Annotated in this window: 78 protein-coding genes; 39 read left to right on the top strand and 39 right to left on the bottom strand. The window is 66.7% G+C overall.

Annotated elements, in window-relative coordinates:
* The 5 genes from tssI to ACFOJE_RS10460 form a co-directional block, all read left to right on the top strand.
* Window positions 1-925: type VI secretion system tip protein TssI/VgrG (gene tssI, locus ACFOJE_RS10480; RefSeq protein ID WP_377814282.1), on the top strand; the 925-nt coding region annotated here is incomplete at its 5' end.
* 62 nt (window positions 926-987) lie between these two features.
* Entirely contained in the window at window positions 988-3,633 is a 2,646-nt protein-coding gene (locus tag ACFOJE_RS10475; protein ID WP_377814281.1) for a pesticin C-terminus-like muramidase, read from the top strand.
* Window positions 3,633-4,031, top strand: coding sequence for a hypothetical protein (locus tag ACFOJE_RS10470; RefSeq protein ID WP_377814279.1), 399 nt, complete (start codon window positions 3,633-3,635; stop codon window positions 4,029-4,031). Before ACFOJE_RS10475 ends, ACFOJE_RS10470 begins: the two co-directional genes overlap by 1 nt.
* Window positions 4,032-4,277: 246 nt before the next feature.
* On the top strand, window positions 4,278-4,844 hold the full coding sequence (locus ACFOJE_RS10465; RefSeq protein ID WP_377814278.1) for a hypothetical protein: 567 nt from the start codon (window positions 4,278-4,280) through the stop codon (window positions 4,842-4,844).
* A 189-nt stretch (window positions 4,845-5,033) separates the two neighbouring features.
* Entirely contained in the window at window positions 5,034-5,267 is a 234-nt protein-coding gene (locus ACFOJE_RS10460) for a hypothetical protein (protein WP_377814277.1), read from the top strand.
* Here the strand turns inward: ACFOJE_RS10460 and ACFOJE_RS10455 are convergent.
* Window positions 5,256-6,002: an IS30 family transposase gene (locus ACFOJE_RS10455; RefSeq protein ID WP_377814276.1), complete on the bottom strand. Its 747-nt coding sequence runs from the start codon at window positions 6,000-6,002 to the stop codon at window positions 5,256-5,258. The two genes, ACFOJE_RS10460 and ACFOJE_RS10455, sit on opposite strands and share 12 nt — an antisense overlap.
* Before the next feature lie 886 nt (window positions 6,003-6,888).
* On the opposite strand from ACFOJE_RS10455, the gene ACFOJE_RS10450 reads away from it, so the two are divergent.
* On the top strand, window positions 6,889-8,190 hold the full coding sequence (locus ACFOJE_RS10450) for an OprD family porin (RefSeq protein ID WP_377814275.1): 1,302 nt from the start codon (window positions 6,889-6,891) through the stop codon (window positions 8,188-8,190).
* A 34-nt stretch (window positions 8,191-8,224) separates the two neighbouring features.
* Here ACFOJE_RS10450 and ACFOJE_RS10445 read toward each other — a convergent pair whose 3' ends face one another.
* Window positions 8,225-8,764: a DUF3299 domain-containing protein gene (locus tag ACFOJE_RS10445; protein WP_377814274.1), complete on the bottom strand. Its 540-nt coding sequence runs from the start codon at window positions 8,762-8,764 to the stop codon at window positions 8,225-8,227.
* Between the two features lie 200 nt (window positions 8,765-8,964).
* On the opposite strand from ACFOJE_RS10445, the gene pbpG reads away from it, so the two are divergent.
* Window positions 8,965-9,918, top strand: coding sequence for a D-alanyl-D-alanine endopeptidase (gene pbpG / locus ACFOJE_RS10440; protein ID WP_377814273.1), 954 nt, complete (start codon window positions 8,965-8,967; stop codon window positions 9,916-9,918).
* Window positions 9,919-9,933: 15 nt separating this feature from the next.
* Here pbpG and ACFOJE_RS10435 read toward each other — a convergent pair whose 3' ends face one another.
* The 3 genes from ACFOJE_RS10435 to purE form a co-directional block, all read right to left on the bottom strand.
* On the bottom strand, window positions 9,934-10,185 hold the full coding sequence (locus tag ACFOJE_RS10435; protein WP_377814272.1) for a GlsB/YeaQ/YmgE family stress response membrane protein: 252 nt from the start codon (window positions 10,183-10,185) through the stop codon (window positions 9,934-9,936).
* A gap of 97 nt (window positions 10,186-10,282) precedes the next feature.
* Complete coding sequence (locus ACFOJE_RS10430) at window positions 10,283-11,368, bottom strand: 5-(carboxyamino)imidazole ribonucleotide synthase (RefSeq protein ID WP_377814271.1); 1,086 nt, start codon at window positions 11,366-11,368, stop codon at window positions 10,283-10,285.
* A 53-nt stretch (window positions 11,369-11,421) separates the two neighbouring features.
* Window positions 11,422-11,913, bottom strand: a complete 492-nt coding sequence (gene purE, locus ACFOJE_RS10425) for a 5-(carboxyamino)imidazole ribonucleotide mutase (protein ID WP_377814270.1) — start codon at window positions 11,911-11,913, stop codon at window positions 11,422-11,424.
* Window positions 11,914-12,180: 267 nt separating this feature from the next.
* On the opposite strand from purE, the gene ACFOJE_RS10420 reads away from it, so the two are divergent.
* Entirely contained in the window at window positions 12,181-13,179 is a 999-nt protein-coding gene (locus ACFOJE_RS10420; RefSeq protein WP_377814269.1) for an asparaginase, read from the top strand.
* A gap of 28 nt (window positions 13,180-13,207) precedes the next feature.
* Here ACFOJE_RS10420 and ACFOJE_RS10415 read toward each other — a convergent pair whose 3' ends face one another.
* Both ACFOJE_RS10415 and ACFOJE_RS10410 read right to left on the bottom strand, forming a co-directional pair.
* On the bottom strand, window positions 13,208-13,618 hold the full coding sequence (locus tag ACFOJE_RS10415; protein ID WP_377814268.1) for a PA0061/PA0062 family lipoprotein: 411 nt from the start codon (window positions 13,616-13,618) through the stop codon (window positions 13,208-13,210).
* Window positions 13,619-13,651: 33 nt separating this feature from the next.
* Complete coding sequence (locus ACFOJE_RS10410; protein ID WP_377814267.1) at window positions 13,652-14,068, bottom strand: PA0061/PA0062 family lipoprotein; 417 nt, start codon at window positions 14,066-14,068, stop codon at window positions 13,652-13,654.
* Window positions 14,069-14,442: 374 nt separating this feature from the next.
* Here ACFOJE_RS10410 and ACFOJE_RS10405 point away from each other — a divergent pair, with 374 nt between their 5' ends.
* The 3 genes from ACFOJE_RS10405 to ACFOJE_RS10395 are packed head-to-tail and all read left to right on the top strand — an operon-like array spanning window position 14,443 to window position 16,831.
* Window positions 14,443-15,567: an aminopeptidase gene (locus tag ACFOJE_RS10405; RefSeq protein ID WP_377814265.1), complete on the top strand. Its 1,125-nt coding sequence runs from the start codon at window positions 14,443-14,445 to the stop codon at window positions 15,565-15,567.
* On the top strand, window positions 15,528-15,758 hold the full coding sequence (locus ACFOJE_RS10400) for a DUF1161 domain-containing protein (RefSeq protein WP_377814264.1): 231 nt from the start codon (window positions 15,528-15,530) through the stop codon (window positions 15,756-15,758). The genes ACFOJE_RS10405 and ACFOJE_RS10400 overlap by 40 nt, the downstream gene beginning before the upstream one ends.
* 29 nt (window positions 15,759-15,787) lie before the next feature.
* Window positions 15,788-16,831, top strand: coding sequence for an alpha/beta hydrolase (locus ACFOJE_RS10395; protein WP_377814263.1), 1,044 nt, complete (start codon window positions 15,788-15,790; stop codon window positions 16,829-16,831).
* On the opposite strand, the gene ACFOJE_RS10390 is transcribed toward ACFOJE_RS10395, so the two are convergent.
* Window positions 16,828-17,772: a LysR substrate-binding domain-containing protein gene (locus ACFOJE_RS10390; RefSeq protein WP_377814262.1), complete on the bottom strand. Its 945-nt coding sequence runs from the start codon at window positions 17,770-17,772 to the stop codon at window positions 16,828-16,830. The two genes, ACFOJE_RS10395 and ACFOJE_RS10390, sit on opposite strands and share 4 nt — an antisense overlap.
* Window positions 17,773-17,939: 167 nt before the next feature.
* On the opposite strand from ACFOJE_RS10390, the gene gtdA reads away from it, so the two are divergent.
* From gtdA to ACFOJE_RS10360, 6 genes are all read left to right on the top strand, one after another.
* A complete protein-coding gene (gene gtdA, locus ACFOJE_RS10385; protein WP_377814261.1) occupies window positions 17,940-18,992 on the top strand; it encodes a gentisate 1,2-dioxygenase in 1,053 nt (350 codons plus the stop codon).
* A 21-nt stretch (window positions 18,993-19,013) separates the two neighbouring features.
* Entirely contained in the window at window positions 19,014-19,712 is a 699-nt protein-coding gene (locus ACFOJE_RS10380) for a fumarylacetoacetate hydrolase family protein (RefSeq protein WP_377814260.1), read from the top strand.
* Window positions 19,713-19,809: 97 nt separating this feature from the next.
* Window positions 19,810-21,192, top strand: a complete 1,383-nt coding sequence (locus ACFOJE_RS10375) for an MFS transporter (protein ID WP_377814259.1) — start codon at window positions 19,810-19,812, stop codon at window positions 21,190-21,192.
* Window positions 21,193-21,211: 19 nt separating this feature from the next.
* Entirely contained in the window at window positions 21,212-21,853 is a 642-nt protein-coding gene (gene maiA, locus ACFOJE_RS10370; RefSeq protein WP_377814258.1) for a maleylacetoacetate isomerase, read from the top strand.
* A gap of 55 nt (window positions 21,854-21,908) precedes the next feature.
* The gene (locus ACFOJE_RS10365; protein WP_377814257.1) at window positions 21,909-23,123 is read left to right on the top strand and encodes a 3-hydroxybenzoate 6-monooxygenase; all 1,215 of its coding nucleotides are present in this window, start codon (window positions 21,909-21,911) and stop codon (window positions 23,121-23,123) included.
* Window positions 23,124-23,289: 166 nt separating this feature from the next.
* The gene (locus tag ACFOJE_RS10360) at window positions 23,290-24,696 is read left to right on the top strand and encodes an alginate export family protein (RefSeq protein ID WP_377814256.1); all 1,407 of its coding nucleotides are present in this window, start codon (window positions 23,290-23,292) and stop codon (window positions 24,694-24,696) included.
* 17 nt (window positions 24,697-24,713) lie between these two features.
* On the opposite strand, the gene ACFOJE_RS10355 is transcribed toward ACFOJE_RS10360, so the two are convergent.
* The gene (locus ACFOJE_RS10355; protein WP_377814255.1) at window positions 24,714-25,256 is read right to left on the bottom strand and encodes a gamma carbonic anhydrase family protein; all 543 of its coding nucleotides are present in this window, start codon (window positions 25,254-25,256) and stop codon (window positions 24,714-24,716) included.
* A 71-nt stretch (window positions 25,257-25,327) separates the two neighbouring features.
* The gene (putA, locus tag ACFOJE_RS10350) at window positions 25,328-29,287 is read right to left on the bottom strand and encodes a trifunctional transcriptional regulator/proline dehydrogenase/L-glutamate gamma-semialdehyde dehydrogenase (protein WP_377814254.1); all 3,960 of its coding nucleotides are present in this window, start codon (window positions 29,285-29,287) and stop codon (window positions 25,328-25,330) included.
* A gap of 150 nt (window positions 29,288-29,437) precedes the next feature.
* Here putA and prlC point away from each other — a divergent pair, with 150 nt between their 5' ends.
* The 3 genes from prlC (at window position 29,438) to ACFOJE_RS10335 (ending at window position 32,210) form a co-directional block, all read left to right on the top strand.
* Window positions 29,438-31,519 carry an oligopeptidase A gene (gene prlC / locus ACFOJE_RS10345; RefSeq protein ID WP_377814253.1) on the top strand — a complete coding sequence of 694 codons (2,082 nt, stop codon included), beginning with the start codon at window positions 29,438-29,440 and terminating at the stop codon, window positions 31,517-31,519.
* Window positions 31,520-31,528: 9 nt separating this feature from the next.
* The gene (locus ACFOJE_RS10340) at window positions 31,529-31,783 is read left to right on the top strand and encodes a YheV family putative zinc ribbon protein (RefSeq protein WP_377814252.1); all 255 of its coding nucleotides are present in this window, start codon (window positions 31,529-31,531) and stop codon (window positions 31,781-31,783) included.
* A 217-nt stretch (window positions 31,784-32,000) separates the two neighbouring features.
* On the top strand, window positions 32,001-32,210 hold the full coding sequence (locus tag ACFOJE_RS10335) for a hypothetical protein (protein WP_377814251.1): 210 nt from the start codon (window positions 32,001-32,003) through the stop codon (window positions 32,208-32,210).
* Window positions 32,211-32,288: 78 nt separating this feature from the next.
* On the opposite strand, the gene ACFOJE_RS10330 is transcribed toward ACFOJE_RS10335, so the two are convergent.
* Complete coding sequence (locus tag ACFOJE_RS10330) at window positions 32,289-32,723, bottom strand: OsmC family protein (protein WP_377814250.1); 435 nt, start codon at window positions 32,721-32,723, stop codon at window positions 32,289-32,291.
* Between the two features lie 223 nt (window positions 32,724-32,946).
* Here ACFOJE_RS10330 and ACFOJE_RS10325 point away from each other — a divergent pair, with 223 nt between their 5' ends.
* The 3 genes from ACFOJE_RS10325 to ACFOJE_RS10315 all read left to right on the top strand — a co-directional run bounded on the left by ACFOJE_RS10325 (window position 32,947) and on the right by ACFOJE_RS10315 (window position 36,844).
* Complete coding sequence (locus ACFOJE_RS10325) at window positions 32,947-34,008, top strand: PA0069 family radical SAM protein (protein ID WP_377814249.1); 1,062 nt, start codon at window positions 32,947-32,949, stop codon at window positions 34,006-34,008.
* A 262-nt stretch (window positions 34,009-34,270) separates the two neighbouring features.
* Window positions 34,271-35,017, top strand: coding sequence for a carbonic anhydrase (locus ACFOJE_RS10320; protein WP_377814248.1), 747 nt, complete (start codon window positions 34,271-34,273; stop codon window positions 35,015-35,017).
* A 282-nt stretch (window positions 35,018-35,299) separates the two neighbouring features.
* Window positions 35,300-36,844: a SulP family inorganic anion transporter gene (locus ACFOJE_RS10315; RefSeq protein WP_377814247.1), complete on the top strand. Its 1,545-nt coding sequence runs from the start codon at window positions 35,300-35,302 to the stop codon at window positions 36,842-36,844.
* A 15-nt stretch (window positions 36,845-36,859) separates the two neighbouring features.
* Here the strand turns inward: ACFOJE_RS10315 and ACFOJE_RS10310 are convergent, their stop codons facing one another.
* Window positions 36,860-37,504 carry a hypothetical protein gene (locus ACFOJE_RS10310; protein ID WP_377814246.1) on the bottom strand — a complete coding sequence of 215 codons (645 nt, stop codon included), beginning with the start codon at window positions 37,502-37,504 and terminating at the stop codon, window positions 36,860-36,862.
* A 358-nt stretch (window positions 37,505-37,862) separates the two neighbouring features.
* Between ACFOJE_RS10310 and coxB the strand changes: the two genes are divergently transcribed.
* Genes coxB through ACFOJE_RS10290 form a run of 4 tightly spaced genes read left to right on the top strand, consistent with a single transcriptional unit; the run spans window position 37,863 to window position 42,089 of the window.
* Window positions 37,863-39,014 carry a cytochrome c oxidase subunit II gene (gene coxB, locus ACFOJE_RS10305; RefSeq protein WP_377814245.1) on the top strand — a complete coding sequence of 384 codons (1,152 nt, stop codon included), beginning with the start codon at window positions 37,863-37,865 and terminating at the stop codon, window positions 39,012-39,014.
* A gap of 13 nt (window positions 39,015-39,027) precedes the next feature.
* Window positions 39,028-40,620, top strand: a complete 1,593-nt coding sequence (ctaD, locus tag ACFOJE_RS10300) for a cytochrome c oxidase subunit I (RefSeq protein WP_377814244.1) — start codon at window positions 39,028-39,030, stop codon at window positions 40,618-40,620.
* Window position 40,621: 1 nt separating this feature from the next.
* A complete protein-coding gene (locus ACFOJE_RS10295) occupies window positions 40,622-41,188 on the top strand; it encodes a cytochrome c oxidase assembly protein (RefSeq protein WP_377814243.1) in 567 nt (188 codons plus the stop codon).
* Between the two features lie 4 nt (window positions 41,189-41,192).
* Complete coding sequence (locus tag ACFOJE_RS10290) at window positions 41,193-42,089, top strand: cytochrome c oxidase subunit 3 (protein ID WP_377814242.1); 897 nt, start codon at window positions 41,193-41,195, stop codon at window positions 42,087-42,089.
* Between the two features lie 118 nt (window positions 42,090-42,207).
* Here ACFOJE_RS10290 and ACFOJE_RS10285 read toward each other — a convergent pair whose 3' ends face one another.
* Entirely contained in the window at window positions 42,208-42,411 is a 204-nt protein-coding gene (locus ACFOJE_RS10285) for a twin transmembrane helix small protein (protein ID WP_377814241.1), read from the bottom strand.
* Window positions 42,412-42,481: 70 nt separating this feature from the next.
* Between ACFOJE_RS10285 and ACFOJE_RS10280 the strand changes: the two genes are divergently transcribed.
* The 7 genes from ACFOJE_RS10280 to ACFOJE_RS10250 all read left to right on the top strand — a co-directional run bounded on the left by ACFOJE_RS10280 (window position 42,482) and on the right by ACFOJE_RS10250 (window position 49,453).
* Window positions 42,482-43,207, top strand: coding sequence for an SURF1 family protein (locus tag ACFOJE_RS10280; protein WP_377814285.1), 726 nt, complete (start codon window positions 42,482-42,484; stop codon window positions 43,205-43,207).
* Window positions 43,182-43,769: a hypothetical protein gene (locus tag ACFOJE_RS10275; protein ID WP_377814240.1), complete on the top strand. Its 588-nt coding sequence runs from the start codon at window positions 43,182-43,184 to the stop codon at window positions 43,767-43,769. The genes ACFOJE_RS10280 and ACFOJE_RS10275 overlap by 26 nt, the downstream gene beginning before the upstream one ends.
* 17 nt (window positions 43,770-43,786) lie before the next feature.
* A complete protein-coding gene (locus tag ACFOJE_RS10270; protein ID WP_377814239.1) occupies window positions 43,787-44,845 on the top strand; it encodes a COX15/CtaA family protein in 1,059 nt (352 codons plus the stop codon).
* A gap of 163 nt (window positions 44,846-45,008) precedes the next feature.
* Window positions 45,009-45,917: a heme o synthase gene (gene cyoE / locus ACFOJE_RS10265; RefSeq protein WP_377814238.1), complete on the top strand. Its 909-nt coding sequence runs from the start codon at window positions 45,009-45,011 to the stop codon at window positions 45,915-45,917.
* A gap of 73 nt (window positions 45,918-45,990) precedes the next feature.
* The gene (locus ACFOJE_RS10260; protein WP_377814237.1) at window positions 45,991-46,626 is read left to right on the top strand and encodes an SCO family protein; all 636 of its coding nucleotides are present in this window, start codon (window positions 45,991-45,993) and stop codon (window positions 46,624-46,626) included.
* Window positions 46,627-46,642: 16 nt separating this feature from the next.
* On the top strand, window positions 46,643-47,626 hold the full coding sequence (locus ACFOJE_RS10255; RefSeq protein ID WP_377814236.1) for a zinc-dependent alcohol dehydrogenase family protein: 984 nt from the start codon (window positions 46,643-46,645) through the stop codon (window positions 47,624-47,626).
* Between the two features lie 48 nt (window positions 47,627-47,674).
* Window positions 47,675-49,453: a bifunctional metallophosphatase/5'-nucleotidase gene (locus ACFOJE_RS10250; RefSeq protein ID WP_377814235.1), complete on the top strand. Its 1,779-nt coding sequence runs from the start codon at window positions 47,675-47,677 to the stop codon at window positions 49,451-49,453.
* Between the two features lie 10 nt (window positions 49,454-49,463).
* On the opposite strand, the gene ACFOJE_RS10245 is transcribed toward ACFOJE_RS10250, so the two are convergent.
* The 7 genes from ACFOJE_RS10245 to zur all read right to left on the bottom strand — a co-directional run bounded on the left by ACFOJE_RS10245 (window position 49,464) and on the right by zur (window position 54,844).
* The gene (locus tag ACFOJE_RS10245; RefSeq protein WP_377814234.1) at window positions 49,464-50,237 is read right to left on the bottom strand and encodes a MetQ/NlpA family ABC transporter substrate-binding protein; all 774 of its coding nucleotides are present in this window, start codon (window positions 50,235-50,237) and stop codon (window positions 49,464-49,466) included.
* Window positions 50,238-50,263: 26 nt separating this feature from the next.
* Window positions 50,264-50,929 (bottom strand): methionine ABC transporter permease, encoded by a 666-nt coding sequence (locus ACFOJE_RS10240; protein ID WP_377814233.1) that lies wholly within the window; start codon window positions 50,927-50,929, stop codon window positions 50,264-50,266.
* Window positions 50,929-51,936, bottom strand: a complete 1,008-nt coding sequence (locus ACFOJE_RS10235; protein ID WP_377814232.1) for a methionine ABC transporter ATP-binding protein — start codon at window positions 51,934-51,936, stop codon at window positions 50,929-50,931. The genes ACFOJE_RS10240 and ACFOJE_RS10235 overlap by 1 nt, the downstream gene beginning before the upstream one ends.
* A gap of 347 nt (window positions 51,937-52,283) precedes the next feature.
* The gene (locus ACFOJE_RS10230; RefSeq protein ID WP_377814231.1) at window positions 52,284-52,673 is read right to left on the bottom strand and encodes a hypothetical protein; all 390 of its coding nucleotides are present in this window, start codon (window positions 52,671-52,673) and stop codon (window positions 52,284-52,286) included.
* Window positions 52,674-52,807: 134 nt separating this feature from the next.
* Window positions 52,808-53,599: a zinc ABC transporter permease subunit ZnuB gene (gene znuB / locus ACFOJE_RS10225; RefSeq protein WP_377814230.1), complete on the bottom strand. Its 792-nt coding sequence runs from the start codon at window positions 53,597-53,599 to the stop codon at window positions 52,808-52,810.
* Window positions 53,592-54,362: a zinc ABC transporter ATP-binding protein ZnuC gene (znuC, locus tag ACFOJE_RS10220; RefSeq protein WP_377814229.1), complete on the bottom strand. Its 771-nt coding sequence runs from the start codon at window positions 54,360-54,362 to the stop codon at window positions 53,592-53,594. Before znuC ends, znuB begins: the two co-directional genes overlap by 8 nt.
* Entirely contained in the window at window positions 54,359-54,844 is a 486-nt protein-coding gene (gene zur / locus ACFOJE_RS10215) for a zinc uptake transcriptional repressor Zur (protein WP_377814228.1), read from the bottom strand. Before zur ends, znuC begins: the two co-directional genes overlap by 4 nt.
* Before the next feature lie 62 nt (window positions 54,845-54,906).
* Here zur and ACFOJE_RS10210 point away from each other — a divergent pair, with 62 nt between their 5' ends.
* A complete protein-coding gene (locus ACFOJE_RS10210) occupies window positions 54,907-55,797 on the top strand; it encodes a zinc ABC transporter substrate-binding protein (protein WP_377814227.1) in 891 nt (296 codons plus the stop codon).
* Window positions 55,798-55,877: 80 nt separating this feature from the next.
* Complete coding sequence (locus tag ACFOJE_RS10205; protein ID WP_377814226.1) at window positions 55,878-58,019, top strand: adenosylcobalamin-dependent ribonucleoside-diphosphate reductase; 2,142 nt, start codon at window positions 55,878-55,880, stop codon at window positions 58,017-58,019.
* Window positions 58,020-58,064: 45 nt separating this feature from the next.
* On the opposite strand, the gene ACFOJE_RS10200 is transcribed toward ACFOJE_RS10205, so the two are convergent.
* From ACFOJE_RS10200 to ACFOJE_RS10190, 3 genes are all read right to left on the bottom strand, one after another.
* Window positions 58,065-58,901: an HDOD domain-containing protein gene (locus ACFOJE_RS10200; RefSeq protein ID WP_377814225.1), complete on the bottom strand. Its 837-nt coding sequence runs from the start codon at window positions 58,899-58,901 to the stop codon at window positions 58,065-58,067.
* 192 nt (window positions 58,902-59,093) lie between these two features.
* Entirely contained in the window at window positions 59,094-59,948 is an 855-nt protein-coding gene (locus ACFOJE_RS10195; protein ID WP_377814224.1) for an OmpA/MotB family protein, read from the bottom strand.
* Complete coding sequence (locus ACFOJE_RS10190; RefSeq protein WP_377814223.1) at window positions 59,945-60,769, bottom strand: motility protein A; 825 nt, start codon at window positions 60,767-60,769, stop codon at window positions 59,945-59,947. The genes ACFOJE_RS10195 and ACFOJE_RS10190 overlap by 4 nt, the downstream gene beginning before the upstream one ends.
* Window positions 60,770-61,159: 390 nt before the next feature.
* Between ACFOJE_RS10190 and ACFOJE_RS10185 the strand changes: the two genes are divergently transcribed.
* Window positions 61,160-62,029 (top strand): flagellin N-terminal helical domain-containing protein, encoded by an 870-nt coding sequence (locus ACFOJE_RS10185; RefSeq protein WP_377814222.1) that lies wholly within the window; start codon window positions 61,160-61,162, stop codon window positions 62,027-62,029.
* 237 nt (window positions 62,030-62,266) lie between these two features.
* Window positions 62,267-66,634, top strand: coding sequence for an FkbM family methyltransferase (locus ACFOJE_RS10180; RefSeq protein WP_377814221.1), 4,368 nt, complete (start codon window positions 62,267-62,269; stop codon window positions 66,632-66,634).
* Between the two features lie 134 nt (window positions 66,635-66,768).
* Here the strand turns inward: ACFOJE_RS10180 and ACFOJE_RS10175 are convergent, their stop codons facing one another.
* The 5 genes from ACFOJE_RS10175 to ACFOJE_RS10155 form a co-directional block, all read right to left on the bottom strand.
* Window positions 66,769-67,005: an acyl carrier protein gene (locus ACFOJE_RS10175; RefSeq protein ID WP_377814220.1), complete on the bottom strand. Its 237-nt coding sequence runs from the start codon at window positions 67,003-67,005 to the stop codon at window positions 66,769-66,771.
* Complete coding sequence (locus ACFOJE_RS10170; protein ID WP_377814219.1) at window positions 67,002-67,958, bottom strand: ketoacyl-ACP synthase III; 957 nt, start codon at window positions 67,956-67,958, stop codon at window positions 67,002-67,004. The genes ACFOJE_RS10175 and ACFOJE_RS10170 overlap by 4 nt, the downstream gene beginning before the upstream one ends.
* Window positions 67,959-67,974: 16 nt before the next feature.
* The gene (locus tag ACFOJE_RS10165; RefSeq protein WP_377814218.1) at window positions 67,975-68,547 is read right to left on the bottom strand and encodes a hypothetical protein; all 573 of its coding nucleotides are present in this window, start codon (window positions 68,545-68,547) and stop codon (window positions 67,975-67,977) included.
* 8 nt (window positions 68,548-68,555) lie between these two features.
* On the bottom strand, window positions 68,556-69,488 hold the full coding sequence (locus tag ACFOJE_RS10160; RefSeq protein WP_377814217.1) for a hypothetical protein: 933 nt from the start codon (window positions 69,486-69,488) through the stop codon (window positions 68,556-68,558).
* Between the two features lie 263 nt (window positions 69,489-69,751).
* Entirely contained in the window at window positions 69,752-71,107 is a 1,356-nt protein-coding gene (locus ACFOJE_RS10155; RefSeq protein WP_377814216.1) for a UDP-glucose dehydrogenase family protein, read from the bottom strand.
* Between the two features lie 192 nt (window positions 71,108-71,299).
* Between ACFOJE_RS10155 and ACFOJE_RS10150 the strand changes: the two genes are divergently transcribed.
* Window positions 71,300-71,680: a flagellar protein FlaG gene (locus tag ACFOJE_RS10150; protein ID WP_377814215.1), complete on the top strand. Its 381-nt coding sequence runs from the start codon at window positions 71,300-71,302 to the stop codon at window positions 71,678-71,680.
* 55 nt (window positions 71,681-71,735) lie between these two features.
* On the opposite strand, the gene ACFOJE_RS10145 is transcribed toward ACFOJE_RS10150, so the two are convergent.
* The 11 genes from ACFOJE_RS10145 to ACFOJE_RS10095 all read right to left on the bottom strand — a co-directional run.
* Window positions 71,736-73,427 (bottom strand): HD domain-containing phosphohydrolase, encoded by a 1,692-nt coding sequence (locus ACFOJE_RS10145; RefSeq protein WP_377814214.1) that lies wholly within the window; start codon window positions 73,425-73,427, stop codon window positions 71,736-71,738.
* Window positions 73,428-73,536: 109 nt separating this feature from the next.
* On the bottom strand, window positions 73,537-74,232 hold the full coding sequence (locus tag ACFOJE_RS10140) for an RNA polymerase sigma factor FliA (RefSeq protein WP_377814213.1): 696 nt from the start codon (window positions 74,230-74,232) through the stop codon (window positions 73,537-73,539).
* Window positions 74,233-74,378: 146 nt separating this feature from the next.
* Window positions 74,379-74,801, bottom strand: coding sequence for a flagellar protein FlhE (locus ACFOJE_RS10135; RefSeq protein WP_377814212.1), 423 nt, complete (start codon window positions 74,799-74,801; stop codon window positions 74,379-74,381).
* Entirely contained in the window at window positions 74,798-75,337 is a 540-nt protein-coding gene (locus ACFOJE_RS10130; protein WP_377814211.1) for a hypothetical protein, read from the bottom strand. The genes ACFOJE_RS10135 and ACFOJE_RS10130 overlap by 4 nt, the downstream gene beginning before the upstream one ends.
* Window positions 75,337-77,652, bottom strand: coding sequence for a flagellar biosynthesis protein FlhF (gene flhF / locus ACFOJE_RS10125; RefSeq protein ID WP_377814210.1), 2,316 nt, complete (start codon window positions 77,650-77,652; stop codon window positions 75,337-75,339). Before flhF ends, ACFOJE_RS10130 begins: the two co-directional genes overlap by 1 nt.
* A complete protein-coding gene (flhA, locus tag ACFOJE_RS10120) occupies window positions 77,649-79,739 on the bottom strand; it encodes a flagellar biosynthesis protein FlhA (protein ID WP_377814209.1) in 2,091 nt (696 codons plus the stop codon). Before flhA ends, flhF begins: the two co-directional genes overlap by 4 nt.
* Window positions 79,740-79,750: 11 nt before the next feature.
* A complete protein-coding gene (gene flhB, locus ACFOJE_RS10115) occupies window positions 79,751-80,902 on the bottom strand; it encodes a flagellar biosynthesis protein FlhB (protein ID WP_377814208.1) in 1,152 nt (383 codons plus the stop codon).
* Window positions 80,903-81,163: 261 nt separating this feature from the next.
* Window positions 81,164-81,841, bottom strand: coding sequence for a protein phosphatase CheZ (gene cheZ / locus ACFOJE_RS10110; RefSeq protein WP_377814207.1), 678 nt, complete (start codon window positions 81,839-81,841; stop codon window positions 81,164-81,166).
* A 13-nt stretch (window positions 81,842-81,854) separates the two neighbouring features.
* Window positions 81,855-82,244 (bottom strand): chemotaxis response regulator CheY, encoded by a 390-nt coding sequence (gene cheY, locus ACFOJE_RS10105; protein ID WP_377814206.1) that lies wholly within the window; start codon window positions 82,242-82,244, stop codon window positions 81,855-81,857.
* A 243-nt stretch (window positions 82,245-82,487) separates the two neighbouring features.
* On the bottom strand, window positions 82,488-84,200 hold the full coding sequence (locus ACFOJE_RS10100) for a methyl-accepting chemotaxis protein (RefSeq protein WP_377814205.1): 1,713 nt from the start codon (window positions 84,198-84,200) through the stop codon (window positions 82,488-82,490).
* Window positions 84,201-84,347: 147 nt separating this feature from the next.
* On the bottom strand, window positions 84,348-84,786 hold a 439-nt coding region (locus ACFOJE_RS10095; protein ID WP_377814204.1), incomplete at its 5' end, for a methyl-accepting chemotaxis protein.

The raw sequence follows: 84,786 nt of genomic DNA, 5'->3' as shown, positions 1-84,786 counted from the left end.
GGTGCTGGGCAGCCAGACCGCGGTGGTCACCGGCCCGCCCGGCGAGGAGATCCACTGCGACGCCTACGGGCGGGTCAAGGTGCAGTTCCACTGGGACCGCGAGGGCCAGGCCGACGACAGGACCAGTGGCTGGCTGCGGGTCGCCTCGGGCTGGGCCGGCAACCGCTACGGCGGCATTGCCGTGCCGCGGGTGGGCATGGAGGTGCTGGTGACCTTTCTGGAAGGCGACCCGGACCAGCCGCTGGTCAGCGGCTGCCTGTTTCACAAGGAGCATCCGGTTCCCTACGACTTGCCGGCCAACAAGACCCGCACGGTGTTCAAGACTTTGAGCAGCCCCGGCGGCGGGGGCTACAACGAGCTGCGGGTCGAGGACCGCCAGGGGCAGGAACAGATCTACGTCCACGCCCAGCGCGACTGGGACCAGGACATCGAGCACGACCAGAGAATCCGCGTCGGCCACGAACGCCACGACAGGGTGGAAGCCAACGCCTACAGCGAGTTCGGGGGTGAGGAGCATGTGACCGTCCACGGCGACCGCAAGGTCGAAGTCAAACCCGACGACCACCTCACTGTCGTTCAAAGCCAGCACATCCAGCTCGGCACCGCCCAACTGACCGAAGCCGGCCGCGAAATCCACCTCAAGGCCGGGCAGAAGATGGTCATCGAGGCCGGCGCCGAACTCACCCTCAAGGCTGGGGGGAGCTTCATTAAGCTCGACGCCAGCGGCATCACCCTGGTCGGGCCGCTGGTGCGGGTCAACGCGGGGGGATTGCCGGGCAAGGGTTCGGGAATTGGCATCAAAGCGCCGCTGCAGCCGGGGTCGGCAGATGGGGGTAAGGCGGGAGAAGTGACGGAGCAGGCGTTGATCAACGCACCGCTGGAGCTGACCACCACCAAACGCCGAATGCTGAATTTCTCTTTCTGATCAGATAGCCAGGCTGGACGCCCCACCCGCCGGCCCAACGGAACTGGAAACGGAACATCACCATGGAAAAACAGAAGAAAGTCGAATGCTGGTCCTACCCATTCAAGGCCAAGGATAGCGGCACTGCCGCCAGCAGCGAAGTCACCGATCCGCAGGTCTACTACGATGCCTTGGCACTAGCCGAAAGCGGCTACTACCCGGTCGCCAGCAACGGCCTCTGGCATGGCGGCGTGCACTTCGACCAGCATACCGCCGCACGACTCGACCAGTCCTGCGTGCGCTGCATCGCCGACGGCATGGTAGTCGCCTATCGCATCGACGCGATCTACAAGAAGCTCACCTACACCGGAAGCGGCACTCCCAAAGAGGTGACCTACTCGACAGGCTTCGTGCTGGTGAAACACCGCCTGGAGCTGCCGCCGGCCCCCGCAGAGACTACGCCGCCTGCCGGAGAGCCCGACCTGACGTTCTTCAGTCTGTACATGCACTTGATGGACTGGGACAGCTACCAGAAGGCAGGGGCACCGACACCACCCATTTTCATGTGTCCAACCCCATACGCCGTCAGCGGAGAACATGCCACAAACGATTTCTCTGGACTGTTCGTTCGGGGAGGTGCTCCTCGTACCCCGGAGCATGCGAACAAAGTCGCGATCATCCCCAAGGGCTGTAAAGTCAGAGTCGGCGAGATCTCATCAGTCGACGCAAGATGGCGAAAGCTCGTTAGCCTTCTGGAGGGGCAGGCATCCCCTGCGCTGGCCCCTGAAATCGAGCACTGGGTTTTCGTCGGCGAAATGACGCCCACTGCGGACAGCGATGTATTCCTCATCGGAGAAAGGGCCAACGATGTCCGCGATTCACTTCTATCGGGTAAAGGCCTAGTGGTGCGCAAGGAAGCCAAGCAGAACTCCGCGGCAATGGCTGTTCTTCCCGTTGGCGCCCAAGTCCGGCTCGAAGACGGAACCGGCAAATACCGCAAGATCAAATCGATAGACGCCTCCACCTTGAGCTCGCCTCTGAGCGCCGAGTGCGCCTCGAACATTGCCGGCTACATTCACTTCGACTCACTGAAGGCCGTACCGCCGCCGACGCTCAACACCGTTCATATTCTGCCCACGCCTGTGCCGATCCAGGCCGGCGCGCTGATCGGCCACCTCGGCAAGTACCAGGCCGCCTCGCAGAGTGAAGCTCAGGATCTTCTCCACCTCGAAGTCTTCTCCTGCGATGACGTAGAGGCTTTTGTCGCCCTAAGCCGTACCAGAGCAAACCAGCTCAAGCCGGAACAGAAGACCCTGCTGAAGATTCCGCACGGGACCAAGGTCATCAACAAGGAAGGCGCCAGCCAGGCGAACCCACCACGTATATCGGATCCCGGCCAACCCACCGCCTACGACATGATCCTGCCCCTAGCGGTACTCCACGCGCTGCCAGCGGACAAGAAAATTACCCTAACCACCACAGCCAATGGCACTACCACCACGGAACAATGGTGGAAGCTGGACAACTTGCCCGGCAAGGACGGCAACCCCATCAGCGGCTGGGTGAAAGAAGGAGAGATCATGACTCCTCGCCTGCATCCATGGGACTGGGAGGGATTCGAGACCATCAGCGAAAACGCCTGTAATGCTGACTTTCTGGCATGCCATCTCGATGCTACCGACTCACTCGAAGAGTCCGAACGGACCGACCATGCAGCGCGCATTGACCTGGCGGACAACGGACCAGTGAGAAGTCGGCTTTACGACATCATCGATGGTGCTGATGGAAGTACACGCGACGGCAAACTTACTCCTGATGAAATAAAGTCAGCATTGGCCAAGCCCTGGCATGCTCAATCGATCACAAAACTAATAACTCATTATGAAAGCGAGTGGTTTTGGAATCCCGAAAAATGGGATGAGCTTGACACATTCATGTCGCACGACAGCGAGCTCAACATGGACTGGCTGGAGGAAAAGAATAAAATCAAAAATTTATCCTGGTGGAAAGAATCAAATCTGTTATCTATCGACGCTCATATTTGGCACATCCAACCGACGGCTCTTATCATGACATTCGGGACACCGGAGCTCGAAAACTCCCTACAATGGCTAAAAGTCCCTAACGGGCAGTTAACCTTCGACGCGGAAGGAAACGACATAGAGGACCCAAGCCATCCAATGCATAAGTACTTCAGTAGAGTTGCACACTGGCCTGGCGGTGTCTCTGGCGTAACCATTGGAAGAGGATATGATTTAGGGCAACGGCCATATCCAGAACAAGATCTTGCCGCCACAAAAATTCCAGAACCTCTTTATAGCTGGCTTCTTGGCGCAAAAGGCCTTAAGGGCGAGGCCGCAAAAAACTACCTTAATTCCGCCACCCCGAATATAAGGAAATTCAAAATCTCGCGAAAACAACAGCATGACCTCTTTAACCAAGTCTACGATTTTATGAAAAGCGAGGTCATCAGGATCTCCAGCTCAAACTCCAACGTCGTTAGCTATGGAGGGTTGGATTGGGAAAATACTAACAAAAAAATACAGGACATAGCAGTTGATCTAATTTACCGAGGAGATTACACCCCATCCTCGAGAAAGAATGTGCAGCAGCATATTGTTGATAATGACCTGAACAGCCTTCGCACAATAATGGCTGACCAATCAAAATGGCCTGCCGTTCCTGCGGATAGATTCAACCGCCGAGCCACCTATCTGGAGCATCCATAATGAGAACCACACTCACAATTCTCTTATTTGTCACCAACTACAGCAATGCACAAGACATCGACTACACCAAGATCTCCGAAGCGCAATCAATCAGACAAGGAGCAACCCTAGTCAGGCACTTCAATTTATACGGAGAGCCCTGCGCTTACTTTCAGGTAATCGACTCAAAAAAGAATTGGATCATCTCTGAAACAAAAAAATTCTGCCACATCGACGGAAAATCTTTCCTAACTGACTTTTCTGACGCAGAAGTAAAAAATATTAGATTTACCACAAAAGGAATATCAATGATTTTAAGTGTAACACCTTTAGAGAATAGCGGAGAGCAAAAAAAAGAATGCTTCATGCCAATACTGGACAATTCGCTTGGCACCATAGAGTGCAAATCGATTAGGTGATTCTGCAAACCACAAGGCAAAGCAAGAAATAATAGAAGGTTACTCACCTAGCGACATCAAAAGCCAGAACGAACTGCTGATTTATGTCTGCAAAAAAAGGCTGAGCGCGCCGCTTCTGGGTAGGTATCAGATTGCCTTAGCAGGAGAATTGGCATCATCCAGGGCAGCACTTATACCGCCACAGCAAATGGTTTAACGTCCAGCAGGGCGAACCCAAATTTCGGAAAATCATCGCAGGAGCTGTCTGTGAAATATAAAACCCCAGCAGTTGTACTGCTACTTGCGCTGCCTCTTGCAGCAAACAGCATCACTGCTACTGCGCAATCAAATGATGAAAAAACCGACACTTCCAGATTTCAGATGAATGAGAAATTTTGCGAAGCCGGTGAAACCCAATCCAGCAAGTACATAAATTCGGCAGACTCATTTATCCTGAGCTGCGAATGCAATTGCACAGCACAAGAAAACAGGTTGTGGATAGTTTTGAGAAAAACTAAGGCGACATATCAGATAGACGCCAGCAAAGCAGTATCCACGAAAGAAATCGAGAACCTTGATTCGATCCCGGACGTTTTTGGGCTAGTACCATTTTGCGAAAAAAAACCAGCAGCAAACAGCACAATCACGATTCTAACCAAGAGACCAAGCGCCAACAGTTCGCCCCTATATTGTTATTCAGCACAGCCATTCTTAGAGCAAGACAATAAAAAATGCGAAACAGCAGAGTGCAAGAAAATATCGGAATCACTCACCGAAACTCACGATCTCCTCGCGCAGGATCTCTCTGCAAAGAAAATGAGTCCACTATTCTAGGCTTCAAGCTAATCAACAAGAAAAAAATACGTATCAATTTGCGAAGGTGAAAAAGATAAATATCTTGTTTACCGCTATGGCACACCGGAAGAGATCGAACTTCAGTACCCGGAAAAGCTGGACTATTCCTCCTGGAGCCTATTTGATTTTCACGGATATTATCGTGGCGGCGGGGCGGAGAATGACGCCATGGGCAACTACTTCATTTCCTTCAAAAACCATGGTGTTGGCTATACTGTTTCACAGGGGTGGCGGTTAACAGAAGACGATTACAGTCTTAATATCTCAATCGACATAGGAGAAAAGAGAGTCACACTTCAAGGTGATCGCAAAACTCAAGTTGGATCTCTGGTCAGACTGGAAGGAAAGTCAGGCCTAAAAGGGCAGTTGCAAAAGCTGAGTGCAACACGGTTACTGGATTGAAGCAGGCGCCTCATGTTGCAGCTGTTGCAGCGCCATCACCTCGGTCATGACTTCAATTGGACACTTCCAATTGAAGCGCTTGCATAGCCGGATGTTCAGCTCATAGGCAATGGCGTCCAGCCGTTCTTGACTGTAGGCCGACAAGTCCGTGCCCTTGGGTTGGTACTGATGGATCAGGCCATTGATGTTCTCGTTGCTGCCGCGCTGCCGCGCTGCCAAGGACTGTGCGGGTCGCAGAAGTAGATCGTCACACCGGTCTTCTGCGTGATTTCTGCATGCCGTGCCATCTCCCCGTCCCTGGTCGTAAGTCATGCTCCTGCGTACCGGCAACGGCATGCGATTCAACGCTGCGCTGAACCCCTCCACCGTCGAGGTCGCTGTCGTGTCATTCATCTTCACCAACATCAGATAGCCGCTGGTACGCTCGACCAGGGTGCCCACCGCCGAGGCGTTGGCCTTATCCTTGATCAGATTGCCCTCCCAGTGACCGGACATCAGCCGATCTTCGATCTCTGGCGGATGCACATGGATGCTGACCATGTCGGGGATCTGGCCACTCCGATCCACTCCGCCAGAGCGTGGCTGGCAGGTTGTCTTGCCCTGTTGCGGGCAGATGATCAGCTCCTTGCGCAGTTCGCCGACTGGCAGGGCGTAGACCGAGTTGTAGATCGTCTCGCGACAGACGTAGGTATCTTCGAACTTGGGGGAATTCCATGGAGCGCAGCTTGCAGGCAAGCAGCTCGGGAGAAAAGCGTTTGCACGGCAGGTAGGCCACCATATCGAACAGTTCGGAGCCCGGCACCAATGCTCTCCGGGACAAAACACCTAGGGCTGCCTGTCCCTTACTGGCCGATGAATGGCAAATTTTGTATTCACCAGAAAACCGCTATTAAGCGTTTCCTATAGTTAATTGGAAAAGCTGCGTAGTAGGAAACTTATATTCTCATGGGTGTCCTGCTCCCCCTTCTTATCAATGGCCAGGCGCTGGGTCGTAAGGAGGAGAGCAAACTTATTATTTATCCTGACTTACTAGGCGATCCCTCACATCTTCGCTTGTTTTGCGTTGGGGACATTCCTTTCGACGGTTGGGCTTCCCTAGCCTCGCTCTTGCTAGCCTTCATTTCTTATCTCGCTGTATGCAGGCATACATAGCGAAAACTTGTTTTGACGTTTTTTTGACAAAATGGCATAGGTAAACACTATATCTGTCAGTTAACCATCTTCCTGTTAGTCAAAGGTTTTTTACTTTTCAGGAAACATGTGGCAGATTTGTTTCCCCTTGTCTCTGCACAGGGGAATCGTATGGCGGCTTGTCGCGTGTAGCAGCGTTTGAATCGAGAGCTGCAGCGATGGCTAGTCATGCACCCAGCTAGAGCTGGACGATGGCGCTGCTTATCACCCAAGGCGCGCTGATCGTGAGGAGGCGCTGCCGCCCACGGGCGACAATCCCTGGCGCGCCTGCCTAGGCTTCGGTCATAAAACCAAAAAGAACTAAAAAGCCAACGATCTAAGCTGGAACCCATTTCCAACCATCCTTGATGTCGTGTTTGCCGGCCGGACGGGGCGGTTATGTCGTGCGGACTGCCCAAGGATAGCGCCTCGCTGTTACTCACTTAGGAGTATGAAAAGAATGAAAAAATCCAATCTGAGTCTGGCTATTCTAACGGGTGTCTTGGGGCTGCCCATGGCGCAGCAAGCCTCTGCCGAGGGTTTCATCGAAGACAGCAAGGCATCGCTTTCGATGCGAAACCTTTACTACAGTCGGGATGTTCGTAATCAGAACACCCCGTCCGACAAAGAGTGGGGCCAGGGCTTCATCCTCAACTTCCAGTCCGGTTTCACCCAGGGGATCGTCGGCTTCGGCTTTGATGCCACGGCCCAGTACGGTTATCGCCTGACCCAGGCCGATCAGGGCGGCTCGGTGTTCCCGCTGCAGAGTCCGGGCAATGCCGAGCGTGACTACAGCCGCTTCGGCCTGACCGGCAAGATGCGCTACTCCAAGACCGTGGCGCAGGTGGGCACGCTGAGGCCGATGATGCCGGTGCTGACCATCACCGATCTGCGTCTGTTGCCGCAGATGTTCCAGGGTGTGCAGGTCACCTCCAACGAGATCGAGAACCTGACCCTGACCGCAGGTCGTATCGACCATGTTCTCGAGCGTAACTCCTCGAACCGGGAAGGCATGCACGTCACTCCGACGAGCGCGGACAGCAACGAGTTCTACTTCGCCGGCGCCGACTACAAGGTCAACAAGGACCTGTTGCTGCAGTACTACTACGCCACGCTGGATCACTTCTACAACCAGCACTTCTTCGGTCTGGTGCACAACTGGGCATTGCCGGTCGGCTCCCTGAAGAGCGATCTGCGTTATTTCGAGAGCTACTCGGACGGCCGGAATAGCAATGCAGCAGGGCGGGCCGATGGCTACACCATCGGAGGCTATTGGAAGGCCGGCGATGCGAATCGCGGCGAGGTGGACAACCACCTGTGGAGCGCCATGTTCACCTACAGCCTGAAAGGCCATGCCTTGGGCATCGGCTATCAGCAGTCCCTGGGTGACAGCGACTTCCCCCATCTCAACTCGGGTAACGGTCGAGCGCTCTACCTGATCACCAACTCCCAGATGGGGAAGTTCGCCAGCTCCGGCGAGAAGACCTGGGTCGGGAGCTACAGCTACGACTTCGTCCAACTCGGGGTACCGGGGTTGAAGGCCAGTGCGATGTATTTCAACGGTCAGGGCATCAATGCCCGTGGCAGGGACAACAGCGAGTGGGAGCGCGATCTGCGCGTCGACTACGTGCTGCAGGGCGGTCCGATGAAGGGCCTGGGCCTGACCCTGCGCCATGCCTCGATGCGCGGCAACGATGCGGTGGACCAGGACGAGGCCATGGCGATCGTGAACTACACTCTCCCGCTGTTCTAAACGGCCGGGTCGGAACTCTCGGGGAGGAGGCGCGCTACTGTTCCTCTTCCTCGATGCGTTCCACCTTGGCGGCTTCGATCGCATAGGCGGCATCCGCCAGGTCGTTGCTGACCTTTTCCACCTTGAGCCTGCCATCCACCCACAGGGGGGCATAGATGTCCTCCAGCTGGATGCCCTTCGGGTAACGGACTAGGACGATCTGGTTCGGTGGCGGCGGCGGTACGTGAATGCAGGCGCCCGGATAGGGAACGAGGAAGAAGGTGGTGTTGAGGCCCTTGGCGTCGGTTTCCAGCGGCACCGGATAGCCGCCGAGGCGTATCTCCCGGCCGTTCAGGGCCGGCACCGTCCTGGCCGAGTACATCACCGCCGGCAGATTTTTGTCCTGTTGCTTGAGGCCGCCCTTGCCGGCGAAGTTTCCGTCGGCTTCCGGGGTGTCGTGGCTGATTTCCGGCATATCCTCCAGAGCTTTGCGGTCCTCGGCAGGCATCAGTTCCAGCCAGTCCAGCTCCTGGGGTTCGGCATGGATCTGCGTGGTGGCAAGCAGCAGGGTGAGTACTAGCGTAAGTCGGCGCATGGTCGTTCGAAAAAGGAGGCAGGGGATGGGATGCCCGAGCGCTGGGACCGGTCGAGCCTGTACAATCCGGGGCGCATGATGGCATCGCCTCTGACGCCGATAAAGCCCGATCCCGCCGTACGGGAAATACGGTTGCGCTTGTATACCGTCCGAGTGCGGCCTGATACCGTTACGTCGCAACCACCCGCTGAGCCCTGCGTATGAAAATCCGCTCGTCAATTTTTGGACTCTTATTCCTCTGCCTCGGCGTCGCCGCCGGGACAAACGCCGTCGCCGGGCAATCCGTTCCCGCCCGCGACCCGGCCAACCTGCAGCTGGCTGCCGGCAGCGCCATGGTGGTCGATCTGGACAGCGACAAGGTGCTGTACGCCAGCAATCCGGACGTGGTCGTGCCGATCGCCTCGATCAGCAAGCTGATGACGGCCGTGGTCACCCTGGACGCCAAGCAGCCGATGGACGAGCTGATCCCCGTGACCATCAACCAGACTCGGGAGCTGAAGGGCGTCTATTCCCGTGTGCGGGTCAACAGCTGGATCAGCCGCAAGGAAATGCTGCGACTCGCCCTGATGTCCTCCGAGAACCGTGCCGCGGCGAGCCTGGGGCACCACTATTCGGGGGGCTATGCCCGCTTCATCGCGGCGATGAACGCCAAGGCCAAGGCCCTGGGCATGAACCACACCCATTTCGTCGAGCCGACCGGGCTGTCGGAGAAGAACGTCTCCACCGCCAGGGACCTAGTGAAACTGCTGCAGGCGGCGCGGACCTATCCGCTGATCCGCGAGCTGAGCACCACCGCGCACAAGGATGCGTTCTTCCAGCGGCCGAACTATGCCCTGGCTTTCAACAACACCAACCCGCTGGTGCGCAAGTCGGACTGGGATATCGCCGTCACCAAGACCGGCTTCACCGACGAGGCCGGACACTGCCTGGCCCTAGTTCCGGTCGTGCAGGGGCGGCCGATGGCGGTGGTGTTGCTGGACACCTACGGCAAGCACACGCATTTCGCCGATGCCGCGCGGGTACGCCGCTGGCTGGAAACCGGCAATGGCGGATCGCTCCCGCCTGCCGCCGCGATCAGCTACAAGAAGCAGAGAGGCTGGCAGTGGCGGCAGGCCCAGGCCGCGACGGCGAAGAACAACGCCGTCGGGGACTGAGTTCCGGGGCGCCGCTCAGACCTTCCTTCGTTGCATGAAGCCGTAGATGGCCAGGATGATGACGGCGCCCACGACCGCGCCGATGAAGCCGGCACCCTGGCCGGCGCGGTAGATCCCCAGCGCCTGGCCACCGTAGGTGGCCAGGAGCGATCCGCCGATGCCGAGCAGGATGGTCATGATCCAGCCCATGGGCTGGTCGCCCGGCTTGAGGAAGCGTGCGATCACGCCAACCAGGAAGCCGATCAGGATGGTGCCGATGATGCCCATGACGGAGCCTCTTCAAGGATGATTGAAGACACTCTGAGCCTAGTCTCTGGCTGCGGCTCCCGCCATCGGCCGGCGGGAACCATAGTATCCCGGGCCTTCAGCCCTTGGCGATCAGCGCCTCGACCTCGGCGATACGAGCCTTCAGGGTCGGCAGATCCTTGCAGCGCAGGGTGGCGTGGCCGACCTTGCGGCCGGCCTTGAAAGCCTTGCCGTAGTGGTGCAGGTGGCAGTCGTCGATGGCGACGACCTCGCGCACCGCCGGCACCTCGCCGATGAAGTTGAGCATGGCGCTCTCCCCCACCTTGGCCGTCGAACCCAGCGGCAGGCCGGCGACGGCGCGCAGGTGGTTCTCGAACTGGCTGCACTCGGCACCTTCGATGGTCCAGTGCCCGGAGTTGTGCACGCGCGGGGCGATCTCGTTGGCTTTCAGACCGCCGTCGACCTCGAAGAACTCGAAGGCCAGCACGCCGACGTAGTCGAGTTTCTCCAGCACGCGGCCGACGTAGTCCTCGGCCAGTGCCTGCAGCGGATGCGCGCTGCTGGCCACCGACAGGCGCAGGATGCCGCTCTCGTGGGTGTTGTGCACCAGCGGGTAGAAGCGCGTCTCGCCGTCGCGGCCGCGCACCGCCACCAGCGATACCTCGCCGGTGAAGGGCACGAAGCCTTCGAGGATGCACGGCACGCTGCCCAGCTCGGCGAAGGCGCCGGCCACGTCGGAGGCAGCACGCAGAACTTTCTGGCCCTTGCCGTCGTAGCCCAGGGTGCGGGTCTTCAGCACTGCCGGCAGGCCGATCGCGGCCACCGCGGCATCGAGGTCGGCCTGCGACTGGATGTCGGCGAATTCCGGGGTGGGGATGCCGAGCTCCTTGAACATCGATTTCTCGAACCAGCGGTCACGGGCGATGCGCAGCGACTCGGCGCTGGGGTAGACCGGCACGAACTGGGAGAGGAAGGCCACGGTCTCGGCCGGCACGCTCTCGAACTCGAAGGTGACCAGATCCACCTCGTCGGCCAGCTGGCGCAGGTGGTCCTGATCGCTGTAATCGGCGCGCAGGTGTTCGCCGAGGGCGCTGGCGCAGGCATCCGGCGCCGGGTCGAGGAAGGCGAAGTTCATGCCTAGCGGAGTGCCCGCCAGGGCCAGCATGCGGCCCAGCTGGCCGCCACCGATCACACCGATTTTCATGTTTCAGAATCTCCACTGCGGGCATCCCTTGGCTTGCCCGCGATTGCGTCTGCTCAGGCTTGGCGCGGGTCCGGGTTGTCCAGCACGGTCTGGGTCTGCTCGTCGCGGAATTGCTTCAGCGCGGCGTGGAACTGCGGATGCTGATGGCCGAGGATGCTGGCGGCGAGCAGCGCGGCGTTCACCGCGCCGGCCTTGCCGATGGCCAGGGTGGCGACCGGCACGCCGGCCGGCATCTGCACGATGGAAAGCAGCGAGTCGACGCCGGAGAGCATCGACGACTGTACCGGCACGCCGAGCACCGGCAGGTGAGTCTTGGCCGCGCACATGCCCGGCAGATGGGCGGCGCCGCCGGCGCCCGCGATGATCACCTGGATGCCGCGAGCTTCGGCCTGTTCGGCGTACTGGAACAGCAGGTCCGGGGTGCGATGGGCGGACACCACCTTCACCTCGTGGGGAATGCCCAGCTTGTCGAGCATCTCGACGGTGTGACAAAGGGTGCTCCAGTCGGACTTGGAGCCCATGATCACGCCTACCAGTGCGCTCATCATCGTGCCTCTTCGTTGGCGCCCGCGGGCGCATCAAAAAACAACAAGCCACGCTGATGGGGCGTGGCTTGGCGTGTCCGGCGGGTCGGCTCAGGCAGCCTCGGGGTCGCCGATTTTCGAAACGCCGAAGTATAGCGCAAAGCCTCGATGGGAAGCATAGCGGCGCGACCAAGCATCGGTCGGGCAAGGCTCGCCGCGCGGACGCCTGCCGGGTTGCGGGGTTACCATGGTCGCTCCATCCCCGTCATCCGAGAGGTCCGGCCCGCGATGAACAAACTGATGCTGCTCTACAGCGGCGGAACCATCGGCATGCAGGCGAGCGAGCAGGGGTTGGTGCCGACCGCCGGTTTCGATGCCCACCTGCGCGCGCGACTGGCGGACGAGCCGCAGCGGCGGATGCCGCACTGGCTGTACCGCGAACTGCAGCCGCCGATCGACAGCGCCAACATGACCCAGGCCAACTGGCTGACCCTGGCCGAAATGATCGTCGCGGCGGTGGAGGCCGATGGCTGCGACGCTGTGCTGCTGCTGCACGGCACCGACACCCTGGCCTACAGCGCGGCGGCCCTGAGCTTCCTGCTCCTCGGCCTGGGCGTGCCGGTGGTGCTGACCGGCTCGATGCTGCCGGCCGGCGCCCCGGGCAGCGACGCCTGGGCCAACCTGTTCGGCGCCGTGGAGGCGCTGCAGCGCGGCGTGGCACCCGGCGTACACCTCTACTTCGACGGCCAACTGCTGCATGGCGCAAGGGTGAGCAAGCTGCGCAGCGATGCCTTCGACGCCTTCGCCGTGCTGCCGCGCCAGCGCCGTGGCGAGCCTGCCGTCGCCCTGCCCGCCGCCCTCGACTACCGCCGGCCGCGCCGGCCGGTGAACCTGGCCGTGCTGCCATTCTTTCCCGGCCTGCAGGCCGGCCATCTGCGCGGCCTGCTGGGCAGCGGCGTGCAGGGGCTGGTGCTTGAGTGCTACGGCAGCGGCACCGGGCCGGCCGGCAATGCCGAGCTGATCGAGGTGCTGAAGGAGGCCCATCGGCGCGGCGTGGTGCTGGTCGCCATCAGTCAGTGTCCCCACGGACACGTGGAGTTCGGCGTCTACGCTGCCGGCAGCCGGCTGCGCGAAGCCGGGCTGATCGACGGCGGCGGTATGACCCGCGAGGCGGCGCTGGGCAAGCTGTTCGCCCTGCTCGGCGCCGGGCTTGACCAGGCCGAGGTGGAGCGCTGGTTCGTCCTGGATCTGTGCGGCGAGCGCGCCGACCAAGGCCGGCCGTCCTGAGCGCCGACCGGCGGTTGGCGGAGATCCGCTAGTACTGCCAGCAGTTCAGCACCTCGGCCTCCGCCAGCTCGTGGTTCTGCGCGTCGTAGAGCACGGCCTCTATCTGGTTCGACAGGGTCCAGGCCTCCAGCCGGTAGCGTTGCCCGGCAGCGAAGTCGGGGTAGCGCAGGCGCAGGGTGCAGTTGATCGGCAGCGTATTGCGCCGGGCCGGGCCGTTGAAGTAGTAGCGCAGGCTCGCCTCCAGCACGTGGGCACCGGGGCTGACCTGGAAATAGCGGCCGTCGTCCAGCCGCTTGCCGTCCAGCCGCTCGGACATCAGCATGTTGTAGACCTCGCGGGTCTGCAGGTCGACCCAGGCCATCCGCGGGTCCGGGGCAGGCATCGGGCCGACGCAGGCGGCGAGAAGAAAAGGAATGGATATCCACAGCAGTCTTGGCATGGCCGGCCCCGGGCAGATGACGGCGTCGGCGCGTCAGGCTCCCTTGCAGCCGCTCTCCTTGCCGCGCGCCAGTTCCCGGCGCTCGGCATCGTAGAGCTTGGCCCAGGGACGGAAACCGACCTGGCCGACCTCCAGACTATACCGCTGCCCGGCGGCGAATTTCCCGTAATTCAGGCGGATCAGGCAGTCGCGCTCATGGGCGTCGCTGTCCGGGCCGATGTTGCTGGCATCCACCTCGAAGCGATAGCGCATGCCCAGCCGGTGGGCGCCCGGCGGGACCTGGAAGTAGCGGTGGTCGTCCAGCTTGCGGTGGTCCACCTCGGTGGCCCGCAGCGACCGCGGGGCGGGAGGGTTCAGCTCGATCCAGGCCTGGCCGGGATCGGGCCGGGGCATCAGCAGGTTGCAACCGCCGAGGACGAGCGGGCAGGTCAGGAGAATGAGGGTGCGCATGGGCAGGCTCCGGTATATCGGGCCGTGAAGAACGACCGCGCACGAGGATCGGTGGCTCTCGCCAAGCGGAGGCATCGCACCCGAAAAGCTCATCTACTGTTCGTAAACTTCCGCCGATTCGGTGGGCTGGCCCGGTCCGCGCCTGACCCGTGCTGGCTGCGTTCTACGGCTTACGGCTGGGGGACGGTCATAGATGAAGCGCTGGTGGATGCATCGATGGGCCGCGAGCAGGGATGTCCAGGCGGCGTTGAAAATCGAGACTGCCCATAACTGTCTGTAAACTCCATTTCCACGCCGGGACGGGTTCGCTGCCATCACTGCGACGGTCCCTCGCCGAAACGCCTCCTTGCTTCACGACCACACGGATGCGCCGGATGAAACTTTTCAGCTTACTCGTCGACAATCGTAGTCGGGGTTTGGTTCCCCTGCTCCTGGCCGTCTGTCTGAATGGCTGCTCCAGCCTCGGCTACTACGGCCAGCTGCTCGGCGGTCAGCTCGACCTGCTGGAGCGCCGCGAGCCGATCGCCGAGCTGGTCACCGACCCGCACGGCGACCCCCGGCTGCGCCAGCGCCTGGGGCTGGTCCTGCAGGCCCGCGCCTTCGCCAGCCGCACCCTCGATCTGCCGGACAACGGCAGCTATCGCCAGTACGCCGACCTCGGCCGGCCCTACGTGATGTGGAACGTCTTCGCCACCGGGGAGTTTTCCGTGCAGCCGCGGACCCAGTGCTTCCCCATCGCCGGCTGCGTGGCCTACCGCGGCTACTACGCTCTCGGCCGGGCGCGCGGGGCGGCGGCACTGCTCCAGCAGCAGGGACTGGACACCTGGATCGGCGGGGTCGAGGCCTACTCGACCCTCGGCTGGTTCGACGACCCGATCCTCGGCGGCATGCTGCGGCATAGCGACGACGAGCTGGCCGCGCTGATCTTCCACGAGCTGGCGCACCAGAAGCTCTACGTGCGGGACGACAGCGCCTTCAACGAATCCTTCGCCACCTTCGTCGAGCGTCAGGGCCTGCGCCAGTGGCGCGCCACCCGGGGGCTGCCGGCGCCGGACGAGTCGGGGGAGCGGCGCGAGGAGCAGTTCGTCGCCCTGATGCTGCAGACCCGCGAGCGGCTCGCCCGGCTCTACACCAGCGGCCTGCCGGCGACCGAGATGCGCCGCGCCAAGCAGGCCGAGTTCGAGCGCCTGCGCGGCGAATACCGGCGCCTGCGCGATGGCCGGTGGGGCGGCGACCGCCGCTACGACGCCTGGGTCTTCGGCCCGCTGAACAACGCCAAGCTCCTGCCGTTCGGGCTCTACCACGGCTGGGTCGCGGCCTTCGAGGAAATTTTTCGCAGCACCGACGAGAATTGGCCGCGTTTCTATGTCGAAGTGCAGCGTCTGGCCCGTCTGCCGGCCGCCGAGCGCCATCGGCGCCTCGCCGGGCTGCAGGCCCGTGCCCCCAAGGAGAAGCCCCCATGTACCGATGCGCCCTCGTCCTCTCCCTCGGCCTCCTGAGCGCCCCGCTGCTGGCGGCGACCAAGCCCTGCGAGGAGCTCAGGGAAGAGATCGAGGTGAAGATCCAGGCCGCCGGCGTGACCACCTACACCCTGGAAGTCGTGCCCGCCGAGGAAGTGACCGACCCGGGCATGGTGGTCGGCAGCTGCGACGGCGGCACCCGCAAGATCGTCTACCAGCGCCACGGCTGAGCGCACCCGGCGAAGGAGGCCGTGGAAGGATGGCGATGCCCACCCTGTTCCACCACCTCGACCGGCTTCGCCGCCGGCGTGGCCAGCAACTGGAGGCCGCCGGTCTGGCGCCGGTCGAGCAGCCCCATCGCTGCCTCTGGGAAGCCCCAGCGGTGCGCCTGCTGGCCTACCGGGAGCCGGAGCGGGCGCATAGTGCGCTGCTGATCGTGCCGGCACCGATCAAGCGCCACTACCTCTGGGACCTGCACCCGGCCGCCAGCGTGGTGGCCCACGCCCGGGCCCGGGGATTCGCGGTCTACCTCAGCCAGTGGACCGAGGCCCCGGCGGACTTCGGGCTCGCCGAGTACGCCGCGGCCATCGGCCGCTGCCTGGAAAGCGTGGGCGAGCGCCACGGCCGGCCGCCGCACCTGGCCACCCACTCCCTGGGCGGCGCGTTGTGCGTGAGCTGCGCGGCGCTGCACCCCGGTGCCCTGGCCTCCCTGGTGCTGCTGGAAACGCCGCTGCATTTCGCCGAGGCCGCCGGCGCCTTCCGCCCGCTGCTGGCCGTCGCGCCACCGGCGCAGGCGCTGGCGGCCGCCTTCGGCTGCGTGCCCGGCTCCTTCCTCAGCGCCGCCAGCATGGCGGCCTCCCCCGTCGAGTTCGGCTGGCAGCGCTACGCCGACCTCACACTGGCCTCCCTCGACCGCGAAGACCTGCGTACCCATCTGCTGGTGGAACGCTGGGCGCTGGACGAACTGGCCCTGCCCGGCCGGCTGTTCCGCGAGGTGGTGGAAGACCTGTACCGGGCGGACCGGCTGATGCGCGGCGAGCTGGTCGTGGCCGGCTGCCGGGTTTCCCCGCAGGCCGTCGGCGTCCCCCTGGCGGTCGTGTTCAACCCGCACGGCCGGACGATTCCCCCCGAATCCATCCTGCCTTTCCATCGCCAGGCCGCCAGCGCCGACAAGCTGCTGCTGGCCTACCGCGGCGAGGTCGGCGTGGCCCTGCAGCACCTGGGCAGCCTGATCGGCCGGCGCGCCCATGCCGAGCTGTGGCCGGTCATCTTCGACTGGCTGCAGAAACCGAGGCCGGGCTAGGCGCCCCCGGCTAGGCGCCCCCCGGACGGATCGTCGGTCGCCGCCCGGCGCAGGCAGTCGAGCAGATCCCGGGTGCCCTCGGCCAGGTGCGGCTCGTCGCGCCAGCACATGCCGAGCGAGCCGGTGGCGCCGAGCTTCAGCGGCAGGGCGACCAGCAGGCCGAGCGCGGCGAAATGCGCGGCGACCCGCTCCGAGCCGATGGACAGCATGTCGCTGTGCTGCAGCAGCCAGAGATTGCCCATCTGCGAGGAGGACTCGATCCGGTAGGGCAGCGGCTTGCGCCCGCTCAGCGACAGGACGTTGTCCAGCTTGCTGCGGATCGGCGTGTGCTGCGGCCAGACGATCCAGTCGTAGAGATAGATGTCCTCCCATTCCACCTGCTCGCGCAGGGCCAGCGGATGGTCGGGACGGGCGACGATGGTCAGCGGCTCGTCGTAGAGCATCTCGCTGCACAGGGTCGGGCGCGGCTCGTAGTTGTCCAGGCGCCCCACCACCACGTCCAGCTGGCCACGCTCCAGGCGCTCCAGCAGCAGGTTCATGGTGCTTTCCACGAACTCCACCCGCGCCTTGGGGTGGCGTTCGAGGAAGCGCCCGATGGCGTCGGGCACCAGGCTGGAGGCCGAGGCCGGCGAGGTGCCGACGGCCACGCCGAGGGTGCTGCCCTCGCGCAGGGCCTCGAGGTTGTACTGGGCGCGCTGCATCTCGCTGCGGATGCGCCGGGCATGTTCCAGCAGCAGCCGTCCCTGGGGCGTCAGCCGCAGGCCGCGGGCGTGGCGCTCGAAGAGCGGCGCGCCGACGTCCTCCTCGAGCTCCTTGAGCCATTTCGACAGGCCGGGCTGGGTGGTGTGGGTGGTGCGTGCGGTGTCGCTGAGACTGCCGGTCTCCGCGAGGCTGATCAGCAGATCAAGGTGGCGCAGGCGCAGTCTGCGGGTCCAGTCCATGCCGGTATACCTTTTTTTATATGGCTTTATCTAAAAATATCATTATTCGGCATGGGGAAAGCCGCCCAATAATCCGCCCATTCATCGGCCTGTGCCTGCGGGCCGGCTTCTGGAGTGCTAACAGCCGTTGTGGTGGCCGGCACTTCTCGATCCTCACGGGTGGACCAATGACCAACAACAAAACCAGCACAGAGCGCGAAGCGTTCTACAAGCGTATCGATGTCCACGACATGTTCCCGCTGTGGGAGCAGCTGCATAACCTGGTGCCCAAGGAGCCGGCCGCTTCCTGCGTCGCGGCGCGTTGGCGCTACAGCGATCTGCGCCCGTATCTGATGGAAGCCGGCCGGCTGATCAGCGCCGAGGAAGCCATCCGCCGCGTGCTGGTCCTGGAAAACCCGGCGATCCGCGGTCAGGCCGCGATCACCAATACCCTCTATGCCGGCCTGCAGCTGATCCTGCCGGGCGAGATCGCCCCCAGCCACCGACACAGCCAGTCGGCCCTGCGCTTCGTGGTCGAAGGCCGCGGCGCCTATACCGCGGTGGACGGCGAGCGCACCACCATGGAACCGGGCGACTTCATCATCACCCCGTCCTGGACCTGGCACGACCACGGCAATCCCGTGGAAGCCGAAGGCGGCAAGCCGGTGGTCTGGCTCGATGGCCTGGACATCCCGATGATCCGCTTCTTCGGCGCCACCTTCGCCGAGAACTATGAGAAGCCCGAGCAGCCGCTGACCCGTCCGGAAGGCAACAGCTTCGCCCGCTTCGGCCACAACATGCTGCCGCTGCGCTACCAGCCGAAGGGCAAGACCTCGCCGATCTTCAGCTACCCCTACGTGCGCACCCGCGAGGCCCTCGACACCCTGCTGCGCCAGGGCGAGATCGACCCCTTCGACGGCGTCAAGCTGCGCTACGTGAACCCGGTCGACGGCGGCTGGCCGATGCCGACCATCGCCACCTTCATGCAGATGCTGCCGCGCGGCTTCCGCGGCCGGACCTACCGCACCACCGACGCCACCGTGTTCAGCGTGGTGGAAGGTCGCGGCACGGCGGTCATCGGCGGCGAACGCTTCGATTTCGAAGCCAAGGACATCTTCGTGGTGCCGACCTGGGCTCCGGTCAGCTTCGAAGCCGACGAAGATTGCGTGCTGTTCAGCTTCTCCGACCGTCCGGTTCAGGAAGCGCTCGGCATCCTGCGCGAAGCGCGCGAAACCCACTGATCGACCCACGGGAAGACCCACATGACCTATGTAATCGAGCCGCAAGCCGTCACCAGCCTGCCGATCGCCGGTAGCGAACAGCGTTTCCCGGTCCGTCGCGTCTACTGCGTCGGCCGCAACTACGCCGCCCATGCCCGGGAAATGGGCTTCGACCCGGACCGCGAGCCGCCGTTCTTCTTCTGCAAGCCGGCCGACAGCGTGATCGGCGTCGCCGATGGCCAGACCCTGGAACTGCCGTATCCGTCGGAAACCAGCAACTACCACTACGAGATCGAGCTCGTGGTGGCCATCGGCAAGGGCGGTAGCGACATTCCGCTGGAAGAGGCCAACGACCACGTCTTCGGCTACGCCGTGGGCCTGGACATGACCCGCCGCGACCTGCAGATGAAGATGCGCGAGATGGGCCGGCCGTGGGAAATCGGCAAGGCCTTCGACCAGTCCGCGCCGATCGCCCCGCTGTACCCGGCCAGCCTGATCGGCCATCCGACCCAGGCCGGCATCTGGCTGCAGGTCAACGAAGCCGACAAGCAGCGCAGCGATATCGACAAGCTGATCTGGTCGGTACCGGAGACCATCGCCTACCTGTCGCGCTTCTTCGAGCTGAAGCCGGGCGACCTGATCATGACCGGCACCCCGGAAGGCGTCGGCCCGGTCGTGGCCGGCGACCGGATGGTCGGCGGCGTGGACGGCCTCGGCGAGCTGAACGTCCGCATCGTCTGAGCCTTGCGTGCAGGGCCGGCCCGCCTTGGCCGGCCCTTTCTCATTTGCCAACAATTATTCCGTGGTCGCCGCCTGGCGCCGGCCCTCAGGAGTGCTCATGTCTTCCACAGACAAAAAAAATAGCGTGGATGTACAGGACTTCATCGACAGCAAGCCGGTCGCGCCCTTCCAGTGGCTGGTGCTGATGCTGTGTTTCCTGGTTACTGCCATCGACGGGCTGGATACCGCCGCGGTCGGCTTCATCGCCCCGGCCCTGCGCGACGAGTGGGGGCTGACCCCCGCCCAGCTCAATCCGGTGCTCGGCGCCGCCCTGCTCGGCCTCATGTTCGGCGCCTTCATCGCCGGCCCGCTGGCCGATCGCTTCGGGCGCAAGACGGTACTGGCCTTCTCGGTTCTGTTCTTCGGAGGCTGGAGCCTGGCCGCCGCCTACACCGACAGCGTCGAAACGCTGGCCCTGATGCGTTTCCTCACCGGCCTGGGCCTGGGCGGGGCGATGCCCAACGCCATTACGCTGACCTCCGAATACTGCCCGCAGCGGCGCCGTTCGCTGATGGTCACCAGCATGTTCTGCGGCTTCACCCTCGGCTCCGCACTCGGCGGCGTGGTGGCGGCGCAACTGGTGCCGATGTTCGGCTGGCGCAGCATCCTGCTGATGGGCGGCATCCTGCCGCTGGCGTTGCTGCCGCTGCTGATCCTGCTGCTGCCCGAGTCGGCGCGCTTCCTGGTCCAGCGCAAGGCCAGCGGCGCGCGCATCGCCCGCATCCTCGGGCGCATCGCGCTGCTGCCGGCAGACTGGAACGGCAGCTTCCACATCCAGGACGGTCCGCATGACGCCAAAACCGGAGCTTCGCCGATCCGCCTGATCCTCGGCAGCATGCTGCGCCGCGGCACCCTGATGCTCTGGACTTCGTTCTTCATGAGCCTGCTGATCATCTACATGATGACCAGCTGGCTGCCGACCCTGATCAAGGACACCGGCCTGGATCTCAGCCAGGCGGCGCTGATCAGCGCGATGTTCCAGATCGGCGGCACCCTGGGCGCCATCGGCCTGGGCGCGAGCATGGACCGTCTCGACCCCTACAGGGTCCTGATGGTGGCCTACGCCGCCGGCGCCGTGTTCCTGTTCGGCATCGGCCAGTACTACGACCACTACACGATCCTGATCGTCTGCGTGGCCGGCATGGGCGTGTGCGTCAGCGGCTCGCAGGTGGGCGCCAACGCCCTGGCCGCGTCGTTCTATCCGACCGCCAGCCGCGCCACCGGCGTCAGCTGGGCCCACGGCGTCGGCCGCATCGGCGCGGTCACCGGTAGCCTGGGCGGCGGCCTGATGCTCGGTCTGGGCATGGGCTTCGACGACATCTTCACCCTGCTGATGCTGCCGGCGCTGTTGGCCGCCATGGCGATCTTCTTCATGGGGCTGCGTTATCGCAGGGCCGCGGCGGAGGCGCCGGTGGGCCAGAACGCCCCGCAACTCTCTTAAGGAAAGGTAGGAACGCAGAATGCAGCTCTACAACTTCTTCAACAGCTCCACCTCCTACCGGGTACGCATCGCCCTCGCCCTGAAGGGGCTGGACTACGAGCACCACGGGGTCAACCTGCGGGCGGGTGAGCAGCGCTCGGCCGAGTACCGCGCGCTCAACCCCGCTGGCAGCGTGCCGCTGCTGGTGGAGGAGGATGGCACCGCCCTCGGCCAGTCGCTGGCGATCATCGACTACCTGGATGCCAGGCATCCCGAGCCGCGGCTGATCCCCGAGGACGCCCTGGCCCGCGCCCGGGTGCTGGAGATCGCCAATCTGATCGCCTGCGACATCCACCCGATCAACAACCTGCGGGTGCTGGGCTATCTGCAGAAGGTCCTGGGCGTCACCGACGAGCAGAAGTCGGCCTGGTACAGGCACTGGGTCGCCGAGGGCCTGGGCGCGGTCGAGGCCCTGCTGGTCCGCCACGGCCGGGGGCCCTACTGCTTCGGCGAAACGCCGACCCTGGCCGACTGCTGCTTGGTGCCGCAGGTGGCCAATGCCCTGCGCATGGGCTGCGAGCTGGAGTCCTACGAGCGCGTCATGTCCGTCTACCGGCACTGCCAGGCACAGCCTGCGTTCCAGAAGGCGGCCCCGAACAACCAGCCGGACTATGTCGCTTGAACCATCACTAGTCGAAGTCCGTCCAGCCAATCACGTGGACAGTAGGAGAAGAGTCATGAGTACCGAAGCACAAAAACAAGCACAACAAAAGGTCATCGTCATCGGCGGTGGTATCGGCGGCCTGGCGGCAGCCATGGCGCTGACCCAGCAGGGCATCGAGGTCCTGCTGCTGGAGCAGGCCGAGCAGATCGGCGAGATCGGCGCCGGCATCCAGCTCGGCCCGAACGCCTACGCCGCTCTGGATGCCCTGGGCGTCGGCGAGGCCGCCCGTAACCGCTCGGTATTCCCCGACTACCTGCTGATGATGGATGCGGTCGATGCCCACGAGATCGCCAAGGTCGACGTCGGTCCGGCCTTCCGTACCCGCTTCGGCAACCCCTACGGCGTGATCCACCGGGCCGACATCCACCTGTCGATCCTCGAGGCGGTGGAGAAGCACCCGCTGATCACCTTCAAGACCCACACCCGCATCGTCGACATGGAGCTGAAGGGTGACGGCGTGGTCCTGACCGACCAGCACGGCAACCGCTACGAGGCCGATGCCGTGATCGGCTGCGACGGCGTCAAGTCCGTGGTCCGCGAGCGCCTGGTCGGCGACGCCGCCCGCGTCACCGGCCACGTGGTCTACCGCGCCGTGGTGGATCTGGAGGACATGCCGGAAGACCTGCGCATCAACGCCCCGGTGGTCTGGGCTGGCCCGCACTGCCACCTGGTGCACTACCCGCTGCGCGGCGGCAAGCAGTACAACCTGGTGGTGACCTTCCACAGCCGCGACAAGGAAGAGTGGAGCGTCACCGAGGGCAGCAAGGAAGAGGTGCTGTCCTACTTCGAGGGCGTCCATCCGCGTCCGCGGCAGATGCTCGACCGTCCGAAGTCCTGGCGCCGCTGGGCCACCGCCGACCGCGATCCGGTGGAGAAGTGGGGCGAAGGCCGCGCCACCATCCTCGGCGATGCCGCGCACCCGATGACCCAGTACCTGGCGCAGGGTGCCTGCATGGCGCTGGAAGACGCCGTGACCCTGGGGCAGGCGATCAGGACCTGCGGTAACGACCTGGAGAAGGCCTTCCGTCTCTACGAGTCGATCCGCATTCCGCGCACCGGCCGCGTGGTGCTTTCGGCCCGGGAAATGGGCCGCATCTACCACGCCAAGGGCGTCGAGCGGCAGATACGCAACAACCTGTGGGTCGGTCGCACCCAGGAGCAGTTCTACGACGCCCTGCAGTGGCTGTACGGCTGGAACGTGGACAACTGCATGCAGGGCGGTCGCTGATCCGCACGCTGCACTCCCGAACCCCTGAAGAGCCTTCTACCCCGCCTTCCGCAGGAGGGCGGGGGCGCAGGCCCATGCCTTGAACCGGGCCGGCCCGTGCCTGCCGGCCAGGCCGGTGGCGACCACCTCGTGCGCCGTCGACGCCCGACTATAAAAACAACACCCGATGAAACAGAATCCATGCCTCGCTGCAGGGCTGCTCGCCCTGGCGGCTGCCCTTTGCCCTTGCGCCTCCTTCGCCGCGGACGGTCCGCCCAAGCCACGTCGCCCGGCGTATCCGCATTTTCTCGACAAGTATCCCTACCTCGCCGAGTCGAACCGCTACGGCGGCCTGCTCGATCCGCTGCGCCGCATTCGCCTGGGAAATTCGTCCTGGCTGCAGCTGGGCGGCGAGCTGCGCTATCGCTTCGACAGCGTGAACGAGCCGGCCTTCGGCCTGAAGGGCGTGCACGACGACGACTATCTGCAGCAGCGCCTGCAGGTGCATGCCGACCTGCATCTCTTCGACGATGCGCTGCGCGCCTTCGTGCAGTTCGAGAACACCGATTCCTGGAGCAAGGAGGTGTTCTCGCCGTACGACCAGAGCGGCAACGAGATCCACCAGGCCTTCGTCGACGTCAGGCTGCCCTCCCCCGGAGACGGCACGCTGATCGCCCGGGTCGGCCGCCAGGAAATGACCTACGGCAACCAGACCATGATCGCCACCCGCGCCATTCCCAACGTGCGCCAGAGCTTCGACGGCGCCCTCCTGCAATACGGCAACGCCGCCGGCTACAAGGTGGATGTGTTCGCCGTGCGCCCGGTCGCCAACGTGCGCCTGGGCTCGTTCAACGACAGCTCCAAGGACGCCGGGGACTTCTACGGCATCTACGCCACGCTGCCGGTCGCAGGCGGGATCAAGGACGACCTCTACGCCTACAGCTACCAGCGCGACTGGCGCCGGCTCGACGGGGTCAGCGGCGAGGAGGATCGCCATACCCTGGGCAACCGTCTGCACGGCAGCGTGGCTAGAGTGGATTTCAGCTGGGACGCCATGTACCAGTTCGGCACGTTGGGCGACACCGACATCCGCGCCTGGGCCACCGCCGGTACCGTCGGCCATACCCTGCGCGACGTAACGTGGCATCCGGGCGTGGCGCTGCATTTCAACGCCGCCAGCGGCGACGACAACCCGAACGACGGGGAAAGCAACACCTTCGACCCGCTGTTCCCGGCCAACGGCAAGTTCTTCGGCGAGGCCAGCCTCACCACCCTGGCCAACCTGATCTCGGTCGGCCCGCAGTTCGTCGTCTCGCCGCGGCGCGACCTGACCGTCTCGCTGACCACCCTGTCCCTGTGGCGGGAGACCGAGAACGACGCCGTCTACCTGCCGGGCATGAATCCCCTGGCGGGGACCGGCAAGGCGTCGGGGAGGCACATGGGCATGTCCTACGACATGTTCGCGCGCTGGGCGGCGGCGGAGAACCTCACCGTCGACCTCGAGTACCTGTACTACGACGTCGGTCCGGCGATCCGCAACGCGGGGGGCCGCAACGCCCAGTTCGTTTCCCTGCGCACCTCCCTGATGTTCTGAGAGGCGCCCGGGCGCTTCTAGCGGTCGAAACCCTCGGCCAGGTGCTGGTCCTTGAGCTTGACGTAGTTGGCCGCGCTGTAGGCGAAGAAGGCGCGTTCCTTGTCGCTCAGCGCCCTGGCCTGCTTGACCGGGCTGCCGACGTACAGGTAGCCGCTTTCAAGCGTCTTGCCCGGCGGCACCAGGCTGCCGGCGCCGATGATCACCTCGTCCTCCACCACCGCGCCGTCCAGGACGATGGCGCCCATGCCGACCAGCACGCGGTCGCCGATGCGGCAGCCGTGCAGGGTCACCTTGTGGCCGACGGTCACGTCGTCGCCGATGGTCAGGGCAAAGCCGTCCGGGTTGAACTGCCCGGCGTGGGTGACGTGCAGCACGCTGCCGTCCTGGATGCTGCTGCGTGCGCCGATGCGGATGCGATTCACGTCGCCGCGGATCGCCACCTGCGGCCAGACCGAGCTGTCGTCGCCGATCTCCACGTCGCCGAGCACCACGGCCGAGGCGTCGACGAAAACCCGCTCGCCCAGCGTCGGGGCGATGCCCTGGAAGGTTCTGATGGTCATGGGTAAGTCTCCGTGTGGGGAGCCGGTATCGTCACGGACCGGCGCGGCCGGCGCAATAGCGCCGGCCCGGCTCAGCCGAGGGTCATCAGGCTGGCGTTGCCGCCGGCCGCGGCGCTGTTGACGCTCAGCGAACGCTCGACCAGCAGGCGCTCCAGCGGAATCTCCGCCTCGCCGCGGGCCAGCCCGGTCACGCCGACGATGGGCCCGGGGCGGGCCGCCATCCGCCGGCAGACCTCGCGCAGCCGGTCGCCGTCGCCGTGGTGCAGCACGGCGTCGCAGGCCAGCGCCGGGTCCCGCCAGTCGGCGACCGGCTCGATGCAGGCCTGCACCGCGGCCGGCAGCTGGCTGAGCAGCGCCCGGCCGGTCGCGTCGTCCGGCCACAACGCCCGGCAGCCCACCGCAAGCAGCGCGGCGAGCTGGATCAGGCAGTCGCGCTGGTCGTCGGCGAGGCAGAGCACCCGCTCGCGGGGCAGCAGCGTGTAGCTGTCGCGCTCGCCGGTGGGGCCCGGCAGCAGGCGGCTCAGGCCGCTCTGCGAGCGTGCGGCGAAGCGTTCGCAGGCTTCGGCCAGGGCCGGATCGTCCCGCTCTTGCGCCCACTCCTGCAGGGCCGTCAGCGGCAGGCGGCTGCGCGGGGCGAGACGTTCGCGCCCGCGGTCGTCGGCCTGGCCCCGGGCGTCCAGACGGGCGAAGGTGGCGGCCGGCCCCTCCGCCGGGCAGGTCGCCAGCAGGCGGTACAGGTACAGCGGCCCGCCGGCCTTGGGTCCGGTGCCGGACAGCCCCTCGCCGCCGAACGGCTGCACGCCGACCACGGCGCCGATCATGTTGCGGTTGACGTAGAGATTGCCGACCCGCGCCTTCTCCACCACCCGGGCGATGGTCTCGTCGATGCGCGTGTGCAGGCCCAGGGTCAGGCCGTAGCCGCTGGCGTCGATCCACTCCAGCAACTGTGGCAGCTGCGCGCGCGAGTAGCGCAGCACGTGCAGCACCGGGCCGAAGACCTCGCCCTCCAGCTCGTCCAGGCTTTCCAGCTCGATCAGGGTCGGCACGACGAAGGTGCCGCGGGCCAGCTCCGGGCCGTCGCTGCGGGCGATCCGCACGACCCTGCGGCCCTTGTCGCGCATCCGGGCGATGTGCCGCTCCAGAGCGGTCTGGGCCTCGGCGTCGATCACCGGGCCGATGTCGGTGGCCAGGTCGTCCGGGTTGCCCAGCCGGCATTCGGCCATGGCCCCTTCCAGCATCGCCAGTACCCGCTCGGCCGCGTCCTCCTGCACGCACAGCACGCGCAGCGCCGAGCAGCGCTGGCCGGCGCTGTCGAAGGCGGAAGCGATGACGTCCTGCACCACCTGCTCGGCGAGGGCCGAGGAGTCGACGATCATGGCGTTCTGCCCGCCGGTTTCGGCGATCAGCGGCAGCGGCCGGCCGCGGGCGTCCAGGCGTCCGGCCAGCTGGCGGGCGATGCTGCCTGCGACCTCGGTGGAGCCGGTGAACATCACCCCGCGGATGCGCTCGTCTCGCACCAGGGCGTCGCCGACCACCCCGCCCTCGCCCGGCAGCAGCTGCAGCGCGCCGGCCGGGACCCCGGCTTGGTGCAGGATCGCCACGGCCTGGGCGGCGATCAGCGGGGTCTGCTCGGAGGGCTTGGCCAGCACCGTGTTGCCGGCGGCCAGGGCCGCGGCCACCTGGCCGACGAAGATCGCCAGGGGGAAGTTCCACGGGCTGATGCAGACCACCGGGCCCAGCGGCCGGTGGCTGTCGTTGGCGAAGTCGGCGCGGACCTGGGCCGCGTAGTAGCGCAGGAAGTCCACCGCCTCGCGTACCTCGCCGACGCCGTTGGCGAAGGTCTTGCCGGCCTCCCGCACCAGCAGGCCGATCAGCGGCTGCATGCGCTCCTCCAGCAGCTCGGCGGCGCGCTCCAGTGCCCCGGCCCGCTCGCCCGGCGGGGTGGCCTGCCAGATCGGCGCGGCGGCCTGGGCGGCGGTCAGGGCGCACTCGACATCGGCCGGCGTGGCGACCTGCACGTGGCCGACGAGGTCGCGCCGGTCGGCCGGGTTGCGCACCTCCAGCCAGGGGCCGTCGGCCACCTCGCCGGCCAGGAGCGGCCGGGCGCGCCAGTCCTGCCGGGCACTGCCGAGCAGGGCGCCGGACAGCGAGGCCAGGCGCTGCTCGTTGGCCAGGTCGATGCCGCCGGAGTTGAGCCGCTCGTCGCCGTACAGCTGGCGGGGCAGCGGGATGCGCGGGTGCGGCAGGCCCGGCGCGCCCTCGCGCAGCGCGGCCCGCTCGACCGCCATGACCGGCTCCTCGAGCAGCGCGTCGAGGGAGACGGCGGGGTCGGCGATGCGGTTGACGAAGGAGGTGTTGGCGCCGTTCTCCAGCAGGCGGCGCACCAGGTAGGCGAGCAGGGTCTCGTGGCTGCCGACCGGCGCGTAGATCCGGCACGGGCGGTCCAGCCCGCCGTCGGTCACCGGCCCCACCACCTGCTCGTAGAGCGGCTCGCCCATGCCGTGCAGGCACTGGAACTCGTACTGGCCGGGATGGTAGCCGGGCCCGGCCAGGTGGTAGACGCTGGCCAGGGTCTGCGCGTTGTGGGTGGCGAACTGCGGGTAGACGGCCTCCGGCACCGCCAGCAGGCGGCGTGCGCAGGCGAGGTAGGAGACGTCGGTGTGGACCTTGCGGGTATACACCGGGTAGCCCTCCAGGCCGTCGATCTGCGCGCGCTTGATCTCGCTGTCCCAGTAGGCGCCCTTGACCAGGCGCACCATCAGACGGTGGCCGCTGCGCCGGGCCAGGTCGATCAGATGGTCGATCACTTGGGGGCAGCGCTTCTGGTAGGCCTGGACCACGAAGCCGATGCCGTTCCAGCCGCGTAGCTCCGGCTCGAAGCACAACCGCTCGAGCAGGTCCAGGGACGGCTCCAGGCGGTCGGCCTCCTCGGCGTCGACGTTCAGGCCGATGTCGTAGCGACGGGCCAGCCGGGCGAGGCCCGCCAGACGCGGATAGAGTTCGTCCATCAGTCGCTGGTGCTGGGCGCGGCCGTAGCGCGGGTGCAGCGCCGAGAGCTTGATGGATATGCCCGGCCCATCGTAGATGCCGCGCCCGCCGGAGGCCGTGCCGATGGCGTGGATCGCCTGTTCGTAGGCGGCCAGATAGCGCTGCGCGTCGGCCTCGGTCAGGGCCGCCTCGCCGAGCATGTCGTAGGAATGGCGGAAACCCCGGGCCTCCAGCCGGCCGGCATTGGCCAAGGCCTCGGCGATGGTCTCGCCGCTGACGAACTGCTCGCCCATCAGGCGCATGGCCATGTCCACGCCCTTGCGGATCACCGGCTCGCCGCTCTTGCCGATCAGCCGGTTGAGTGCGTGCGACAGGCCGGTCTCGGTGTGGGTGGAGACCAGCCTGCCGGTGATGAGCAGGCCCCAGGAGGCGGCGTTGACGAACGGCGAGGGGCTGTGGCCCAGGTGCTGCTGCCAGTTGCCGGCGCTGATCTTGTCGCGGATCAGCGCGTCGCGGGTGCCCTTGTCGGGGATGCGCAGCAGCGCCTCGGCCAGGCACATCAGGGCCACGCCCTCCTGGCTCGACAGGGAGAACTCCTGCAGCAGCCCCTGCACCAGCCCGGCCCGGCCGCTGGCGCTCTTCCGCCGGCGCAGGCCCTCGGCCAGCCGGCGGGCCAGCTGCCGGGCGGCCACGGCCTGCCCGGTCGGCAGGCGCGCCTGCTCCAGCAGCAGCGGCACGACCTCCGGCTCGGGACGGCGCCAGGCGGCGGTGATCGCCGCGCGCGTCACCGACTGCGGCAGGATGCTCCGGGCGAATGCGAGGAACGGCTGGCAGGGTTGTCCGGCTTCCGAGCCCTCGTCGTCGTCCGCCTCCGCCGGGTCCTGCGGCGCGGGCGTCTCCTGCCCGCGCTCCAGGCTCTCCAGATAGCGGTAGATCGCCTGGCGGATCAGCCAGTGGGGCGTGCGGTCGATCCGTCGCGCGGCTTCCTTGAGGCGCTCGCGGGTCGCCTCGTCCAGCTTGACGCCCAGGGTGGTCGTGGCCATGTCCTTGCCCTCGTGAGCGGATGGATGCCTCGACGATAAGTCCGGGGGCGGTGCGGTGCAACCGGGTGCAACCCGGCGCCCCGGCCGTTCGCGCCGTCCGGACGCCGCCGGCCCTCCCCCAAGCTGCACACTCGGGCATTTCTCTTTAACATGGCCGGCGAATCTACCCATTCAGGGGCAACCGCCGTGACCGCCAGCAATCCTCTACTGCAAGCCTTCGATCTGCCGCCCTACTCCCGGATCCGCCCGGAGCACGTCGAGCCGGCCATCGACCAGATCCTCGCCGACAACCGCGCGGCCATCGCCAAGATCCTCGCCGAGCACGGCGGCAATCCCGGCTGGAACGGCCTGGTGCTGGCGCTGGACGAGCTGAACGACCGCCTCGGCCGCGCCTGGAGCCCGGTCAGCCATCTCAACGCCGTGTGCAACAGCCCGGAACTGCGCGCCGCCTACGAGGCCTGCCTGCCCAAGCTGTCCGAGTACTACACCGAGCTGGGGCAGAACCGCGCCCTCTGCGACGCCTACAAGGCCCTGGCCGCCAGCCCCGAGGCGGCCGGCTTCGAGGTGGCGCAGAAGACCATCCTCGAACACAGCCTGCGCGACTTCCGCCTGTCCGGCATCGACCTGCCGGAGGACAAGCAGAAGCGCTACGGCGAGATCCAGATGCGCCTGTCCGAGCTGACCAGCCGCTTCTCCAACCAGCTGCTCGACGCCACCCAGGCCTGGACCAAGCACGTCACCGACGAGGCCGCCCTGGCCGGCCTGCCCGACTCGGCCAAGGCGCAGATGGCCCAGACGGCCAAGGCCAAGGAACTGGACGGCTGGCTGATCAGCCTGGAGTTCCCCAGCTACTACGCGGTGATGACCTACGCCGATGACCGCGCCCTGCGCGAGGAGGTCTACGCCGCCTACTGCACCCGCGCCTCCGACCAGGGGCCGAACGCCGGGCAGTTCGACAACGGCCCGCTGATGAGCGAGATCCTCGACCTGCGCCGCGAGCTGGCCCGGCTCTTGGGCTTCGACAGCTACGCCGAGCTGTCCCTGGCGACCAAGATGGCCGAGACCGGCGAGCAGGTGCTGGGCTTTTTGCGCGACCTCGCCGCACGCAGCAAGCCGTTCGCCGAGAAGGACCTGGCCGAGCTGCGCGCCTTCGCCTTTGATCAGGGCTGTTCCGACCTTTCCAGCTGGGACGTCGGCTACTACAGCGAGAAGCTGCGCCAGAGCCGCTACAGCATCTCCCAGGAACAGCTGCGCGCCTACTTCCCCATCGACAAGGTGCTCACCGGCCTGTTCGCCATCGTCCAGCGCCTGTACGGCATCGAGATCCGCGAGCTGAGCGATTTCGATAGCTGGCACCCGGACGTGCGCCTGTTCGAGATCCGCGAGCACGGCGAGCACGTCGGCCGCTTCTTCTTCGACCTCTACGCCCGGCCGAACAAGCGCGGCGGTGCCTGGATGGACGGTGCCCGCGACCGCCGGCGCAACGCCGCCGGCGAGCTGATCAGCCCGGTGGCCAACCTGGTGTGCAACTTCACCCCCGCCGTTGAGGGCAAGCCCGCCCTGCTCACCCACGACGAGGTCACCACCCTGTTCCACGAGTTCGGCCACGGTCTGCACCACCTGCTGACCCGCATCGAGCACGCCGGCGTTTCCGGCATCAGCGGCGTGCCGTGGGACGCGGTGGAGCTGCCCAGCCAGTTCATGGAGAACTGGTGCTGGGAACCGGAGGGCCTGGAGCTGATCTCCGGCCACTACCAGACCGGCGAGCCGCTGCCCGAGGATCTGCTGGCGAAGATGCTGGCGGCGAAGAACTTCCAGTCCGGCATGATGATGGCGCGCCAGCTGGAGTTCTCCCTGTTCGACTTCGAGCTGCACGTCCACCATGGCGACGGACGCAGCGTGCTGGAGGTGTTGGAGGCGATCCGCGAGGAGGTCTCGGTGATGCGTCCGCCGGCCTACAACCGCTTCCCCAACAGCTTCTCGCACATCTTCGCCGGCGGTTACGCGGCCGGTTACTACAGCTACAAGTGGGCGGAAGTGCTGTCCGCCGACGCCTTCTCCCGCTTCGAGGAGGACGGCGTGTTCAACCCCGTCACCGGCCAGGCCTTCCGCGAGGCGATCCTGGCCCGCGGCGGTTCCCAGGAACCCATGCTGCTGTTCGTCGATTTCCGCGGCCGCGAGCCGTCCATCGACGCCCTGCTGCGTCACCTCGGCCTGAGCGCGGCCGCCTGAGAGGCAACCATGAACCAACCGAAGAAACAATTCATCGCCGGCGCCGTGTGCCCGGCCTGCGAGAAGATGGACACCATCAAGATGTGGACCGTCGACGAGGTGCCGCACCGCGAATGCGTGGCCTGCGGCTTCGCCGACACCCTCAACGCCCAGGGCCAGTCGGTGCCCTTGGAGCTGGGCACGCGGGTGAACAAGGTGGAGGCCAAGCCGGTCGAGCAGACCGTGCAGGTGGCGCAGTTCTTCCCCAATCCGAAGCTGAAGTGACGGCCGCGGCGGCACCCGGTCAGGCAGCGCTCTTCCCGCTGCCTGGCCATTTCCCCGAGCGAACCCGGACCGCCACGACGACGCCGGCGGCCCCGGGCGATTGTTCCCGGATCGCCCCAGGCTTGATGTCATTTTAATGGCTAATCGTCTCCCCGCTCCGCCGATATTCTGGGCTGGGCACGGCTTGTCGTGTCCGATCCCAAACCAGGAGCGATCCATGAGCATTTCTTCCATCGGCAGCAGCCAGTACAGCTACTCGGCTCAGCAGGCCCAGCAATCCACCCAGGCATCCGAAGTGCGCGAAACCGGTCCCGACCGCGACGGCGACGCGGACGACCTGGCCGCCAAGGCCGCGCAAGCGGCGACCGCTCCGACCTCGAACGCGAGCGGCCAGCAGATCGGCCTGCTGATCAACGTCACGGCCTGAAGTCCGTAGCGTTGAGCTTGCGTCGCCCCGCTGCTGCCCTGCCCGCGAGGCCGGCGGCAGCGGGGTGCGGGCCCCGCCTCAGGCCAGACAGGTGACCAGCCGGGTGCCGTATTCGAGCATGTCGGCCACCGGACAGCGTTTTTCGATTTCCTCCAGTAGGGCCTGTTTGGCCGGCCGGTCGAGGTCGGCGTCGATCTCCACCTGCAGGCGCAGTTCCTGGAAACCCGCACGCACCCCGGGATCGAGGCCGAGCAGGCCGTCCGGGTCGTAGTCGGCTTCGAGGGCGAACTGCATGCCGCGCAGATCGACCTGCCGCTTGCGGGCGACCATCCGGCCGATGGAGCCGAAGCAGCCGGCCAGCGAGGCCAGCAGGACGCTCAGCGGCCCCGGCCCGAGATCCTGGCCGCCTCCGTTCTTCGACTGGTCCATGACCAGGCGGTGACTGCCGCATTCCACTTCGATACTCGTCCCGGCCCCCATCTGACCGCGAGCGCTGAGGGTCTTCATTGCCATGTGGTGCCTACTCCGTCTCGTTGATCGTCGACGCCCTTTCTAAGGCCATCGGCGCGAAACCGGCTTGTCGATCGTCAACGTCCGCCTGCGGCGATAGCGCGCACCCGGACGAGCGCAGGGCGGAGGCGCCGGCGCCTTCGAGGCGTCCGTCGGAAAAGGGATTGGGCGGCGCGGCGGCTGTCGCTATACTGGTTTTATATCCAGTATCGATGCGGATTCCTCCATGCCCGCCAACCCCCAGCCGCCGCGCGGCCGCGGTGCCGCCAGCAACCCGCACAACCGCTTCGCGCCGACGGTCTCGGAGGCCTGGGACGACGGCTGGTTCCAGGAGGTGCCGCCCTGTCGGGCCACCGAGGTGCGCCGCGAGCAGGCCAAGAGCGTCATCACCCGCAACCGCTCGCCGGACGTCGGCTTCGACCGCTCGGTGAATCCCTACCATGGCTGCGAGCACGGCTGCATCTACTGCTTCGCCCGGCCGACCCACGCCTACTGGGACCTGTCGCCGGGGATCGATTTCGAGACCCGCCTGATCGCCAAGACCAACCTGGCCGAGCGCCTGGAAGAGGAGCTGAGCCGGCCAGGCTACGTGCCGCAGCCGATCGCCCTGGGGGTGAACACCGACGCCTACCAGCCCATCGAGCGCGAGCAGCGTCTGACCCGGCGGGCGCTGGAAGTGCTGCTGCGCTACCGCCATCCCGTGCACCTCATCACCAAGAGCGCGCTGATCCTGCGCGACCTCGACCTGCTGGGCGAGCTGGCGCGCCGGCGGCTGGTCGGCGTGAGCGTCAGCCTGACCACCCTGGACGACGGGCTCAAGCGCATCATGGAGCCGCGCGCCGCCTCCCCCGCGGCGCGTCTGCGGGTCCTGCGCGCGCTCGCCGAGCACGGCGTGCCGGCGGGCGTGGTGTGCGCGCCGATGATTCCGCAGATCAACGACCGCGAGCTGGAGGCCCTGCTGGAGGCGGCCTGCGACGCCGGCGCGCGTTCGGCCGGCTACGTGCTGCTGCGCCTGCCGCTGGAGGTGGCGCCGCTGTTCGAGGAATGGCTGGCGGCGCACTTCCCGGCCCGCGCCGCCCACGTCATGAGCCTGATCCGCCAGTGCCGCGGCGGCGCCGACTACGACAGCCGCTTCGGTACCCGCATGCGCGGCGAAGGCCCGTTCGCCACGCTGCTCGCGCAGCGCTTCGCCCTGGCGGTCAGGCGCCTCGGGCTGAACCGCGGCCCGGCCGAGCCGCTGGACTGCACGGCGTTCGCCCCGCCGGGCCGGCAGCTCTCCCTGTTCTAGCTGCGCTGACACCGCCCGTCGGTCAGCGAGGCGGTGACGCCGGTCGCGACCGGAGCGTCCTTGGCAAGGCCGCGCGCCGGATGCCGGCGGTAGCGCCGCAAAGGGCGTGCCAGGGCTGTCGCATTCAGTTTCATTTGATCGGTTGGTCCGTCATTCAGGTTCAATTAAGTTGACTCGCGCAATATGGCCGGCGACGGGAAACCCTGGCCCGGATGCCAGGCCACGGCCTTGCCTGTGTTAGTCAACGAATAAGGAGAGTCCCATGACCTATAACGCTTCAGAACAGCCGGCGCCGCCTGGCAACGGCGAAGCCCGCAAGGAATCCGAAAACGCCGAGGTGGCGCTGAAGAACATCGTCGAAGGCTTCCACCGCTTCCGCACCGAGGTGTTCCCCCAGCAGGCAGAGTTCTTCCGCGACCTGGCCAATGCCCAGCGTCCGCGGGCGATGTTCATCACCTGCGCCGATTCGCGGGTAGTGCCCGAGGTGATCACCCAGAGCGCGCCGGGCGACCTGTTCGTCACCCGCAACGTCGGCAACGTGGTGCCGCCCTACGGGCAGATGAACGGCGGCGTGTCGACCGCCATCGAATACGCGGTGATGGCCCTCGGCGTGCATCACATCGTCGTCTGCGGCCACTCCGACTGCGGCGCCATGAAGGCCGTGCTCGACCCGCCGACCCTGGAGAGCATGCCCACCGTCAAGGCCTGGCTGCGCCATGCCGAGGTGGCCAAGGTGGTGGTGCAGGAGAACCGCTGCAGCTGCTCCGGGCGCTCGACCCTGGACGTGCTGACCGAGGAGAACGTGGTCGCCCAGCTCGATCACCTGCGCACCCACCCGTCGGTGGCGGCGCGTCTGGCCAGCGGCCAGCTGTTCATCCACGGCTGGGTGTATTCCATCGAGACCGCCGAGATCAAGGCCTACGATGCCGAGCAGGGTTGCTTCCGGCCGCTGGACAGCGACGGTCCGGTCCCGATGGCGACCCCGCGGCCGCGCTACAACCTGCGCTGAGCCGTCCATGATCCGCTGCGCGCCGGCCGGGCCGTCGATAGCGGCCGCGACGCGGAGCCTGCGGAACGCCCGTTGAGGGCCCCGTGCTCTGCCTCCCTGCCGATCCGGCCCTGCCCGGCCCCGGCCGCGGGATCGTGAACACGCGCTGAACGGCGGTAGCCGCCGCCCCTGCCGACCGCCCCGGTCGGCCCTGGATTCGAACACTGAACGCCCGATGCCGAGCCTGTGCGCTCCGCGTCGCGGGCAAGTCATGTCCGATTTTTTGCGAAGGAGAGCAGTGCCATGTCCGAACAAAGTCTGAGATCCACCCTGCCACGGGACGCCCTCGCCTCCGTGGTGGTCTTCCTGGTCGCCCTGCCGCTGTGCATGGGCGTCGCCATCGCCTCCGGCATGCCGCCGGCCAAGGGGCTGATCACCGGCATCGTTGGCGGCCTGGTGGTCGGCGCCCTGGCCGGCGCGCCACTGCAGGTCAGCGGCCCGGCCGCGGGGCTGGCCGTGCTGGTGTTCGAGCTGGTGCGCGAGCACGGCATGGCCATGCTCGGGCCGATCCTGCTGCTGGCCGGGCTGATCCAACTGCTCGCCGGGCGCCTGCGCCTCGGCTGCTGGTTCCGCGTCACCGCGCCGGCGGTGGTCTACGGCATGCTCGCCGGCATCGGCATCCTCATCGTGCTGTCGCAGCTGCACGTGATGCTGGACGCCGCGCCGCACGCCTCCGGCCTGGAGAACCTGCGGGCGTTCCCGGCGGCGCTGGCCGGGGCGCTGCCGCTGTTCGGCGGGGGCGACGGTTGGGACGCGGGGGCGCTCGGTCTGGCGACCATCGCCACGATGTGGCTGTGGGACCGCTTCAAGCCCGGCCGGCTGCGCTTCCTGCCCGGGGCGCTGCTCGGCGTCGGCCTGGCGACCCTGCTCAGTCTGTGGCTGGTGCTGGACGTGCAGCGGGTGCAGGTGCCGGCCGACCTGAGCGAGGCGGTCGACTGGCTGCGCCCGGCCGATCTGCTGGCCCTGGCCGACCCCGGCCTGCTGCTGGCGGCGCTGGCCCTGGCCTTCATCGCCAGCGCCGAGACCCTGCTCTCGGCCGCCGCGGTGGACCGCATGCACCAGGGTCCGCGCGCCGATTTCGACCGCGAGCTGACTTCCCAGGGCATCGGCAACATGCTCTGCGGCCTGCTCGGCGCGCTGCCGATGACCGGGGTCATCGTGCGCAGCTCGGCCAACGTCCAGGCCGGCGCGCGCACCCGCCTGTCGGCGATGCTCCACGGCCTCTGGCTGCTGGCCTTCGTCCTCGTGCTCACCGCGCTGCTGCAGCGCATCCCGGTGGCCAGCCTGGCCGGGGTGCTGGTCTACACCGGGGTCAAGCTGGTGGACCTGAAGGCCCTGCGCAGCCTCGGCCGCTACGGGCGGATGCCGATGTTCGTCTACGCCGCCACGGCCCTGGCGATCCTCTTCACCGACTTGCTGTCCGGGGTGCTGGTGGGCTTCGCCCTGACCCTGGCGAAGCTCGCCTGGAGCGCTTCGCGGCTGAAGGTCCAGCTGGTCCAGGGCGACGACGGGCGGGCCGAGCTGCGCATGGTCGGCGCCGCGACCTTCCTCAAGGTGCCGCAGCTGGCGCGGGCGCTGGCGGCGGTGCGGCCGGGCAGCGAACTGCACGTGCCGCTGGACCGGCTGACCTACATCGACCACGCCTGCATGGAACTGCTCGACGAATGGCGCGCGGCCAACGAGGCCAAGGGCTGCCGTCTGGTGATCGAGCCGCGGGCGCTCCGGCGGCGTCTGGAAGGCCGCCGGCGGACCAACGCGGCCCTCGGCGGCGCCCGCGGCGCGGCATGAAGGGCGTCGGCGCGGCTAGGCGACGCTCAGGCGCAGCTCCACGCCGAACTGGCGCGACAGGCAGGGCCAGCGGCGCCAGGCGTTGAGGGTCAGCGGGTTGAGCAGGCGGTCGCGGTAGGCCTGCAGCGAGACCTGCTCCATCAGGGTGTTGCCGAGCAGGCCGTTGACCGCCAGCAGCACCGCCTCGTCGAGCTTGTTGGCGAACGGCTCGCCGATCAGCTGGTGGGCCACCAGGTTGGCCACGGTGGTGTCCAGCGGGATCAGCGGCTGGCCGACGAAGACGATGTAGCGGTCGTTGATCTCCTCGATCAGGCGGTGGGCCAGGTAGGCCTCGTCGAGCAGCCCGACCAGGCCCTCCTGGCCTTCCAGCATGGTCGGCGGGCTGAGGAAGAAGTGTTCCGCCACCTTCATCACCGGCTTGATCTGGGCCTCGATCTCCGCCTCGCGGGCCACCGCCTGGGCGGCCTCGATCAGCTCCGGCACCTGGTCGATGTAGCCGGCGACGAAACGGCTGAGGCTGTCCAGGCCGTCGTGCGGCGGCAGGCCGATCGCCCGGTGCAGCGACGGCAGCCGGCTCTCCAGCCGCCGGGCGAGGGTGCAGTGGAGGGCTTCGTGCTGGTGCGCGCGCCGGATCGACTGGCGCAGTGCGGCGATGTTCAAGATGGGCTCCTGGCTGATGGCGTGCCGCTTGCTGACGGAGCGGTTGCCTAAAGCTTAGTCGTTCGGCAGATGGCCGCTAAAGGCCGATCGCTTTTATTTGTCCGGAGCGGCCGTCCTAGAGCCTTCGCGGGCACGCAAAAAAACTTCGGCCGCGTTGTGATGCCGCAGCGGCTGTCTATACTCGGAATCGAAAGGCATTACCGAACCAAGCCCGACTGCGCGACGGCAGACCGGGTCCGGCGGTGAAGGCCGCGCGGAAACGGAATTTCCGGCGGTCCCCAAAGTCTGCTGTCTTGGCAGCCGCACCCAGTCACCGGGTAAAGCCGGCGGGATTATAAGAACGACAAGGGGAACCCGCATGAAGCGACATCCACAAGCCTGGATGGGCTTGCTCCTGTGTTCGCAGTTCGGCCAGGCCCGGGCAGCCTGGGACGTGAACATGAGGCAGGGGGTGACGGAGGTCAGTCGTTCCGTCTTCGACCTGCACATGACCATCTTCTGGATCTGCGTGATCATCGGCGTGCTGGTGTTCGGCGCGATGTTCTGGTCGATGTTCGCCCACCGCCGCTCCCGCCGCGGGCAGCCCGCGCACTTCCACGAGAACACCCGGGTCGAGGTGCTCTGGACCGTCATTCCGCTGCTGATCCTGATCGCCATGGCCGTGCCGGCGACCCGCACCCTGATCCACATCTACGACCCGTCCGAGCCCGATCTGGACATCCAGATCACCGGCCACCAGTGGAAATGGCACTACAAGTACCTGGGCCAGGACGTGGAATTCTTCAGCAATCTGGCGACCCCGCGCGAGGCCGTGGCCAACCGGCAGCCCAAGGGCGAGCACTACCTGCTGGAAGTGGACGAGCCGCTGGTTATTCCGTCCGGGGCCAAGGTGCGCTTCCTGGTCACTGCGGCGGACGTGATCCATTCTTGGTGGGTGCCCGAGCTGGGGGTGAAGAAGGACGCCATCCCCGGCTTCGTCAACGAGGCCTGGGCCCGCGTCGACACCCCCGGCATCTACCGCGGCCAGTGCACCGAGCTGTGCGGCAAGGACCACGGCTTCATGCCGGTGGTGGTGGAGGTCAAGGCCCCGGCGGACTACTCGGCCTGGCTGGCGGGCAAGCAGGCGGCCGCCGCCGAGGTCAAGGCGCTGAGCAGCAAGGAGTGGACCCGCGAGGAGCTGGTCGAGCGCGGCGAGAAGGTCTACCAGACCAACTGCGCGGCCTGCCACCAGCCCGGCGGCACCGGGCTGCCGCCGATGTTCCCGGCGCTCAAGGGCTCGGCCATCGCCACCGGCCCGAAGGAGGGACACATGGACCGGGTGGTCAACGGCAAGCCGGGCACCGCCATGGCCGCCTTCGGCAAGCAGCTGTCGGCCGTCGACCTGGCCGCGGTCATCACCTACGAGCGCAACGCCTTCGGCAACGCCGTCGGCGACATGGTCAGCCCGCAGGACATCCTCGCCTTCGAGAAGGCCGGGGCGACCAGCCAGGGCATGCAGCCCAACCCATAGAGGAGAGGCCATCATGAGTGCAGTGATCGAGCCGGGCCACGTCGGCCATGGCGAACACCACCCGGGCCCGGCCAGCGGGCTGATGCGCTGGGTGCTGACCACCAACCACAAGGACATCGGCACCCTCTACCTGTGCTTCAGCTTCGCCGCCTTCCTGCTTGGCGGCAGCATGGCCATGGTCATCCGCGCCGAACTGTTCCAGCCGGGGCTGCAGATCGTCCAGCCGGAGTTCTTCAACCAGATGACCACCATGCACGGCCTGATGATGGTCTTCGGCGCGGTGATGCCGGCCTTCGTCGGCCTGGCCAACTGGATGATCCCGCTGATGATCGGCGCGCCGGACATGGCCCTGCCGCGGATGAACAACTTCAGCTTCTGGCTGCTGCCGGCGGCCTTCGGCCTTTTGATCAGCACCCTGTTCATGCGGGGCGGCGGGCCGAACTTCGGCTGGACCTTCTACGCCCCGCTATCCACCACCTACGCGCCGGAGAGCGTGACCTTCTTCATCTTCGCCATCCACCTGATGGGCATCAGCTCGATCATGGGCGCGATCAACGTGATCGCCACCGTGCTCAACCTGCGCGCCCCGGGCATGACCCTGATGAAGATGCCGCTGTTCGTCTGGACCTGGCTGATCACCGCCTTCCTGCTGATCGGCGTGATGCCGGTGCTGGCCGGGGTGGTGACCATGATGCTGATGGACATCCACTTCGGCACCAGCTTCTTCAGTGCCGCTGGCGGCGGCGACCCGGTGCTGTTCCAGCACGTGTTCTGGTTCTTCGGCCACCCCGAGGTGTACATCATGATCCTGCCGGCGTTCGGCGCGATCAGCTCGATCATCCCGACCTTCTCGCGCAAGCCGCTGTTCGGCTACACCTCCATGGTCTACGCCACCGGGGCGATCGCCTTCCTCTCGTTCATCGTCTGGGCGCACCACATGTTCGTGGTCGGCATCCCGCTGACCGGCGAGCTGTTCTTCATGTACGCCACCATGCTGATCGCCGTGCCCACCGGGGTGAAGGTGTTCAACTGGGTCAGCACCATGTGGCGCGGCTCGCTGACCTTCGAGGCGCCGATGATGTTCGCCGTGGCCTTCGTCATCCTCTTCACCATCGGCGGCTTCTCCGGGCTGATGCTGGCCATCGCCCCGGCCGATTTCCAGTACCACGACACCTACTTCGTGGTGGCGCACTTCCACTACGTGCTGGTGCCGGGGGCGATCTTCGGCATCTTCGCCTCCGCCTACTACTGGCTGCCCAAGTGGACCGGGCACATGTACGACCAGACCCTGGCCAAGCTGCACTTCTGGCTGTCCTTCGTCGGCATGAACCTGGCCTTCTTCCCCATGCACTTCCTCGGCCTGGCCGGCATGCCGCGGCGCATCCCCGACTACAACCTGATGTTCGCCAACTTCAACATGGTCTCCAGCATCGGCGCCTTCCTGTTCGGCGCCACCCAGCTGCTGTTCCTCTACATCGTGGTCAAGTGCGTGCGCGGCGGCGAGCCTGCGCCGGCCAAGCCCTGGGACGGCGCCGACGGCCTGGAGTGGACGGTGCCCTCGCCGGCGCCCTACCACACCTTCCAGACGCCGCCGGAGGTGAGGTGAGATGGCCGTTCCCCCGAGCGCGAACGACGGCCCGCGCACCCGCCGCCTGGTGGTCCGCCTGCTGCTGGTGGTGGTCGCCATGTTCGGCTTCGGTTTCGCCCTGGTGCCGATGTACGAGGTGATGTGCCAGGCCTTCGGCATCAACGGCAAGACCGCCGGGGCCTGGCAGGGCGCCCAGTCCTCCGACGAGGCGCGCGAGGTGCGGGTGCAGTTCCTCGCCACCAACGCCGCCGGCATGGTCTGGGAGTTCGCCCCGCTGCAGGGCGAGGTGCGGGTGCATCCCGGCGCCACCGAGCAGGTGCTGTTCGTCGCCCGCAACCCGACCGACCGGCCGATGACCGCCCAGGCCGTGCCCAGCGTGGTGCCGGCGCGGGCCGCGGCCTGGTTCCACAAGACCGAGTGCTTCTGCTTCACCCAGCAGGTACTGCAGCCGGGGGAGCGCATCGAGATGCCGCTGCGCTTCGTCGTCGACCGCGATCTGCCGGCGGACATCCGCCAGCTGACCCTCGCCTACACGCTGTTCGACATCACGGCCCGCCAGCCGCCCGTGGCCCGGGTCGCCCAATAAGGAGATGACCATGTCGACGACCCACGAGCAGTACTACGTTCCCGCCCAGAGCAAGTGGCCGATCATCGCCAGCCTCGGCCTGCTGACCACGGTCTACGGACTGGGGACCTGGTTCAACGACCTCAAGGCCGGGCGCGACGGTCTGACCGGCCCGGCGATCTTCTTCGTCGGCGCGCTGCTGCTGGCCTACATGCTGTTCGGCTGGTTCGGCAACGTGGTGCGCGAGGGCCGCGCCGGGCTCTACAGCGCGCAGATGGACCGCTCGTTCCGCTGGGGCATGAGCTGGTTCATCTTCTCCGAGGTGATGTTCTTCCTGGCCTTCTTCGGCGCGCTGTTCTACGTGCGCTACTGGACCGGCCCCTGGCTCGCCGGCGAGGGCGACAAGGGCGTCAGCCACATGCTCTGGCCGAACTTCCAGTTCAGCTGGCCGCTGCTGCAGAACCCCGACCCGAGCCGCTTCCCGCCGCCGCGCGGGACCATCAGCGCCTGGTCGCTGCCTTTGGTCAACACCCTGCTGCTGGTGTCCTCCAGCTTCACCGTGACCTTCGCCCACCACGCCCTCAAGCAGGGTGCGCGGCAGAAGCTCAAGCTCTGGCTGGCGCTGACCATCGGGCTCGGGGCGACCTTCCTGTTCTTCCAGGCCAGCGAGTACGCCCACGCCTACCACGAGCTGGGGCTGACCCTGGGCTCGGGCATCTACGGCGCGACCTTCTTCATGCTCACCGGCTTCCACGGCGCCCACGTGACCATCGGCGCGATCATCCTCACGGTGATGCTGGTGCGCGTGCTGCGCGGCCATTTCACCCCGGACCACCACTTCGGCTTCGAGGCGGCGAGCTGGTACTGGCACTTCGTCGACGTGGTGTGGATCTGCCTGTTCGTCTTCGTCTACGTGTTGTGAGCAAGCAGGGGGGCAGGACGTAGGGTGGGTAACGGCGAAGCCTTGCCCACCGAACGGAGCCGCCCGGGTGGGAAAGACCCGCGGTCGTTTCCCGCCCTGCGAAACGATGGAACGGCGACTACCAGGTCACATGGGAGACCAGTTCGCCGCTGTGCAGGCCCCAGGCGATCAGCCCCAGGGTCACCGCCGCCAGGCAGACCCGCAGGTACAGGGCATGCAGCACCCGGTTGCCGCGACCGCCGTCGCGGACCAGGAAGAACAGGCCGCTGAACAGGCTGACCAGGGTGGCCAGGAGCAACAGGAGGATCGCTGCCTTGAGCATGAGTGAGTCCGCGAAGGGAGGGGATAAGGTGCAGTATAGCCAGTCGACAGCGACGCTCCGCCGGCTCCTGCTGCGCCACTTCCGGCCCGGCTGGGGCCCCAGCCTGATCGTGCTGGTGCTGCTGCCGGTGCTGCTCGGGCTCGGCTGGTGGCAGCTGGGCCGGGCGGAGGACAAGCGCGAGCTGCTGGCGCAGATGGAGCGGCAGAGCAGCGCCGTGCCGGCCAGCCTGGAGCAGCTGCTGGCCGAGGGCGCGCCGGCCTTCCGCCGGGTGCTGCTGGAGGGCCGCTTCGACGCCCAGCATAGCCTGCTGCTGGACAACCGCACGCGCCTCGGCCAGCCCGGCGTCGAGCTGCTGCAGCCGTTCGAGGAGCAGAGCGGGCACTGGCTGCTGATCAACCGCGGCTGGCTGCCCTGGCCCGACCGGCGGCAGATGCCGGCCTTCGACACCCCGGGGCGGCGGCTGGCGCTGACCGCCTGGGTCTACCGCCCGCCGCACAGCCCCATCGTCCTCAAGAACCCGGCCGGCGAGAGCTGGCCGCGGCTGATCAACCGGGTCGATGCGCCGGCCCTCTGGCAGGAGCTCAAGCGCGACGGTCTGCCCTTCGAGCTGCGTCTGGAACCGGGCCCGGCCGCCTATGCGGTGAACTGGCCGACGGTGACCCTCAACCCGGAGCAGCACCTGGGCTACGCCGTGCAGTGGTTCTCCCTGGCCGCCGCCCTGCTGGTCCTGTTCGTCTACCTCGGTATCCGCCACGCTCAGGAGACCCGCCATGCCTCCAGCCGCCATCCCGACTGAAATCCGCCCCGTGCGCTGGCGCGGCCGTCTGCAGCTGCTGGCGATCCTCGCCGTGGTGATCGGGCCGATGCTGCTGGCCGGGGCCATGCACCGCTGGCGCTTCTGGGTGCCGGAGGGGCGCAGCTACCACGGCGAGCTGGTCGCCACCGGCCTGGGCCGGGCCGACCTCGGCGTGGAGCCGGCGGCGGACGAGGCGCCGCGCTGGCAACTGCTGGTCACGGCGCCTGCGGACTGCGCCGAGGACTGCCGGCAGCTGGTCTACCTGGCCCGGCAGATCCACATCGGCCTGGGCCGCGACGCCGACCGCGGCGGTCACGCCCTGGCCGCGGGCGAGCCGCTGGCGGCGGATTACGCCGGCCGGCTCGAGCGGGAATACCCGCAGCTGCGCCGCTACCGGCTGCAGCGGGCGGTCTACGAGCGGGCCGCGCCGGGGCTTTCCGGGGCGCAGCTGTGGATCGTCGACCCGCTCGGCAACCTGGTGCTGCGCTACGGCGCGGCGACGGACGGCAAGGGCGTGCTGGAGGATCTGCGCCTGCTACTGAAGTTGTCGAAGATCGGCTGAGACCGGAGGAGATCGTCATGGACCGACGCCGCCGGCCGGGCTTCCGCCTGGCCCTGTTCGCCACCGGACTGGCCCTGCTCGTGGTGCTGCTCGGCGCCTATACCCGGCTGACCCACGCCGGGCTCGGCTGCCCGGACTGGCCGGGCTGCTACGGCTTCCTCCACGTGCCGAGCAGCGCGGAGCAGCTGGCCCACGCCGAGCGGCACTTCCCCGAGGCGCCGGTGGAGGCGGAGAAGGGCTGGAACGAGATGATCCACCGCTACTTCGCCGGCAGCCTGGCCCTGGCCATCCTCGCCCTGGCCGTACAGGCGCTGCGCCGGCGGCGCGAGCCGGGCCGGCCGCTCGGGCTGCCGCTGGCCCTGCTCGGGGTGGTGGTGGCCCAGGCCCTGTTCGGCATGTGGACGGTCACCCTCCGGCTCTGGCCGCAGGTGGTCACCGGCCATCTGCTCGGCGGCATGACCACCCTCGCCCTGCTCTTCCTGCTCGGCCTGCGCCTCTCCGGGGGCGTGCCGGGACTGTCCGCGCCGGCGCCGGGGTTGCGCGCCCTGGCGGCCTGCGCCCTGGCCCTGACCGCCGGGCAGATCGCCCTGGGCGGCTGGGTCAGCAGCAACTACGCGGCCATGGCCTGCCTCGACCTGCCCACCTGCCACGGCCGCTGGTGGCCGCGGATGGACTTCGCCAGCGCCTTCCACCTGACCCAGGCCATCGGCCCCAACTACCTGGGCGGCCAGCTGGACGGCGAGGCGCGCATCGCCATCCACCTGAGCCACCGCCTCGGCGCCCTGGCCGTCGCCCTGACCCTGGCGCTGCTGGCCTGGCGCCTGGCCAGCGCCGGCCTCGGGCGGCTGGCCGGCCTGCTGCTGACGGCGCTGGCGCTGCAGCTGGGGCTGGGGCTCGGCAACGTGCTGCTGCACCTGCCGCTGGCCGTGGCGGTGGCCCACAACGGCGGCGCCGCCCTGCTGCTGCTGACGCTGGTGCTGGTCAACTACCGGCTGCGCCCGGTGCCGCTCACGGCGTCCGATGGTGCCCGGGGCCCGGTGTGGGCGCCCCGCTCCGCCTCCGGAGGGGCCGGATGAGGGCCGGCGTGGGAACGCTCGGCTCCGTAGGACGGGTTGGAACCTGGGGTGGATGGCCACCCCGTGGAAAACCGCGTGCGTTACCCAGCCGACGCTCCGGGTCCGCTCCGTGGGCGACGCCGCCGGCCTCGCAGGACAAGAACGACAACAAGGAGAAACGACCATGGCCACCCTACTCGCCACCCGCAGCCAGCGGGCCACCTGGCGCGACTATCTGGAACTGACCAAGCCCAGGGTGGTGCTGCTGATGCTGATCACCTCGCTGGTCGGCATGTTCCTCGCCACCCGCGCCGGGGTGCCCTGGACGGTGCTGCTGTTCGGTAACCTGGGCATCGCCCTCTGCGCCGGGGCGGCGGCGGCGGTCAACCATGTGGTCGACCGCCGCATCGACGCGCTGATGGCGCGCACCCATAAGCGCCCGCTGGCGGAGGGCCGCGTCTCGCCGGGGGCGGCGCTGGCCTTCGCCCTGCTCCTGGCCGTGGCCGGCACGGCCCTGTTGCTGGCCTTCACCAACGAGCTGACGGCCTGGCTGACCCTGGCCTCGCTGCTCGGCTACGCGGTGGTCTACACCGGCCTGCTCAAGCGCGCCACGCCGCAGAACATCGTCATCGGCGGACTGGCCGGCGCCGCGCCGCCGCTGCTCGGCTGGGTCGCGGTGAGCGGCCACCTCTCCGCCGAGCCGCTGCTGCTGGTGCTCATCATCTTCGCCTGGACCCCGCCGCACTTCTGGGCCCTGGCCATCCACCGCAAGGCCGAGTACGCCAAGGTCGGGATTCCCATGCTGCCGGTGACCCACGGCGAGCCCTACACCAAGCTGCACATCCTGCTCTACACCCTGATGCTCCTGGCGGCGAGTCTGCTACCCTATGCCATCCACATGAGCGGCCCGCTCTATCTGGGCTGCGCCCTCGTTCTCGGCGGGCGCTTCCTCCACTGGGCCTGGGCGCTGTATCGGGGCAGCCGGCCGCATGCGGCGATCCGGACCTTCAAATACAGCATCTGCTACCTCTTTCTGCTCTTCATCGCGCTGCTCGTTGACCACTATCAGTCCGCCGAAAATCTGCTGCGCTAGTCTGACCGGTGTCGAAGCCGCCCCGGCCCGCTCCGGGGCCGCCTGCCGAGCCGATGAAGCCTAAGGACCCCCGATGACGCGTATCCAGAAGACCGTTCTCATCCTCGTCGCGCTGATCGCCCTGGTGCTCGGCCTGACCTTCTCCCGGGTGCTGACCGGCACGCGCCAGGCCGACCCGGCCGCGCTGCTCGACGCCGGCATCGTCCTGCTGCCCAGGAGCCGCCCGCTGCCGTCGCTGCCGCTGACCGACCAGGACGGCCGGCCGCAGGCGCTGGACCAGCTCCGCGACAAGTGGAGCCTGGTGTTCTTCGGCTACACCTTCTGTCCGGACGTCTGCCCGACCACCCTCGCCGAGCTGCGCCAGCTGAACGGCCTGCTGCCGGCGCAGACCCGCGAGCGGCTGCGCGTGGTGATGGTCAGCATCGACCCGAACCGCGACACCCCGGCCCAGCTCAAGCAGTACCTCGGCTACTTCGACCCCGCCTACGTCGGCCTGACCGGCGAGCTGGCGGACATCCAGAAACTCGCCGGCGCCGTCGGCATCCCCTTCATCCCCGGCGACACCAGCCGGGAGAACTACACCGTGGACCACAGCGGCAACCTGGTCCTGCTCGGCCCGGACGGCACCCAGCGCGGCTTCGTCCGCGCGCCGCTGAACCCGGGCAAGCTGGCCGAGCAGCTGCCGCTGCTGGTCGAGTCGCAACCCTGATCACGGAGGAATCCCCATGCGCGCCATGGTTCTCGAAGCGGTAGGCCAGCCCCTGGTGCTGCGCGAGTTGCCCGAACCCCAGCCCGGCCCCGGCGAGCTGCGGGTGCGGGTCAGTGCCTGCGGCGTCTGCCGCACCGACCTGCACGTGGTCGACGGCGAGCTGCCGCAGGTGACCCCGCCGGTCATTCCGGGGCACGAGATCGTCGGTCGCGTCGAGGCGCTCGGCCCCGGCGTCGAGGGCTTCGCCATCGGCCAGCGGGTCGGCATCCCCTGGCTCGGGCACACCTGCGGCCAGTGCTGGTACTGCCGGCACCAGGCGGAGAACCTCTGCGACGCGCCGCAGTTCACCGGCTACACTCGCCCCGGCGGTTACGCCGAGCAGGTGGTGGCCGACGCCCGCTTCGCCTTCGCCCTGGGCGAGGACGGCGACGACGTGGCCCTGGCGCCGCTGCTCTGCGCCGGGCTGATCGGCTGGCGTTCGCTGGTCAAGGCCGGCGACGCCCGGCGCCTCGGCCTCTACGGCTTCGGCGCGGCGGCGCACATCGTCATGCAGGTGGCGCGCTGGCAGGGGCGCGAGGTGTACGCCTTCAGCCGCCCGGGCGACCGCGCCGCCCAGGACTTCGCCAGCTCCCTCGGCGCGGTCTGGGCCGGCGGCTCGGACGAGCTGCCGCCCGAGCCGCTGGACGCGGCGATCCTTTACGCGCCGGTCGGCGACCTGGTGCCCGCCGCGCTGCGCGCCCTGCGCAAGGGTGGCCGGGTGGTCTGCGCCGGCATCCACATGAGCGACATCCCGAGCTTCCCCTACGACATCCTCTGGGAGGAGCGCGAAGTGGTCTCGGTGGCCAACCTGACCCGCCAGGACGGCCTGGACTTCTTCGCCGTCGCCGCCCAGGCCGGCATCCGCACCGAGACCCATCCCTACCGCCTGGAGGACGCCAACCGGGCCCTCGACGACCTGCGCTGCGGGCGCTTCCAGGGCGCCGCCGTACTGGTGCCCTGAGTCGCCGGCGGCGCGCCGGCTGGACCCGGCCGCCCGCCGGCGGGTATCGTGGGTGCCCGCCGAGCCGAGCGCTCGATCCAGCAACTGCCGATCGCCCGCCGGGCGAAGCGCGAGGAAACCATGCCCCGCCCCGCTCCCCTCGTCCGCTCCCTGGGCCTGCTGCTCGCGCTGGCGCTGGGCGGCTGCAGCCAGGTGCCCCGGTCCGCGCCGGTCGAGGTCAACCTGGCGGTGATCAACGATCTGCACGGCTACCTCCAGAGCAATCCCTTCAGCTACGAGGAGCCGGCGGGCGGCCGGACCACCCTGCAGGCCGGCGGCCTCGCGGCGCTCGGCGGACTCTTGACCGAGCTGCGCCGACAGGACCCGGAGCTGCTGTTCGTCGGCGGCGGCGACCTGATCGGCGCCAGCCCGCCGCTCTCCGCCCTGTGGGCCGACGAGCCGACTCTCAAGGCATTGGACCTGCTGGGTCTGAAGCTTTCCGTGGTTGGCAACCATGAGCTGGACAGCGGCCGCCAGGAGCTGCTGCGCCAGGTCCGCGGCGGCTGCGCCTCGCCGCGCCCGCAGCGGGCCTGCCGCTTCGACGGCGAGCACCGCGGCACGCGCTTCCCCTACATCGCCGCCAACCTGATCGACAGCGCCAGCGGCGAGCTGCTGTTCGCGCCCTACCGCATCGAGACCGTGCACGGGGTGAGGATCGCCTTCGTCGGCGCGGTGCCGCAAGACCTGCCCTCGATGGTCCCCCGTTCGAGCCTGGCGGGGCTGGACACCCTGGACGAAGCCGAGGCGATCAACGCGCAGCTTCCCGCGCTGCGCCGCCAGGGCGTGGACGTCATCGTCGCGCTGGTGCACAACGGCGGGCGCACCGACGAGCCGTTCGACCGACAGGACTGCCGCGGCCTGCAGGGCGAGATCGTCGAGGTGGCCCGGCGGCTCGATCCGCAGATCGAACTGTTGATCAGCGCGCACACCCACGAGGGCTATCTCTGCCGGGTCGGCGACCGGCTGGTGACCCAGGCGTCTTCCTACGGTCGCCTGCTCACCCACCTGACCCTGAGAATCGACCCGGCCAGCCGCCGGGTACTGGGCATCGAGGCGCGCAACCTGCTGGTCGACCCGCGGCGCTACCCGGGCGACGCCGGGATGCGGGCCCTCGAGCAGCGGGTCGAACAGCGCAGCGGGGCACTGCTCGAGAAGCCGGTCGCGCGTCTGGGGGCCGCCCGCATCCCCAGGGCGGCCGACGCCTCGGGCGAGTCGGCGATGGGCGATCTGGTGGCCGATGCCCAGCTGGCGGCGACCCGGCACCTGGGGGCCGAGGCGGCGCTGGCCAACTACGGCGGCATTCGCGGCGAACTGGCGCTGGAGCCGGGGCGCAGCCGCGTCAGCTTCGGTCAACTGGCCGCCGTGCAGCCGTTCGGCAACCGCCTGGTCGTGCTGACCCTGAGCGGCGCCCAGCTGCGCGAGCTGCTCGAACAGCAGTGGCGCGACGGCGAATTCGCGCCGCTGCAGGTGTCCGCCTCGCTGAGCTACCGCTGGGACGCCTCGCGGCCTCCGGGGCGGCGCGTCCTGCCGGGCAGCCTGCGGATCGACGGCCGGCCGGTGCGGGACGGGCAGGCGTATCGGATCGCGGTCAATGCTTTCCTCGCCGACGGCGGCGATCATTTCACCGTGCTGACCCGCGCCGGCCAGCGCCTGGACACCCCAATCGAGGACCGGCAGGCGCTGATCGACTACCTCCAGGCCTGCGACCGCAGCGGCGCGCCGGCCGGCCGCGGCGAACCGGCGCGGCGCTTCCGCCCGGTCGGCCGGCCGGTCGTCGCCGGCCCGTAGGAGCGAGCGCTCAGAACGCCGGCACCAGGCTGCCCTGGTACTTCTCCTCGATGAAGCGCCGCACCTCGGGGCCGTTCAGCTCCTCGGCCAGCCGGCGCATGGCCGGGGCGTACTGGTTGTCCGGGCGGGAGACCAGGATGTTGACGTAGGGCGACTCGTTGTCCTCGATGATCAGCGGGTCGCGGCGCGGGTCGAGGCCGGCTTCCAGGGCGTAGTTGGTGTTGATCAGCGCCAGGTCGATCTGGTCCAGCACCCGCGGCAGGGTCGCCGCTTCCAGCTCGCGGATGCGCAGCTTCTTCGGATTGGCGGCGACGTCGCGCAGCGAGGCGGTGACGCCGGCGCCGTCCCGCAGGCTGATCAGCCCGCCCTTGGCCAAGAGCAGCAGGGCGCGTCCGGCGTTGGTGGCGTCGTTGGGGATGACCACCTCGGCGCGGTCGGGCAGCGCCTCGAGGGTCCGGTACTTGCGCGAGTAGGCGCCGAACGGCTCGATGTGCACGGCGACCACCCTGACCAGATCGGTGCCCCGGCTGCGGTTGAACTCGTCCAGGTACGGCTGGTGCTGGAAGAAGTTGGCGTCCAGGCGCTTCTCGGCGACCTGGACGTTGGGCTGCACGTAGTCGTTGAAGATCTTGACCCTCAGCTCGATGCCCTTCTCGGCCAGCTTCGGCCGGACGAAGTCGAGGATCTGGGCGTGCGGCACGGCGGTGGCGGCGACCGTCAGGGTCTCCGCGGCCTGGGCGGAGAAGGCCGCGACGGCGGCCAGGGCGAGCAGCAGTTTCTTCATGGGGTCGGACGCTCCGGAAGGCGGGGTTACTTGCGGGAAAAATGCACGACCAGGCGGTCGCCGAGGCTCTGCAGGACCTGCACCAGCGCCAGCAGCAGGACCACGGTGACCACCATCACGTCGGTCTGGAAGCGCTGGTAGCCGAATCGGATCGCCAGATCGCCGAGGCCGCCGGCGCCGACCACCCCGGCCATGGCGGTGTAGGACACCAGGGTGATGGCGGTGACGGTGACGGCGGCGATGATCCCCGGCCGCGCCTCCGGCAGCAGCGCATTCCAGACGATCTGCCGGGTGGTCGCGCCCATCGCCTGGGTAGCCTCGATGATGCCGCGGTCCACCTCGCGCAGGGCGGTTTCCACCAGGCGGGCGAAGAACGGCGTGGCGCCCGCCACCAGCGGCGGAATGGCTCCGGCGACGCCCAGCGAGGTGCCGGCGAGCAGCAGGGTGACGGGAATCATCACGATCAGCAGGATGATGAACGGCAGCGAGCGCAGCAGGTTCACCAGCAGCGACAGCAGACCGTACAGCGGCCGGTTGGCGAGCAGTTGGTGCGGCCCGCAGAGGAACAGCAGCACGCCTAGCGGCAGGCCCAGCAGCACGGTGAACAGCAGCGAGCCGCCGAGCATCAAGAGGGTGTCGAGGCCGGCGATGCCGATCTCGTACCAGTCCAGGTTGGCGAACAGGGCTTCCATCAGCGCAGTACCTCCACCTGTACTTCGGCGGCTTGCAGGCGGCTCAGCGCCTGGTCCAGGTCGCCGCCGGAGAGGGCCAGGGTCAACTGGCCGTAGGGCTGGTCGCGGATGCGGTCGATGCGTCCGGCGAGGATGCTGTAGTCCACGCCGGTCTCCCGCGCCAGGCGGCCGAGCAGCGGCGCGTAGGTCGCCTCGCCCTGCACGGTCAGGCGCAGGATGCGCCCCGGCACGTGGGCGAAGTCGTCGACCTGCTCGCGTTCGTCCAGGTGCTCGGCCTCGTTGACCAGGCGCCGGGTGGTCGGGTGCCGGGGATGCAGGAACACCTCGGCGACCGGCCCCTCCTCGACGATCGCCCCGGCGTCCAGCACCGCCACCCGGTCGCAGACCCGGCGGATCACCTCCATCTCGTGGGTGATCAGCACGATGGTCAGGTTCAGCTCGCGGTTGAGCTCGGCCAGCAACTGCAGCACGGAGGCGGTGGTCTGCGGGTCAAGGGCGCTGGTGGCCTCGTCGCAGAGCAGGATGCTCGGCTCCGTGGCCAGCGCGCGGGCGATGCCGACCCGCTGCTTCTGCCCGCCGGAGAGCTGTGCCGGGTACTTGCTGGCGTGCTCGGCGAGGCCCACGCGCGCCAGCAGGCGGGCGACGCGGGCGTCGATCTCGCGGCGCGGCAGCTCGCCGGCCAGCTTCAGCGGCAGGGCGACGTTGTCGGCCACGGTCTTGGAGGCCAGCAAGTTGAAGTGCTGGAAGATCATCCCGATGCGCTGGCGCAGGCGCCGCAGGTCCTCGTCGTCGAGGGTGGCGACGTCGACGCCCTCGACCAGGACGCGCCCGCCGCTGGGCTCCTCGAGCCGGTTGATCAGGCGCAGCAGGGTGCTCTTGCCGGCGCCGGAGTGGCCGATCAGGCCGAAGATCCGTCCGGCCGCGATGGTCAGCCGGGTCGGCTGCAGGGCGGCAACGTCGCGGCCGCCGACCCGGTACGCCTTGTGGACGTCGTCGAATTCGATCACGGGATAACCTTGTGGGAGCGCTCTGGGACGAGACTTCTAGAGGCGCATTCTACCCGCTCGGGGCGGCTGCCGCTGCGCCGGGCGGGGCCTGTCGCGATAGACCATGGCAGCGGGACCGATAGGCGGACCGCATGGATCGGGTGCAACCAATGCGCCGTCATTCGGTCACTAGCTGGTGGCCTGTGCGGTCGTCGGGGTGAGCCGGCTGCCGTCGGCCGGGGTTCCGAGGCTGGGCAGTATCGGGATCGCGGCGGCGGGAGCCGGCCATCGGGCCGGCCGGCAGGCCTCCGAGCAGCGGTCGCTTCGCGGCCGTCCGCCCGCCAACCGAAGCCGTGCCGGCCCGAGGCTCAGGGCGTCTCGGCGGCGGGCTCGTCGTTCTTCAGGCGGCCGTCGAGGCCGTCGGTCAGGGCCGGCGCCTGCGGCATCAGCGCGCGGGCGTTGCCCAGGGCGGTGGCGGCGGCCTTCATGTCGCCGCGCTCCAGGGCCTTCTGGCCCCGCTGCAGCCAGGCCTCGGCGAGGCGGCGCTGGTAGCCTTCCAGGTTCGGCGCCGGCTGCACCGGGCCTTGCTGCAGACGGCGGAAGGAATCGGTGGCGGCCGGCAGGTCGCCGTCGGCCAGCTGCTTCTCCAGCAACCGCTCGGTCGGTGCCAGGGCGGCCCTGTGCTCGGTGTGATGGCAGGCAGCGAGCGACAGCAGCAGCAACAGCGGCGACAGACGACGGAGGGAAGTCGCGAACATGGGGAATCTACTCTGACAGGGTATGGTTATAACTCTATACCGCCCGCCGCGCGGGCAGGAAAGGGGATGGTGCGGGCCGTCGCAGGCGTGGGCGGCGGCACAACCATCCTGAGACCCCGTTCGCGCGGGATCGTTCAGCGCCCCAGGCGCCGCGGCAGGGCCAGGCTGACGAGGAACAGCGTCGCCGCGGCGACGACGATGGACGGCCCGGCCGGGGTGTCCTCGATCCAGGACAGCGACAGCCCGGCGCAGACCGCGACCACGCCGAGCAGGCTGGCGCCGACGGCCATCTCCTCCGGGGTGCGCGCGTGGCGCTGGGCGGCCGCGGCGGGGATGATCAGCAGCGAGGTGATCAGCAGCACGCCGACGATCTTCATCGCCACCGCGATCACCACGGCGATCAGCAGCATCAGCGCCAGACGGATGCCCGCCACCGGCAGGCCCTCCACCTGGGCCAGCTCCTCGTGCACGGTGATCGCCAGGAGCGGCCGCCAGAGCAGTACCAGCAGCGCCAGCACCAGGGCGCTGCCGCCGAGAATCCAGGCCAGGTCGTTTGACCCGACCGCCAGCAGGTCGCCGAACAGGTAGCCCATCAGGTCGACGCGCACGTTCTTCATGAAGCTCAGGGTGACCAGGCCGAGGGACAGGGTGCTCGGCGCGAGGATGCCCAGCAGGGTATCCGAGGCCAGCGGCTGGCGCTGCTGGAGGAACACCAGGAGCACCGCGAGCAGCACGCAGCCGACCACCACGGTCAGGGTCAGGCTGACCTCCAGCAGCAGGCCGAGGGCCACGCCGAGCAGCGCGGCGTGGGCCAGGGTGTCGCCGAAATAGGCCATCCGCCGCCAGACCACGAAGGAGCCGAGCGGACCGGCGACCAGCGCCAGGGCGAGGCCGGCGAGCAGGGCGTTGAGCAGAAAATCAGCCATGGTTGCAGTCGGGGCCGTGTACGTGGGGTTTGCGCACGACGCTGCCGTGCAGGTCGTGGGCGTGGTCGTGATGGTGCTGGTAGAGGGCCAGGCTGCGGGCGCCCTGGCCGAACAGTTCGAGGAAGGCCGGGTCGCCGCTGACCTGTTCCGGGTGGCCGGAGCAGCAGACGTGGTGGTTGAGGCAGACCACCTGGTCGGTGGCGCTCATCACCAGGTGCAGGTCGTGGGAAACCATCAGCACGCCGCAGCCGTAGCGATCGCGCAGCTGGCCGATCAGCCGGTACAGCTCGGCCTGGCCGGCGATGTCGACGCCCTGCACCGGCTCGTCGAGCACCAGGAGCTGCGGCTGGCGCAGCAGGGCACGGGCCAGCAGCACGCGCTGCAGTTCGCCGCCGGAGATGCGCTGCAAGGGGCTGTCGATCACCTGCGGCGCGCCGACCTCGGCCAGCGCGGTCTCGGCGCGGGCGCGGTCGACGCAGGGTACCAGGCGCAGGAAGCGCAGCACGGTCAGCGGCAGGGTGGCGTCCACGTGCAGTTTCTGCGGCATGTAGCCGATGCGCAGTTGCGGCTGGCGCCGGACGCGCCCGGCGTCCGGCTTGAGCAGGCCGAGCACGACCCGCACCAGGGTGGTCTTGCCGGCGCCGTTGGGGCCGATCAGGGTGACGATCTCGCCCTGCCGCACGGCCAGGTTCACGTCCTGCAGCATGTCCTTGCCGTCGAAGCGGACGCGCACGCCTTCCAGGCTGATCAGGCTGTCGCTCATTGCGCTTCCCGGCAGCTGGCGCAGAGGCCGACCACTTCCACGGTCTGCCCCTCGACCTTGAAGCCCAGGTTGGCGGCGCTGGCCAGAATGCTCTCGCTGATCGCCGGCTGCTCCAGCTCGATGGCGGCGCGGCAATGCCGGCAGATGAAGAACTGGCCCTGGTGGGCGTGCTCCGGGTGGTCGCAGCCGACGAAGGCGTTGAGCGAGGCGATGCGGTGCACCAGGCCGTTCTCCAGGAGGAAGTCCAGCGCCCGGTAGACCGTCGGCGGCGCCGCGCGGCGGCCGTCCTGCTCGCTCAGCACGGCGAGGATGTCGTAGGCGCCGAGCGGCTTGTGGCTCTGCCAGACCAGCTCCAGCACCCGCCGGCGCAGGCTGGTCAGGCGTACGCCGTGGCGGCTGCAGAGCGCGTCGGCTTCGGCCAGCGCGTGGCTGACGCAGTGGCTGTGATCGTGGGGCGCGCAGGCCAAAGGCGGCGTGGTCATGGGCGACGTCCGGGAAAAGGGACGTTATTCTATTACACTTTCCATCCCGTGGTAGCTCGTCCATGTTCCGCTCGTTCGTCGCTTTGCTGTTGGCCTGTCTCACCCTCCCGGCCCAGGCAGACGTGCGCCTGCTGACCAGCCTGAAGCCCCTGCAGCTGATCGCCGCCGCGGTCCAGGACGGGGTCGGCGAGCCCGCCGCGCTACTGCCGCCCGGCGCTTCGCCACACCACTACGCCCTGCGCCCGTCCGACCTGCGCAGCCTCGAGGCGGCGACCCTGTTCTACTGGATCGGGCCGGATCTGGAGACCTTCCTGCCCAAGGTGCTGGCCGGTCGCGGCGGGCCGAGCGTGGTCGTGCAGGAACTGCCCGGCCTCCAGCTGCGGCACTTCCAGGCGGGGCACGACGACGAGCACGACCACGAGCATCGTCCGGGCACGATCGATGCGCACCTCTGGCTGCTGCCGGCCAACGCCCAGGTGATCGCGGCGCGCATGGCCGCCGATCTGGCCACGGCCGACCCGGAGCACGCCGAGCGCTACCGGGCCAACCTGGGCGCCTTCGAGCAGCGCCTGGCGGCCCTCGACCAGCGCCTGAAGGCGCGTCTGGACAAGGTCGGGAACAAGCCCTACTTCGTCTTCCACGAGGCCTACGACTATTTCGAGAGCGCCTACGGCCTGGAGCACGCCGGGGTGTTCAGCGTTTCCCCCGAGGTGCAGCCCGGCGCCCGCCACGTGGCCGAGATGCGCCAGCGCCTGCAGGCCGCCGGCCCGGCCTGCGTGTTCAGCGAGCCGCCCCTGCAGCCGCGCCTGGCCGGGACCCTGAGCGACGGTCTGCCGGTGCGCCTGGCGGTGCTGGACGCCATGGGCAGCGACGTGCCGGTGGACGCCGGCGGCTACGAGCGGCTGCTGGAGAACCTGGCCGACAACCTGGCCGGCTGCCTGGAAGCGCTGTAGGGCGCCCCCCCGGCGCGGAGCGCACGGCCTGCTAAGGTGAAAGGGGATCGGTTCCCCTTCGCCGCAGGAGGCTGCGCGTCATGGCCAAGACCGGAGAAACCCTTCCGCCGCGCAGCGGCGGCATTCCCCTGCAGGCCGCCTCCGAGGACATCTGGGCGCAGAAGTACCGACTGACCGCCAAGGACGGCCGGCCGGTGGACGCCGACATCGACGCCACCTGGCAGCGGGTCGCCCGCGCCCTGGCCGAGGTCGAGGCCGAGGAGCGGCGCGAGCACTGGTACCAGCAGTTCCTCTGGGCGCTGCGCAACGGCGCCATCCCGGCCGGGCGGATCATCTCCAACGCCGGCGCCCAGGCCTGGAAGCCGGCGACCTCGACCATCAACTGCACGGTTTCCGGGACCCTCCACGACTCCATGGACGACATCCTCGGCAAAGTCCACGAAGCCGGGCTGACGCTCAAGGCCGGCTGCGGCATCGGCTACGAGTTCTCCACCCTGAGGCCGCGCGGCGCCTTCGTCTCCGGGGCCGGCGCGTACACCAGCGGGCCGCTGTCGTTCATGGACATCTTCGACCGCATGTGCTTCACCGTCAGCTCCGCCGGCGGCCGGCGCGGCGCGCAAATGGGCACCTTCGACGTGGCCCATCCGGACGTGCGCGAGTTCATCCGCGCCAAGCGCGAGGACGGTCGCCTGCGCCAGTTCAACCTGAGCCTGCTGATCACCGACGAGTTCATGCAGGCAGTGGAGGCCGACGCCGACTGGCCGCTGCTGTTCCCGGTGCACGCCAAGGAAGTGGGCGAATACGACCTGGACGACCCGAACCAGGTGCTCTGGCGCGAGTGGCCGGTGCACGAGGACTACCAGGTGCGCGACGACGGCATGGTCGCCTGCAAGGTCTACGGCCATGCCCGCGCCCGCCACCTGTGGGACATGCTGATGGTCTCCACCTACGACTACGCCGAGCCGGGCTTCATCCTCATCGACCGGGTCAACCAGCTGAACAACAACTGGTGGTGCGAGGCGATCCGCGCCACCAACCCCTGCGGCGAGCAGCCGCTGCCGCCCTACGGCTCCTGCCTGCTCGGCTCGGTCAACCTGACCCTGTTCGTCGAGCATCCGTTCGACCCCCGCGCCCGCTTCGACTGGGACCGCTTCCGCCAGGTGGTGCGGATCTTCACCCGCCTGCTGGACAACGTGGTGGAGATCAACGGTCTGCCGCTGGAGGCGCAGCGCCGCGAGATCCTCGCCAAGCGCCGGCACGGCATGGGCTTTCTCGGCCTCGGTTCGGCGCTGACCATGCTCCGGCTGCGCTACGGCAGCGCCGAGGCCTGCGTGTTCACCGAGGAGGTGGCGCGCGAGATGGCTCTGGTCGGCTGGGAGGTGGCGCTGGAGCTGTCGCGGGAAAAGGGCCCGGCGCCCCTGCTGGCGGAGGAGTTCGAGGTCAGCGCAGAGATGCTGCGCAAGCGCCCGGAAATGGCCGCCGACGGCTACCGGGTCGGCGACCGGGTTCCCGGGCGCATCCTGCACGCCCGCTATTCCCGCTACCTGCAGCGGCTGGCCGAGTTCGCTCCCGAGCTGGTCGCCGCGCTGGCCGAACAGGGCGCGCGCTTCACCCACCACAGCTCCATCGCGCCCACCGGCACCATCAGCCTGAGCCTGGCCAACAACGCCTCCAACGGCATCGAACCGAGCTTCGCCCACCGCTACTCGCGCAACCTGATCCGCCCCGGACGCAAGGCCAAGGAGCAGATCGATGTGTTCAGCTACGAGCTGCTGGCCTACCGCGCCCTGGTCAACCCGCAGGCCGAACCGGGCAGCGACCAGCCGGCGCGGCAGTTGCCGGACTACTTCGTCACCGCCGACGACGTCAGCCCGACCCAGCACGTCGACATCCAGGCGGCGGCGCAGAAGTGGGTGGACTCCTCCATCTCCAAGACCGCCAACGTGCCCACCGACTACCCCTTCGAGGTGTTCAAGGACATCTACCGCTACGCCTGGCGCCAGGGCCTCAAGGGCTGCACCACCTTCCGCTTCAACCCGAGCGCCTTCCAGGGCGTGCTGGTCAAGGACGCGGATCTGGAGAAGACCCGGTACCGCTTCGAGCTGGAGGACGGCAGCGTGCTGGAACTCAAGGGCAACGAGCGGGTGGAGTACGACGGCGAGGTGAACACCGCCGCCAATCTGTTCGATGCGCTGAAGGAGGGCTATTACGGCAAGTACTGAGGCGGGACGGACAGGCAGGGGCGAATGCCCCTGCCGGATGGCCGCTCACTGCAGCATGGACATGGCCGCGACCATCGAGGCGGACAGGTCCTCGTCGGCGCGGATGTCCACGTTCGGGTCGAGCCCGAGCTTGGCGAAAGCGGGAACGCTGTTCCAGTCGAGTTTGGTGTAGGGGTGGTCGCTGTCCAGGTAGCTCAGCAGGGTCGCCACCTGGACGATGTCCACGTAATCGACCCGGTCCGAATTGCGGGCGAAGTACAGGCACTGTCCCGGCACGATGGCGATGGGCTCCGGGAAGTCCCAGTTGTGCAGGATCTTCGCGCCGATGCGCGGATGGGTCTGCTCGATCACCCGCCCCAGGCTGAGCGGGTCGGCCAGCAGTTCGCTGTGGCTTTCCGCATAGGTGAGGATCGGCAGGACGCCGATCTGGTGCACCAGGCCGGCCAGGCTGGCCTGGTCGGGCACCAGGCGGGTGAAGTGGCGGCAGAGCATGTAGCTGATGCCGGCGATCTCGGTGCTCTTCTTCCAGATCTCGCGCATCTTGCGGTTCACCACCACCGAGGTCGCCTGGAACATCTGCTCCATGGCCAGGCCGGTGGCCAGGGTGGCGGTGAAGTTGATGCCGAGACGGCTGATGGCCGTCTGCAGGTCGGTGATCTCTTTCTGCACGCGCATCAGCGGGCTGTTCACCACGCGGATGATCCCGGCAGACAGCGCGGCATCGTTACCGATCACCTTGGCCAGGGCGCTGATGCTGATATCCGCGTCCTTGGCCGCCTCGCGCACCTCCAGCGCCACTTCGGGCAGTGTCGGCAATATCAGCTGGTCGCGGTCGATGGCCTGCATCAATTCCTGCTGGACCTGCTCGGCTAGCTTGCTCATCTCGTTCCTTTTCCGGTCTGTCATTACCATGGCCATCACAATCGCTCGCATCCAGGGACATTTACCGACGGGGCGGTACCCGGGGTAGACCCTAGTGGAAACCAGCGAAGGAATCCTTCCACGGCTGCACGCTCCCGACGTTCGAGCGTCCGCCGCCGCCGACCTGGCCAGGTGGTCGGCTCGTCGCCTTGCTTAGCGCGGCGCCTCCAGGACCAGCTCCACGCGCCGGTTCCTGGCCCGCCCTTCGGCCGTGGCGTTGTCGGCCAGGGGCTGGGTGTCGGCGTAGCCCACCGCCCGCAGACGCCGGCCATCCACGCCGTTGGCTTGCAGGTAGCGCACCACGCTGCCGGCCCGGGCGCTGGACAATTCCCAGTTCGAAGGGAAGCGCGCGCTGCTGATCGGCACCGAGTCGGTATGGCCGACCACCACCACGTTGTGCTGGCTGCTGTTGAACACCGGTATCAACTGCTGCAGCACCTTGAGGCCGTCGAGGCTCAGGTCGGAGCGCGCCGAATCGAACAGGATCTCGCTGCTGATGCGAAAGCTCACCGTGCCCTTCTGTACCACCACCTCGATGTCCTTGCCCAGCTTGTCGAGCGGCAGGCCGGCCAGCGGGTCCTGAGCATTGGGGTTCGCCGGGGCTTCCTCGGGCGGCACCGGTTTGGCCTGGGTCTGCCGGTCGATCAGCCCGGCACCGCCCGGCAGGAGGCCGTCGCCGGCCGGCATGATACCCCGGCCGGCCGATTCGGCCTGGTCGTGGCGGCCCTTGCCGGCGAAGGACAGCATCACCACCAGCAGCACCAGCATCAGGGTCATGGTGTCCAGATAGGTCAGCAGCCAGCCCTCGGCCTCCTCTTCTTCCGGGGCCTCTTCGCTCTTCTCCGCCGCCTGCCGTTTGGCGAAGCGGGCGGACTGGCGCGCCTGGTTCAGTTCGAGTTCGAGGGCCCGTTGGCGCGCCAGCAGCTCCTGCTTGGCCGTGCTCAGCGAGGTGGGCGGCGGCGAGGCGGCAGGCGCGGCCGCGGCGGAGCTCTCCGTCGGCTCGCTCATCGCGCGGCCCCCTCCTCGGTCTGTGCCTGCTCGGCGGCGTCCGGCCGGCCGCCGTCGCGGATCTCGTCCTGGTACTGGGCGATGAAGGAGTTGAGGGTTTCGCGCATCACCCCAGGGCTGCGGCGGTTGCACATCATGGAGATGCCCTGCAGCACCATGTTCATCACCACCACCCGCTGCTCGGTGCGTCGCTCCAGCTTCACCGCCACCGGCTTGAAGATCAGGTTGGCCATGAGCACGCCGTACAGGGTGGTCATCAGTGCCACCGCCATCTGCCGGCCGATGGCGGACATGTCGCCATCGCCGAGCAGGAACATCAGGTTGACCAGGCCGACCAGGGTGCCGAGCATGCCGAACGCCGGCGCGTAGCTGGCCATGACGCGGAACAGCTGCGCCTCGGCGCGCTCCTTGGCGCGCAGCCGGGAAATCCGCCACTGCAGCAGCTCGATGATGTCCGCCTCCGGGGTCATGTCGATCACCAGCTGCACCCCGGTGCGCAGGAAGGGATTGCGCACCCCGGCCAGCTCGCGCTCCACGGCCTTCAGGTCGCCGGCTATCCAGAGCTTGGAGATCTTCACCAGCTCTTCGATATCGTCCTGGGAGTACAGCCGCTCGTTGCGCATCACCGTGCCGATCAGGCTGAACACCCGCACGACCTCGCTCAGCGGATAACTGATGAAGGTGGCCGCGAAGGTGCCCACCACCACGATGCCCACGCTCGGCAGATCGATGAACAGCGTCGGATCTTCGGCGGTGAAGACCAGCATCACCGCCAGCAGCACGAGACTGGCGAGCATGCCGATAAGCGTCGAGGGATTCATGCGTGGCTCCAGAATAAAGAATCGTTCAATCAGACCTTATCGGCTGTGTGGACGTTTTCTGAAGTCCGCAGGCATGATGCCCCTTTCCAGCGCTACTGGCCGGCGCACCGGACACTGAAGTCGATGCTGCCCCAGCGGGGCGAATTCCTTCGCGATGAAGGAACCCGGCGTACCCGGATCACGGATGAATCTGCTCGCGCGTGGCCATGGCCCGGCCGCCTGCCTGTGAAACAACGCGCAAAATCCTGTACCACTCGCCAAAAAATTTTCTTTTCGCCCCTAAAGCTCCGGTCGCCCTCGCCGATAACTGGGGTAACGGCCAACGGCGCCGTTGCCGCCAGGCGCAGCTCGCCACTGGCATTCACTTCAGCAAGACAAAGGATATTCAGCATGGCTGTTATCAACACGAACATCACTTCCCTGATCTCTCAGAACAACCTGAACAAGTCCCAGAGCGCCCTGCAGACTTCCATGGAGCGCCTGTCCTCCGGTCTGCGCATCAACAGCGCCAAGGACGACGCCGCCGGTCAGGCCATCGCCAACCGCATGACCAGCACCATCACCGGTCTGAACCAGGCGTCCCGCAACGCCAACGACGGTATCTCCCTGTCCCAGACCGCTGAGGGCACGCTGAATCAGGTCAACGACAACCTGCAGCGCATCCGCGAACTGACCGTACAGGCTCAGAACAGCACCAACTCCGCTTCGGACATCGACTCCATCCAGAAGGAAGTCAACCAGCGTCTGGAAGAGATCAACCGCGTTACCACTCAGTCCTCGTTCAACGGTATCAGCCTGTTCAGCCAGTCCGCCAGCGGCACCTTCAGCATCCAGGTCGGCTCCGAAGACAACCAGAACATCGATATCGCCGTCGGCGCTGCTTCCGGCTGGAACGCTTACAGCGCCACCGGTACGGCTGCAGCTACCCTCACTAGCGTCCACGGCACTGCCCGTACCGTCGACGCAAAAGGCTTCGACGTGCTTTCCGCTGGTGCGCTCAAGACCTTGGATACCAAGATCAGCAGCGTCGACAACGAGCGCAGCAACCTGGGTGCGGTACAGAACCGTTTCGAGTCCGCCATCAGCAACATCAGCACCACCGCTACCAACCTGTCCTCCGCCCGTTCGCGGATCCAGGATGCGGACTACTCGACCGAAGTGGCCAACATGACCCGCGCGCAGATCCTGCAGCAAGCCGGTACTTCCGTGCTCGCCCAGGCCAACCATCTGCCGCAGAGCGTTCTGTCCCTGCTGCAGTAAGGGCCAGCCGCCTCATCCCGGCAGCGGCCTAGGCCCTGCCGCGGAGCCCCCAAAAACGCCCCGACCCGTTCGGGGCGTTTTCGTTTTGGCTCGATCTGTACGGTCCGCCACGTCGCGCCCGAATAAGCCGGAATAGCATCGCAAAGCGGCTAGTATTCGCCCCACGCCTTCGCTTCATGCCTTGATACCCTGCGGCAAATATCCCGGGCAATTCGTCCCCTTGCCAGCAGGTCGAGCATGAGTCAGAAAAAGCGCCGTCAAACCGATAAAGCCCCTCTTCCTGTCGCGGACCGCGCGCAGGATTTCGGCATGCCGCGCCAGCAGCGAGATCGGCTTCTGAGTCTGTACGACCGGGATGCCGCCCAGGCTGCCGAATATGCCGAGCAACTCGTCGGCGAGTATCCGCAGAATGCCTTTCTCTGGAAGGTTCTGGGCAATTCCCGCTTGAAACTGGGCGAGTACGAGCAGGCGCTGCAGGCCCTGGAGCGGGCCGATTCCCTGGCCCCGGACGATGCCCTGATCGCCAATTCCCTGGCCCGGGCGCACTATGCGCTGGGCGATCACGAGCGGGCCCTTGCCCTGCAGCAGCGTTGTGTCGAGCTGGACCCCGAGTATGCGCGGGGACACTTCAATCTGGCGCAACAGCTCGACGAGGCGGGAGATACCGAAGGTGCTTTGAGGCATCTGGAGAAAGCGGAGAGGTTAGGCTTCGATAAGGCTCAGGTACTGCACCATCGCGTCTCGATTCAATCGCTCAATTTCAAATTCGACGATGGCCTGCGCAGCCTCAAGGAGCTGCTGAGGCTTGCCCCGGACAGTGCGAGCACGCATACGAACTGCGGCAATTACTACAAGGACATGGCCGAGTTCGAATTGGCCGAGCAGCACTATTCGAAGGCCTTGGAGCTGGCGCCGAATTATGTAACCGCCTACTCCAACCTCGTACTCAGCATGCACTACGACCCCAAGTGCACGCACGAGCAGATCGTGGATATCGCGAAACAATGGGAGTCGCGCTTCGCCCCGGTGCCACAAGCTCCCGAACGGATAACGGCCGACACGACCGCTAATAAACCGCTTCGGTTAGGGCTCATCTCTTCCGGGTTCAGATTCCACCCGGTCGGTCAGATGATCACCACCGCTCTGGAGCATCTGCCGGAGGACCTGGAGCTCTATATCTACAGCGGCGGCAGGGCCAGTGATCCGATCACGGAAAGAATACGGAAGGCCAGTACGGCCTGGCATTCCGTGCATCATCTGGACGACCGGCAGCTCGCCGACAAGATTCGCGAAGACGGGATCGATATCCTCATCGATCTGGCCGGCCATGGCCATGGCACCCGCCTGGGAAGCGTCTGCATGCGACCCGCTCCGCTGATCGTGAAGTGGGTCGGCATGCAGATCAGCACCACGGGCATTTCGGCCTTCGACTACTTCCTCTCCGACAGCATCGAAACGCCGCCGGGAGTCGATCCCTGGTATGTGGAAAAGATCATCCGCATGCCGGACGACTACGTCTGCTACCTGCCGCCGTCCTACATGCCGGCCATCACCGCCCTGCCGGCCATCGGTAATCGCCATATCACCCTGGGCTGCTTCAACAATCCGGCCAAGGTCAACAACGTGCTGCTGGTCGAGTGGGCGAAGCTCATGCACGAGCTGCCCGATAGCCGACTGCTGCTCAAGGGTGCCCAGTACAGTAGCCCCGAGGTCTGCGCGCGTATCCGCAGCGTCATGGAGGAGCAAGGCATCGCCAGCGAGCGCCTGATACTGGAGGGACCCTCCAGGCACCAGGAGCTGCTCGAAACCTATAACCGGGTCGATATCGCCCTCGATCCCTGGCCCTACTCCGGTGGTCTGACCACCTGCGAAGCCCTGATGATGGGGGTTCCGGTGGTGACCCTCCCCGGCCCCACCTTCGCCGGACGCCATTCCGCCACCCATCTGGTCAACGCCGGCATGCCGGAACTCGTGGTCGACAGCTGGGAGGAATATCGCCGGCGGGTGATCGAACTGGCCAGCGACCTGCCGAACCTGGCGGTGATCCGCGCCTGCTTGCGCAGGGTCGTGGAGGCTTCACCCCTCTGCGATGGCGAGCGTTTCGCCCGGCATCTCCATACTGCCCTGCGATCCATCTGGCAGCGCCACCGCGAAGGCAAACGGCCGGCAGCTCTCACCCTCGACAAGGAGGGGCAAGCCTGGTTCGAGGATGAAACGCAACCTGTGGTGGTGCAGCGTCCCCCCGTGGATATCGCCAAGAAGGTCGGTTTCGACTTCGGCGTTCAGGGCAAGATCATCGCGCTCGACAATGGCGGTCAGCTGGTCGGCGATACCCGATTCGCCGAGCTGCAGAAACTCGACATCTTCGCCACCCTCGCCTTCGATCCTTCCGGCAGGTTGAGCGACATCCAGCGGCTGCAACAACGGGGCGAACTGCACCACTACCCCCAGGTCGTACTGGGCGACGGCCTGCCTGCGACGCTCTACCTGTGCCAGGACCCGGCCATGAGCGCCACGCTCGAGCCGCTACAGGCCGAGCGCCAGCTGCCGGGCAATCGGCAGGCCACTCAGGTCATCGGCGAACAGCAGGTAGCCACCCTGCGTCTCGACGATATCGAAGGCCTCGAAAGCATCGACTGGCTGCTGCTCGACAACCTGAACGACAGCCTGAAGGTTCTCGAGAACGGCGAAAAAGCCCTGGCCAATACCCTGCTGGTCCAGGCCCGGGTCAACTTCGTACCCACCCACGAGCACCAGCCCGAACTGACCCTGATCAGCCACTGGCTATCGCGTCACGGCTTCAGCTTCTACTGCCTGAACAACGCGCAGCACTACAGTCATTTGCCCAAGCGCGACGATCTGATCAAGTCCCAGGCGACCCAGATGACCTGCGCCGATGCGCTGTTCGTTCCGACTGAAAAGCGGATAGCGGAGCTGACGGCCAATCAGCGCCTGAAGCTGGCGTTTGTGCTGCATACGGTCTATGGAGTTCAGGATCTCGCCTTTGAGGTGATTCAGAACGTGGGCGAAAGCACTGCGGAGAATTACCTGAAGGCAATGGACTATATAGCGCGCGACGTTTCCCTCTCGGACAGGGACTCCGGTTCTAATATTCAGGCGATAATCGAGCGTGTTGAAAACTGCACGCTGAGTTCAAGGAAGCCGAATCATGGGTTGCCGGGAAGACTTGTCGTTTCCCTGACTTCGTATAAGTCCAGGTTCGATACTCTTCATCTGACGCTGAGGTGCCTGCTGAATCAGTCAGTAGTGCCGGACAAATTGGTGCTCTGGATAGCCGAAGCGGAAAAGGATCTGCTGCCCCAAGAAGTTAAGGACCTGCAAGAATATGGGCTGGAGATATCTTTCTGTGACGATATCAGATCATATAAAAAGTTTGTTCCGACTTTAAAGGCACACCCGGACTGGTTCATCGCAACTGCCGACGATGATATCTATTACCGAGAGGATTGGCTCCAGCGTCTTGTTTCTGCATGGGACGGAAGCTATGAGACTGTGGTAGCGCATCGTGCGCACAAGATAGTCCTGGATAAAGAGGGCCTTCCCGTTGACTATGCGAAATGGGATTGGGAGTGTCGAGCCGATCAAAAGCCAGATGGACTAATCTTCCCTACCACAGGAGCAGGTGCATTGTTCCCCCCGGGGATATTCCATCCGGATGTCACGTTGGCGGAAAAGTTCATGAAGGCTTGTCCTGACGCTGACGACGTCTGGCTTTATTGGATGTTTGCACTGAAGGGAAACAGGGCCAAGTTGTCCGGATATGCTATGGACTTGACTACTTGGCCCAACTCCCAAGAGACCACGCTTTGGCATGGCAATATTTACCAGGGAGGTAATAACAAGAAGATTCGAGCCATGATTGAGGAGTATGGCCTCCCATGGGAATCTCTGGCTCACGCGGATGTTGCTGAAAAGCAAAGTTGCACCACTTTTGCTTATAGGGGGAAGGTGGTGAGTTTTTATCTGCCGAATGAAGCAGATCATATACAAAAAATAATTCGATCAAGCCAGTCGTTTTATGAGCTTGATATGCTTGAAGATATAAGAAGAAGAAGTAATGAGGATGGGGTTATCGTCGATATCGGGGCAAATGTTGGAAATCATACTGTATTCTTCTCTATGTTCTGCAAGCAGCGAGGAGTATATTCTTTCGAGCCGCAACGAGATGTCTTTGAGGCTCTTAAGAAAAATGTAATGATAAACAACATGGAGTATGTGAGTGTTTTTAACGTAGGGATAGGTGAGAGAAGATCTTGGGCTGATTTGGGTGAAGTCGACCCATCAAATCTTGGGATGACTAAACTTATACCTAAAAAAGAGGGCGCTATTGAGATAGTACCTCTTGATGAGATAATCGATGCCGAGGAAGAAAAAGTATCGATTATTAAGATTGATGTCGAAGGAATGGAGGTTGAGGCGCTGTCTGGTGCAAGAGGTATTCTTGCAAAGCATAAGCCAATAATTTATGCAGAGGCAGGAACACAGGAAGAGTTTTATAGGCTAAGTTCGTTCTTGGCTGATTTTGGCTATTCTGCTAAAAGCCGTTTCAATGCGACAGCGACTTATCTGTTTACGGTGCAATAAAAATATGATGCATGCTCCTGCGTTCGGTAGGGCGGGTGAAACCCGCCATTGCCGATGGAGTTGCCGATGACCGCGCGGGTTGCACCCGTCCTACCAGGCTGGCGTGCCGGCCGATGAGCCGGCACGCCTCGGGGTCAATCATTGGCCTTCAGAAACTCGGCAATCTGCGCTGGCGTCTGCAGGATATCCGCCTGATCTTCGGGGATCATCACCCCGGTCTTTTCCTGAATCTCCATAAGCACCAGCATCACATCCAGCGAGTCGACCCCGAGATCGGTCAGGGTCTGCTGCATCTTTTCCTCCGACATTTTGAGGCCATTCACGTTGGCCTCGAGCACTTCACTTACGATCGTCTCAAATTTACGACTCATGCAGCCGATTCCTCGTTTCTCGAATAAATAGCGGTAGCCCAGGACAGCCCCACGCCAAAGCCGGACATGAGCAACCGGTTGATGGATGAATCGCCCATGACCTTTTCAAGGAGGATCGGAAGCGACGAGGAAACGGTATTCCCCGTCTCCCCGAGACTCACGGGAGATCTGTCCTGGATCCCGCCGATCTTCTTGATGACGTTCTCGATCATGAAGCGACTGCCTTGATGCAGCAGGAACAGGTCGATGCTCTCCTTGGCCACGCCGGAGGTTTCGATGACTTCCGAGACCTGTTTGACGACGTCGGTCAGGGCGAAGTTGAAGACCGCCCTGCCGTTCATGTGCATCAGCCCATCCTGTTTGGTCAGGGCATCGGCCGCACTGCCTCGGGTCGAGAATCTGACGAATTCGGAGGTGAACCTGGGCGCGTCGCTGAGCAGCGTCACGGTCGCCGCATCCCCGAACAGCAGGGAGGTGTTCTTGTCGTCGGCATCCAGAATCCTTGAGTAGGGGTCGCAGGTGAACAGTAGCCCCTTTTTCATGCCATGCATTTGCATGAAGGAAGCGACGACTTGCAGGCTGTACACGTAGCCGGAGCAGCCCAGGCCGATATCGAAGCAGGCGCAGTTTTCCGAGGCACCGATGGCGGCCTGCACGAGAGCCGAGGTGTGCGGAATGCCTCCCCGATCGGGGGTCTGGGTGCAGACGACGATGCACTCGATTTCCTGACTATCGACCGGGAGCTTCTGCAGTAGCCGCTGGTAGGCGCTCGCGCAGGCGCTGGTCACGCTCTCCCCTTCGGACAGGCGCGGGAGGCTGCGGCAACCGATCTTCTCCAGAATGAAGCTTTCCTCGACGTCGAAGCGCTTGCCCTGTTCGAGATTATCGATGCAGGTCTGGGGAATGTAGGTGGCGATCTCTTGGATGCCGATATGGAATTTCAAGGGATTCATTGTTCCGACCGGACTCTCACGAAAAGTAGATTTCGCCGACTTTGCTGCCGGCCGTATAGACCTCGCTGCACGTCAGGCGGGTTCCTACCGCACGGACTATGCGCAATTGGACGTCTTCCCCGAGATCCAGCGGAATTCTTCCCTTGAAACGACTGAATACCCACCGTTTTCCGGCAGCGAAGTGCGTCTGATGCAATTTCTTGCACAGGGCGACCATGATCTCCACATCCGAGTAACCCGAAGGCCGTATGGAGGTGATCGTGGAGCCATCGATCTCGGCAGATTCCCCGATCCGGTCTTCGTCGTACTCGATGCCTACCGGCTCGGCCATCTCTGCCTCGGGATTCAGGCAGATCACCAGATCGTCTCCCTCCGGCCGGCTTATGGTGGCGACGACGCTGTCATCCGCCTGCGGCGGACGGATTTCCAGCGTGCAGTTCGGGTTCGGAATCATCTTGCGAAAGGCAATATCGATTCGGGCACCGACGCATCCCTGACTCTTCAGAAGCTCCCCTATCTCATCGAACATGCTGGTGCCATGCACGTAGGTTCTCCCACCCTTGAATGGGAAGGCTGTCTTGACCTGCATTTCTTTCCTCAGCGTTTGGGGCCGGTTGTCAGGGTTGCCATGCGTTTGGCCGGATTGCCGAATACCGAGGTCCCGGGATCGACGGACTTGACCACCACGCTGCCCATACCGATCGAGGCATGGTCGCCGACGAGTTGATTGTCACGGATTCTGGAACCCATGCCGATGGTGGCCTTGCGCCCGATATGGGTATGTCCGCCTATCAGGGTACCGACGGACATCCAGACATCGTCGGCGACGGTCGCGCCATGTCCGATGTTACTGAGATTGCCGATCACGACATTGCTGCCAATCCGGGTCGAGCTCAATATTCCTCTCGCTACGACGCAGCCGGCGCCTATTTCGGTGTTCTCTCCGATGACGACGCCGCAGACATGGGGGAACTTCATCAGATCCCCATTCTTATTCTTGTATACCGTTATTCCGTCGCAGCCGATCACGCTGTTTTCTCGAATGACGGTATTACATCCGATTTGAGTGCCGCGCTTTATCACGCAGCCAGCGGATATCACCGCACCGTCACTAATCTTGACCCCCTCCTCCAGACAGGCAGAAGGATGGATTCTGGCAAGGGGCGAAATCGATATGTCCGCCGACATGATGGATGTATAGGGCTGCAGGCCGAGCTCGGTGGTCAGTCTGTCCAGCAGCGCGATGAATACGGCGCGGGCATCATCGACCGTGACATATAGGTTGGTCGTGTCCTGCCTGGTCATGGGACTTTCGGTCAGGACAATGCAGTCCTGCAGCTTTTCTTCGCTCTCATCCGGATTCAGCGATGGGGAGAAGGCAATGGAGTTCTTACCGCCCTGACGCGCATCGCAACAACCGCGAACTTCGAAAAATCGCTGCTGGTTGATGGCAAGTGCATGGTCGATATCCTGCAGGATCTCGATGACGCGGTCAGAGTTCGTATGACTTGTGAAGAATGAAATTTCCATTAATAGGCGGCCTTGACGACGACATTACAGTCAAGTGAAGCATTCAGTATTGAGAGAGTCCGTTGCTGCGTCCGAGCGGGGCGTAATCATATGCCGCTCTAGCCGGAACCGATGAGCAAGGGTCGGGAATTGCGCCATTTTGGCTTTCCGTTTCGCTAGTTCGGATGTCTCTCGGTGAGGCGATAACCTGCATGGAGCGGCCTGGAGGCGGCAGCACGACACTTGGCGACGGTGCCTGGAGAGTCATGCCCGGCACTTCAGGCTTATGCTTCGGGGCGGACACAGCGGCTTGCCGAGTCTCCCCTTCCCACCCCGTAATACAGCAGTCCCGCCTGCTGCAGCGCTTTGGGCTCGTAGAGGTTGCGGCCGTCCACCACGACCGGCAGGTTGAGCTCCCGCTTGAGCCAGGCGAAATCCACCGTGCGGAATTCCTTCCATTCGGTGCAGATCACCAGGGCATCGGCGCCTCTCACCGCCTGGATGCGATCTCCGGCCAGCATCAGATCGTCGCGTTCGCCGTAGATTCTCCGGCATTCCTTCATCGCTTCCGGATCGTAGGCCTGCACCTTGGCGCCGGCCGCCCAGAGGGCCTCCATCAGGGTGCGGCTGGGGGCGGCGCGCATGTCGTCGGTATTGGGCTTGAAGGCCAGGCCCCAGAGGGCGATGGTCTTGCCGGCCAGCTGCCCGTCCAGGGCCTGGTTCAGCTTGGCGAACAGCGTGCCCTTCTGCCGGTTGTTGACCTCCTCGACCGCCTCCAGCAGCTGGGCCGGGTAATCGACCTGGCGGGCGGTGCGGCACAGGGCCTGGACGTCCTTGGGGAAGCAGGAGCCGCCGTAGCCGCAGCCCGGATAGATGAAGTGGTAGCCGATGCGCGGGTCCGAGCCGATGCCGCGGCGTACTTCCTCGATGTCCACGTCCAGGCGTTCGGCCAGATTGGCCATTTCGTTCATGAAGCTGATCTTGGTGGCGAGCATGGCGTTGGCCGCGTACTTGGTCAGCTCGGCGGCGCGCACGCTCATGAACATCAGCTTGTCGTGGTTGCGGTTGTAGGGCGCGTAGCACTCGCGCATGGCTTCGCGAACCCGCTCCGAGTCGGTACCCACGACGATGCGCGGGCCGCGGGTGAAGTCCTCGATGGCGGCGCCTTCCTTGAGGAATTCCGGGTTGGAGCAGACGTCGAAATCGAGCGGGATGCCGCGGGCATCGAGGGCGGCCTGGACGGTGGCCCTGACCTTGTCGGCGGTGCCCACCGGCACGGTGGACTTGTCGATCACCACCTTGTAGTCCTGCATGTACCGGCCGATGCTCTCGGCCACCGCCAGCACGTATTGCAGGTCGGCGCTGCCGTCTTCGTCGGGTGGCGTGCCCACGGCGATGAACAGCAGGCTGCCGAACTGCACCGCTTCCTCGGTATCGGTGGTGAAGCGCAGGCGGCCGGCCTCGGCATTCTGCCGGATCAGTCCGTCCAGGCCCGGTTCGTGGATAGGTACTTCCCCGGCGCGCAGCGTGGCGATGCGCTCGGGATCGACATCCATGCAGAGCACCTCGTGTCCCACGTCGGCGAGACAGGCGCCCGATACCAAACCCACATAACCGCTTCCAAATACGCTGATTCTCATGCTGCGACTCGCCAACTTAGCTACGGGGCAAGTCTACCATCTGCTCGCGGAGCCATAAGCCACGAACAAGGGAGGGCATAGGCCGGTTTTTTATGGGGAATTTTCTGCTGGATACGGGATCGGCTAAAGATTCCTATTCCCTCTGCCGATAAGGATCCTTGGTCATCTCGTTTTTTCACGGAGGATACAAACATGAGTTCCCCCCTGCTCGATGCCAGTGGCGCCTCCTCTTCGCCGTCGCTGAGCAATCTGACGCCGCGCCAGCGTCTGGAAAAGGTCCTCGATCAGTTGCCGGTGGCCGGTAGTGCCGCCGCACAGTCCGACAGCGCACAGCCGTCTCTGATCGCCCGCGATCAGCTGGTTGCCCCGGTGCAGCGCATCAACGAAGTGCTGAAGAACTACGGTGTCGAATTCCATCTGAGCGATCCGACTGATCCGGACTCGCGAGTGGTCACCCAGGTGGTCGACATGGATAGTGGCAAGGTGATCCTGCAGATCCCCAGCGAGGAGGTGCTGCGCTTCGCCCAGAACCTGGACAAGCTGCGCGGTCTCCTGTTCCAGGGCACGGCCTGAAGGCAGGGCCTGCACCGGGCTTCGGCCGCTGCCGTGCCCTCTCCGTCGGCAGGCGTCAGGCGTCGTTCGCCGTCGGCGCCACCAGTCCCTCGACCTGGCCCAGGGCGATCAATTCGCTGCCGGAGACCGGTTCGCTGAGGGCGGCGCCGCGCAGGCCGGGCTGATCGGTGAGGCGGACCTGGGCGATGCGCCGGTCGCGGTCCAGCCGCTCGACCCAGCCCAGCGCGCCGCCGGCGAAGCGCACCAGCGTACCGATCGGGATCAGGCCGAAGTGGCGGACGTAGTTCTGGCACCAGCGCCGATCGAGCTGGCTGTCGCGGTTGAGCAGGTCCCGGTAGATGCCGCTGATGGTCTGCTGCGGGCGGTCCGGACGGGGGCGGCCCATGGCGTCGATGACGTCGACCACCGCCGCCACGCGCGCCAGCTCGCCCAGCTGCTCGCCCTTGAGCCCCTGTGGGTAACCGCTGCCGTCCAGGCGCTCGTTGATGTTGCCGATCACGCCCTTGACCACCGCTTCGGGCAGCCACTTGCAGCCGACCATCCGTTCGCGCAGTAGCTCCACGTGGCGGGCGAAGGCCTCCCGCTGGGTCGGGTCGAAGGATTCGCTGCGCAGCAGCTCCGGCGGCAGCAGGCCCTTGCCCAGGTCGTGGATCAGCGCACAGGCGCAGATGGCCTTGATCAGGTCGTTGGGCAGCCCCTGGCTGCGGGCCAGATCGGAAAGGCGCACGGCTACGGCGATGCAGTGCTGGATCAGCGGTTGGTCGTCGGTCAGGCAGTGCACGGCAAACAGCAGTTCTTCGCGATCGTCCTCCAGCAGGGCGAGCAGGGATTCGGTGAAGCGCGACAGTTGGGCCGGGTCGATGTTTTGGCCGTGCTGCAGGTGCAGCAACTGGCTGTTGAGGTAGAGCGCCACCCGCGCCAGGCGTCTGGCCATCGGTGTGATGTAATCGAGGCCGTGCTGGCGCTGACCGGGAGGAGCGGCGCGCGGCGGTTGGAACAGCGCCGAGGGGGCGCGATTGTCCCCGTCCAGGGCACTGCGTGCGGCCTCCCGCTCGATCTCGCGGACGTAGAACCACAGCCGCCGCTCCTGATCGGCGCGAACGGCGCCGAAGGCGCAGCCGAAGCGCACGGCCAGCCAGTCCCGGCTGACCTGGCGCTGGCGGATCTGCGCCTGCAGGTCGATCTTCTGGCCGCTGGGGAAGCACAGGGTGATGCGCTCGATGCTCTGTCCGATCTGCAGCTCGGCGGCCTGGGTGGCCGGCAGCTCGACCTGGCAACCGCCCTGCGACAGGTTCAGCAGGCGTCCGCCCAGCGGCTTGGCGTCGGCGGTCATCTGCAGTTCCACCGGCACCGTCATGCGCGAGGTCAGTTCGGCGCGGAACGAGCCGCGGCGCTGCAGGATCTCCACCCACTCCGGCCAGGCACAGGCCATCTGCGTCCGCCCGGGCACGTCCAGGGGCAGCCATTCGTGCAGCGGCGCCGTGCGCAGCAGTCCCCTGTCGACCCAGCCGGTCAGCTGGCAACCGTCGCCGTCCTTCGCCAGCTGCGGGGCCAGTTCCGGCGAGGAGGTCAGATCGAGGACCAACTGCTCGCCGGCGTGCACGTCCATCAGCAGGACCGGTTGCGACTGCCCGTCGGGGGACAGACCGAGCAGCTGCACGCCGCCCAGTTCGCAGAGTTTCTCCAGCAGATCCTGGCACTGGGAGGGATTTTCGATGCGGAGATACGACTCGCTGGGCTGTTCCATTCTGTTCTTTACCATCGGCGGGGCAAGGCGCTCGGCCGTTTCCATCTGTCATGGCGATTGCAGGGGAGACCGGCAGCCGCCGGCGAGCCGGCCGGAAGTCCGGTGCGGGCTATTCGGCTAGGCTGCTGCGCAGGCGCGAGACTGCCTGGCTGTGCAGCTGGCAGACGCGCGATTCGCTGACCCTGAGAACGGCGCCGATTTCTTTGAGGTTGAGATCTTCCTGATAATACAGGCCGAGCACCAGCTTTTCCCGCTCGGGAAGCGCCTCGATGGCCTTGACCAGGCGCTCTCGGTCGCGCCCTTCGGCCAGTTCGGCGAAGGGCGAGGCATAGTGGCCGCTGCTCATGGCATCGATCTCGTCCTCGCCCAGTTCGTCGATCGCCACCAACTGGCTGCCGTTGGTGTCCATCAGCAGCTGGCGGTATTCGTCGAGATCGAGGCCCATGGCCGCTGCCACTTCGCGCTCCTCGGGGGGGCGGCCGAGGCGCTGCTGCAGCCGGCGCATGGTGTCTTCCAGCTCCCGGGCATTGCGCCGCACGCTGCGCGGCACCCAGTCGCGGCTGCGCAGCTCGTCGAGCATCGCGCCGCGGATGCGCTGGCTGGCGAAGGTGGCGAAGCTGGCGCCCTGGCCGACGTCGTAGCGCGAGAGGGCGTCGAGCAGGCCGATGGTGCCGGCCTGGATCAGATCGTCCAGCTCGACGCTGGCCGGTAGTCTGGTCTGCAGGTTGAGGGCCTGCCGACGCACCAGGGGCAGATGCTGTTCGAGCAGGTCGCGCTGTCTGAGTTTGCCCTGTGCCGTATACATCCTGCTGGCCCGGAGTGTTTGAGTTGCGGCGCGCCGTCCCCGGCCCGTTGGCACGGGAGCGCGGTCTCCCATTGTTACCCTGCCCCAGCCGCGGGAAAGCCCGGAACAGTCGCCGGGTAATCGGGCTTTTCCGGGCTTTGCCGCGGCTAGCGGTACTCGGCGATTAGCTCGATCTGGCGCACCTGCAAGGGCTCTGCCCCGGCTGCCAGGCGAAAGCGCAGCTGCAACGGCTGGCCGGCGTCCAGGCCGGCCAGGACCCCGCTGCTGCCGCGCGGCTGCTTCAGTTCGAGGCAGCGGCTCGGGTGGCAGAGCCAGGCCTGGACCGGTGCGGCCGGCGGCAGGGAGAAGCTCCAGCGCACCTGGGCGAGTCGCCGGCCGTGGGCCAGCGTCGGCGGCTGCAGGGCTGAACTGGCGGTTTCCCGGCCGGGCAGGCGCAGCCAGAGATTGCCGATGCGGCCGTGCCAGCTGCCGGGGCCGGCCTCCACTGCGGGCGGGCCGTCGGCGGCCGCGGCGGCGAAGAGCTGGCAGAGCAACAGCGCCGGGAGCAGCCGGCGAGCGATGCGGCTCATGGCGTCGCCACCGGCTGTTCGGCGAGCAGCAATAGCTCGATGTCGAGGAAGCGGGCGGCGGCCTGGCGCAGGTTGTCGAGCAGGCCGGCATGGCTGGGGAAGCCCGGATGCAGGACCAGCAGGCGACGCGGCCCGCCGCTTTCGCGCAGCCGGCGCAGGCACAGGTAGGCGCGGCGGAAGCTGTCCAGGTCGCCGTCCACCCACAGGCCCCAACGCGGTTGCTGGCAGGCCAGGGTGTGCAGATGCGGGCTGTCCGCCTGCAGGGCGACCAGGCGCCAGTGGTCGGGGGCGCCGAGCCAGGCGTGGCCGTTGGCGTACCAGCGCGCCAGGGCCTGCCGTACCCACTCCAGCTGTTGCCGCTCCGGTCCGGACGACAGACCGACCACCATCAGGGTACGGCGCTCGGTCGGCGCCGCCGGCGGCGGCTCGGCGGCGGGCGCTGGCGCAGCCGCCAGGCCCTGCTGCTCGGCCCAGCGGCGCAGGCCGGCGGCCTGGTCGATGCCCAGCCCGTGGCTGCCGGTTCCGGCGATGGGCATCAGTGCAGCCCGTCGCCGGCGGCGCCGAGCTGGCGGAAGGCGTCGCCGGCGGTCAGCAGATGCAGCAGGGCCTCGAGCTGCTGGGCCGGGCCGCGCTGGCGGCGGCCGGGGCAGAGGCCGAGCAGCTGCGCGCGGACGTCCATCGCCCAGTCCTCCGTGGCCTGATCCAGGCGCTTGGCGCAGGCGGCGAGGCCGGCGGCGAGGAACAGGCGCAGTTCGGTTTGCAGCTGGCCGTGGGATTCGCCCAGGGCCTGCCAGGCGCGCAGGGTCAGTGCCGGCAGGTCGTCGTAGGACAGCTGCAGGCGTAGACCGTCGGCCTGCTCGGCGAGGGACTCCCGCCCCGGCTGCGGCGACCAGGCCAGCCACTGGCGCTGGGCGAGCGGCTGGCCGCTATCGGGATCGCGCAGGGCGCCGAACCAGGCCTGCACGGGCCAGAACGGCATCTCGGCGCTGGGGCCGCGCAGCTGCACCGGCAGCTGATTCAGCTCCAGTTGCAGGGTCCGGCCGCGGTGGCGCAGCGTCAGGCTGGAATGGAATTCGCTGACCTCGGCCAACTGGCCGAGGGTATAGCGCCCGCCCTGGTAGCCGACCCGGTTGCTGCTGCCTACCGGGCACAGCCAGGGGCTGCGCAGGTCGGCCAGTTGGCGCAGGGCCTCGCCGTCCGGGCAGGCCGCCAGCAGGTGGCGGCGCGCGCTCAGCCGCTCCCCGGCCCAGAGCAGGCGCTGCGCCTGGCCGGTGGGCAGCCAGTGGGCCAGCCAGGGTCGCACCTGCAGCCGGCCCGCGGCGTCCAGGGCCAGCAGCGGCATGTTCCAAGTCGCGCCGGACACCGGTTTGCTTCGTCCCCACAGCAGCTGCCGCGGACCGCTGACCGGCGGTGCGGCGTCCAGGGCGGCGAGCAGGCGGCTCAGACGCTCGCCCTGCACGCCGACCGGCAGTGCGGCGAGGCGCCAGGCGCTTTCCAGCAAGGCGAAGCCGTCGACTTCCCGGCGCAGGCTGTCGAGCACCGCGGCCAGCGCGCGGCCCTGGCCGAGCAGGCCGCGGGCCCAGACGTCCAGGCGCTGGTGGTTGCCGGCGGGCGGGTTTTCCGGAACGAAGGGCGACGGCTGGCTGACCGCCAGGGCCTGGCGCAGCAGCGGCAGGGCTTCGGCCGGCTGCAGGTCCTCGGGCACCTGCTGGCCGGTGGACAGGTAGTGCAGGCGCAGCCCGTGGCGGATCAGGATGTCCAGCACCGGGCCCAGCCGCGCGGCCTCGTCGGACTTGCTGACGATGCAGTCGGCGAGCCGGTTGCCAGCGGCCAGGGCGGCGCGCTGGTAGGTGTCGACCACCTCTTCCAGGGTGTCGCCGTGGCTGGCGGCGTTGAGCAGCAGCATCAGCCGCACCGGGCGGCCGGCGGCGCCGAGCTGGTTGATCTGCACCAGCAGGCGCTGGTCGCGCTGGCTCATGCCGACGGTGTCGATGATGACCAGGCGCTTGCCGGCCAGTTCGGCGAGCAGGGCGTCGAGCGGTGCGTCGGCGCCCAGCGCGTGCACCTCGACGCCGAGCAGGCGGGCGTAGATGCGCAGCTGTTCATGGGCGCCGATCCGGAAGCTGTCGGTGGTGACCAGGGCCACCTGGCTGCCGCCGTGGCGCATCACGTAGCGTGCCGCCAGCTTGGCGGTGGTGGTGGTCTTGCCGACTCCGGTGGGGCCGACCAGAGCGATCACCCCGCCGTGGTCGAGCAGGTCGGATTCGTCCTCCTGCACCGGCAGGTGCGCCGCCAGCTGGCGCTCCAGCCAGGCCTGCAGGGCTGGGTCGTCGGCGCCCGCCGCGGCCAGCTCGGCCGGCAAGCTGGCGAGGATCTCGCCGCTCAGCCAGGGGCCGAAGCCGGCGCCGAGCAGGCGCTGTTGCAGCTGGGCGCGGCAGCCGGCGGTCTGCGGGGCCTGTATCTGCCGGTCGAGCAGCGCGCGCATGTCCTGGATCTCGCCGAGCAGGCGCTGGCCGAGGGCGGCGAAATCGGCGGCCGCGACCGGGGCTTCATCCGGGCGCGGGGCCTGGGCGGCGTAGGCGGCCAGGCTGGAGGCTTGGCGGTAGTTCATCGGCGGCGGCGAGGCGGCCGGCGCGGCGGGCGGGGCCGGTCTGGGAGCCGGGGGCGCGGCCGGCGGTTGCGGGGTGGCGCTGGCGGCGAGCAGCTGCTGGTCGTCCTCGGCCAGGGCGAGGATCTCCACCCCTTCGGGAATGCTGCGGTTGGACAGGATCAGGGCATCCTCGCCCAGGGCCGCGCGCACCAGGCGCATGGCCTCGCGACTGTTGGCCGCGACGAAACGTCTGACGCTCATCGGTTATTGCCTCCGATCAGGCTGGTTACCCGCAGGGTGCGGTCTTCGGGAATTTCCATCAGCGACATCACCGCCAGCTGGCGCAGGCGGCGGCGCAGGAAGCGCGCCAGCAGGGCGCGCAGCCTGGCCGGCACCACCAGCACCGGCGGTTCGCCGCTGGCTTCCTGGCGGGCCAGGGCGGTCTCGGTCTGCTGCATGAGGTTGTCGGCCAGCCCCGGCTCCAGCGCGCCGCCGCTGTTCACCGCCTGCATCAGCACCTGTTCCAGGTTGAAGTCGAGGCCGATCACGTGCAGCTCGGTCTGGCCGGGGAACCACTGCTGGGTGATGGCGCGGCCCAGGGCCACGCGGACCACGGCGGCGAGATCCTGGGCGTCGGCCGGCTGCCCCGCGCCGTGCTCGGCCAGCGCGTCGAGGATGGTCTGCAGGTCGCGGATCGACACCTCTTCCTCCAGCAGGCTCTGCAAGATGCGCTGCAGGGTGCCGAGGGAGACCACCTTGGGCACGACCTCCTCGACCAGTGCCTTGTTCTCCCCGCCGAGCTTGTCCAGCAGGCGCTGCACCTCGCTGCGCCCGAGCAGATCGGCGGCATGGCGGTGCAGCAGGTGGTTGAGGTGGGTGGCGGTGACCGTGCCGGCGTCGACCACCGTGTAGCCGTAGATCTGTCCGTGCTCGCGCAGCTTGGGGTCGACCCAGATCGCCGGCAGGCCGAACGCCGGGTCGGTGGTGGGAACGCCGTCGAGCTTGCCGCTGACCTGACCGGGGTCGATCGCCAGCCACTTGCCGGGATAGATCTCGCCGCGGCCGATCTCGACGCCCTTGAGGGTGATCACGTAGGTGTTGGGGCCGAGCTCCAGGTTGTCGCGGATGTGCACCACCGGCGGCAGGAAGCCGACGTCCTGGGCGAACTTCTTGCGCACGCTCTTGATCCGGGTGAGCAGCTCGCCCTGCTGGCGGTTGTCCACCAGCGGGATCAGCCGGTGGCCGACCTCCAGGCCCAGGGTGTCCACCAGCTGCACGTCGTCCCAGCTGGCTTCCGGGGTTTCCAGGGCGGCCTGCGGTACTTCCTTGACCGCCTTGTCCAGCAGTTGCGTCTGCTCGCGCTGGGTCATCCACCAGCCCAGGCCGCCGAGCAGGGAAGCGAACAGCAGGAAGACGAAGTTGGGCATGCCCGGCACCAGGCCGAGCAGGCCGATCACCCCGGCGGCGATGAACAGCACCTGCGGCCGGTTGAACAGCTGGCCGATCATCTGCTGGCCGACGTCCTGCTCGGTGTTCACCCGGGACACGGTGACGCCGGCGGCGATGGAGATGACCAGCGCCGGGATCTGCGCCACCAGGCCGTCGCCGATGGTCAGGATGACGTAGGTGTGCGCCGCGTCGGAGAAGCTCATGCCGTGCTGCAGCATGCCGATCAGCAGGCCGCCGAGGATGTTCACGCCCATGATCACCAGGCCGGCCATGGCGTCGCCGCGGACGAACTTGCTGGCGCCGTCCATGGAACCGTAGAAGTCGGCTTCCTGGGCCACCTCGCGGCGGCGCTGGCGCGCCTCGGCCTCGCCGATCAGGCCGGCGTTGAGGTCGGCGTCGATTGCCATCTGCTTGCCGGGCATGGAGTCGAGGGTGAAGCGCGCGCCCACCTCGGCGATCCGCCCGGCGCCCTTGGTGATCACCATGAAGTTGATGATCACCAGGATCATGAACACCGCCAGGCCGACGGCGAAGTTGCCGCCGATGAGGAATTCGCCGAAGGCCTCGATCACCTTGCCGGCGGCGCCGGTGCCCTGGTGGCCCTCCATCAGCACCACCCGGGTCGAGGCGACGTTGAGGGACAGGCGCAGCAGGGTGGTGAACAGCAGGACCGAGGGGAAGGCCGCGAAATCCAGCGGCTTCTCGGTGAGCATGCTGACCAGCAGCACCATGATCGCCAGGGCGATGTTGAAGGTGAAGAACAGGTCGAGGATGAACGGCGGCAGCGGCAGGATCATCATCGACAGGATCAGGATGATCAGGACTGGCCCGGCCAGCATCTTCAGGTCCGCATTGGCCAGCCAGGGGGTGCGCCCCAGCAGATCGGTCAGTGCTTTCATCGGTTCCTCGGTTATTCAGGTTTGCCGCGTGGGCGGCGCTCGTCCATTCCCGCCGGTACCGGCAGGTCGTGCGGGGTGGCCGGCGCTTCGCCGCCCTCTTCCCGGACCCGCTTGAGGCGGTAGGCCCAGGCCAGTACCTCGGCCACGGCGGTGTAGAGTTCGCTCGGGATCTCCTGGTCGAGATCCACGTGGAAATACAGGGCCCGCGCCAGCGGCGCGGCCTCCAGCAACGGCACGCCGTGCTCGCCGCCCACCTCCCGGATGCGCGCGGCCACCGCTTCGGTGCCCTTGGCCACCACCCGCGGCGCCGCCATCTGCCCGTCCTGGTAGCTCAGGGCGACGGCGTAGTGCGTCGGGTTGGTGACGATCACGTCGGCGGTCGGCACCTTACTCATCATCCGCGCCCGGGCCATGGCCTGCTGCTGGGAACGGATGCGGCCCTTGACGTGCGGGTCGCCCTCCGTCTCCTTGTGCTCCTGGCGCATGTCCTCCTTGCTCATGCGCAGCTTCTTGGCATGGCTCCATAGCTGGTAGGGCACGTCCAGGCCGATCACCAGGATCAGCGCCAGCACGGTCATCCCGCAGGCCAGGGCGATCAGATGCATGGTGCTGGCCAGCGCCTGCTCGATCGGCAGACGCGACAGCGCCAGCAGCTGGCTGATATGCCCCTTGAGGAAGAACACCGCGACCGAGCCGATCAGCGCGCTCTTGGCCAGCGCCTTGGTCAGCTCGGCGAGCGCCTGGAGGGAGAACATCCGCTGCAGCCCCTTGAGCGGGTTGAGCCGGGCCAGCTGCGGCTGCAGCGCCTTGCTCGAGACCAGCAGGCCGCCGAGCATCGACGGCGCCACCAAGGCCATCACCGCCATCAGCAGGAACAGGGGCAGCAGGAAGAACAGGGTACCCTCGGCCAGCTCCCAGAGATGGGCCAGCGCCCGTGCGCTGTCGAAGGCCAGACTGCGCTCGAACAGCAGGGATTGCTCCATGACCAGGGCGAGCCGGTCGTACAGCAGCCCGCCCATGCTCCACAGGGCCGCGACGCCGGTCAGCAGCATCATGAAGGTGGTGAGTTCGCGTGAGCGGGCGACCTGTCCCTCTTCCCGGGCTTTCTCCAGGCGTCGGGGTGTCGCCGCTTCGGTCTTTTCCTGATCGCTGTCGTCAGCCATGGCCCTCTACTGCGCCGGTGGCGACTCGTGGCGGATTGGACAGCGCGCATTGTGCGCGTCGTCAAGCCGCCCTGATCGGGGGAACAGCAGGGCGAATCGCACGCTTATGGGGAAATTGTCGGAAAGCGCCGGGCGGCGGCCGCCCCGACGGGGGCCGACGCGGTTGAAGAGCCGCCCGCGACCTGGCTCTTGCGGTGGCGGGCGAGCGCCGGAACGCCGAGCCCGGGTGGGCTGCGGCGAGACCGGCCCGCACCGGAAGCGTCAGAAGCCGAGCTGCGCCAGCAGGTCGTCGACCTGATCCTGGTTGGCCACGGCCTCGCCGGGGGTGGGCTTGATCTGCGGGCCGTTGAGCAGCTTCTTGGGATCGTCGTCGGACTCCCACTCCGACTCGGCGAGCCGTCTGAGCGCGGCCTGCTCGCTGCCCTCGGGGGTGCTGTCGATCAGCACCTGGACCAGCTGGTGCTCGATCTCGTGGATCACCTCCATCATCTTCTTGATGACCTGGCCGGTGAGATCCTGGAAGTCCTGGGCCATGAGGATATCCAGCAGCTGGGCGTGGGTCGCCTGGGTCTGGGCCGGCACGTCGGCCAGGTAGCTACGGGTGTCGCTGACCAGCGACTTGGCCTGATCCAGCTCCAGGGGGTTGGCGAACCACTCGTCCCAGCGTTTCTCCAGGGCCTTGGCCCCATCGGCCAGCCGGTCCTGGATCGGCTGGGCGCGGTCGACGGCGTTCAGGGCGCGTTCGGCGGCCTGTTCGGTCATCGCCGCGATGTAGCTGAGGCGATCCCGCGCATCGGGGATCGCCTCGGCCGCCTTCTCTATTTCCTTGTCCAGCCCCAGCTCGCGCATGCTGTCGCGCAGCATGCGGGTCAGCTGGCCGATCCGCTGGATCAGATCGTCCGGGACGTTCCCTTCCCCCTTCACGTTATTGGCGCTCATGGCATGCCTCCATTCACTTACCGAGCTTCTCGAAGATCTTGTTCAGTTTTTCCTCAAGGGTCACGGCAGTGAACGGCTTGACCACGTAGCCGTTGGCACCGGCCTGAGCCGCCGCGATGATGTTCTCCTTCTTCGCCTCGGCGGTCACCATCAGGACCGGCAGGTGCTTGAGGGCATCGTCGGCGCGGATCTGCTTGAGCATTTCCAGTCCGTCGAGGTTCGGCATGTTCCAGTCGGTGACGACGAACTCGAAGCTGCCCGAACGCAGTTTGTTCAGCGCATCTAGGCCATCCTCGGCCTCTTCCACGTTGTTGAAGCCCAGCTCCTTGAGCAGGCTGCGGACGATCCGCCGCATGGTCGGAAAGTCATCCACTACCAGGATGCTCATGTTCTTATCGGCCATTGGTATTCCTCTTTTCGTTGCGGGCTTCGCGGCCGCCCGCAGGAGATGCAAAAACGGGGCGCGCACTGGCGCACCCCCGGTTGATCGATGGTCGGCCAAGGTGCCGCCGACCCTGTTAGGCCGTTGAAGGACCACCTGCCGATGCTGGGCTAAACATGGCCCGGAATGCCGCGTGGCAAAGACTCGTTTACACCCGTTAAACGGCGTCTTTTCTCACGCTGCATCCCGGAATGCGGCGTTCTGTCAGAACTCCTCCCACTCCTCGACGGCGCTCGCCGTGGCCGGCTTGCGGTTTTCCTTCGCCGCCGGCTTGGCCAGGGCGGGCGCCGCCGTGCGGGAAAGCTGCGGCTTGGCGGCCGGGGCCTTTGGCCGGCGCGGCTGGTACTCCTGCTCGGCGGCGAGGCGGAACACCGCCACCGTCTGCTCCAACTGCCGGGCCTGCTCGGCTAGGGAGTCCGAAGCGGCCGAGGCTTCCTCGACCAGCGCGGCGTTCTGCTGGGTGACCTCGTCCATTTGCGCCACGGCCGTGTTGACCTGGCTGATGCCTTCGCTCTGCTCGTGGGAGGCGGCGGAAATCTCGTCGATGATGTCGGTCACCCGGTGTACCGAGGCGACCACCTCGCCCATGGTCTTGCCGGCCTGCTCGACCAGCTGCGAGCCATCCTGCACCCGGCGCGAGGAGTCCTCGATCAGGGCCTTGATCTCCTTGGCCGCATCGGCGCTGCGCCCGGCCAGGTTGCGCACCTCGCCGGCGACCACGGCGAAGCCGCGGCCCTGCTCGCCGGCACGGGCGGCTTCCACCGAGGCGTTGAGGGCCAGGATGTTGGTCTGGAAGGCGATCGAGTCGATGACGTTGACGATATTGGCGATCTGCTGGGAGCTCTCGCTGATGCCCTGCATGGTCTCGACCACCCGGCCGACCACTTCGCGGCCGACGCCGGCGGTGCTGGAGGCGTCGTTGGCCAGGGCGCTGGCCTGGCGGGCGTTGTCGGCGTTCTGCTTCACGGTAGCGGTGAGCTGCTCCATGCTGGCGGCGGTCTCCTCGAGGGAGGCGGCCTGCTGCTCGGTGCGCGAGGACAGGTCTTCGTTGCCCTTGGCGATCTGCTCGGAGCCGACCAGGATCGAGCTGCTGCCGGCGCGCACGTTGGCGACGATCTGGATCAGGCTGTCCTGCATGTCGCGCATGGCGGTGAGCAGCTGGCCGATCTCGTTGGTCGAGTTGACTGGGACCGGCTCGGACAGGTCGGCCTTGGCGACGCGCTGCAGGTGGCCGACGGCTTCGGATACGGGTTTGACCACGAAGGTCATCAGCACGAAGCGGATGGTCAGCATCAGCAGCAGGGCGACGGCCAGCACCAGGCCGCCGAAGATCGCGAACGTCCGCAGGTTGCCGTGATAGTCGTTGATCTGCTGGTTGCCGTGAGCGTTGAGGTAGGCGGTGGTGTCGTCGAGCGTCTTGAAGATCTGCCCGCCGCGCTTGAACATCATCTCGTCGCTGAGCCGGTTGAAGGTCGCCGTGTCGCCGTCCAGCCAGGCCTTCAGCTGCTGTTCGTCGGATTCGAGGGCTTCGTCGAGGGCAGCGGCGGAGGCCTCCAGCAGACGGCGTCCCTCGTCCTTGGCGAAGGCGGGCATGGCACGGAACGCGGCCAGGCTTTCACGGCCTTTCTTGATCAGCCCTTCGAGGTCTTCGCGCTGCTTGTTCTTGTCTCCGGCGATGCCTTCGGAGGCCATCTTGGAGTAGGCCTCGAGACGGGCGAAGGCCTTCAGGCGCAGCATGTCGGTTCGTGCCAGCAGGTCCAGCCGCGTCGCAGTACGGGTTCGATCCTCAAGCGCCTGGCTGCCGAGTTCGGTACTGGCGTAACCCAACGCCGCGATGATCATCAGCAACAGCGAGAAGCTGACGATGGTGATGAGCACTAGGCCCCTGATGCTCAGATTACGTAGAAACGTCCACATTGATCGATCCCCCATTTTTATTGTCGCCGGATCCGCCGGAGCAGACACAGGCAGAATGCCACTTACTGCAAAACCCTTCATCTCCTATCCGGAATATCTCCTTGCCCTCGGCGTAGGGCATTCCGGAACGTCCCGCCAGAGAAGTCACTAGAATTCTTCCCACTGCTCCTCGGCGCTGACTGCGACCTGTTTGCGGCCTTTCTTGGCTGCCGGTGCTCCCAGAGCGGGGGCCTCCATGCGGGCCAGCTGTGGCTTGGGGGGCGCCGGCTGAGGCCGGCGTGGCTGGTATTCCTGCTCGGCGGCAAGGCGGAACACCGCCACCGTCTGTTCCAGATGCCTGGCCTGCTCGGCCAAATCGGAGGACGCGGTGGTGGCTTCCTGAACCAGCGCGGCGTTCTGCTGGGTGACCTCGTCCATCTGCGCCACGGCGGTGTTGACCTGGCTGATGCCTTCGCTCTGCTCGTGGGAGGCGGCGGAGATCTCGTCGATGATGTCGGTCACCCGGTGCACCGCCGCGACCACCTCGCCCATGGTCTTGCCGGCCTGCTCGACCAGTTGCGAGCCGTCCTGCACCCGGCGCGAGGAA

Origin of the sequence: Azotobacter bryophylli, assembly GCF_042643485.1 — a bacterium.
In the GTDB taxonomy this organism is placed as follows: domain Bacteria; phylum Pseudomonadota; class Gammaproteobacteria; order Pseudomonadales; family Pseudomonadaceae; genus Azotobacter; species Azotobacter bryophylli.
Note: the sequence above shows the minus strand (reverse complement) of the source record. Positions and strands in the feature narration are given on the sequence as shown.

What these genes read in the sequence shown, in the direction of transcription:
- ACFOJE_RS10210 (WP_377814227.1), top strand. Translation starts at nt 54,907, where the DNA reads ATGTTCCGCTCGTTCGTCGCTTTGCTGTTGGCCTGTCTCACCCTCCCG.
- flhF (WP_377814210.1), bottom strand. Translation starts at nt 77,652, where the DNA reads ATGAGCGTCAGACGTTTCGTCGCGGCCAACAGTCGCGAGGCCATGCGC.
- ACFOJE_RS10320 (WP_377814248.1), top strand. Translation starts at nt 34,271, where the DNA reads ATGACCTATAACGCTTCAGAACAGCCGGCGCCGCCTGGCAACGGCGAA.
- ACFOJE_RS10245 (WP_377814234.1), bottom strand. Translation starts at nt 50,237, where the DNA reads ATGAAGAAACTGCTGCTCGCCCTGGCCGCCGTCGCGGCCTTCTCCGCC.
- ACFOJE_RS10435 (WP_377814272.1), bottom strand. Translation starts at nt 10,185, where the DNA reads ATGGGCATCATCGGCACCATCCTGATCGGCTTCCTGGTTGGCGTGATC.
- ACFOJE_RS10285 (WP_377814241.1), bottom strand. Translation starts at nt 42,411, where the DNA reads ATGCTCAAGGCAGCGATCCTCCTGTTGCTCCTGGCCACCCTGGTCAGC.
- ACFOJE_RS10165 (WP_377814218.1), bottom strand. Translation starts at nt 68,547, where the DNA reads ATGCAGGTCAAGACAGCCTTCCCATTCAAGGGTGGGAGAACCTACGTG.
- ACFOJE_RS10335 (WP_377814251.1), top strand. Translation starts at nt 32,001, where the DNA reads ATGAGCATTTCTTCCATCGGCAGCAGCCAGTACAGCTACTCGGCTCAG.
- cyoE (WP_377814238.1), top strand. Translation starts at nt 45,009, where the DNA reads ATGGCCACCCTACTCGCCACCCGCAGCCAGCGGGCCACCTGGCGCGAC.
- ACFOJE_RS10140 (WP_377814213.1), bottom strand. Translation starts at nt 74,232, where the DNA reads ATGTATACGGCACAGGGCAAACTCAGACAGCGCGACCTGCTCGAACAG.
- ACFOJE_RS10325 (WP_377814249.1), top strand. Translation starts at nt 32,947, where the DNA reads ATGCCCGCCAACCCCCAGCCGCCGCGCGGCCGCGGTGCCGCCAGCAAC.
- ACFOJE_RS10185 (WP_377814222.1), top strand. Translation starts at nt 61,160, where the DNA reads ATGGCTGTTATCAACACGAACATCACTTCCCTGATCTCTCAGAACAAC.
- ACFOJE_RS10160 (WP_377814217.1), bottom strand. Translation starts at nt 69,488, where the DNA reads ATGGAAATTTCATTCTTCACAAGTCATACGAACTCTGACCGCGTCATC.
- ACFOJE_RS10450 (WP_377814275.1), top strand. Translation starts at nt 6,889, where the DNA reads ATGAAAAGAATGAAAAAATCCAATCTGAGTCTGGCTATTCTAACGGGT.
- ACFOJE_RS10410 (WP_377814267.1), bottom strand. Translation starts at nt 14,068, where the DNA reads ATGCGCACCCTCATTCTCCTGACCTGCCCGCTCGTCCTCGGCGGTTGC.
- ACFOJE_RS10470 (WP_377814279.1), top strand. Translation starts at nt 3,633, where the DNA reads ATGAGAACCACACTCACAATTCTCTTATTTGTCACCAACTACAGCAAT.
- ACFOJE_RS10260 (WP_377814237.1), top strand. Translation starts at nt 45,991, where the DNA reads ATGACGCGTATCCAGAAGACCGTTCTCATCCTCGTCGCGCTGATCGCC.
- ACFOJE_RS10230 (WP_377814231.1), bottom strand. Translation starts at nt 52,673, where the DNA reads ATGTTCGCGACTTCCCTCCGTCGTCTGTCGCCGCTGTTGCTGCTGCTG.
- coxB (WP_377814245.1), top strand. Translation starts at nt 37,863, where the DNA reads ATGAAGCGACATCCACAAGCCTGGATGGGCTTGCTCCTGTGTTCGCAG.
- ACFOJE_RS10395 (WP_377814263.1), top strand. Translation starts at nt 15,788, where the DNA reads ATGGCGATGCCCACCCTGTTCCACCACCTCGACCGGCTTCGCCGCCGG.
- putA (WP_377814254.1), bottom strand. Translation starts at nt 29,287, where the DNA reads ATGGCCACGACCACCCTGGGCGTCAAGCTGGACGAGGCGACCCGCGAG.
- zur (WP_377814228.1), bottom strand. Translation starts at nt 54,844, where the DNA reads ATGACCACGCCGCCTTTGGCCTGCGCGCCCCACGATCACAGCCACTGC.
- ACFOJE_RS10340 (WP_377814252.1), top strand. Translation starts at nt 31,529, where the DNA reads ATGAACCAACCGAAGAAACAATTCATCGCCGGCGCCGTGTGCCCGGCC.
- ACFOJE_RS10205 (WP_377814226.1), top strand. Translation starts at nt 55,878, where the DNA reads ATGGCCAAGACCGGAGAAACCCTTCCGCCGCGCAGCGGCGGCATTCCC.
- ACFOJE_RS10255 (WP_377814236.1), top strand. Translation starts at nt 46,643, where the DNA reads ATGCGCGCCATGGTTCTCGAAGCGGTAGGCCAGCCCCTGGTGCTGCGC.
- gtdA (WP_377814261.1), top strand. Translation starts at nt 17,940, where the DNA reads ATGACCAACAACAAAACCAGCACAGAGCGCGAAGCGTTCTACAAGCGT.
- znuB (WP_377814230.1), bottom strand. Translation starts at nt 53,599, where the DNA reads ATGGCTGATTTTCTGCTCAACGCCCTGCTCGCCGGCCTCGCCCTGGCG.
- ACFOJE_RS10375 (WP_377814259.1), top strand. Translation starts at nt 19,810, where the DNA reads ATGTCTTCCACAGACAAAAAAAATAGCGTGGATGTACAGGACTTCATC.
- ACFOJE_RS10145 (WP_377814214.1), bottom strand. Translation starts at nt 73,427, where the DNA reads ATGGAACAGCCCAGCGAGTCGTATCTCCGCATCGAAAATCCCTCCCAG.
- ACFOJE_RS10190 (WP_377814223.1), bottom strand. Translation starts at nt 60,769, where the DNA reads ATGAATCCCTCGACGCTTATCGGCATGCTCGCCAGTCTCGTGCTGCTG.
- ACFOJE_RS10405 (WP_377814265.1), top strand. Translation starts at nt 14,443, where the DNA reads ATGAAACTTTTCAGCTTACTCGTCGACAATCGTAGTCGGGGTTTGGTT.
- ACFOJE_RS10390 (WP_377814262.1), bottom strand. Translation starts at nt 17,772, where the DNA reads ATGGACTGGACCCGCAGACTGCGCCTGCGCCACCTTGATCTGCTGATC.
- ACFOJE_RS10150 (WP_377814215.1), top strand. Translation starts at nt 71,300, where the DNA reads ATGAGTTCCCCCCTGCTCGATGCCAGTGGCGCCTCCTCTTCGCCGTCG.
- ACFOJE_RS10295 (WP_377814243.1), top strand. Translation starts at nt 40,622, where the DNA reads ATGGCCGTTCCCCCGAGCGCGAACGACGGCCCGCGCACCCGCCGCCTG.
- ACFOJE_RS10420 (WP_377814269.1), top strand. Translation starts at nt 12,181, where the DNA reads ATGAACAAACTGATGCTGCTCTACAGCGGCGGAACCATCGGCATGCAG.
- ACFOJE_RS10170 (WP_377814219.1), bottom strand. Translation starts at nt 67,958, where the DNA reads ATGAATCCCTTGAAATTCCATATCGGCATCCAAGAGATCGCCACCTAC.
- maiA (WP_377814258.1), top strand. Translation starts at nt 21,212, where the DNA reads ATGCAGCTCTACAACTTCTTCAACAGCTCCACCTCCTACCGGGTACGC.
- ACFOJE_RS10365 (WP_377814257.1), top strand. Translation starts at nt 21,909, where the DNA reads ATGAGTACCGAAGCACAAAAACAAGCACAACAAAAGGTCATCGTCATC.
- cheY (WP_377814206.1), bottom strand. Translation starts at nt 82,244, where the DNA reads ATGGCCGATAAGAACATGAGCATCCTGGTAGTGGATGACTTTCCGACC.
- ACFOJE_RS10315 (WP_377814247.1), top strand. Translation starts at nt 35,300, where the DNA reads ATGTCCGAACAAAGTCTGAGATCCACCCTGCCACGGGACGCCCTCGCC.
- pbpG (WP_377814273.1), top strand. Translation starts at nt 8,965, where the DNA reads ATGAAAATCCGCTCGTCAATTTTTGGACTCTTATTCCTCTGCCTCGGC.
- ACFOJE_RS10400 (WP_377814264.1), top strand. Translation starts at nt 15,528, where the DNA reads ATGTACCGATGCGCCCTCGTCCTCTCCCTCGGCCTCCTGAGCGCCCCG.
- ACFOJE_RS10460 (WP_377814277.1), top strand. Translation starts at nt 5,034, where the DNA reads ATGGGCAACTACTTCATTTCCTTCAAAAACCATGGTGTTGGCTATACT.
- cheZ (WP_377814207.1), bottom strand. Translation starts at nt 81,841, where the DNA reads ATGAGCGCCAATAACGTGAAGGGGGAAGGGAACGTCCCGGACGATCTG.
- ACFOJE_RS10195 (WP_377814224.1), bottom strand. Translation starts at nt 59,948, where the DNA reads ATGAGCGAGCCGACGGAGAGCTCCGCCGCGGCCGCGCCTGCCGCCTCG.
- ACFOJE_RS10180 (WP_377814221.1), top strand. Translation starts at nt 62,267, where the DNA reads ATGAGTCAGAAAAAGCGCCGTCAAACCGATAAAGCCCCTCTTCCTGTC.
- ACFOJE_RS10290 (WP_377814242.1), top strand. Translation starts at nt 41,193, where the DNA reads ATGACCATGTCGACGACCCACGAGCAGTACTACGTTCCCGCCCAGAGC.
- ACFOJE_RS10475 (WP_377814281.1), top strand. Translation starts at nt 988, where the DNA reads ATGGAAAAACAGAAGAAAGTCGAATGCTGGTCCTACCCATTCAAGGCC.
- ACFOJE_RS10135 (WP_377814212.1), bottom strand. Translation starts at nt 74,801, where the DNA reads ATGAGCCGCATCGCTCGCCGGCTGCTCCCGGCGCTGTTGCTCTGCCAG.
- ACFOJE_RS10100 (WP_377814205.1), bottom strand. Translation starts at nt 84,200, where the DNA reads ATGTGGACGTTTCTACGTAATCTGAGCATCAGGGGCCTAGTGCTCATC.
- ACFOJE_RS10430 (WP_377814271.1), bottom strand. Translation starts at nt 11,368, where the DNA reads ATGAAAATCGGTGTGATCGGTGGCGGCCAGCTGGGCCGCATGCTGGCC.
- flhA (WP_377814209.1), bottom strand. Translation starts at nt 79,739, where the DNA reads ATGAAAGCACTGACCGATCTGCTGGGGCGCACCCCCTGGCTGGCCAAT.
- ctaD (WP_377814244.1), top strand. Translation starts at nt 39,028, where the DNA reads ATGAGTGCAGTGATCGAGCCGGGCCACGTCGGCCATGGCGAACACCAC.
- ACFOJE_RS10275 (WP_377814240.1), top strand. Translation starts at nt 43,182, where the DNA reads ATGCCTCCAGCCGCCATCCCGACTGAAATCCGCCCCGTGCGCTGGCGC.
- ACFOJE_RS10240 (WP_377814233.1), bottom strand. Translation starts at nt 50,929, where the DNA reads ATGGAAGCCCTGTTCGCCAACCTGGACTGGTACGAGATCGGCATCGCC.
- ACFOJE_RS10200 (WP_377814225.1), bottom strand. Translation starts at nt 58,901, where the DNA reads ATGAGCAAGCTAGCCGAGCAGGTCCAGCAGGAATTGATGCAGGCCATC.
- purE (WP_377814270.1), bottom strand. Translation starts at nt 11,913, where the DNA reads ATGAGCGCACTGGTAGGCGTGATCATGGGCTCCAAGTCCGACTGGAGC.
- ACFOJE_RS10270 (WP_377814239.1), top strand. Translation starts at nt 43,787, where the DNA reads ATGGACCGACGCCGCCGGCCGGGCTTCCGCCTGGCCCTGTTCGCCACC.
- flhB (WP_377814208.1), bottom strand. Translation starts at nt 80,902, where the DNA reads ATGGCTGACGACAGCGATCAGGAAAAGACCGAAGCGGCGACACCCCGA.
- prlC (WP_377814253.1), top strand. Translation starts at nt 29,438, where the DNA reads ATGGCCGGCGAATCTACCCATTCAGGGGCAACCGCCGTGACCGCCAGC.
- ACFOJE_RS10175 (WP_377814220.1), bottom strand. Translation starts at nt 67,005, where the DNA reads ATGAGTCGTAAATTTGAGACGATCGTAAGTGAAGTGCTCGAGGCCAAC.
- ACFOJE_RS10445 (WP_377814274.1), bottom strand. Translation starts at nt 8,764, where the DNA reads ATGCGCCGACTTACGCTAGTACTCACCCTGCTGCTTGCCACCACGCAG.
- ACFOJE_RS10330 (WP_377814250.1), bottom strand. Translation starts at nt 32,723, where the DNA reads ATGGCAATGAAGACCCTCAGCGCTCGCGGTCAGATGGGGGCCGGGACG.
- ACFOJE_RS10415 (WP_377814268.1), bottom strand. Translation starts at nt 13,618, where the DNA reads ATGCCAAGACTGCTGTGGATATCCATTCCTTTTCTTCTCGCCGCCTGC.
- ACFOJE_RS10155 (WP_377814216.1), bottom strand. Translation starts at nt 71,107, where the DNA reads ATGAGAATCAGCGTATTTGGAAGCGGTTATGTGGGTTTGGTATCGGGC.
- ACFOJE_RS10360 (WP_377814256.1), top strand. Translation starts at nt 23,290, where the DNA reads ATGAAACAGAATCCATGCCTCGCTGCAGGGCTGCTCGCCCTGGCGGCT.
- znuC (WP_377814229.1), bottom strand. Translation starts at nt 54,362, where the DNA reads ATGAGCGACAGCCTGATCAGCCTGGAAGGCGTGCGCGTCCGCTTCGAC.
- ACFOJE_RS10130 (WP_377814211.1), bottom strand. Translation starts at nt 75,337, where the DNA reads ATGCCCATCGCCGGAACCGGCAGCCACGGGCTGGGCATCGACCAGGCC.
- ACFOJE_RS10355 (WP_377814255.1), bottom strand. Translation starts at nt 25,256, where the DNA reads ATGACCATCAGAACCTTCCAGGGCATCGCCCCGACGCTGGGCGAGCGG.
- ACFOJE_RS10380 (WP_377814260.1), top strand. Translation starts at nt 19,014, where the DNA reads ATGACCTATGTAATCGAGCCGCAAGCCGTCACCAGCCTGCCGATCGCC.